This window comes from Mesocryomonas fontinalis (assembly GCF_055730125.2).
Genome location: NZ_JBUZWG020000005.1, coordinates 113,036 through 223,828 on the forward strand (window position 1 = coordinate 113,036; position 110,793 = coordinate 223,828).

Here is a 110,793-nt window from a genome sequence, read left to right on the forward strand (position 1 = left end):
AACGGGCGCTCGGCGCCCATGTCCGGCGGCTGCGCCGGCAGAAGGACCTGTCGATCGCCGACCTGTCGGCGACCGCCGGCATCTCCAGCGGCATGCTGTCGAAGATCGAGAACGGCCAGATTTCGCCCTCGCTGTCGACGCTGCAGTCGATCGCCTCGGCGCTCGCGGTGCAGATGTCGACGCTGTTCACCGAGTTCGAGGAGCAGCGCGACTGCTCCTACGTCAAGGCGGACCAAGGCGTCGTCATCGACCGCCGCGGCACCAAAGCGGGGCATGTCTATCGCCTGCTGGGACACGGGCTGCGCACCGACGTGGTGGTCGAGCCCTATCTGATCGAGCTGCACGAAGATGCGATGCCCTACACCAACTTCCAGCATGCGGGCACCGAGTTCATCTTCATGCTCACCGGTCGGGTCGACTACCGGCACGGCGAGCGGACTTATGAACTTTCACCGGGCGACGCCATGCTGTTCGATTCGGCGTCGCTGCATGGGCCGGAAAAGCTGATCGAACTGCCGTCGACCTACCTGTCGATCATCGTCTACAGCCGCCAGCAGACCTAGCCCCGAGCGACGACGCACAGAAAGCGAGACGACCGAACGTGGCACTGCCGAACACGTAAAAAAACCCGGCAGCATCGCTGCCGCCGGGGTCCATCAGGTCAGGCTGGGGTCTTGGACCAGACGAGGGTCAAGGGGTCAGCGTGGTGCCGTCCTCGGTGCCCGGTGCATTCGGCGCAGGCGGCGTCATTCCGCCTGCCGGAGCCATCGGCGCTGGCGGTGCGGGGGGCATCGTCAGGTTCGGCAGCTTGTCGAGGATGGGCTTGGCCGCCTCGAGGCAAGCACGCAGTGCCTCGTCGCCGCACTCGATCCGGATGCCGGTATCGCGGCCCATGCGGATGTCGATACCCTTCATCATCTGCGGCGGTGCAGGCGGTCCACGGCGACCGTCGGGACGCGGGCCCTTGCCGGGAGGCGGCGGGGGCATGTCGCCCGGCATCGGTGCCATCTCGCCACCGGGAGGCGGCGGCGGGGCAGCCTGGTCCATCGGCGCATTGGCGCCACCGGGGGCCGGAGGCGGTGCCGGCTGGGCGGCGGCGAGCGAGGTCAGGCCGACCGCGAAGGCGGTGGCAAGCAGAGCATGTTTCATCATAAGTTTGAAACCTTTATGGGATGGAGTTCCGGATTGGAGAAGAGCCGATCGGCCGTCACAGTTCCGGAAGGTTTGCGGAAAAAATTCTCGTCTTCGTCCGTCCGGGCGACGGCCTCACGGCCGCCGTTCCGTCGAACCTCTGGGGAGGAAAACCGGCCGCTGGCTCAGTTGTCCTCGATGGGGCCGCCCTCGAGGGGCGCAGGATCACGCGGGCCATGCTTGTGACCGGGGCCATGGCCCAGGCCACGCGGCGGCGGCGGCGGAGTTAGTTCGTCGATGCGCTGGTCGGCATGGCGGATGGCATAGGCATGCAGCGACCCGTCGTCGAAGCGGCCCTGCACCGTGATGTTCTCGCCGACCTCGACGAGTTTCTCGCCCTCGCCGGCCGGACCGGTCTCGACGAGTGCGCGGGCGGCGCCGTCGGTGATCACGAACTTGTTGCCGTAGATCTCGGCGACCTTGCCCTCGACGCCGACGGCGGAAGTATCGGTGAGCGCGGCGATGGCGGTCGGGGCGAGAGCGGTGTCGAAGGATGCCTCCTGGCCGCGCACCGCGCTCCAGGCCACGGCGCCGCCAGCCGCGCCGACGGCGAGGAGAACGAGGGCACTCACGCCGAGAAGCGCATTGCGCGAGCGGGAGCCGGAGCCGGAGAGACGGGAGCGGTTTGCGGTCGCCGTTGTGCTGGCGGTCGGCGCGCCGTTGTGGATGCCGGCGGTGGTCTGCGGGGTGGAGGGCTGGTCTTGGTCGGTCATGTCGTCACCTCTGTGATTGCGATGACCCTTTCTAGCGACCCCCTGCCCACGGCAGCCTGAACCGGCCCGTTCAGTTTCGGTTCAGCCGCTCGGGCACCGCATCTTGCCGGCGGGGCCTATGCGGGCGATACGGCGCCGGCGTAGACTGGCGAGCGGTAGATTTCGAAGGGCGTGACCGGCATGAAGGAACTATGGGGGCGCGTCAGACAGCGTTATCTGTCGGTTCCGACGCTCCTTCGCCTGATCCCGATCAGCGTCGTCCTGGTCACCGGCATCGTCGCGACGGGCTGGACGCACCGCCTGCTGAACGAACAGCGGGACCTCGTCGTCCACACCCACGAGGTGATCGAGACCACCAAGGACGTCTTGATCGGGCTCGACGATGCCGAGACCGGACAGCGCGGCTATCTCCTCAGCGGCGACCGGCGCTACCTCGATCCCTACGACAAGGCGCTGGAGCGGCTAACCGGCATGCGGACGACGCTCGCGAGCCAGGTATCCGACAATACCGACCAAGGTGCCCGGCTCGACCGTCTGGGGGTGCTGATCGACACGAAGCTCGGAGAATTGCAGGACTCGATCGCGCTGCACGACAGTGAGGGTTTCGACAGCGCCAGGGCACGCGAGATCCAGATGATGGAGCGCGCGACGATGGATCAGATCCGTCACGAGATCGGCATGCTGACCGAGAGCGAGAAGGCGTTGCTGAAGGTTCGGGACGCCAATGTCGAGACGGACGAGAACCGCGTTCGGCTCGTGGCGATCCTGATCGCGATCGGCTCGTTCCTGACCCGCGCCGCCGTCGAGATGTATCTCACCCGCAAGGGTCTCGACGTCCGCACCGAGCCGCTCGACGAGGTATAGTCGGCAAAAGGCGGTCGCCCTACCCGGCCGCACCCGCTAGATTGCTGTGGAGCGACGGCTAACGCCGAAGACGTGAGTGCGCTGACCGCCCCGGTGGCAAGGTTCAGGCTGGTCGGCGTGTCAGCAGGCCGAACGCTGAGGTTGGCGTGGTCGGGCTGTTCCGCGCGACGCCCTCGCCGCCCCGGCGAGCGGCCGTGGCCTTTACAGCGGAAACCTGCTGACGCGCCGGATGGCGGGAGGCTTTCACCCCAAGGTGCCCGGCAGCGCAAGACTGGCCGAGAAACCGCCGAGCTTCGAGCGGCCGACCGTCAGCGTACCGCCGTAGAGCTCCGCCAGCTCGCGGGTAATCGGCAGGCCGAAGCCGTGGCCGGGCGTCAGCTCGTCGAGCCGCCGGCCCGGGCGCAGCGCCTCGGGCATCTCGTCGGGCTCGAGGCCCGGGCCGTCGTCCTCGACGAGGATGACGATGAGTGGTCCCGCGGCCGCGCAACCGACCGAAACCGTTGCGCTCGCCCATTTGCAGGCATTGTCGAGAAGGTTGCCCAGCATCTCGTCGAGATCCTGCGGCTCGACGGCGGCGACGGCGGAGGGCGGAACCGCCGACTCTATCGCCAGCCGGCGTTCCGCGTGGATGCGCTGGAGGACGTCGACGAGATCCCCGACATGCGCGCCGACTGGCGTCGCGGCGCGCGCGGCACCGCCGATGGCGGCGACACGGGCTCGGGCGAGATGATGACGGATCCGCTGGTCCATTGCCTCGACGAGCGCGCCGGCCTCGCCGTCCGGATCGCGCCCGGGCGTGCGAAGCGTCATCGCGAGTTCGGCCAGAGGCGTCTTCAGCCCATGCGCAAGGTTGGCGACGTGCCGGCGCGCCCGGGTGAGGCTCTCGGCGCCATCGTCGATCAGCCGGTTCAGCTCAGCCGCCAGCGGTGCCACCTCGCGCGGCTGCGCCGACGGGACATGCGCCCGACGGCCGGAGCGTACGTCTTCCAGCGACCGGCGCAGACGCTCGAGCGGCGCGAGACCGGTGCGGACCTGCACGACGGTCGCCAGCAGGAGCACGAGACCGAGGAAGAGCATGGAGGCCAGCAGCGGCAGCAGCGCGTCGCGCAGCGGATCGTAGATCGCCCGCATCGGCGCCGTCACCACGATGGTCAGTTCCTCGCCGGCGATGGTGACGGAAAAGCTCCTGACATGGAGCGAAGGAGTTCGGCCGGCCTCGCCCGGTCCGTGCCGCCGCGCGTTTGCGTCATCGTCGCCATCATCCCGCGGCGGCGGCGGCGGCGGCGCGGGTCCGTCGAGTGGGCGGAAATCCGGAACGGCCTCGCGGTCGGCCCGGCTGGAGTCTGCGATCGGCCCGCGCGGTCCCTCGACGCGCCAGGTCCATCCCGACCGTGGCCGGTCGAAGGGCGGCGCGTCGAAGCGCGGCAGGATCGCGCCGGCCTCCGCCGGCGTGCCGTCGCTCGCCCGCAATGCGGCGGCGATGGCGAAGGCCTGCGCATCCAGCCGCTGGTCGATCTGGCCGACGACGAAGCGCGACAAGAGGATGCCCATCACCAGGCAGACGAGAGCGATGGCACCGAGCGTCGAGACCCCCGCTACCGCCAGCAGGCGCCCGGACAGCGAGGACGGCAGCCGCAGCTTCATGCCGCGGGCTCGGCCAGGCGGTAGCCATGGCCGCGGACGGTCTCGATGAGGTCGGCGCCGATCTTGCGCCGCAGCCGGGCGACGATGACCTCGACCGAATTGGAATCGACGTCGGCATCGCCGTCATAGACGCGCTCCATGAGGTCCGGCCGGGAGACGACATGGCCCTTGCGCAATGCGAGGCACGACAGGACGCGCCATTCGAGGCCCGTCAGCCGCAACGGCAGACCGTCGAGGTCGAAGCTGCCGAGCTGGGCATCGAAACCGAGCGGGCCGCATTCTATCCGGGTCTCGGCATGACCGTTTGCCCGCCGCACCAGCGCGCGCAGGCGCATCACCAGTTCCTCGTTGCGGAACGGCTTCATCAGATAGTCGTCGGCGCCCGCCTTGAACCCCTCGACCTTTTCCGACCAGCCGTCGCGGGCGGTGAGGATCAGCACCGGATGACGGCGTCCCCGCTTGCGCCATTCCTTCAGCACCTCGATCCCCGGCACCAGCGGCAGGCCCAGATCGAGCACCGCGACGTCATAAGCTCCGGTCTCGCCGAGATGCTGCCCGTCCTCGCCATTCCCGGCGATGTCGACGGCAAAATCCTCGCGCCGAAGCATCTCGGCGAGCTTTTCCGCCAGCGAGGCGTCGTCTTCGACGAGGAGGACCTTCATGAGCGATGCGCCTTGGAGCTGGAAATTTTCGGCAGCTGTCGAAACCAGCTGCAGTGCAGTAGAACTGACGGCGCTTACTAGGCCCGGCGGTTGAACCGAAACTGAACGAGACGGGACCGACTCGGTTGCTTGCGTTCTGGAGCAACCGTCTTCGCCCCCTTCACCGGACATGGTCCGTGCGCCTGACAGGCGCCGAGAGGCGATCCGCCGCATGGCACCGGAATTACGCATTCGTATAGTTCCAGCAACGTCCTGCGGAGCCCAACGCAGTAGAGCCTCGGCGAAGGCGCCGATCCCTTGCGTGACGACACCGGACAGGCCCGTTATCGGCGAGGACGCGCATGCTCTCCATCATCGTTCCCGCGTTCGACGAGGCCGAGAACATCGAGAGCCTGGTGACGGAAATCCTGTCGGCGGCCGAGAGCGTTCCGATCACCGAGATCATCTACGTCGACGACGGCAGCACCGATGCCACCGTGGATATCCTGCGGCAGCAGCAGGCACGCTGTCCGAAGCTCAGGATCATCCGGCACGGACGGCGGATGGGCCAGTCGGCCGCCTTCCTCAGCGGCGCGCGGGCGGCGACCACCGAGCTCCTGGTGTTCATGGACGCCGACGGCCAGAACGATCCGCAGGACATCGCCCGGCTGCTGCGCGCGTTCCAGGGAAACCTGCCGGCCGCAGCGGCCGTCCTCGGCCAGCGGGTCGGACGGCGCGACGTCTGGAGCAAGCGCATCTCGTCCAAGCTCGCCAACCGGCTCCGCCGCGCGATCCTCCACGACAAAACCCGTGACACCGGGTGCAGCCTGAAGCTGATCCGGCGCGCCGACTATCTGGCGCTTCCCTATTTCGACCACATGCACCGTTTTTTGCCGGCCCTGCTGATGCGCAACGGTGTCGAGCTGCGCCATGTCGACGTGTCGCACCGCCCGCGCGCCCGCGGCGTCTCGAAATACGGTTTCCGCAACCGCGCCTTCGTCGGGGCGGTGGACCTCCTCGGCAGCGCCTGGCTGATCCAGCGCGGCCTCCCCCTCGACTATTCCGCGACCGAAATCGGCAAGGGCAGCCCGCTATGACCGAAGCTCATCTCTGGCTCGGCATCGGCCTTCTCGGCCAGAGCCTCTTCTTCATGCGCTTCCTGGTGCAGTGGATCGCCTCCGAACGGCAGCGCGTCAGCGTCGTGCCGCGGGCGTTCTGGTATTTCAGCCTGCTCGGCGGCACGACGCTGCTGGTCTACGCCATCCACCAGCGCGACTTCGTGTTCACCCTCGGACAGGCGCTCGGCCTGCTGATATACGGCCGCAACCTTTCCTTCGGCCGCAAGCCGAGGGCGATGGCGGGCGACGCCGCGTGACGACGAAGACCGACCGCTTTCTGCCCTACGCCGTCCTCTTCCTGTTCTGCCTCGCCTCGCTCGCGTTCCGGCCGCTCCTGCCGCCGGACGAGACGCGCTATCTCACGGTCTCGTGGGAGATGTTCCTGTCGAGGGACTGGTTCGTCCCCAGCCTCAACTTCGCGCCCTACCACCACAAGCCGCCGCTGCTGTTCTGGCTGATCAACGCCGCCTGGGCGCTGTCCGGCATCGGGCGACCGGCGGTGGCGGCGGTGATGTTCACCATCGCGTCGCTGGCGATGCACCTCACCTGGCGGCTCGGCCGCGCGCTGTTTCCCGGCCGCGCCGACATCGCCGCGCGCCTGCCCTGGCTGATGCTCGGCAGCGCGGCCTTCCTCATCTATTCCGGCCTGATCCTCTTCGATCTCCTCCTCACCTGTTGCATCCTCGCCGCCTTCCTCGCCTTTCTCGACTTCGCGCGGGGGCAAGGCCTGCGCTATGCCGTCCTGGCGGGCCTGTTCATCGGGCTCGGGGTGCTGGCGAAGGGACCGGTGGTGCTGATCCATCTGGCCTGGCCGGTCGGCTTCTACGCCTTCTGGCGATCGGACCGGGAAACCCTGACGACGGGCGCGTTCCTGCGCGGGGCGGCAATTGCCGTCCTCGCAGCGCTGATCCCCGTCGCGGTCTGGCTTGTCCCGGCGCTGGTGGCAACCGACGGGTCGTTTGCCTACGCGCTGATCTGGGAGCAGTCCGCCGGCCGTATCTCCGGCAACATGGAGCAGTCGCACCCGCGCCCGTTCTACTTCTACCTCCTGCTGCTGCCGCTGCTCGGCATTCCGTGGATGCTGCTGCCGGGTTTCTGGCGGAGTTTTGCCGCGGCACGGCGCACTTTTCGAGAGCGCCTCGACAGCGGCGGGCGCGACATCCGGGTGCTGCGGCTGCTGCTCGTCTGGTCGCTCGGCGTTCTCGCCACTTTCAGCCTGATCTCGGGCAAGCAGCCGCACTATCTCGTGCCGCTGCTGCCGCTGGTAGCGATCGCCCTCGCCTACGCCATGGCCGACGCCCCGCTGAGGGACATCCGCGGCAGTACCGTGATCACCGCCGCCGTGCTCCTCGTCGCGCAAGGGATCGCCGCCAGTCTGTTCTTCCCGAAATTCGACGTTTCGCCCGTCGCCGCCTTCATCGCCGACCGGCCGGAGGCGAACTTCGGCTACAGCGGCAGCTATTCCGGCGAATTCGGCTACCTCGCGCGCCTGCACCGACCGATCGAGGTGGTCGACCGCGCCGAGACGCCCGGCTGGCTCGCCGCCCATCCCGGCGGCTTCCTCATCAACTATGACCGGCAACTGAGCCGACCGGTAGACGGCGAAGTCCTCGCGATCCCCTACCGCGAAGGACGCCTGACGATCGTCGCGGGCGGAGCGCCCTCCTCCGCCCGGCCCAACACGACCGAGCATTGATCGCGCCCGCGACCCGCGCAAAATCCGCTGCCGTCAGCGAACGCGCCGCGCCACATCTCCATCGTCCGGGCTGACGGTGAAGACATGGGTGAACAGGCCCCGTCGGCGCTCCTCGAGCCTGGCCGCGGGATCTGCCGGCCAGAGCGCGGAAATCTCCTGCCCGCGGAAACCGGCCCGGACGCTCGCCGGCGCGTCGTTGCGCGTCACGTCATTGGCACCGACGACGCGCAGCATGCTGGAGGCCAGGAGCGGAAACCGCGCCCGCAACGGTTCGGTGGCGATGAAGACCGGTGCCCGCCGTGCCAGCCCGTGCAGCAGGCGTGACAGCGGTGCGTCCTCGAAATGATGCAGGAACAGATTGGTCGAGATGGCGTCGAAGATCCCGCCCTCGGTGCCGTCACCGCGCGGACGGTCGAGCCATTCGAAGATGTCGGCGGTGACGACCTTCAGGCGCCAGCCGAGCGCTTCGAAGCCGCGGTGGCACTCCGCGGCGACGAGGTCCTGACGGTCGAGCAGCGTCACCTCGACGCCCGGCCAGTCTCGTGCGAGCTTGCGCGCGACGCGCAGCATGAAGGTCCCGTCGCCCGAACCGATCTCCAGCAGCCGTTTCGGTGGCTGCTTCACATTGGCCCTGAGGAGGCCGGCGGTGATGCCGGGCTGGCCCATCAGGATGTTGACCCGGCGAAGGTCGCCGCGCGAGGCGATGGCGCGCGGATCGTTCTCGGCGAGATGATCGAGGATCTCGGCCTCTACCTGCCGCGCCGCGAGACCGTTCTTTTCCCCGCTCATCCGACCGCCTCGAACAGCATCGTCTCGGCGGTCAGGCCCGGCCCGAACGCCATGCCGCATCCCTTGCTACCGGCGGACGCGGTCTCCAGCATCTTCTCCAAAACGAACATCACCGTCGCCGACGACATGTTGCCGTTGTCGCGCAGCACGTTGCGCGAGGGGTCGAGCGCGGTTGCCGGCAAATCGAGGGCGCGTTCGACCGCGTCCAGCACGGAGCGCCCGCCGGGATGCACGGCCCAGAGATCTATCTCGTCCGTCGGGACATCGCCGATGATCTCGGTGCGCTGATCGCCGAGCGTGCGCTGGATCGCCGTCGGAACCTGGCCCGACAACACCATGTCGAAGCCGTCGTCGCGCACGCTCCACGTCATCAGGTCGCGGCTTTCGGCCGCCAGAAGCGCCCGGAAGCTGTCGAGCCGGAAGCCCGCGGGGTCGGCGCTGACGAGCGAGGCCGCGCAGCCGTCGCCCCAGAGGCAGAACGACAGGAGACGCTCGAGATCCGTCGTCTCCTTGAGATGCAGCGTGCAGAGCTCGATATTGACGACGAGCACGCGGGCGGCAGGTTCGGACCGGACGATGTGGCGCGCCACCTTCAAGGCGTTGATCGCGGCGTAGCAGCCCATGAAGCCGATCATCGTCCGCTCGACGGAAGCGCGCAGGCCGCAGCGCGCGACGATCTCGAGATCGATGCCCGGCGCCGAGAAACCGGTGCAACTGGTGACGACGAGGTGGGTGATGCCGGCGCGCTCCGAGGCCGGCAGCAGCTTCTCCACCGCCTGCTGCGCCAGCGCCGGCGCATGCCGCTCGAAGAGGTCCATGCGCCGCCCGGTGCCCGGGAAGCTGCCGCGGGCATAGACGCCTTCCGCATCGACCGAGGGGCCTTGCGGATCGTCCGTCGGGATGAGGCAGGAATAGCGGTGCTCGATGCCGCCCTTGTCGGCCATGCGCCGGAACACGGCCTGCCGGCGCGGATCGCCGTCGAGCTGCGCGGTAGCGAAATCGAGGAAATAGCGGTGGACTTCATGGGCGGGAACGGCGGTCGCCGTCCGGTTCAAATAGGCGGTTTGCAAAGGCGTCTCGATCCGATTGAGTCTGCAGGACCCAAACGTTGGAGAGGACGCCCGGTCGCATGCCAATCGTCAGGTTACCAATATGTATAGCAGCGTCCACCGCGCTTTCCGTGGGTAACGGAGGACGCCACAGGCGACGGCGCCAGCGGCACGCTGCATTCGCGGCGCGCACTCCTGCTCCTCCCAGTGGTAAAGCGCCTTAGTTCCATCACGCTTTTGTTTGGCACTCACTGAATATCTTCCGGATTCCTTTAAGCCGGGCTTATGGATAGGGGGCTACTGGCTCCGGCCAACGGGGCGGTTCATCGCCCTTCTCCTTTACGGACGGTGGCGAAATGGCATTACGGGTCGGGCAGACACTTTACGCATTCTCTCTGGTGGTAAGCCTCGGCATCGGCGTCGCCGGCACGATCGGCGCCTATCAGCTGAACGAACTGAAAGTCGGCGGTCCCGTCTACGAACAGGTCGTCGACGGCAAGGACCTTCTCGCCGACATCATGCCCCCGCCGGCCTTCCTGATCGAAGCCTATCTCGACCTGGTCCTCAGCCACGAGGGCGCCAACGCGGTCGACGCGACCCAGTCGGAACTCGCCCGGCTGAAGACGGCCTATGACGAGCGTCTCGCCCACTGGCGCAACTCGGCGCTCCCCGCCGACGTCAAGGCGGCGCTCGACGCGGCGGACCGCCCGGCTGAGCAATTCTGGTCGACGCTCGAGACCGCCTACCTGCCGGCAGCGCGCGAGGGGAACGCGGCGGCCGAGCAGAAGATCTACGCCGAGCTGCAAGGCCTCTACTCCGAGCACCGCAAGGGCATCGAGGCGCTCGTCGCCACCGCGATCCAGCTGAACGGATCGCTGGAGGACGGTTCGCGCTCCCGCGCTTTCGGCGCCACCCTCTGGCAGCTGGGTTCGGTCGCGTTGGCGCTCACAGTTCTGCTTCTCGGCGTGCTCGCCCTCCGCCGCCGGGTGATCGCGCCGCTGGTGGCCGTGACGTCGGCGATGCGCGCGCTCGCCGGCGGACGGCTCGAGGCCGAGATACCCGCGACCGGCCGGGACGACGAGATCGGCGCGATGACGAATGCGCTGACGGTGTTCCGCACCGCCGAGACCGAGCGCCGGGCGCTTGCGGCACAAACTGAAACAAAGCGCGCCGAGGCCGATGCCGAGCGCGACCGGCGGGCCTTGGCCGACCAAGCGCGAACCGACGAGCTGAAGTCCTTCGTCCTCGACATCGATCAGGGCTTTGCCGCGCTGTCTTCCGGCGACCTCACCGCCCGGATGACGAAAGCCGTCGCGCCCGAATTCGAGCCGATCCGCGAGAAGTTCAACGGCACCGTCGAGACGCTCGACCAGACGATCGGCGCGGTGGTCAAGGCGTCCGGCACGATCCGCACCGGCCTGCACGAGATCTCCGTCGCCTCGAACGACCTGGCGAGCCGCACCGAGCAGCAAGCCGCGAGCCTCGAGGAGACGGTCGCCGCGCTCAGCGAAGTCACCGGCACGATCAACGAGACGGCCGCCGGCGCCCGCCATGCGCAGGCCGCCGCCGAAACGACGCAGAAGACCGCCGAGCGGGGCAGCGACGTCGTCGGCCGCGCCGTCGTCGCCATGACCGACATCCAGAAGTCGTCCGACGAGATCGGCAAGATCATCGGGGTCATCGACGAGATCGCCTTCCAGACCAACCTCCTCGCCCTCAACGCCGGCGTCGAGGCGGCCCGGGCTGGCGACGCCGGCCGAGGCTTTGCGGTGGTGGCGCAGGAAGTGCGCGGCCTTGCCCAGCGCTCGGCCGAGGCGGCCAAGCAGATCAAGGAGCTGATCTCGACGTCGAAGGGCCAGGTCGTCCAGGGAGTCGCCCTCGTCACCACCTCGGGCGAATCGCTGTCGGAGATCATGGAACAGGTGGTGCGGATGAATGGTCTGGTCTCGCAGATCGCGGTGCGCGCCGCCGAGCAGGCGGTCAGCCTGCGCGAGGTCTCGGTCGCCGCCGACCAGATGGACAAGGTCACCCAGCAGAACGCCGCGATGGTCGAGGAGACCACGGCCGCCGCGGAAAGCCTGACCAGCGAAACCGAGGAACTCGCCGGCCTCGTCGAGCGCTTCCGGACCGCCGGCGGCGGCACAAGGTCAGCGCGACCGACCGCCGTGCGTCCCCCGGCTGCCCGCACCGTCACACAGCTGCGCACCGTCGGCCAAAGCGGCGCCGTGCCGAAGCACAGCGCCGACGAATGGGCCCAGTTCTGAACGGCGGATGCTCCTGACGCCGAGCCGGGCGGCCTGATACCCGCCGGGCGGCTGATATCCGCAGGGCGGGCCGATGTCCGCCCCGTCCGGCCACCGCCAGCCGTAACGCTCGGCCGCCTACCCCACCCCAACACCGGAATCCGGCGATCCCGCCAGCTCCCCTTGAGACCGCCCCAACTTTCCGCTACGCCACTGACAGGCGGGCCTGTAGCTCAATTGGTTAGAGCCGGCGGCTCATAACCGCTTGGTTGGGGGTTCGAGTCCCTCCGGGCCTACCAAACATATATTCTAATAGCTGATGGTAGATGTGAGGCGATAAGGCTTATATCTGATTGCTTGAAAATCAGGGTCGTTCGTCAAACGATTCCAAAGCTGAATTTCATTCAGCTGGCTCCAGTTACCATCAGATACGGCCGGCGCTGCCTTTTGCCGGCCCAGACGCTTTTCCGTCGCGAAGGACTGCCTCCTTTCGTAAACACGATTACACCCAGAGCCTGCGAGACGATTGCGGATTCAACTCGAATTATGATCCAGTGGCGGAGTTGAAGTGCCGCGAGGCGAGAGACGAGAGCAGCACGGCGCGGCATGGCTGATGAGCAGTTAATTTTGAACATCATGCAGGCCGCAGGCCGCCTATGAAGCGCCAAAGATCGCGTTAGGGCCGCTAGGTTGGCGGCCTGATCGGCAGAAGGCTCGATACCTCAGAATGCCGATCGCTTGCGATTGTGGCTTCGATATAACCGGCGTCTCGATCACCGTCACAGCATGGGCCGATGAGCCAGACGAGCGCATCGCATTCCAATTGCATATCGATATTGACGGTAACGATTATCGTATTGCGCGTGTCGACTGGCGCCCTAGACAGCCGCACACCAATAAACTAGGTCCGCCGGATCTCCGTGGAACCAGCCCGTATACGAGCATTCATGATTTTCCGGAGAACGCAGCGCTAGGCCTTGACGTCATGCAGAGCAAAAATTTGCCTGTTGCCAAACCAATCGACCCCGAACCGCCAGATTTTTACAAACTGATGCTCTACATTGGTGATACGTTGAAGATCCAGAACACAGGAGAAATTCCAGAACCACCATGGGCACCAGTGCTACAAATCTGATGGGATTCGGGTCCCCCAAGGAAGCGCTGGACCGCATCGCGATGGAGCTCGTGCGCGTTCGCTCCTACGGCAATGGCGGCGTCATCACGACCCCTGTGCTTTTCCCGTCGGGTGCCCACGTGACTGTTCGTGTGTCCTTTGAAAATGATCGCTGCCTTGTAACCGATGATGGCGCAGCTTATGCGGAGGCTGACATGATGGGCGCGCTCGGCATCTTTCGGCGCTCCGCAAAGAAGGTGGCGGAAGAAGCTGGAATTCGGTTTAACAGCTTTGAAATATTCGAAGCCGAAGCAACTCCCTTAAACATTGCTGGGATCGTGGCGATCATCGCAGACGCGGCAAAGCGATGTATCGAAGTTACGTCCGAAAAGCTCGCCCGTAGGCTCGAAATTGATTTACGAGACTCTGTAATCGAGCGGCTTATTGAGGCTTTTGGCGCTACCAGAGTAAAGGTCAACGCCCCAATTTCCGGCGCTTCAACTCATTCTTGGACAGTCGACGCGCTGATCGATACGGAAGATCGGACTGTAGCAGTTGAGATCGTAAGCCCATCGCCGATCTCGGTATCATCCTGCTACATGAAGCTCGATGACATTCGTCGGCTGGATGAAAAGCCGCGGACAGTAGCGGCTCTGTCGCATCGCTCACGATTTGGATCAGATCAACTCTTGATCTTGAACCGGACGGCGAAGCTGATCGATGTGAACGCTGGTGCAGTGGATTTCCGTCGACTGGCAGCCTGACTTCTTTATCACGCAGTAACCTTCATGACCCCATCAGGGTCGGCAGCTTGCCCTGCTCCCAGGCGCAGTGTGCATCCGCCTGGTCACCGACGCGCTAGCCGAGGATATCGCGCCGGGCTCGGGCTTTGCGCGTGGCTCGGGCGACACGTGTGGCGACCGCTTCCTTCTGTTGGAGGCGGAGCGCCTTCAGGCGGGCGGTCTTGGCTGCAATGGTCTCGGGGACCTCGGGCGGTGGTGGTGCAGTCTTCTCGTCGTCCGGCATTTGTCGTTCCTTAGACGGCCGCTTGTCGACCGACGGCTCGCCATAGGGGTGGCGCCCGTTCCCCGCAAGACCTTTGCTGCGCGGGGACGCCGCAACGGCCGGTTTCAGCCGAGCAGCATTCGGACGTGATCGTTAAGAAACACCCCGTTCGGGTCGAGCCGGCGCCGCAGCGCGCGAAAATCGTCCGCGCGGGGGTAGAGCGCCGTCACGTCGTCGGTATCCAGGAAATGCAGCTTGCCCCAATGCGGGCGGGAGCCGAACTCGCGCAGGATCTGGTCGACGTCCTTGAGGAAATCCCAGTAGTCGATGCCCGGCTGGCCGGAGACCGAGAGCGAGACCGAGTCGCGCTCGTGGAAAGGGCTCAGCCAGGCGCCGTCGCCGGCGGTGAAGCGGTACTCTATCGGGAAGATGCAGTTGGTGTGCCGCGTCAGCATGAGCGCGCGAACGGCGCGGACGGCGTCCTTTCCGTGCTGGACCGGGACGGCATATTCGAGCTCGTGGAAGTTCGGCACGTATTCGATGGGATAGATGTCCGAGGAATAGGCGATCTTCTCGTAGCGCGAGGACATTTCCGGCCGCTCGGTGATGTCCATCACCTTCATCTCGCAGATGTCGGCGGCTTTCGTCGTGGTCGACCACGGCGCCTCCGACGTGTCGTCGAGGCAATAGAGATGACGGCTCTCCGCGACGGGGCACCAGAAGAAGCCGAAATGCCGATGGTTGGCGGCCAGCTCGTCGTGCCGCGCCATGCAGGTCTCGAAGTCGTCGCGCCAGAGGTGTTCGTGCAGGCGGTAGGCCGGCAAGGTATCGAGCGTCATCTCCGAGATGACCCCGAGCGTGCCGAGCGATACGCGGGCGGCGAGCAGCAGGTCGCGGTCCGTCCCGTCGACGACGAGGATGCTGCCGTCCGGCTGCACCAGGCGCAGCGCCGCGACCTGTGAAGCGAGGCAGCCGAGCCGCGCGCCGGTGCCGTGCGTGCCGGTGGTGAAAGCGCCGGCCACCGCCTGCGTGTCGATGTCGCCCTGGTTGGCGAGCGACAGCCCATGCTGCTTCAGCGCCCTGCCGATATCGCCGATCCTTGTACCCGCGGCCACCCGGACCCGGCTGCCGTCGACGCCGAGAACACCGCTGAGGCCGGCCAGCGACAGCAGCAGGCCGCCGGTGCCGACGACCGGCGTGAAGGAATGGCCGGAGCCGGCGACCCGGACGTTGAGGCTACGCCCGGCGGCCTCGCTGACCATCTCGGCAAGCTGGTCCTCGCTCTCGGGCGCAGCCTTGTAGCGGGCGATGCAGGACTGGTTGCCCACCCAGTTGCGCCAGAGGCCACCTTTTTCGAAGGTCATGCAGCTCTCCCCGGGATAGCGGTCAGGCGGCGGTGAAGCCGTTGTCGACGAACAGGTGCGTTCCGTTGACGAAGCTCGCCTCGTCGCTGAGCAGGAACAGAGCGGCGCTCGCCACCTCCTCCGGCCGGCACATCCGCCCCTGCGCCGCCGCGATCGCGGCATCGGACACGTCGACGCCGTAGCGCGTCAACTCCTCCACCTCGCGGCTGCCATGGGCGGTCTGGATGAAGCCGGGGCAGACGGCATTGCAGCGGATGTTGCGGTCGCGGAATTCGACGGCGTTGGCGCGAGCGAACATGTGCACCGCGCCCTTCGTCGCCCCATAGAGCACTTCCATCGGCGAGCCGGCGACGGCGGAGATCGACGAGGTGCAGACGATGCGGCCGCCGCCGGCGGCCAGCATTCCCGGCAGAACGGCGCGCGTCATCAAAAACATCGAGCGCACGTTCACGTCCATCAGCCAGTCGTAGTCTTCGTCGGTGGTTTCGAGGAACGGCTTCACGACGATCGAGCCGGCGTGGTTGAAGAGGAGCGTCGGCGCACCGAAGGCCTCGCTCGCCCGCGCCACCGCCGCCTCGACCTCGTCGCGGCGGGAGACGTCGGCATGGCAGAAGATCGCTTTACCGCCGTCGGCCCGGATGCTGTCGGCGAGCGCCTCGCCGGCCTCGCGCTGCCGGTCGACGATCGCGACCCGCGCGCCCTCGGCGGCAAACAGCGTAGCCGCCGCGCCGCCGCATCCCGTCGCGCCACCGGAGATCAGCGCATGATAGCCTTGCAAACGTCCCGACAAGTCAGCCCTCCTTCATTCCCATCAGCAGACCCGATCGCGTCAGCAAGTCCGCGCGGCAAAACTTCTGCGCCCGACGAGCGAACGGTACCGCTTCGTCAACGACCGCCAGAGTGGCAGGCAATTTTCCGCTGCGGAAGCGGGAACCTCGCAAATAGCACGCGAGTTTTGCCGCGAGAAAACCACAAAACCGCATTAGCCGGCTGGGGTCTGGCGGCACCTCCTTCTGCTGCAACGGCAAACACTCATACAGCCAGCGGCTGCAAAAACCCGGCTCGGGCTAGTTGCCTGCAGCCTCCAAGTCGCCGGCTCAAGCTTGGCTCGTGTAATATTATAGTGGTCGGCGGTCATGATTCGGATCGGCGGAGATACTCTGCGCAGTGATAGGGTCGCAGGCGGCAATTTTAGGCCACGTAGACCCAACGGGCCATCGTTACGGTGCAAACATCGGATTATTTGATTTCAAGACGAACTTTCGCTGGAAATAATTCAAGTATTGGATTGATCCGGCGGCAATCAATGATACATACCAGGCATGTCCTACGAGACAACCTAGTCAAATTTGTCAGAAAGCATCCTAATGGACTACGAGATCGACAGCTCTACCAACACAGTCGAACTGGCCGCGAGCATCATCGCCGCGTATGTCGCTAATAATCACGTGGCGGTTGCAGACCTGCCTGCGGTGATTGCCAGCGTCTACAGCGCGCTGACCGCGATCGGAACGAGCACGCCGGAGCCCGTCAAGGAAGCCGTGGCGTTGGTACCTGCCGTTCCGATCAAGAAGTCGATCACGCCTGAATACATCATCTGCCTGGAAGACGGTAAGCACTTCAAGTCGATGAAGCGCCACCTTGCCACCAAGTTCGACATGAGCCCGGACGAATATCGCCGCAAGTGGGGCCTTCCGAACGATTACCCGATGGTTGCAGCCGGCTATGCCGCCAAGCGCTCGGAACTCGCCCTGAGCCTCGGCCTCGGCCGCAAGAAGACCGCCGACGTAGCGGAAGAGCCGGCGCCGGCGGCAAAGCCTGCCCGCGCGAAGAAGGCCAAGGCCCCGGACGCCGAAGCCGCCTGAGGCGAATGATATCCGCGCCGCCGGCTCAGAACCGGCGGTCCGGGTTCCAAGCTCGATCAAGGTCTTTGTAAATCGAAGACCAAGCAAGTCGACGCTGAGTTATCGAAGCTGCATCGAAGTTTGGGTACCAGCGAGAGACTGCGCGAAGGCTCTCGCCTTTGGCCACAATCGCGTGACATCAGGGGCGATCTTCTATGGAGACCGCCCCATGATTCGTTCGTCCCTTCTGGCTCTCACCGTTCTACCCCTCGGTCTGGCCGCCCTTCCCGCACACGCCGAGCCAACGACGCCACCGCGGCAGATCGTTGTCACCGGCGTCGGCGAAGCCTCTGCCAAGCCGGATATCGCCATGACCAACCTGACGGTCCTGCGCACCGGCGAGACGGCGCGCGCCGCGCTGGACGAAGCCAACAAGGCGATGGGCGAAGTCACCGAGGCGATCAAGGGCCTGAAGATCGAGAGCCGCGATCTGCAGACCTCCGGCTTCGCGATCACCCCCCAATACCGCTACGACCAGACCCAGGACGGGACGCAGAAGCCGCCGGTCCTCATCGGCTATGAGGTGCGCAACACGCTTTCGGTGCGGATCCGCGACATCGCCGCCGTCGGCGCGGTGCTCGACAAGGCGGTGAGCCTCGGTGTCAACCAGGGCGGCGACATCAGCTTTACCGTCTCCGATCCCGCGCCGCTGCGCACCGCCGCCCGGAAGGACGCGGTGAAGGACGCGACGGCGACGGCGACAGCTCTGGCCGAAGCCGCGGGTGTCCCGCTCGGCGCCGTCTTCTCGATCGACAGCGCGGATCAGGGAACCCCGCCGCAGCCGATGGAAATGGCCCGCATGGCCCTCGCAGCCGCGCCCATGGACAAGAGCGTGCCGGTCGAGGCGGGCGAGAACACGGTCCGCGCGACGGTGCGGATGGTGTTCGAGATCGGTGGGCCGGCCGGAAACTGACCCCAAATCGCACGGCATCAAAGAGAAAAGGCCGCGTCTCCCGGGAGACGCGGCCTTCTTTTTTTGGAGAGGGTGCCCCCTGACCGGTCCCGGCCAGAACGGAGCCCTTCCCGAGAGAAGGGCACCGCGACGGGAGATTGCTCGCGAAGCCCTCGGCGAGACGCGGCCTATCGGACGTTGATGACCGGGCAGCCGCGCTCCTGCGCGAACGATACGGAGATGTAACGGCCCCTCTTGCGCCCGTCGACCACGACGGCCCGGCGGTTGTCGCGGACGATGCCGGCGCGGTTGACGCCCATGCGGGAGGCCTTGCGCAGCGCCTGGCGCGGCGAGCAGCCACGCTCGTAGCGACGGTCGTCGCGGCGATCATAGCGCTGCGCCAACAGGACGTTGCCACCCTGGGGAGCCATGACGGTCACGCCGATCGGGGCAGCAGAGGCAGGCGCGGCGATCACGGCACCGCCGGAAAGTGTCGCGGCGACGAGGACGGTGCGGAAAAAGTGGCTGAACATGGTGGTTCTCCCGTTGCAATCGATCGGCCGGCCCATCGCCAGCGATGAGACGACCATCGGCTCTGGCACCTGAATGAAGCCGGAAAGCGGCGTTCATCGGTCATTCAGGCAGAGCGGCAAAGCGGCAGAGGTCTAGCGGCCGAGCGACACATTCAGTCTACCGGCTGCCGGAAAGGCAAAGCCGACAGGTTGCGGATGTCTCCGCGCGGACTTCGAACCGCCTCCTCAGACGCCATCTCCAGGGCGGTCTTCAGCTACCTAAATATTCGCGCCCGGCCCAAGAACGCACAGGGTGCTTCTATGTATAGCTATCGCGCAACAAGATGTTCCTATTAGTAATATTTTAGGGTGCGCTGCCGCAAAGACAGCACAAGATGGATCTTCGCAGCAGGTGACCGAGTGCCCAGCCTTGGACGACATCCCCGACAGGTGATGCGCTTCAGCTATTACGCCCTGATGGCCTGCTTCATCTCCGGCCTCTGCCTGTCGATGCTCGGCATGATGCATCCCGCCGGGGCCAAGGCGACGTTGCCGATCTCGGGCCTCTGCTTTGCACTCGGGCTGGTCGGCCTGCTGCTGCTGCGGCGCATGCGTGGCCAGATCGTGGCGCTGTTCGTCGACGCCGAACGCAGCAAGATCGCCCGGGACGCCCTCCTGACGGAGGACGAGATCACCGGTGCGCTGACCCGCCGGGTCTTTCTGTCGGCGTCATCGGAAGAATTGCAGCGCGTCGGGCCCGGGCGCACGTCGGCGCTGTTCGCCGTCGATATGGACTATCTGAAAACGCTGAACGACAGCCTCGGCCATACCGCGGGCGATTTCGCCCTGCGGCACCTCGCGAAAACCCTGCGCCGCAGCTTTCCCGATGCGATCGTCGGGAGGCTGGGCGGCGACGAGTTCGGCGTCTTCGCCCCGGTCGCCGACGCCGCGGCCGCCGAAGCCTTCTGCCGGAACTGCCTCGACGCCTTGCACCAGCCGGTGTTCTTCGACGGACGGGCCATCACCTTGTCCGCCTCGATCGGCATCGCCCTGACGCCGCTGCACAGCGTCTTCTTCAACGAGCTGATGCAGTGTGCCGACCTCGCGCTCTACGAGGCCAAGCGCAAGGGTCGCGGGCAGGCGACGCTGTTCCACGACGACATGCTGCGCGACCGCCGGCATCACCGCTTCATCGAGCGCGAGCTGCGCGCCGCGATCCTCCTCGACGAGCTGCATCTCGTCTACCAGCCGATCACCGAGCCCAGCGGCACGGTGCGCGGTTACGAGAGCCTGCTGCGCTGGAACCACCCGGTGCGCGGCCCGATCGCGCCCAGCGATTTCATTCCGGTCGCCGAGCGCTCGCATGTCATCGACCTCCTCGGCGAATGGGTACTCCGGCGTGCCCTCAGCGACGCCCGCGACTTCGGCGACCTCGGCGTCGCCGTGAACATCTCGCCTTGCCAGCTGAAGCGCGACGACGTCGTCGACATGGTCGCGCGGACGCTTGCGGAGAGCGGCGTCTCACCGTCGCGGGTCACCCTCGAGGTGACGGAGTCCATGGCGATGAGCGCCAATCCGGACGTTCTGAGGCGCATCGAAGCGCTTCGGGGACTGGGGCTGCGGATCTCGCTCGACGACTTCGGCACCGGCTATTGCGGCTTCGCCTACCTGAGGACGTTTCCGATAGACACCATCAAGATCGACCGCAGCTTCGTCGCCCGGCTCGGAGAAACCGTCGCCGACAACGTCCTCGTCAGCGCGATGGTCAACGTCGCCGCCGCCATGCAGCTCGGCGTCGTCGCCGAGGGCATCGAGACCGAGGAGCAGTTCGTCCTCGCCAAGGCGGCGGGCTGCACGCTCTTCCAGGGCTACTTCATCGCGCGCCCCATGCCGAAGGCGGCGCTGGTGGAATGGATCGCCCGGCGGAGCGAGGCGCCCGCCGGGGAAGATTACACGACGGCTTCGGCCTCGATCTCCACCCGGTAGTCACCGACGAGATTGCCGACGGCGTAGAGCGTATTGGCCGGCCGGGCCTCGGCGAAATAGCGGCCATGGACCCGCGAGACCGGCTCCCAGTCGTCGGCATCCCTCAGGTAGACCCGCGTGCGCACGACATCGTCGAGGCTGCCGCCGAGCGCTGCGATGCTGGCGGCGATCTTGTCGAGGATGAAGACGGCCTGGCCCGCCGGATCGTCGGGGCAGACGACGCTGCCGTCCGGCGCCGTCGCGGTGGTGCCGCTGACGAGGATGCGCTCGCCGACGCGCACCGCCCGGCTGAAGCCGCAGATCTCTTCCCAGATGCTGCCGCTGTCGACGCGCAAGCGGTCCGGCCGGTTGGCGATGGGAACCGCGGTGTAGAACTTCGGCAGCGCGCCGAGATGGTGGCTGAGATCGCCGGACGCGGTGAGGAAGGGCGGCTTGCGATACTCGTCGCCGCAGTCGCCGGGCAGCATCCGCGTGCCGGCAAAGGCGGCGTCGAGCACCAAATGGTCCTCGGCATCGAGCGCCAGGGCGAACACCGCGGCGTTGTCCTCGCGGTGCTGGCGCTCGCCGAGCCGGGCGCCGACGATGACGGCGGCGACCGCCTTACGGTCTAGGATCAGGCGCGTCGCGACGTTGGGGATCGAGGCGCCATGCCGATCGGCGACGGACTTCAGCGCCGACAGCACCGACTGGAACACGTCCCAGCCGCCGATCTCTCCGACGAAGCGCTTGTACTTCATCTTGCTCCAGTCGGAGAGCCCATCCGGCTCCGCGACGCCGAGCCACCGCTCCGAGAGCAGCCCGCCGGCGAGCGTGCCATAGGCGAGGAGGCGAATGCCGTTGGCGAGGCAGAACTCGCTCATGATCCCGCTCGCCCGCCGGTCGAGCACGGAGAACGACACCTGGTTGGAGACGACCGGAATGCCCTCGCCGACCAGCACGCGCAGATGGTCGGTATTGAAGTTGGTGACGCCGATGGCGCCGATCAGCCCTTCGTCGCGGAGTTTCGCGAGTTCTTTCATCGCGTCGATGTAGCCGGGGTGCTCCAAGGTCCACCAGTGGAACTGCATCAGGTCGATACGGTCGAGCCGCATCCGGTCGAGGCTGCGCTTGACGCCCTCGCGCACCGCCTCGGCGGTCATCGGCCCCGGCGTCGGGCACCATTTGGTGAAGGCGGTCGAGACCGGGAGACCGTCGCGGCGCTGCTGCGCCAGCAGCTCGCCGGTGATCACCTCGGCGCTGCCGTAGTGATCGGCCATGTCGAACGTGTCGAAGCCGTCGCCCGCATACGCCGCCATGTCGGCGGCAGCCTTGACCGGATCGAGCAGCGTCCCGCCCCGCTCCATGTCGGCCACCTGCCAGAGGCCGGTGACGATCCGGCTGATCTCTAGGCCGGGGGCGAGTTCGGTGCGCTGCAGGGTCATGTCGTTTCCATTCCGGCGAGGCCAAGGCGCCACGCCTCTATGAGGTCCGGGCGAGCGGCGCTTGCCGTTCGCCCGGACTGTCAGGACGATCAGGCGATCAGCCGCCGATCTTAGTCTTCAGCGCGTTGATCTCGTCGGTCGAGATCTCGCCGGTGGTGGCAACGGCGCCGTCGGTGATCTTCCACAGCCGGAAAGGCCCGGTGATGTCGCCATACTGGTCGAAGGCGACCGGACCGATGACGCCCTCGTAGCGGATCGGCTTGCCCTCGGAGAGGAGCTTGAGGCCCTTGGCGAACTCTTCCTTGCCGGCATAGATCACCTCCCCCTTGGGGTCGACCACCCTCGCGATGGCGTCGCGAATCTCCAGCGACTTCTCGGAGCCGGCAGCGGCGATGGCGAGGCCGAGGATCGCGCCGGCATCATAGGACCGGTCGGCGGCCGGGTTGCTGGCGGCGATACCCCCGGAGAAAGCCTCGTAGTTCGCCGTGAAATACTCGGTCGACTTGGTCGGGCTGGTGCCGGACGAGGTGCCGTAGGCTTCGTTCAGATACTGCGCGCCGACGCTCTTGATGAAGTCCGGGCTGTTCATGCCGTCGTTCAGGAGGAACTTCGGCGTGCCGCCGCCGGAGATCCAGGCGCGGGCGATGGTGGCGCCGTCGACCGGCGTCGAGATGAGGTAGAGCCCGTCCGGCTCGCCCTCCATCGCGGCGGTCGCCTCCGACTGGTAGCTCGCCTGGTTCTCGTTGTAGGGCGTGGTGGAAACGATCGTGCCGCCGAGCGCCTCGTAGGCTTTCTTGAACTCGCCGTACATGTTGACGCCGAAGTCGTTGTTGACGTGGACGACGGCGATCTTCTTGAAACCCTGGTCGAGCGCGTATTTCGCCGCGGCGGTGCCTTGCAGCGCATCCGAGGTGATGGTGCGGAAGAAGATACCGCCGGTCTTGCCGTCGCGGCCGAGTGCGGTCAGCGTCGGCGAGGACGAGGCCGGCGAGATCTGCACCACCTTCGCCGGTGCGGTCACCGAGGTGAGGATTGGGATCGTCACCGACGAGATGATGCCGCCGATGATCGCCGGCACCTTGGCGATCTGCACCAGCTGGGTCGCGACATCGACGGCGACGCTGCCCGTGCTCTGCGAGTCGCGGGTGTCGGTGGCCAATGTGCAGCCGCGGATGCCGCCGGCCTCGTTGATGTCGCGAAAGGCCATCTCGACCGATTTGGCGCCAGCCTGGCCGTACTCGCCGGCAGGTCCGGTCAGTTCCATCACCACGCCGACGGTGATCTTGCAGTCGGCGGCAAGCGCCGGCGCCGACAAGGCGAGGCCGGCGGCGGTCGTCATCAGCAGCAGTCTGTTCATTTCATCCCCCCGGTGACGGAAAAGCTGAGGTCCCCACGGCCTCAGGCTTTGGTGTTGAGCTCGTATTTCATGATCGAGCCGTGCCGCCCCGTGCGGTCGCGCTCGAGCGCATAGATGTCGCCCTCCGGCCCCTGCCGCTCGGCCAGCACCGCGTCGATCTCGGCGACGTCGGCGGCGGAAAGGGTCAAGGCGGAAACGGCGGCGTTGGCGGCGACGTGGGCGCGGTTGCGCGCGCCGACGATGATCGCGGCAACCCCGGCGCGATCGAGCACATACCGCCCGGCGACGGTCGCGATATCGGCGCCATGCCGCGCGCCGACGCCGGCGAGTGCCCGCAGCAGCTGCTGGAACAGGTCCCAGCCGCCGAAATCGTCGATGATCAGCTTGTACTTGGTGAGCGAGCGGTTCTCCATCGGATGCTCGGGCTCGGACGCACCCAGCCAGCGCTCGGACAGGAAGCCGCCGGCGACCGAGCCGTAGCAGAACAGCGCGATGCCCTCTTCGCGAGCGAGCGGCACGAGATGGCACTCCGGCCGGGCGTCGAGCACGGAATACTGCACCTGCATCGAGAACAGCGGAATGCTGGCCTCGCGCACCGCCCGGATGCGCGGCGCATCGAAGTTCGTGCCGCCGACATGGAGGATGCGCCCGTCCCGGCGGATCTCGTCGAGCCAGTGAAACACGTCGAGCCAGAGCGGCGCGTCGTAGTCCCACCAATGGAACTGCACGAGGTCCAGCCGCTCCATGCCGAGCCGGGCGCGCGAGCGGTCGACCAGCGCCTCGATGTCCCGCTTGGTGACGCGCGTCAGTAGCGACAGATCCGGCACCATTTTCGTGTGAATGCGCACGCGCGCCAGCGCCGCAGTGCCGCGGGTCTCGGCAAGCTTCAGGCGAAAGGCGCCGTAGATTTCCTCGACGCCGGTATAGATGTCGGCGCAGTCGAAGGTGGTGATCCCCGCATCATAGGCGGCGATCAGGTCGTCGACGGCCCGGTCGTTGTCGATCTCGCCATGGCCACCGGCGAGCTGCCACCCGCCACGGATGACGCGGGAGATCTCGTAGCCGGGGGCAAGGCGCAGCCGCTCGGGCGCGCTCACGCCGTCTCTCCCGACGGCAAGGGCACGGCGGTGGTCTGGCTATGGAAGAAGCGGCGCTTGCCGAGGCGGGTGATGCGCAGCCGGCTGGAACAATTGGGATCCGGACAGGCGATCTCGGCGTCGCTCGCCATCCAGTCATTGGCGTGGAGGGCCCGCTGCTTGGCCGGCAGCAGCGGCAGGACGGCAGCGATCGAGTAGAGCGAGAAACCCTGACCGGCCGGCATCGACACCATCTCGCCGCGCACCTCGAAATGATCGCCGGCCTTGGCGCCGCAATAGACCGCGCCACCGGGCGGGATGATCGCCTCGACCCTCAGGTCATAAAGCTCGAAGCTGTCGTCGCCGCCACTATCGGCCCATGTTTCCGTCACGCGATACGCCCTGTGAAGAAGTCCTGTGTGGCAGCGACCGACGCCGTCCGCGGGTTGCGAGACCGGGCGTTGCTGCCTAATGTGCCCGGAGTTTGATCACAGATAATCCGGCGGCACAATCATATGCAGGCCCAGATGCGCGCAGCCTGTGCGCTCTCGCTTCGGCGACCGAAAGAGGGCCGAGGCCTGTGGATATGACGGCCTCCCCGCCCCCTCGCGTGGCGCATGCCGCGGGCGTGTTGCCAGACCGAGCCGCGGGCATCCTGTCGGCCCGCGCCGTGGTGAAGCGTTTCGGCGGAGTGGCCGCGGTGGACGGCGTCTCCTTTGATCTTGCCGCGGGCGAGATCCTCGGCCTGATCGGGCCGAACGGTGCCGGCAAGACCACGCTGTTCGACTGCCTCGCCGGCAGCCAGACCCCGACCGCCGGCACCATCTCGCTCGGCGACCGGCGCATCGACACCCTCGCCCCGCACCGGCGGATCGGCGCCGGGCTCGCCCGCACCTTCCAGATCCCCCGCCCCTTTCCCGAGCTCAGCGTGCTCGACAACGTGCTGCTCGGCCGCCAGCACCAGGCCGGCGAGCACATCCTGCCGAACTGGTTCGCGACCGGCCGCGTCCGCCGGGAGGAGCGGGCGGCGCGGGAGAAGGCGCGGGCGCTGATCGACTTCGTGACGCTGTCTCGGCTGGCGGACCAGCCGGCCCGCATGCTGTCCGGCGGCCAGCGCAAGCTCCTGGAACTGGCCCGCGTGCTGATGGCGGACCCGTCCGTGATCCTCCTCGACGAGCCGGCGGCGGGCGTCAATCCGAGCCTTCTCGAGACGATCATCGAGCGCATCGCCGAGCTCAACCGTTCCGGGATGACCTTCCTCCTGATCGAGCACAACATGGACATGGTGGCGCGGCTCTGCGGTCGGGCACTCGTCATGGCCTCGGGCAAGGTGATCGCCGAGGGCACGCCGGACGCGGTGTCACGCGATGCCGCGGTGATCGACGCCTATCTCGGCGGCGTCGCGGCATGACGATCCTCGAGATTTCCGGCCTCGTCGCCGGCTACGAGCCGGGCGTGCCGATCGTCAACGGCGCCAGCCTCAGCCTTGCGAAGGGCGAGATCGTCGCCATCCTCGGGCCGAACGGCACCGGCAAGTCGACGCTGATCAAGGCCGTCGCCGGCCTCGTCCCGATCAGCGCGGGCACGGTGCGGCTGCGCGGCGAGGACATCACCCGGCTGCCGGCGCACCAGATGGTCCGGCATGGCCTCGGTTTCGTGCCGCAGACCGAGAACGTGTTTCCCTCGATGTCGATCATCGACAATTTGAAGCTCGCCGCCGGCATCGTACCCGCAGCGGAGCGCGCCGGGCGGATCGCCCGGGTCGAGGCGCTGTTCCCCGACCTTGCCGGCCGTCGCACGCTCGCCGCCGGCCGGCTCTCCGGCGGGCAGCGGCAGATGCTCGCCGTCGCCCGCGCGCTGATCGTCGAGCCGGACGTCCTGATGCTCGACGAGCCCTCCGCCGGCCTGTCGCCGAAACTCGTCTCGCTAGTGTTCGCCAAGCTTGCCGAGATCCGCGCCGAGGGTGTGACCATCCTCCTCGTCGAGCAGAACGCGCGCGCCGCGCTCGCCATCGCCGACCGTGGCGTGATCCTCGCCGAGGGCCGCGAGCGACACGAAGGCCCCGCCGCAGCCTTGCTGGGCGATCCCGCCATCGCCGAGCTCTACCTCGGCGGCCGTCGCGCCGTGCTGGCGCCGACGCCGCCACTTGTGCCGATGATGTCGCCGGAGGACGCGGCATGAGCCTGCAATTTCTCGTCGACGGCCTCCTCACCGGCCTGATGATCGGCCTCGGCGCCATCGGCGTGACGCTGACCTATTCGATCCTGCGCTTTGCCAATTTCGCCCATGGCGAGCTGATGACCTTCGGCGCCTATGCCGCCTGGAGCATCAGCTTCGCCCTTTCGGCGCTGCTCGGCGCGGCGCTGCCGCCGCTGGCGCCCTTCTCCTTCGCCTGGAGCGTGCTCGTTGCCGGCGCCGTGGCGATGCTGCTGACGGCGGGCCTCGCGGTGCTCCTCGACGTCGTCCTTTTCAAGCGGCTGCGCGAGAAGTCGACGACCATCGTCGTCGTGATGGCAAGCTTCGGCGCCTCGATCGCGCTGCGCAGCCTCATCGAGTTCGCCTTCTCGTCAAGCCCTGTCTACTTCAGCCGCGACCTGCAGATCGCCACGCGCCTGGGGCTCGGCATGCGGGTGACGCCCGACCAGGGCGCGCTGATCGTGATCACCCTTCTGCTTCTCGTCCTCGTCCACCTCTTCGTCACCCGTAGCCAGGCCGGACGGTCGATGCGGGCCGTCGCCGAAAACCCGGCGCTGGCGAAGGTGGCGGGGATCGACGTCGACCGGGTCGTGCAGCTCACCTGGATCCTCGGCGGATCGCTCGCCGCCGCCGCCGGCACGATGACCGGCATCCTCGTCCAGATCCGTCCCTATATGGGCTTCGACCTCCTGCTGCCGCTGTTCTCGGCGGCGATCCTCGGCGGCATCGGCAGCGTGCCGGGCGCTATCCTCGGGGCGGTGATCATCGGCATTTCGGAAGCCGCGACGGTGCAGTTCATCGGCGCCGAATGGCGCGCGGCGGTGTCCTTCATGCTGCTGATCCTGATGCTGCTGATCCGTCCGAGCGGCCTGTTCGGGGGACGCGCCTGATGCTCGCCTTTGCCGCCTATGGCGCCTTCTTCCTGACCACGGCGCTGGCCTTCGCCGTCGTCTGTATCGGGCTCAACTTGCAATGGGGCATGACCGGCCTGTTCAATGTCGGCATTGCCGGCTTCGTCGCGGTCGGCGCCTATACCTCGGCGATCCTGACGACGCCGGAGACCGCCGGCCATCTCGGCGGCTTCGCGCTGCCGATGCCGCTCGGCTGGCTCGGCGCGATGCTGGCGAGCGGGCTGATCGCGGCGGCCGTCGGCGGCATCACGCTCCGGCTCCGCTCGGACTATCTCGCCATCACCACCTTCGGCGTCGCAGTGGTCATCCACCTCGTCGCGCTGAACGCGAAGGCGCTGACCGGCGGCCCTTTCGGCATCGGCTTCATCCCGCGCGGCTTCGAGAGCTTCGCCGACCGGCCGCTGCTCTTCGGCGCCGGCAACCTCGCGCTCGCCGCCATCACGACGCTTGCCGTCTACCTCGTGATGGAAAAGCTCGCGCGCAGCCCCTGGGGCCGGGTGCTCAGGGCCATCCGCGAGGACGAGACGGCAGCCGCCTCGCTCGGCAAGAGCCCGGTCCGCTACCGGCTGCAGGCCTTTGCCATCGGCGGCGCGATCATGGGGCTCGGCGGGGCAATGCAGGCGCACTTCATCGGTTTCATCGCGCCCAACAACTACCTCCCGAACTTCACCTTCCAGGTCTGGGCGATGCTGATCATCGGCGGCGCCGGCAGCAACCGCGGCGCCATCGCCGGCGCGATCCTCGTCTGGGGCATCTGGAGCCTCTCCAGCGCCGGCGTCTCGGCCTTCGTGCCGGCCGAATACCAGGCGAGGGCCAGCGCGCTTCAACTCGTCCTGATCGGCGTCATGCTCTGCACGATCCTCGCCGTCCGCCCGCGCGGCCTGTTCGGCGAGAAGCTGCGGGCGGCGCCCAAGGCTTGAGCTGCGGCCCGGCCCAACGCTAAAGGCTCGAGGCTCAACGCTGAAGGAAAAGGATCGCCTTCCGCCTACGCCACGAGGTTCGGCGGCGTCTCGCCGCGCAACACCGCATCAATACCGTCGAGGGCGAGAAAGCCCATGGCGTCGCGGGCGGTCGCGGTGGCGCTGCCGAGGTGCGGCAGCAGCACAACGTTGTCGAGCGCGAGGTAGGCCGGGTTCACTTTCGGCTCGCCATCATAGACGTCGAGGCCCGCCGCGCTGACGCGTCCCGACTGCAACGCCGCGACGAGGGCGGCATCGTCGACCAGCGTTCCGCGCGCGGCATTCACCACGATCGCGCCTTGCGGGAGGCGCTCGATCCGCTCGGCGTTGAGCCAGCGATAGGTGTCCGGCGTCGAGGGAGCGTTCAGCGAGAGCACGTCGGAGACGCCGAGAAGGCTCTCGTCGCTGTCGTGGAAGATGGCGCCGGCCTCGAGCTCGGGCGCAAGCCGCGTGCGGTTGCGGTAGTGCACCTCCATCGAGAAGCCGCGCGCCATGGCGGCAACCTCGCGGCCGATGCGGCCCATGCCGTAGATGCCGAGCCGGCGCCCCGAGATCTGCGTGCCGATGAGCTGCGTCGGCGCCCAGCCGGTCCACTCTCCGGCGCGCAGCAGGCGCTCGGCCTCGCCGGCGCGGCGGGCGGCCGCGAGGATCAGCAGCAAGGTCACCTCGGCCGTGGCGAGCGACAGCACGTCGGGCGTGTTGCAAAGGGCAATGCCGCGGGCGCGCAGGGCTTTCGCATCGACGTGGTCGTAGCCGACCGAGAACGTGCCGACCACCTTGATCGTGTCGGGCAACCGGGCGATCAGCGCGGCGTCGATCTTGTCGCCCGGCGCGCAGAGGAGCGCGTCGGCGCCATCGGCCAGCTGCAGCAGCGCGTCGGCACCGTAGACAGCGTCGCTTTCGTTGAGGACGCCCTCATAGTCACGGCGCCAGCGGGCCTCCACTGCCTGGGGAAGCCGGCGGGTGACGACGATTTTCGGGCGCATGCTCTGCCTTCTCGAGAGGAGGTTCCGGGTCACGGTGTCGGGACCGTTCCCCCATTTCTATACGCTTGGCGGCGGCGGGAAAGCGCCTGCCAGCGGTTTTTCCAATGCGGCGTCGCTTCGCGTCTGCCGCCGGCCTGTACAAGCACCGCGGCTCAGTGCTGTCATGCCGCCCGTCGCCGTTCCCGCGACTCCCGTCCTTCGGAGCCCGAATGCAGAATGATCCCCGCTCGCACGGTCTGTGGGAGCGTACCGCGCCAAAAGCCCCGGAGACGAGAAGCCTTGCTGGCGACCGGACGGCGGACGTCGTCATCGTCGGCGCCGGCTTCACCGGCCTTTCCGCCGCGCTGCACCTCGCCGAAGCCGGGGCGCGCGTCATCGTGTTGGAGGGCGCGGAGATCGGCTTCGGCGGCTCGGGCCGCAATGTCGGCCTCGTCAATGCGGGCCTCTGGGTGATGCCGGACGACGTGCCGAAGGCGCTCGGGACGACGCATGGCGAGCGGATTCTCGACCTTCTCGGCCAAGCACCGCGTCTGGTCTTCGACCTCGTCGCCCAGCACGCCATCGCCTGCGAGCCCGAGACCAACGGCACGCTGCATTGCGGCGTCGGCGAGAAGGGCCGGAGCGAACTTGCCGAGCGGGCACGGCAGTGGCAAGCCCGCGGCGCCGACGTCGAGCTTCTCGACGCGGCCCAGACCGCGTCCGTCGTCGGATCGACAGCCTACTCGTCCGCTCTCCTCGACCGCCGCGCCGGCACGATCCAGCCGCTCGCCTATGTCCGCGGCCTCGCGGCCGCCGCGCTCGCCGCCGGCGCCGAGATCTTCACCGCAAGCCCGGTCGAGGGCTTCGAGGAGAAGGGCACGGGCTGGCAGGTGAAGACGCCCGGCGGGTCGGTATCGGCCGACTGGATCGTCGTCGCGACCAACGCCTATACCAGCGCGCCCTGGCCGGAAATCCGCGCCGAGATCGTGCATCTTCCCTATTTCAACATCGCGACCGTGCCGCTGTCGGACAATCTCAAGCGCTCGATCCTGCCGGGCCGGCAAGGCGCCTGGGATACCAAGGACGTGCTCTCCTCCTTCCGCTTCGACCAGGCGGGGCGGCTCGTCATCGGCAGCGTCGGCGCGCTGCGGGGCAGCGGCACGGCCATCCACCGGCGCTGGGCGAGGCGCAGCCTGCAGCGCCTGTTTCCGCAGATCGGCGACATCGCCTTCGAGGCCGAATGGTACGGCAAGATCGGCATGACCTCCGACTCGCTGCCGCGCTTCCACCGCCTCGCCCGCAACGTCGTCTCCTTCTCCGGCTATAACGGCCGCGGCATCGGACCCGGCACCGCCTTCGGCAAGGTACTGGCCGAGCACATCGGCGGCACGTGCCCAGAAGCGGCGCTGCCGCTGCCGGTGACGCCGGTGGTGCCGCAGCACCTGCGGGCCGCGCGCGAGGCCTATTACGAGGTCGGCTCCCAGATCGCGCACCTCTCCTCCCGCCTCTGAACCTTCTGCCGCTTTCCGGGGCACCTTGCCCAGGGAAGCGGCCGCGCGCGACGCGACATTGCCAGCGACGCGCCAAAGCCCGGCGACAGGCGAACTGGCACGGCAGTTGCTCCTGTGCTCACGAGTTGGCAGCTAGGGTTCCGGCTCTTCCCGCGGGAAGAGCGCTGGTCCGAGAGCTGCCGCTGCGGCGGGAGACATCCGCGCAGCGCACGGCGGGATAAAAACCCGGGAGACCTCACCAGCCCAGCGGACCGGCCCTGCCGAGACGCGAATGCTTGTCAGGGATGCCGATGCCAAGACCCGAGACTGCGCCCCTCCTCCGTTCCGAAATGCCGCCTTTCGCCATGCCCTCTTCCGCCATGCCGCACGGCCTCGCCCCGACGGTCGTCGCGTCATTCGCGGCGCCGACCGTCGCCAGCCCGCCGCCGCACCGTCTCGGCCGGTATGCCGCCTGCGCTCAACTCAGCCAAACGCCAGCCTGAAGGATCGACCGATGGATCTCACGCCGCAGGACCGCGCCGAAATGGACGCGCACCGCCGCCGCTACGACGCGCTGAAGGCGGCCGGAACCGGCGCATCGCCGCAGGCCTTGCCGGCGCCAACGCCCCTTGACGCGGCGCCGATCGATCCGGCGGCGATCACCGCCACCGAGAGCATTCCGGGTGGCTGGTACACGACGTCGGCCTTGAAGCGCGGCGAGACCTTGCGGCTGGTCGACGTCGAGGGCACCGGCGCGGCGGCACTGCTCGCCTGGAACGCCGCCGATCCGTCGGAACGGCTGAACCATGCCGACACGCTGAAGATCCAGTGGACCGCCCGGCTGCAGAAGGGGCGCGTGATCTTCTCCGACATGGGCCGCGTGCTGCTGTCGATCGTCGAGGACACGTCGGGCGCGCACGACGCCCTCGTCGGAGGCTCGAACGCCGCCTCGACCCTTGCGCAGTACGGATCCGGCGCCTTCCGCAACACCCGCGACAACTTCATCCAGGGCGCGCTGAAGCTCGGCCTGTCGCGCCGCGACATCTCGCCTTGCATCAGCTTCTTTTCGCCGGTCTCGGTGGCCGACGAGACGGGGGCCGTTGACTGGAACGGCAGCGCGAAGACTGTCGGGGCGTTCGTCGATCTCCGCGCCGAGATGGATCTCGTCCTCGTCGTCTCGGCAGCGCCGCACCCGCTCGACCCTGCGCTGGGCTATGCCCCCGGCGCGGTCGACCTCGTCCGGTTCCGCGGGCCCGCCGTGGATCCCGCGACCGACCTTTGCCGCACCGCCTCCGCCGAAGCTGCCCGCGGCTTCGAGAACACCACCCGCTACCTCGCCGTCTGAAGGGATCGCCATGACCACGCTTTTCGACGGTTCGCCGGCGCATGCCGCGCCCCTCCCCCGGCTCGACCAGGTCGTTGCCGCCCGCGCCCCCTGGTCGGGGATCGTGCGCCGCGGCGAGACGCTTCGGCTGATCGATACGGAGGGCCAGCAGGCGATCGACACGCTGTTCTACCGCGCCGACGACCATGCCGAGCGCTACAGCGCACAGGACACGATCCGGGCGCAGGGTGCGGCCTATGTCGGCACCGGCACCCGCCTCCTCTCCAACGAGGGCCGGGTGATGCTGACCGTCACCGCCGACAGCTGCGGCCGGCACGACACCTCGGCGGGCGCCTGCTCCTGCGAATCCAACACCGCCCGCTTCGGCCACGAGACGAAGTTCCTGCACGCCTGCCGCGAAAACTTCATCCTCGAAGTCTCGCGCTACGGCATGACCAAGCGCGACGTCGTGCCGAACATCAACTTCTTCATGAACGTGCCGATCTCGCCGGACGGCGACCTCGTCATCGCCGATGGCATTTCCGAGCCGGGCGGCACGGTGGAGATGGTGGCGGCGATGGACGTGCTCTGCGTCATCTCCAACTGCCCGCAGGTCAACAATCCCTGCAACGGCTTCCGCCCGACGCCGATCCGGGTGCAAATCCTGCCGGCGCCGGGGCTCTGAGCATGTTTAGAAAGGTCCTCATCGCCAACCGCGGCGAGATCGTCGGCCGCGTCGCGCGCACGTTGCGGAAGATGGGCATCGCCTCGGTCGCCGTCGCCTCCGAAGCCGACCGCTTCCACCGCGCGGTGCTGGAGGCCGACGAGCACGTCGTGATCGGCCCGGCACCGGCGGCGGAGAGCTATCTCGTCACCGAGCGCATCCTCGACGCCTGCCGGCGGACCGGCGCCGACGCCGTGCATCCCGGCTACGGCTTCCTGTCCGAGAATGCCGGCTTCGCCCGGGCACTCGCCGCCGAGGGCATCGCCTTCATCGGCCCGCGGCCGGAGCATCTCGAGGCCTTCGGCCTGAAGCACACAGCGCGCGCTCTGGCGGAAGCCTCCGGCGTGCCGCTGCTGCCGGGATCGGGCCTTCTAGGCGATGTCGCGGCGGCCTTTGCGGCGGCCGAACGCATCGGCTTTCCCGTGATGCTGAAATCCACCGCCGGCGGCGGCGGCATCGGCATGCAGCTCTGCTTCGATGCGGCCGAACTCGCCGCGAAGTTCGCGGTCGTCCAGCGGATGGCGCGGCAGAGCTTTGGCGATGCCCGCGTCTATCTCGAACGCTACGTCGCCGAAGCCCGGCACATCGAGGTGCAGATCTTCGGCAATGGCCGCGGCGCGGTGATGGCGCTCGGCGAGCGCGACTGCTCGCTGCAGCGCCGGCACCAGAAGGTGGTGGAGGAGACGCCGGCGCCCGGCATTTCCGATGCGGTGCGCCAGGCGCTGGCGGACGCTGCCGTGGCGCTCGGCCAAAGCGTCTCCTACGAGTCCGCCGGCACGGTCGAGTTCGTCTACGACGTCTCGCGCGGCGACTTCGCCTTTCTCGAGGTGAACACGCGGCTGCAGGTGGAGCACCCCGTCACCGAGGCGGTGACCGGCATCGACCTCGTCGAATGGATGATCCGCCAGGCCGCCGGCGAGGACATGCTGGCCGAACGAACGCCGGTGGTGCCGAAAGGTGCCGCGATCGAGGTGCGGGTCTACGCCGAGAGCGCGCTGCAGGGGTTCCGCCCCAGCGCCGGCCGGCTGACCGAGGTTACCTTCCCCGCGATGCCCGGCGTGCGGGTCGACGGCTGGATCGAGGCGGGCAGCGACGTCACGCCGTTCTACGACCCGATGCTGGCGAAACTCATCGCCAGCGGGCCCGACCGCGCCGGCGCGCTGGCGACGCTCCGGGCCGCGCTCGCGGCGACGGCGATCTCGGGCATCGAGACCAATCTCGGCTATCTCCGCGCCATCGCTGCCAGTCCGATGTTTGCAGAAGGGGCCGTCGCGACCTCGGTGCTCGGCCAGTTCCCCTACCGGCCGGCCGCGGCCGAGGTGATCCTGCCGGGCGCCCAGTCGAGCCTGCAGGAACTGCCGGGCCGCCTCGGCCTCTGGCACGTCGGCGTGCCGCCGAGCGGCCCGATGGACGCCGTCGCCCTCCGTCTCGCCAACCGCATCGTCGGCAATCACCAGGATGCCACGGCGCTGGAGATGACCGTCTCCGGCCCGACGCTGAAATTCCACGCCGATGCGGTGATCGCGCTGGCGGGGGCGGCCATGCCGGCCGATGTCGGTGGACGCGTCGTCCCGTACAGCGAGCCGGTGTCGATCGCGGCCGGCGAGACGCTGACGCTCGGTGCCATCGCCGGTCCCGGCCAGCGGACCTATCTCGCGGTCCGCGGTGCCTTCGACGCGCCAGAGGTCTTCGGCTCCCGGGCCACTTTCGCGCTCGGCGGCTTCGGCGGCCATGCCACGGGGACGCTGACGCCCGGCGACATCCTGGCTTTCGGCAGCACGAAGCCGGTCGCCGAGCCGGCGCCGCTCGACCTACCGCCGCTGACTGACGCCTGGGATCTCGCGGTCGTCACCGGACCGCACGGCGCGCCCGACTTCTTTACCGACGGGGACATCGACACCCTTTTCACCGAGCCCTACGAGGTACATTTCAACAGCGCCCGCACCGGCGTCCGGCTGATCGGCCCCAAGCCCGAATGGGCGCGCGCAGATGGCGGCGAGGCGGGGCTCCATCCCTCGAACCTCCACGACAACGCCTATGCCATCGGCGCGATCGACTTCACCGGCGACACGCCGATCATCCTAGGCCCCGACGGTCCGAGCCTCGGCGGCTTCGTCTGCCCGGCGGTGGTCGCGGCCGAGGACCTCTGGAAGATCGGCCAGCTGAAACCCGGCGACAGCGTCCGCTTCCGCCCGGTCGCCCGGCCGGACGATCCGATCGCGGGGCCGACGATCGTCACCCGCAAGGATGTCGGCTCGCCGATCCTCGCGCGCGCGGAAGACGTCGTCTATCGCCGGCAAGGCGACGCCAACCTTCTCGTCGAATACGGCGCCATGTCGCTCGACATCGGGCTGCGGCTGCGGGCGCACGGGCTGATGCAGGCCTTGCAGCAAATGCGCCTGCCCGGCGTCGTCGACCTGACGCCCGGCATCCGCTCGCTGCAGGTCCACTACGATCCCGCAACGCTGTCACGCGCAAAACTTCTCGGCGCGCTGGCGGAAATCGAAGAGGGCCTGCCCTCGGTCGAGGACGTCGTGGTGCCCAGCCGCATCGTGCACCTGCCGCTGTCGTGGAACGACCCAGAGATCCAGCTGGCAGCCCGAAAGTACCAGGAACTGGTTCGACCGAACGCGCCCTGGTGCCCCGACAACATCGAGTTCATCCGCCGCATCAACGGCCTCGACGACGAGGCCGCGGTGAAGCGCACGATCTTCGACGCCAGCTATCTCGTGATGGGGCTCGGCGACGTCTATCTCGGCGCACCGGTGGCGACGCCGCTCGACCCGCGGCACCGGCTGGTGACGACGAAGTACAATCCCGCGCGGACCTGGACACCGGAGAACGCGGTCGGTATCGGCGGCGCCTACATGTGCATCTACGGGATGGAGGGACCCGGCGGCTACCAGCTGTTCGGGCGGACCATCCAGATGTGGAACAGCTGGCGCCGCACGCCCGACTTCGAGAACCCCTGGCTGCTGCGCTTCTTCGACCAGATCCGCTTCCACCCGGTCGACGGGGCCGAGCTGGCGGAAGCGCGCGCTGCCTTTCCGCACGGCGCCTATCCCATCCGCATCGAGGAGACGGCCTTCCGCTACGGGGACCATCTCGCCATGCTGGCGGCGAACGATCCAGCGATCCGCGCCACCAAGTCGCGCCAGCAGGAGGCCTTCGACGCCGAGCGGCAGCGGTGGAAGGACAGCGGCATCGACGACTTCGCCGAACCCGCCGAGACCATCGATGCCGACGGCGCCGCCCTCCCCGCCGGCTGTGTCGCACTGACGACGCACGTCCCCGGCAGCGTCTGGAAGCTCACCGCCGAGCCCGGCGCGATGGTCGAGATCGGCGATACCATCGCGATTCTCGAATCGATGAAGATGGAGATCGCCATTCCGGCGCTCGCGCGCGGCCGGCTGGTCGACTACCGCGTCAAACCCGGCCGCCAGCTCCGGGCCGGCGACGTTCTCGCCGTCGTCGAAACGGTGCCGTGACGGGGCAGAAAGTCAGCCGCGGCCACTCGCCGTTGCTCGGTTGTCCCCCGTGAGGAGATCGACAGGGCCGGCGCGATCTAAAAGAACCTCGGCTGCCCAGCTGGACGATGCAGGGAGAGGAAGCGATGATCCATTTCTTATTCACGGCCGGGCACGTCAGCCTGATCGTCGTTTCGATCCTGTCGCGCCCACGGGCCACCGCAACGCTGGCCGCCAGCCCGCCGCGTTACGCCAAGGCCTGACCGCATTACCGGCATGAAAAAAGGCGACCCTCGCGGGCCGCCTTCTTGAAACGTCTTGCTCGACGAGTCGGGCAACGCTGGCGATCAGCTGTCGAGGAACGAGCGCAGCTTGCGCGACCGGCTCGGGTGCTTCAGCTTGCGCAGTGCCTTGGCCTCGATCTGGCGGATGCGCTCGCGCGTCACAGAGAATTGCTGGCCGACTTCTTCCAGCGTGTGATCGGTGTTCATGCCGATGCCGAAGCGCATGCGCAGCACGCGCTCCTCGCGCGGCGTCAGCGACGCGAGCACCCGCGTCGTGGTCTCGCGGAGGTTCGCCTGGATCGCCGCATCGATCGGCAGGATCGCGTTCTTGTCCTCGATGAAGTCGCCGAGATGGCTGTCTTCCTCATCGCCGACCGGGGTCTCGAGCGAGATCGGCTCCTTGGCGATCTTCAGGACCTTGCGGACCTTCTCCAGCGGCATCGCCAGCTTCTCGGCCAACTCTTCCGGGGTCGGCTCGCGGCCGATCTCGTGCAGCATCTGGCGCGAGGTCCGAACGATCTTGTTGATCGTCTCGATCATGTGCACGGGAATACGAATCGTGCGAGCCTGATCGGCGATCGAGCGGGTAATCGCCTGGCGGATCCACCACGTCGCATAGGTCGAGAACTTGTAGCCGCGGCGATACTCGAACTTGTCGACGGCCTTCATCAGGCCGATATTGCCTTCCTGAATGAGATCCAGGAACTGCAGGCCGCGGTTGGTGTATTTCTTGGCGATCGAGATGACGAGACGCAGGTTCGCCTCGACCATTTCCTTCTTCGCTTGACGGGCCTCGCGCTCGCCTTTCTGCACCATGTGGACGATGCGGCGGAATTCCGTGATCTCGAGGCCGGTCTCGGTCGCGAGATTCTGGATGTCCTGCCGAAGGGTCTTGATCGAGTCCTTCTCGCTCTGGACGAACTTCAGCCAGCCCTTGCCGGCAAGGTTGGCGATGTGCCGCGTCCAGTTCGGGTCGAGCTCCGAGCCCTGATAGCTCTTCAGAAACTCCTCGCGCTTCACGCCATAGCTCTCGGCGAGGCGCAGCAACTTGCCTTCGTTGCCGACCAGCCGCTTGTTGATGTCATAGAGCTGGGCGACCAGGGCATCGATGCGGTTCTGGTTGAGCGACAGGCTCTTGACCGCCGTTATCAGCTCTTCCTTGAGCTTCTTGTAGCTGCGCTCCTGAGAGGGCGACAGCGTGCCGGTCGCGGCCAGCCGGTTCTCGACCTGCTGGTCCTGCAGCTTGCGCAGGCGCTTGTAGCTGTCGGCGATGACGTCGAAGGTCTCGATGACCTGCGGCCGGATCTCGGCCTCCATCGCAGCGAGCGACAGCGAGTTCTCGAACTCGTCGTCGTCATCGTCGTCATCGTCGCCGCGCGGAGCGCCCGGCACCGGAAGGGCTTCCGGCGCGGCTTCCGCCTCTGGCACGGCCACGACCGGCAGCTTGGCTTCGGGGCCGGCATAGGTCGCCTCGAGGTCGATGACCTCGCGCAACATGATGTTGCCCTCGTTCAGCTCGTCGCGCCAGATGATGATGGCCTGGAAGGTCAGCGGGCTCTCGCAGAGCCCGGCGATCATCGTCTCGCGGCCGGCCTCGATGCGCTTGGCGATCGCAATTTCGCCCTCGCGCGACAGGAGCTCGACCGAGCCCATCTCGCGCAGGTACATGCGAACCGGATCGTCGGTACGATCGGTCGCCTCTTTCTTGGTGGTAGTCGCGACGGCGGAAGGACCGGCCTCGGCGACTTCCGTCGAGCCCTCTTCCTTCTCTTCCTTCTCCTCGGCGTCGTCGCTCTCTTCTTCCTCGACGACGTTGATGCCCATGTCGTTCAACATAGCCATCGTGTCCTCGATCTGCTCCGAGGTCACGTCGTCGGCCGTCAGCACCGAGTTGAGCTTGTCCATCGTCACAAAGCCGCGCTTCTTGGCGGCCTTGATCATCTTTTTGACGGCATCATCGGAAAGGTCGAGCAGAGGGCCGTCCGGCGTCTCCGGACGCTCTTCGACGACCGCTTCGCTTTCTTTGACCTTAGTTGCCATGCGTCTTCTCTCCAGTTCGCGCGCCGTGCCCGCAAAGGTCGCTCCGGATCGCACGACTGCGCTCCCGTACCTTGCCTTAGGCGCCGACCGTAAACGTTCGCTTAACCCTACCGACAAGCATCCCTCGAAAGTCTCGGGAAAACCTGCTCACGCCTTGGTTAGAAGGCGCGTCTTCCAATCATTTCAAGCTCGAACGATGTAAAACCGTTACAAACCAGTCGTCTCGACAGGCAGCTGGGCTGGAAATCCGGCATTTCAATGCCGACCCGCCTGCAGAACCACAGATTTTTCCCTGGTATGACAGGCCCCATAGCGGTTTTCGAATCAGATTGCGATTCTTTAGTAGGCCTTCGTCGCTCGACCCGACAAAATGCCGAAACCGTCGATCAGAGCCTCCGTACCGCTGAGGGTGTCAATTTCCCGCTTCACCTCGACGACGTGGGCGTAGGCCGTCTCCGACGGCTGACGTCCCAATGCTTCTTCGGCGCTGCGGAGTTCTTTATTTAGGGAGCGGAAGCGGTGATGCAAGTGAAGCGCTTGGCGCACCGCCTCGCGCGCATCCTCGGGCGCCGCCGTCTCCAGCACGGTCCACAGGCGGAGCTCGCGCAGCCGCTGCTGGTAAGCCTCGTAGATCGTCCCGACGCCCTTGGCCGGCAAATGCGCAAGCAGCTCCTCGCGCGAGGTCGGATGGTGCTCGGCATAGATGTCGAGCACGGCCGAGCGTAGATGGGCGAGATCGCCCGCCGGCAGTTCCAGATCCGCGAAGTAGTCGAAGGCCTCGTGGAACAGGAGCGGATGGTTGACGAAGCCGATGACGATGGTGACCTCGCGCAGCGCCGCATCCTGCAGCCCGGCGCGCTTCATCAGGCTGGAGCGGGTCAGCCTGTCGGAGACCACCGACCGGCGCATGCCGCCACCGGGCTTGCCCGGCCCGTTGTCGCCGCCTTGCCGCTGCCCCTTGGAGAACCGCTCGCCGCCATTCCCGCCGCCTTGCCCCTTGCCCGAAGATCCGCGCCCGGACCCGAAGAAGCTGCGCAGCCGGTCCTCGACGTCCTGCAGGTAATGCCGCCGCACGCTCTCGTCGCCGACGACCCGGGCCAGCGCCTTCAGCCGATGCTCGAGGTCGGCGCGCCGCTCGGGCGTATCGAAGCTGCCGCCCGCGGTCTCGCGCATCCAGAGGAGATCGGCGAGTGGTCGGGCCGCCGCCAGCACCTCGCGGAACGCCTCGGGCCCGTTCTCGCGCACGAGATCGTCGGGGTCCTTGCCGTCCGGCAGCAGCGCGAAGCGCAGCGAGCGGCCGGGCTTCAGCAGCGGCAGCGCCAGCTCGGCGGCACGGTGGGCGGCCTTGATGCCGGCCGCATCGCCGTCGAAGCAGAGGATCGGCTCGGCGGCGTTGCGCCAGAGCAGCTCCAGCTGGCGATCGGTCAGCGCCGTGCCGAGCGGCGCCACGACGTTCTCGAACCCCGCCTGGTGGAGCGCGATGGTGTCCATGTAGCCCTCGACGACGACCAGCGTGCCGGCGGATTTTACTGCGCGGCGGGCGCGGGCTATGTTGAACAGCGTCGCGCCCTTGTGGAAGACGTCGGTCTCCGGGGAGTTGAGGTACTTCGCCGAGATCTCGGACGACAGCGCCCGGCCGCCGAAGGCGATGATCCGCTCCTGCGCGTCGGCTATCGGAAACATTACCCGGTCGCGGAACCGGTCGTAGGAGACGGCGATGCCCTCGCCGTGCACCACCATGCCGGACGCCTCTACCTCCGCCTTGCCGACGCCGCGCCCGGAAAGAAACTCCTTCAGACGGTTGCGGCTGTCGGGCGCGTAGCCGAGGCCGAACAGCTTCTGCGTCGCCGGGTTGAGGCCGCGATCGCGGAGATAGGCGCGCGCCTTGGCGCCGTCCGCTTCCTGCAGCACGCCGGCGAAGAACTCGGCCGAAAGCTTCAGCGCATCGAGAATGGTCGCGCGCTGCTCGTCGCGCTTTTCCGCTGCGGCATCCCTTTCGGGCAGCGCCAACCCGGCCTCGCCGGCCATTCGCTCGACCGCCTCGGGAAACGACATTCCCTCGGCTTCGACGAGGAAGCGGAAATGGTCGCCCGAGACGCCGCAGCCGAAGCAGTGGTAGCGGCCCTTCTGGTCCTCGCAGTGGAACGACGGCGACTTCTCGCTGTGGAACGGGCAGCAGGCCCAGAAATCTCCTTTGCCGGGCTGCGACTTTTTACGGTCCCAGGTGACGCGCCGGCCGATCACGTCGGAGATCGGCACCCGGTCGCGGATATCGTCGAGGAAGCTCGGGGAGAAGCGCATGGGTCTTTCGGAAGCTTGTGAGGCGCAGCCATACCACGCCGACCGTCAAGATGTGGTGTCTGCCGGGGGTTGTCACCGCGATTCACAGGCGGCAGCGCGGCAAAAGCATGGCGCTTCCTGCGCGCCGGCGGCAAGAAGGTAGGGCCCTCACCCCGTTCGGATCCGCCATGCTCGCAGCCCTTACCGCCATCTTCGTCTGCCAGCTTGCCGGGGAGATGATCACTGTCGGGCTCGGCCTGCCGTTGCCCGGGCCGGTCATCGGGATGGCGCTGCTCTTCCTCTGCCTGCTGGTGAGGGGCTCGGTTCCGACGGAGATCGGCAAGGTCGGCGACGGGCTGCTGCAACATCTGTCGCTGCTGTTCGTGCCGGCCGGGGCCGGGATCATGATGCATGTCGGCCGGCTCGAGGAGAACGCGCTTGGGCTGGGGGCAGCGCTCATCCTGTCGACGCTGGCGACGATCCTCGTGACCGCGCTCGTGATGCGGGCGATGACCGGGGGACGCCGCGATGCCGACTGAAACGCTGCGCGACGTCTGGGTCTACCTCGCGGCCTCGCCGCTGCTCTCCCTGACCTTGACGCTGGTGCTCTACCAGCTCGCCTTCGCCGTCTACCGGCGGTCGGGCTTCGTCGCGCTGCTGAACCCGGTGCTCTTGACCGTGGTCATGGTCGTCGCGCTGCTGGAGGCGACCGGGATGCCCTACCAGACCTACTTCCAGGGCGCCCAGTTCATCCATTTCCTGCTCGGGCCGGCGACGGTCGCGCTGGCGATCCCGCTCTACCGGCAGTTCGAGCGCGTCCGGCAAAATGCGCTCGCCGTGGTCGCCAGCCTGCTGACGGGATCGCTCACCGCCATGGTCACCGCCGTCGGCATCGGCTGGGCTTTCGGCGTCGACCGGATCAGCCTGATCGCGCTGGCGCCGAAGTCGGTCACCGCCCCGGTCGCCATGGGCATTGCCGAAAAGCTCGGCGGCGTGCCCTCGCTCACCGCCGTCTTCGTCATCGCCACCGGCATCCTCGGCGCCTCGCTCGGGCCGGCCGCGCTGGATCTCGCCGGCATCCGCAGCCCGATCGCCCGCGGCTTTGCCATGGGCACCGCCTCGCACGGAATCGGCACCGCCCGCGCCTTGCAGGAAAGCGAGATCGCCGGCGCATTCTCGGGGCTCGCAATGGGGCTCAACGCCCTTGCCACCGCCATCCTGCTGCCGGTGCTCTGGTCGCTGCTGTTCTGACCGGCGTCAGCTCAGCAGCCGCTTGACCACGCCGTTGGCCTTGCCGAAATCCATCTGCCCGGCATGGCGCTCCTTCAGCGCGGTCATCACCTTGCCCATGTCCTTCATGCCGGCGGCGCCGATGTCGGCGATGACCGCGGCGATCGCCGCCTCGGTGTCGCCCTCGGCCATCTGCTGCGGCATGAAATCGGCGATGATGGCGATCTCCTCGCGCTCCTTGGCGGCAAGTTCGGGACGCGCATTGTCCTCGTAGATCTTCGCCGATTCCTCGCGCTGCTTTGTCATCTTGCCCAGAATCTGGACGATCTCGTCCTCGCTCGCCGCGTCGCGGCCCGAGCCGCGGTTGGCGATGTCCTTGTCCTTGATCGCCGCGTTGACGAGGCGCAGCGTGCCGGTGCGGGTCTTGTCCCCGGCCTTCATCGCATCCTTGAGGGCATTGGTGATCGTGTCGCGCATCGGGGGCTCCTTCGCTCTGTTCTTATAGGTTTTGCTGCTTGCCCGGGGCCACGCCGGCTGGCGTCGGCGGATACAGGGAGCGCGGCCGAAAAGACCCGGCGCACCGCTGCTGCATCGATCCGGGATCGTGTCCGCGATGTAGAGGGACGGGGAAACCCGCGCAAGAGACTTGCAGTTCGCACGGGGAAGGTTGATATCCCGCAGGATGCACATTTTTCCTGCGCCCGACCGCGCGTGCCCGCCTGGCTTTCCCGCCCCGGCAGGGACGCCTTTCCTGGCAGGACTATACACCGAGAGGGCACCGCGATGACCGAAGGCTGGACGAAACGCAAACCGACCGCGCTGCTGGTCCTCGCCGACGGCACCGTGATCGAGGGCGACGGCCTCGGGGCGATCGGCGCGACCGAGGGCGAGGTCTGCTTCAACACGGCGCTCACCGGCTACCAGGAGATCCTGACCGACCCCTCCTATGCCAAGCAGATCGTCACCTTCACCTTCCCGCACATCGGCAATGTCGGCGCGAACGACGAGGACACCGAGGACATGGTGCCGGCGAACGCGCACGGCGCCGTCGGCTGCATCCTGCGCGCCGAGGTCTCCGAGCCCTCGAACTATCGGTCGGCCGGTCACCTCGATGCCTGGCTGAAGAAGCGCGGCGTCATCGCGCTGTCGGGCATCGACACCCGCGCCCTCACCGCCCACATCCGCGACAACGGCATGCCGAACGCGGTGATCGCCCACGATCCCGACGGCAATTTCGACGTCGAGGCGCTGAAGGCGCGGGCGAAGGCCTGGTCGGGCCTCGTCGGTCTCGACCTCGCCAAGGACGTCGCCACCGGCCAGTCGGTGGTCTGGGAGGAGAAGCCGTGGGAGTGGAACGTCGGCTACGCCAGCGAGGCGGAACCGCGCTACACCGTCGTCGCCATCGACTACGGCACCAAGCGCAACATCCTGCGCCTGATGACCGGACGGGGCGCCCGCGTCATCCTGATGCCGCCGACGGCGACGGTCGAAGAAGTCATGGCGCACAAGCCGGACGGCGTCTTCCTGTCCAACGGCCCGGGTGATCCGGCGGCGACCGGCGTCTACGCGGTGCCGACGATCCAGGGGCTGATCGACACCGGCGTGCCGATGTTCGGGATCTGCCTCGGCCACCAGATGCTGGCGCTGGCGCTCGGTGGCCAGACCTCCAAGATGCACCAGGGCCACCACGGCGCTAACCATCCGGTGAAGGACTTCACCACCGGCAAGGTCGAGATCGTGTCGATGAACCACGGCTTCGCAGTCGAGTCCGGCTCGCTGCCGGATACGGTGGAAGAAACCCATATCTCACTGTTCGACCAGTCGAACTGCGGCCTCAAGGTCAAGGGCGCGCCGGTGTTCTCGGTGCAGCATCACCCGGAGGCCTCGCCCGGCCCGCAGGACTCGCACTACCTGTTCAACCGGTTCTTCGAGCTGATCGACGCGCACAAGGCGGCCTGACAGCAGCCCGCACCGCTGAAAACGACGAAGGCGCCCGGGTCACTCCGGGCGCCTTCAGTCTTTCATGAACCTCATCTATGCAACCTCAGAAGCCGGCGGACGAACAGCCGCAGATGGCAATAGAAGGTGGCATGGCGGTGGAGATCGTCGCGGTCGCGATCGCCGCCATAGGCGCTTCGGGCGAGGATGATGTCGACAAGCATGGACATTGCCTTTCTCTAAACGGAGAGATGCGCCGGGCCCGGGAGCAGGCGGTCGGCGGTCGGCTTCATGCGGAGTATGCGAAGAGGCAGTGGTGACCATAATGTGCACTTCGTGCGTCATGTCAATGGACACAAAGGCGCACTTCGTGCATATATAGCGGAGATCGCTGAACTGGGGCTTGTCGCCCCGTCCGGCATCTGGAAAGGCCTGCGGCAACGCCCCTCGGCTGCGCCGCGCCATGGCAGGACAACAGGGCTGGGAGCTCAGATGCAAGCGGAAGATTTTCGGGGCTGGCGCAAGGCGCTCGGCTGGAAACAGAAGGACGCCGCCGAGAAACTCGGCCTGAAGAAGCGCGTCATCCAGTACTACGAAAAGGGCGATCGGGACGGCAAGCCCGTCGAGATCCCGAAGACGGTCGAGCTCGCCTGCCTCGCCGTGACGCTCGGCTACACCTCCTACGACGGCCAGATGGCCGAGACGATTTCCCCGCCTGAGCCGATCGAACCGGCCGAAGCACCGGCGGACGAGCCGGTCGCGGCCGCGGATGCCGTCTCCAAGAAGGACGCTCCGGAGAAAGCGGCGAAGCCGCGGGCGAAGGCCAGGGCCACGGCGACAAAGCCTGCAGCCAAGGGCTGAGCCCGGCGCGGGCAAACCGCGGATCATCGGCCGGCATCGACAAGGGCGCTTGGCAGGCGGCGCCTCGGCACGCCGGCTGTCATTCTGCCCTTTCGCTTCCGCTGTCTTTTGCCTATAAGCCGGCCTTAGCCTGAAGAATCTTCCAAGCCCCCGAGCGGTCGCGTTTTGCGCGACCGTATTTTCGCGCGGAAACTGGACGCCGAGGAAAGACCCGCCATGCCGAAACGGACAGACATTCGCTCCATCCTGATCATCGGCGCGGGGCCCATCATCATCGGTCAGGCCTGCGAGTTCGACTATTCCGGCACCCAGGCCTGTAAGGCGCTGAAGGAAGAGGGTTACCGGATCATCCTGGTCAACTCCAACCCGGCGACGATCATGACCGATCCCGATCTCGCCGACGCGACCTATATCGAGCCGATCACGCCGGAAGTCGTCGCCAAGATCATCGCCAAGGAGCGCCCGGACGCGCTGCTGCCGACGATGGGCGGCCAGACCGCGCTGAACACGGCGCTGTCGCTCCGCCGCATGGGCGTCCTCGAGAAGTACAATGTCGAGATGATCGGCGCCGACGCCGACGCGATCGACATGGCCGAGGACCGCGCGCTGTTCCGCGAGGCGATGAAGCGCATCAACCTCGAGACGCCGAAGTCGCTGCTCGCCAACGCCACCGAGGCGAAGAGCGCCGACAAGAAGGCGCACGAGGACAAGAAGGCCGCCGTCCTCGCCGGCACGACCGACGAGGACGAGCGCAGCGCGATCCTTGCCAAGCTCGAAGCCGAGTGGATCGCCGGCGAAGGCGACCGCAAGCAGCGCTACATGGGCCGCGCGCTCGCCGCCGCGGCGACGGCGCTCGAGGAGGTCGGCCTCCCCGCCATCATTCGCCCGTCCTTCACCATGGGCGGCACCGGCGGCGGCATCGCCTACAACCGCAACGAATTCTTCGAAATCGTCGAGGGTGGCCTCGACGCCTCGCCGACGACCGAAGTGCTGATCGAGGAAAGCGTCCTCGGCTGGAAGGAATACGAGATGGAAGTCGTCCGCGACAAGGCGGACAACTGCATCATCGTCTGCTCGATCGAGAACATCGACCCGATGGGCGTCCACACCGGCGACAGCATCACCGTCGCGCCCGCCCTCACCTTGACCGACAAGGAATACCAGGTGATGCGCAACGCCTCGATCGCGGTGCTGCGCGAGATCGGCGTCGAGACCGGCGGCTCCAACGTCCAGTTCGCGGTAAACCCGGCGGACGGACGCCTCGTCGTCATCGAGATGAACCCGCGCGTGTCGCGCTCCTCGGCGCTGGCCTCCAAGGCCACCGGCTTTCCGATCGCCAAGATCGCCGCCAAGCTCGCCGTCGGCTATACCCTGGACGAACTCGACAACGACATCACCGGCGGCGCGACGCCTGCCTCGTTCGAGCCGTCGATCGACTACGTCGTCACCAAGATCCCGCGCTTCGCCTTCGAGAAGTTCCCGGGCGCCGAGCCGCTGCTGACCACCGCCATGAAGTCGGTCGGCGAGGTCATGGCGATCGGCCGAACCTTCGAGGAGTCGCTGCAGAAGGCATTGCGCGGCCTAGAGACCGGCCTCACCGGCCTCGACGAGATCAAGATCCCCGGCATCGGCGAGGGCGACGACAAGAACGCCATCCGCGCCGCGCTCGGCACGCCGACGCCCGACCGCCTGCTGATGGTCGCCCAGGCGCTGCGCATGGGCACGTCCGAGGAGCAGGTGCACCAGTCCTGCAAGATCGACCCCTGGTTCATCGCCCGCATCAAGTCGCTGATCGACCTGGAAGCCAAGGTGCGCGAGCACGGCCTGCCGGACGATGCCGAGAACTTCCGCTTCTTGAAGTCGGTCGGCTTCTCCGACGCCCGCCTCGCCACGCTGATCGGCAAGGAAGAAGAGGACGTCTACGCCCAGCGCGCCAAGCTCGACGTGCACCCGGTGTTCAAGCGCATCGATACCTGCGCCGCCGAGTTCGCCTCGCCGACGCCCTACATGTACTCGACCTATGAACGCCCGTTCGCCGGAGCGCTCCGCTCCGAGGCCGACGTCTCCGACGCAAAGAAGGTCGTGATCCTCGGCGGCGGTCCCAACCGCATCGGCCAGGGCATCGAGTTCGACTATTGCTGCTGCCACGCCGCCTTCGCGCTGAAGGATGCGGGCTATGAAGCCATCATGATCAACTGCAACCCGGAGACCGTGTCGACCGACTACGACACCTCCGACCGGCTCTACTTCGAGCCGCTGACCGGCGAGGACGTGCTGGAGATTCTGCGCCTCGAGCAGAGCCGCGGCACGCTGCACGGCGTCATCGTGCAGCTTGGCGGCCAGACCCCGCTGAAGCTCGCCGAGAGCCTGGAGAAGGCCGGCATCCCGATCCTCGGCACCTCGCCCGACGCGATCGATCTTGCCGAAGACCGCGACCGCTTCCAGCATTTCCTCAACGACCTGAAGCTGCGCCAGCCGAACAACGGCATCGCCCGCTCGGTTGACGAGGCCCGCGTCATCGTCGAGCGCGTCGGCTACCCCGTCGTCATCCGCCCGTCCTACGTGCTCGGCGGCCGCGCGATGGAGATCGTGCGCAACGGCCCGCAGTTCGAGCGCTACATCACCGAGGCGGTGGTGGTCTCCGGCAAGTCGCCGGTGCTGATCGACAGCTATCTCTCGGACGCGATCGAGGTCGACGTCGACTGCCTCAGCGACGGCACCACGACCTTCGTCGCTGGCATCCTGGAGCACATCGAAGAGGCCGGCATCCACTCCGGCGACAGCGCCTGCTCTCTGCCGGTGCATTCGCTCTCCGACGAGATCGTCGACGAGCTGGAACGCCAGACCCGCGAGATGGCGATCGGCTTGAAGGTCGTCGGCCTGATGAACGTTCAGTTTGCGATCAAGGGCGACGAGATCTACGTGCTCGAGGTCAACCCGCGGGCCTCGCGCACCGTGCCCTTCGTCGCCAAGACCATCGGCTCGCCGATCGCCAAGATCGCCTCGCGCATCATGGCCGGCGAGAGCCTCGACGACGCCTTCGCGGCCTATGGCGGCAAGCCGAACTGGCGGACGCTGAAGCACATCGCGGTCAAGGAGGCGGTATTCCCCTTCGCCCGCTTCCCCGGCGTCGACACGCTGCTCGGACCGGAAATGCGCTCGACCGGCGAGGTCATGGGCCTCGACACCAGCTTCGCGGTGGCCTTCGCCAAGTCGCAGCTCGGCTCCTCGATCGACTTGCCGACCGCCGGCACCGTGTTCATCTCGGTGCGTGACGGCGACAAGGAACGGGCGCTGGCGCCGATCCGCAAGCTCTTCGGGCTCGGCTTCCGCATCGTCGCGACCGGGGGCACGCAGCGCTACCTGGTCGAGCAAGGCATCGCGGCCGAGAAGATCAACAAGGTGCTCGAAGGCCGTCCGCACATCGAGGACGCCATCCGGAACCGCCAGGTGCAGCTGGTCTTCAACACCACGGAAGGCGCAAAGGCGCTTTCGGATTCGCGTTCGCTGCGCCGCGCCGCGCTGATCCACAAGGTGCCCTACTACACCACGCTCGCCGGCATGATCGCAGCCTCCGAGGCGATCGAGGCCTTGAAGGCGGGAAGTCTGGAAGTGCGGGCCCTGCAGTCGTACTTCGCGACCGCCTGAACCGGACTGGCGTTTCCCGGCTGTCGGAAAGCTTCCAGCCGGAAGGCCTTGGCGTGGCGGCCGACTGGCATACTTGTCCGTCTATAGAACGGGATGTTTGACAGGCGGCTGGGTCCGCCCCATCATTCCCCGGTGTGGCTGCAAGGCCGCCAATCGCGATTTGCCGCTGGTTCCGGTCGGGTTTCCGCCCGGGACCGGTTTGTTTTGTGCGCCGGGCTTCGTCCGGTCGATCGAAAAGTGATCACCGGCCCGACGGCCGGCGGTTTGAAAGGGTGAGGGCATGGAAAAGGTCCCGATGACGAGTGCAGGCTTCGAGACGCTCAAGGAAGAGCTGCGTCGCCGCCAGCAGGAGGAACGTCCGCGGATCATCGCGGCGATTTCGGAAGCCCGCGCGCACGGCGACCTTTCGGAGAATGCCGAGTATCACGCGGCCAAGGAGTCGCAGAGCCTGAACGAGGGCCGCATCTCCGAGCTCGAGGACTTCACCGCGCGCGCCGAGGTGATCGACGTCGCCAAGCTGTCGGGCGAGAAGATCAAGTTCGGCGCGACGGTCAAGCTGATCGACGAGGATACCGAGGAAGAGAAGATCTACCAGATCGTTGGCGATCAGGAGGCCGACGTGAAGCAAGGTCGCATCTCGATTTCCTCGCCGATTGCCCGCGCCCTGATCGGCAAGGGCGAAGGCGACACGGTCGAGGTAGCGGCGCCCGGTGGCGCGCGCTCCTACGAGATCATCGAGCTGCGCTGGGGCCAGCGCTAAGGCGCTGGTCTCCCCTTCCCGGGAGATCGCCCGGGTCGGACGAGATGGTTTGATGAAGATCCGCGACGTCGAGGTGATTGCCCCGAACTTCAAGCGCCGCCTGTCCGGCGTCACCTCGACGATCATCCAGCTGGTGCCATTGCAACGCCGTTCGATCGGCATTGCGACGCTCGGCCCCGGCCTGCCGGATCACCTGCCGAAGCTGCGCTGGCCGCAGCTGTTCGGGCTCTGGTCGAAGCCGGCCCGGCGGCCGTTCCGCATCTGGCACGCCCGCAGAAACACCGAGATGCTGGGCGGCCTCGTGTTGCGCGATCTCCTGCGGATGCGTCTGAAGCTCGTCTTCACCTCCGCTGCGCAGCGTCGTCATACGGCGTGGACCCGCTTCCTGATCCGCCGCATGGACGCGATCATCGCCACCAGCGGCCGCAGCGCGGCGTTTCTCGAGCGGCCCGCAACGGTCATCCTGCACGGCATCGACCTCGACGCCTTCTCGCCGGTTCCACGCGGGACGCCCTCTCCCGCCCTCGAGACGCTCGACGGCCGGCTGGTCGTCGGCTGTTCCGGCCGGATCCGGCACCAGAAGGGCACCGACATCTTCGTCGCCGCGATGATCGCGCTGCTGCCGCGGCACCCCGAATGGACGGCGGTCGTCACGGGACGAACGACGGCCGAACACGTGGACTTCGAGAAAGAATTGCGCGCGGCGGTCACCAAGGCAGGACTTGTCGATCGTATTCTCTTCGTCGGCGAGGTCGATGACATCGCCGCCTGGTTCCAGCGCTTCGATCTCTATGTCGCACCGCCCCGCAACGAGGGCTTCGGGCTGACCCCGCTGGAAGCGATGGCGGCGGGCACGCCCGTCGTTGCCTCGGACGCCGGCGCGTTTCGTGAGCTGATCGTCGAGGGCGTCACGGGCAGCGTGGTTCCAATTGACAATGTCGGCGCGATGGCCGCTGCGATCGAGCCGTATCTTGCCGAGGGCGCCCTGCGTGACGCAGCGGGCCTTGCTGCCCTTGCCCATGTACGCGCCAAGTTTCCGCTGTCGCGCGAGGCGGCGGAGATCGGGGCCGTCTACGATCGGCTTTGGTCTGCCGGCAGCTGAAACTCGGCCTCGACGATGTCGACCAGACGGTAGCGATAGCCTAGCGCCCGCCGGGCATGCTCCCCCATCAGCCGGACCTGGGTCGCGGCCCGGCGAAGATGGAACGGCAGGTTCGCCCGCGTCACCGGCAGCCGCCCGCGCGGCACCTGGATCGACGTCGCCGTCGGGATCGGCACGGGAAGGCCGCGCTGCGCCAGGAGATGCACCTGCATCGCCAGCGCCGGCTCGATCTGGAAGGAGGCGAGCACTTTCAGGCCATGCAGAAAAGCATCGACCGGGGCAGCGCCGCGCTCCGCCCGGAGCAACAGCTTGCGTGCACCCTCGGGCCAGAGCAGGTAGGCGGCCGAGCCGGACTTGTCGCGGGAGACCCCGAGCAGGGACAGGCCATCGCGGAGTTTCCGCCGCTCGCGGTTGAGAAATCGCCGCCGCTCGAAATTCTCGAGGTTGAGGAGATCGACGCCGGCAAGGCCCGCAACCTGGTCGAGAAGGCTCGGCAGCCGCGGCGACAGCATCACGTCGTCCTCGAGCACCAGCACAGGGTCCGCGCCATCCGCGATCTCGCACCACAGCGCCTGGTGCGACAGGAAGCAGCCGAGCTCTGGCTTGGTCAGCGGGCGCTCCCAGGAGCGGCCGATCCTTGCCGCCGTGGCATCGGTGATGTCGGCGGCCTCGACCGCCGCCATCCGCTCGAGCCGCAACCCCAGCCGCTCGCCCTGGCGTTCCATGAACTGGCGCCGCTCGGCCGCGCGCCCGAGATTGATGAAGGCGCTCCGCACCGGCGACCGCATACCGGCAACGTCGCCAGCCGGCAGAAGCTCGGCTTCCCCTGGCGAAAGCGGCGGCGGACTGTGGCTCGGCATGGGGCCCCATTCAGGCAGGATCAGGATCGGTCGCCTCGGCGATCGCCCTCCTCTAGCCGGGATGGCGGGGGAGCGAAACCCTTCCCGCCTTCAGTCTGGCGGTCAACATCCGGCGATCGACCGGCCGCGGGAGAACCGTCTCCTCCACCGCTTCTGCCGGCTGTCGTGTTGTCAGCCCCCCTGCCCCCGGCTATGGAAGACGCCAGCCTTGAATGCCCGCGGCCGCGCGGCCATCTGAGGGTGTCCCGCCTCTCCTTGTCCGAGTTGCAGATGACCGAGCGCCACGCCCCCGTCCTGATCATCGGTTCCGGCCCTGCCGGCTACACCGCGGCGATCTACGCCGCGCGGGCGATGATGAAGCCCCTGCTGGTGGCCGGCCTGCAGGAGGGCGGCCAGCTGACCATCACGACCGACGTCGAGAACTATCCGGGCTTCGCCGATCCGATCCAGGGCCCCTGGCTGATGGAGCAGATGAAGGCGCAGGCCCTGCACGTCGGCACCGAGTTCGCCAGCGACCTCATCGTCGAGGTCGACCTCGATCGCCGGCCGTTCCGGCTGCGCGGCGACAGCGGCACGGTCTACACCTGCGATTCCCTGATCATCGCGACCGGCGCCCAGGCCAAGTGGCTGGGCCTTGAGTCCGAGCAGCATTTCCAGGGTTTTGGCGTTTCGGCCTGCGCGACCTGCGACGGGTTCTTCTACCGCGGCAAGGATGTCGTCGTCGTCGGCGGCGGCAATACGGCGGTCGAGGAGGCACTCTACCTGTCGCACATCGCCAGCTCGGTTACCGTCGTCCACCGCCGCGACAGTTTCCGGGCCGAACGCATCCTGCGCGAGCGACTTGCCGCCAAGGACAATGTCAGCGTAATCTGGAACGCCGAGGTCGACGAGATCCTTGGCACGACCAAGCCGATGAAGTCCGTCACCGGCATCCGGCTGCGCGACCGGATTTCCGGCGCCCTGACCGAGAAGCCGACGCACGGCGTGTTCGTTGCCATCGGCCACGCCCCGGCGGTCGAACTGTTCACCGGCAAGCTGCGGCAGAAGGACTCGGGCTATCTCTGGGTCGAGCCCGGCACGACGCAGACCTCGGTCCCCGGCGTGTTCGCCGCGGGTGATGTCGCCGACGACGTATTCCGCCAGGCGGTGACGGCCGCCGGTCTTGGCTGCATGGCCGCGCTGGAGGCCGAGAAGTGGCTTGCCGCCGCGGCGATGGACGAGGAACGGCAGGCGGCTGAATAGCTCGGCATCGCCGCGCCACGCCATTCAGTAGCCAGACATTAATCCTTGCTATCGAAATCAAGCTTCGCTCCTGCGGCGGTTTGCTATATCGGCCGTTGGAGCGCCCTGAAGCGGGGCACCGCACCGTAATTCCGCCTCACCTTCCTCCGATGCAATGGCGCGTCTGCGGATAGCCGAACCGGCTGAGCGCAGAACCGGGCGGGCAACCGGCCGGGCAAGGATCGGACGGCGGAGTAGCCGGTCGAAGGGGGTTTGATGAGTTCCACCGACACGTCGATCAATCCGGAGCCGTCGGGAGCCGCCCCGGCTTCGCGGCTTGCCGTTGCCGGGGAGTGGCTTTCCGCGCACCGCTCGATCATCGGCATCGCTGCCGTCGTGGCGGTGCTTGCGATCGCCGCCTTTGCCTTGATGCGCCTGACCGCCGAAGTCCGCTACGACGACGTCATCGCCGCCTTCGATGCCACCGGCTGGCCCGCGGTCACGCTGGCGGTTGGTTTCACGATCGTCAGCTTCGTCAGCCTGACCTTCTACGACGTCGGCGCGCTCTCCTATGTCGGGCGGAAACTCTCCTATCCCGCGGTCGCCGCGACGGCGCTGTGCGCCTATGCCGTCGGCAATACCGCGGGTTTCGGCCCGCTCTCGGGCGGCGCTATTCGCTACCGTGGCTACACCCGCCTCGGCCTGACGCCGGAGGAGATCGCCAAGGTCATCGCCTTCGTCACCGTCGCCTTCGGCCTCGGTCTTTTGACGCTGTCGGCGCTCGGCGTCCTGTTCATCGCCGGCACGGCCTCGCCCTATCTCGGCTTGCCGCCGCTGACGCTGCGCCTGCTGGCCGTGGTCGGCCTGCTGCCCGTCGTGGCGCTCGCGGTCATCGGCCGCGACGGCCATCCTGTCCGGCTCGGCCGTTTCGGCTTCCGCCTGCCCTCGCGGACGCTGGTGCTGCGCCAGTTCGCCGCCACCGTGATCGACGTCTGCGCGTCCGGCGCGGTGCTCTACGTCCTCCTCCCGCCGACCGAGATCGGTTTTCCGACCTTCGTGTGCATCTACGCGGTGGCGATCGCCATCGGCGTGCTCAGCCATGTGCCGGCCGGGCTCGGCGTGTTCGAGACGGTGATCGTCGCGGCGCTCGGCTCTACCGTCGACATCGACCGCGTGCTCGGCGCACTGGTCCTCTACCGGGTGATCTACTATCTGCTGCCGCTGCTCTGCGCCGCGGTCTTCGTCAGCCTCGCAGAACTCCGCGGCGCCCTCAGCGCCAGCATGGGCACCGAGCTGAAGCTGGCCGGACGCCGGCTGGCCCCGCCGGTGCTGGCGACGCTGTCGCTGGTCTTCGGCCTGATGCTGATCCTTTCCAGCGTCACGCCGACGCCGACGTCAGATCTCGAAGCCCTGCAGGATGTCGTGCCGCTGTTCATCGTCGAGGGCGCGCACTTCCTGACGAGCCTCCTTGGCCTGGTCTTCCTGGTGATGTCGCGGGGCCTCGCCCAGCGGCTCGACGGTGCCTGGCTGGTGGCGCTGACGACGACGGTCGCGGCGATGCTGATGGCGCTGGTTCAGGCCGTCGCGGTGCACGAAGCGGCGCTGCTGCTGTTCTTCGCGCTGGCGCTTATCGCCACCCGCAAGGAATTCAGCCGCCCAGCCTCGATCTTCCGCCAGGCGCTGACCGGCCCCTGGATCGCCGCGATGCTGACGATCTGCGTCAGCGCGGTGATCGTCCTCCTCTTCGTCTACCGCGACGTCGAGTACGGCAACGAGCTCTGGTGGCAGTTCGAGTTCACCTCCGAGGCCCCGCGCAGCCTGCGCGCGATGCTCGGCATCACCATCCTCGCCAGCGGCCTCGCCATCTGGAGCCTGGTGCGCCCGGCGATCGGGCGGATCGAGGACCCCGTTGCGAACGACATCGACCGGGCGGCGGAGATCGTGCGGCAGCAGGAATGTGCCGACGGCAATCTGGTGCGGATGGCCGACAAGAGCGTGCTGTTCTCCAAGGATGGCCGCGCCTTCATCATGTACGCCCGCCGCAACCGCTCGCTGATCGCCCTGTTCGATCCCATCGGGCCGCGCGACGCCTGGCCGGAACTGGTCTGGCAGTTCGTCGAGATGGCGCATGGCTGCGGCTGCCGCGGCGTCTTCTACCAGGTCTCGCCCGAGGCCCTGTCGATCTATGCCGATGCCGGCATGCGGGCGTTCAAGCTCGGCGAACTCGCGATGATCGACCTCGGCAAGTTCAACCTCGCCGGTGGCAAGCGCGCCGGCCTTCGCCAGGCGAAGACCCGCGGCCAGCGCGACGGGCTGGAATTTTCCGTCATCGAGCAGGCGGACGTTCCCGCGGCCTATGACGAGCTGAAGGCCGTCTCCGACGCCTGGCTGGCGCGCCACATGGCGAGCGAGAAGGCGTTCTCGCTCGGCGCGTTCGACGAAGCCTACGTCAAGGCGCAACCCGTCGCGGTTCTGCGCAAGGATGGCCATATCGTCGCCTTCGCCACGCTGATGGTGACCGACACCAAGGACGAGTCCTCGGTCGACCTGATGCGCTTCCATCCCGATGCGCCCGGCGGCTCGATGGACTTCCTGTTCGTGCTGCTTTTGGAGCACCTGAAGGAAGCCGGCTTCAAGCGGTTCAACATGGGCATGGCGCCGCTGTCGGGAATGTCCGGCAACCGGCATGCCCCGATCTGGGACCGGATCGGCACGACGCTCTACGAGCACGGCGAAAAGTATTACAACTTCAAGGGTCTGCGCGCCTTCAAGGCCAAATTCCACCCGGAATGGAAGCCGCGCTACATGACGACGTCCGGCAGCCTCAGCCCCGCCCTCGCGCTGATGGACGTGACCTTGCAGATCGGCGGCGGCTTCAAGGGAGTGGTGCGCAGGTGATGTCCGTTCGTTCCAGCATGCTCGCGGCGCTGCTCGCGCTCTCGGCCCCCGCTCTGGCGCAGACCGCCCCGGCAGCCCCCGTCGCCCCGGCCCCCGCACCGGCCACGGCTGCGGCACCGGCTGCGGATGGCACCGCCGCCCCGTTCGACTATGGCATGATCCCGCAGCAGCACATCGTCATGCCGAAGGGCGAGGCGAAGGCGATGGTCGTGCTGCTGTCGGACCAGGCGGGATGGACGCAGGCGGAGACGACGCTGGCGGACGACCTTTCCGGCAAGGGCGCCTTCGTCATCGGCATCGATCTCAAGGAATACTACCCCGCGCTGGAGAAGGACCAGGACGACTGCGTCTACATGGTCTCCGACATCGAAAGCCTCAGCCAGCAGGTCCAGCGGTCGGTCGGCGGCAGCATCTACCATCTGCCGATCGTCGCCGGCCTTGGCGCCGGCGGCGCGTTGGCGCTCGCGATCGCGGCCCAGACGCCCGATGCCACCATCCAGCACACCATCGCAGTCGATCCGCAAGGCGGCATCCCGCTGGCGAAGGAGCTCTGCACGGATGCCGCGCGCGCGCAGGCGGGCGCGATCTCGACCTATGGCCTGGCCGATGGCGACCTGCCCGATCCCGTCACCGTCGTCCTGACGCCGACGGCACCGGCGGACGGGCGCGCCCACGTCGAAGCGCTGGTAAAGGCGCACGACGACATCACCGTCACCGAGAGCGACAATGCTGCGGCCGCAGCGCTCGCCGACGCGATCGACGCGGCGATGGCGACCTCGAGCTCGGACGAGCTCGGCCTGCCGCTCAGCATTCTCGAAACCAAGCCGACGCGCGACACGATGGCGATCATCTACTCCGGCGACGGCGGCTGGCGCGATATCGACAAGGAGATCGGCCAGGCCTTCCAGGACGAGGGCATGCCGACCATCGGCGTCGATGCCCTCAGGTATTTCTGGTCGGAGCGCACGCCCAAGGAGACGGCCGCCGACCTCTCGCGGATCATCGAGTTCTACACCAAGCGCTGGGGCGTGAAGCACGTGCTGCTGGTCGGCTATTCCTTCGGCGCCGATGTCCTGCCGACCACGTACAATCTGCTGCCGGCCGCCGACAAGGCCAAGGTCGCCGAGCTCTCGCTGCTGGCCCTGTCGAAATCGGCCAACTTCCAGATCTCGGTCATGGGCTGGCTCGGGGTCGACGACGACGACGCCTCGAACGTCGCCCAGGTCGCCAAGATCGACGCCAAGCTGATCCAGTGCGTCTACGGCACCGAGGACGACGACACGATCTGCCCCGACCTCAAGGCATCCGGCGCCGAGCTTATCCCAACCGAAGGTGGCCACCACTTCGATGGCGACTACTCTGCCATCGGCGCCAAGATCCTCGCGGGTCTCGACGCCCGGCTGAAAGCCAAGCCCTGAAGGCGTTTCGCCGCGCCAGAGCATCCGGCGATGGGGTGGTCTCACCCCATCAAAGAAAGAGGCGCTAGTTTCAAAAAGATAGAGCATCTCTTGTGCATCCGATCGGATGCACGGCGCTCGAGAGCCTTTGCAACCGGCTTCTCGGGCTTCGGCGATCGAATATGCCCGTCGTGCCTTGATCCCCCCATCTGGATGCGGTCTACGATGGAGGGAACGGGATGCAGGACGCGCGGCTTGACCGTCGCGGTACGGCAAACGTCGGCTGGACAACGAAGAGCCGAAGGCTCGATAAGGCTGGCAGGCAGGGAGAAACCAGGATGGCGCTCGACTGGGACAAGCTGCGGATTTTCCATGCCGCAGCCGAGGCCGGCTCCTTCACCCATGCCGCGGACGTGCTCAACCTCAGCCAGTCGGCGATCAGCCGCCAGGTCGCCTCGCTGGAGCAGGAGATCGGCGCACCGTTGTTCCACCGCCATGCCCGCGGGCTGGTGCTGTCCGAGCAAGGCGAACTGCTGTTCCAGACGGCGGCGGAGGTCCTGAAGCGGCTGGAAATGGTCCGCATGCAGCTGACCGAGACGCGGGAGAAGCCGACAGGCCGGCTGCGGGTGACGACGACCGTCGGCCTCGGCTCCGGCTGGCTCACCGAGCGCGCCAAGGAGTTTCTCGAGCTCTACCCCGAACTCGAGCTTCAGCTGGTCCTCGACAACGAGGAAATCGACCTGACCATGCGCAAGGCCGATGCGGCAATCCGCTTGCGCCAGCCACAGCAGCCCGACCTCATCCAGCGTCGGCTGTTCACCGTGCACCTGCATGTCTATGCCGCGCCGACCTACCTCCAGCGCTTCGGCACGCCCGAGACGGTACAGGACCTCAGCCAGCACCGGCTGATCACCTTCGGCGAGCCGGCGCCGCAATACCTGCGCAACCTCAACACGCTGGAGACCGTCGGGCTGCCGGACGGCCAGTCGCGTTCCTCGATCCTGCAGATCAACAACCTCATGTCGATCAAGGCGGCGATCGAGCGCGGCATCGGCCTGGCGCTGCTGCCGGACTACATGATCGACAAGAACTCCAAGCTGGTCCAGGTGCTCCCGGAAATGGAGATGCCGACCTTCGACACCTATCTCTGCTACCCCGAGCAGCTCAGAAACTCGGCAAAGCTCAAGGTTTTCCGCGACTTCCTGATCTCGAAGGCGCGGACCTGGTCGTACTGAACGTCGACAGGCGACGATCAAGGATCTCGCCCTGATCCAGGCCAATTCGAATGCCCATCAAACAGACAGATCGCCACGGCGCCTACTTCCTATGCATTTCATGCATGGCAGGCATGTCTTATTGCCAGTAGTCGGGGCGAACAGGACTGGTAGCCTCATCCCATCGAACGCGGGAAGGTACCTCCTCCCACCGGACCGCTTCGAGCATCTCCTCCCAAGGATCTGCCTTGCAGATCTCTTTTTAAGCCGGGCTCTCGCGAACCCGGCTTTTTCTTTGGCGGCGCATTCTTGTGGCGCAAAGGTCCGAGGTCGGTGAGGCTTGCGGCTCTCAGTTGGCCCAGAGCCGCTTCAGCTGCTGCTCGTCCCCGTTGAACTTGTCGCGGTCGCAGAAGCCCGCCCCCTCGACGTCATGCGGCGCGGGCCCGACCGAGCCGTCGGTGTACTGCCACATCGTCCAGGTGTTCCAGTTCCGCGGCACGACCGGTGTCGGACCGAACTGCGCCAACCAGAGCCAACACTGCGCCAAGGTGCTGTCGGTGCCGTTACCCAGCAATTCCTTGATGTAATGGCCGGAGTAGAGGCCGGGGAACTTCCCTTGCTTTGCCTCCACATGGGTGACGAAGGCCCTCGCCTCTTCCAGTCCCATGCTGGGGCCGGTCGGGTTCGGCTCGAAGTCGAGCACGAGGAGGGTCTTGTCGTCGGGTTCGGCGACATCGAGAAAATGCTCGGCCTGCTTCACCCCGTCGCTGCCGGTCGCGAAGTGGTAGGCGCCCCAGAGAAGGCCTGCCGCGACGGCGCCCTTGCGGTGCGCGGCATAGGTCTGGTCGACGTTGCTCTGGCCCTGCGTCGCCTTGTGGAAGACGCCGACAATGCCGGCCTCTTTGATCTTGGCGAAATCCAGGTGCCTGTTGTGGTGCGAGATATCGATGACGGCATTCAGGACAGTCGGCATGCTTTGCACTCCCCGTTGAACGACAGAGGCAAAATACACCAAACCGGCGGACCGCTGAGAAGAAGACTACGTAGCTGGAACGGAGAACGGCGGCCCCTTGCGAGGCCGCCGTCTAGTCTTGGAGAAAGAAGGACTGCCTGTTGCGCCGGGCTTAGCTCTTCAGGCTGGCGCAGAAGCGCTGGATGCGCGAGCAGGCGTCTTCCAGAAGGGCTTCCGACGTCGCGTAGGAAATCCGGAAGTTCGGGCCGAGACCAAAGGCCGAGCCGTGCACGACGGCAACGCCCTCCGCCTCCAGCAGTTCGGAGACGAAGTCCTCGTCGGTCTCGATGACCTTGCCGGCCGGGGTCTTCTTGCCGATCAGCCCCTTGCAGGAGGGATAGACGTAGAAGGCGCCTTCCGGCGACGGGCACTCGATACCGCTCGCCTGGTTCAGCATGGACACCACGAGGTCGCGGCGGCCTTCGAAGATCACGCGGTTCTTCGGGATGAAGTCCTGCGTGCCGTTCAGCGCCTCAACCGCCGCCCACTGCGCAATCGAGCAGGCGCCCGAGGTCTGCTGGCCCTGGATCATGTCCATCGCCTTGATCAGCGCCAGCGGGCCGCCGGCATAGCCGATCCGCCAGCCGGTCATCGCGTAGGCCTTCGACACGCCGTTGATCGTCAGCGTGCGGTCGTAGAGGCCGGGCTGGACCTCGGCAGGCGTGGTGAAGGTGAAGTCGCCGTAGACGAGGTGCTCGTACATGTCGTCGGTCATCACCCAGACGTGCGGGTGGCGCATCAAGACGTCGGTCAGCGCCTTCAGCTCGGTGCGGGTATAGGCCGCGCCCGAGGGATTGGACGGCGAGTTGAACAGGAACCACTTGGTCTTCGGCGTGATCGCCGCTTCCAGCGCTTCGGCCGTGACCTTGAAGTTCGCCTCGATCGTCGTCTCGATGATCACCGAGGTGCCGTTGCAGATCGCCACCATCTCGGGATAGCTCACCCAGTACGGCGCGGGGATGATGACCTCGTCGCCCTGGTCGAGCGTCGCCATGAAGGCGTTGAACAGGATCTGCTTGCCGCCGGTGCCGACGATGGTCTGCTCTGGCTTGTAGTCGAGATTGTTCTCGCGCTTGAACTTCTTCGAGATCGCCTCGCGCAGCTGCGGGATGCCGGAGACCGGGGTGTACTTGGTCTCGCCGCGGTTGATCGCGTCGATCGCCGCCGCCTTGATGTTGTCGGGCGTGTCGAAATCGGGCTCGCCGGCGCCGAGGCCGATGACGTCGCGACCCTGGGCTTTCAGCTCGCGCGCCTTCTGCGAGACGGCAATGGTGGCGGAGGGCTTTACGCGGTCGAGGGCGGCGGCAAGAAATGCCATGGGAACGGCTCCGGCTGTCATGATTCGAAGGTCTGCAGCGGCGACCCCGCCTGCAAAAACCGGCGAACCGTAGGCGCGGCAGGGACCCGGTGCAAGCCGATGGAGCCGCATCGCACCATGAATTAAGCTGATGGGTCCGCACAGCGATCACGATCGGACCGGATCGGCGGGCCGGCAAATTCACGCCGCCGTGCATCCGGCGACGGCCGTGCGCCGTTGCTCCTCTTTGACAGCCGACGGCCAGCTGGCCCGGCCAGATCCTTGCCAGAGTTGCGGAGAACGGAAGTGCGCGGTCGCCTCTTGTTGATCCTGGTCCCGCTGCTCTCCGGCATCGGACTGGTCATCGCCGGTCCCGAGCGGATCAATGCCTGGATCGCCGGCCCGGCAGACCAAGGAGCGGTGGATTTTGCGACGCTGCAGCGCCGCCAGCGCCCGACCGACAGCCTCGCCTGCTCGCCGGACCTTTGCCAAATTCGCGTCGACCTTGCCTTGCCAACCTATGCCGAACCGCCGGCGGCGCTGATGCAGCGGCTGGACAGGCTGGTCCTGGCCGACACCGTCCATCTCGTCCGCGTCGACGACGGCAGCCGGCCGGCCTACCGCCGCTATGTCGCCCGCAGCGCCACCTTCCGCTTCGCCGACACCATCGATGCCGAGGCGCGATCCATGGTCGGCGGCACGGGGCTCGCGATCTACGGCCGCTCGCAGATCGGCATCGGCGACTGGGGCGTCAACCGCGCGCGCCAGCAAGGTTGGGCAGTGGGCCTTCGCCCCTTCGCAGTTTCCGAAAGCGTCTTGCCGACGTCCTGATGGCGGCCCGCGCGGCGCCGCGCACCGCTTTCCAAGCCTGCGACTTTTCGCTAATCAGCCTTCAAAGAATGAAAGGAACCGCCGTGACCGAGGAGATGCCGAAAGGCGATCTGACCATGCGCGTGCCGGCGATGCCGGCCGATGCCAATGCCGCCGGAGACGTTTTCGGTGGCTGGGTGATCTCGCAGATGGATCTCGCCGCCGGCCTCAGCGGTGCCGACCGGGCGCGGGGCCGCGTCGCCACCGTCGCGGTCAATGCGCTGACGTTCAAGAAGCCGGTCAAGATCGGCGACACGCTGTCGGTCTACTCGACGATCCAGAAGGTCGGCCGCAGTTCGATCACCATCCTCATCGAGGCCTGGGCGCAGCGCCATCTGACCCGCGAACTGGTCAAGGTCACGGAGGGCATCTTCGTCATGGTCGCCCTCGACAAAGACGGCAAGCCCGTGGAAATTCCGGCGGAGTAGGCGCAGCGTCGCCGCTTCCCGCCGCCGAACCCGCCGCTCCAAGTCTCCTATCGCTCCGGATCGACGGCGCGTCAGCGGCCGCCCGTCCCCCGGATCAGCCCTTCATGGCGATAGCCTGCACCTTGATCCTCGCCCCGAAAGGCAGCCTGGCGGCCTCGTAGATGGTTCTGGCGGGGCGTGGATCGAACAGCTCGCCGTACAGCGCGTTCACGCTCGGCAGATCGTCGAGATCAGCGAAAGCGATATCGACATAGACGATATCCTCGCGCGTGAAACCGGCTTCGGCGACGATCGCAAACACCAGTTCGAACGCCCGCTCCGCCTCTTCACGCGCCGTGCCCGCCCGGTAGCCGTCCTCGTAGACCGACAGCTGTCCGGAGATGTGGCAGGTGTTGCCAACCACGACGGCGTTCGAGATCGGCGAGGCGGATTTGGGTACGCCGGGGACATCGACGATGAAGCGTCTGGGCATGCTCTGAACCTTTTGTCCTGCGGCGGTCGTCGGAGATGGGGAATGGTGGCCCGCTGGCGTTTCCGGATTCCGACCTCGGCGGCTCAGTGGGCGAGCTTAAGGGTGATGACGCCGGCAACGATCAAGGCCACACCGGCATAGCGGGCGATCGACGTCGGGTCGCCGAAAATCATCACGCCGACCGTGAACGTTCCGGCCGCGCCGATGCCCGTCCAGATCGCATAGGCGGTTCCGATGGGGATGTCGCGCTGCGCCAGCCAGAGCAGCAACCCGCTCGCCACCATGAAGACCGCCGCAATGGCAATGCCGGCCCCGCGGGTTTCGGGCGTCTGGGCGATCTTCAGACCGACCGGCCAGCCGATCTCGAGCAACCCCGCCCCTACCAGATACAGCCAGGCCATCACGCACTCCCTCTCCCTGTGTTCGCCGCCGGACCCGAAAAGGATCCTTCCCCGGCAGCTCTTGTCCAGTTTGAAATACGCACGTATTCTAAATTTTCAAGCAGCTGTCTGAAATAGGCACGAAGGAAAACTCCGATGGGACGACGTCAGACGATCGACCGCGACAAGGTGCTGGCCGTCGCCGAAGACATCGTCGGGCAACGGGGGGCGGCTGCCCTGACGATCGATGCCGTGGCCAAGGCTGCGGGGATCACCAAAGGCGGGGTGCAATCCTCCTTCGGCACCAAGGAGGCGCTGATTGCCGCCATGCTGCGCCGCTGGATGCAGGACTATGCAAGGCGTGCCCGCGATCTCGCCGGAGAGGATCCCTCGCTCGCGCAGCGGGTCGCCGCGCATGTCGAGGTGACCCACCGCGAAGACGAGGACACCCAGCGCCGGGCAGCCAGCCTGCTCGCTTTGCTGCTGCAGACGCCGGAGCATCTCGCCGACATGCGCCAGTGGTATCAGGTACAGGCGGCCGGACTAGACGCCGACGACCCGGCGGCGCGGCGCGCGCGGCTGGCTTTTCTCGCGACGGAAGGCGCCTTCTTCCTCCGGTTCTTCGGCCTGCTGCCGTTTCCGGCGACCGAATGGCAAGCGACCTTCGCCGACATCCAGGATCTTCTGGCTATCAAGGATCCCGGCGCTTCCTAGTCGTGCGTACCGCTCGTCACCAGGGCATTCGCCCGCCTTGCTACTTGCACACCGCGCGGCGGCGCTGCTGGGTGTCGAGGTGCAGGTGGTCGGCATGGTCCTCGTTGTAGCCCGGACCGAGAACGGTGCCGAAATAGCGGCAAGCGCTCTCGCGGACCTTGCGCTGAAAAGCCTTCTGGCGAAACTCGAAGAACCCCTTCCGCTCGATCTCCATGAACGACCCGTCGGCGAACTTGAAGCCGTGCACGTCGAGGGCATCGCCGCTGGCATGCTGGCTGATCGAGCGCGAGCCGGCGATCCGCGAGCAGCGATAGGACGAGGCGTTGATCAGAACCGTCGGACGCTGCAGCAGCTTCCACCGCGCCGCCGGCATCACCTCGTTCTTCATCCACTGCGCCACCCGCAGCGTCGCCATGCAGTTAAGCGTCGCCACGGGACGGATCGCCACCCCCGGTACGATGTCGGTGACCTTGACGGGATAGTCGATGCCGCAGCTGCGACCGCGGCTGATCGAGCTGGCATCGACGAATTTGACGCCGAGCTGCTGCAAGGCCCGCCGGCACATCACCTCGTTCTTCGGCATCGGCTGGTAGCCGCTCGGTGTTTCGTCCTCCAGCGCGCCGCGGCCGTCGTCGAGCACCTGGGGGCCGGCCCGGCGCGGCGGCGCGATGGCTTCCAGCGAGGCGTAGCTCGGCCTCGGCCGCGCCGTCCGGCGAACCGGCGCCTCGCCTGGGGTCACGTCCTTCAGCCCGGCCCAGGGATCGGCGCGCGGCTCACCGGTCCCGAAGCCCGGATCCTCCTCCACCTCGATCGGCGCCCCCAGCGGCGCGAGCGTACCCGGCTCGGCCGAGGCCTCGCGGGACTCCCCCGCATCAAGCGCGGCATCCGCCTCGCCATCGATCGGGGTGTAGAGCTGCACGTCGCCCGACCCGTCGTCGATAGCGGGCGTATCGGCGGGCACGTCGGCGGGCGTATCGGCTTGCTGCACTTCGGACGGCGCGGCCTCCGGCGAACGGGAGAGATCGGCGCCCGGGTCGGGAAGCGTTGCGGCGGGAGATGGCGGCCAGGCCGGCGTTTCCTCCGGCGCGCCCATCGCTGCGTCGTCGGGAGCGTCCGGCACTGAGAGCGGCGCATAGAACTGCGGCTGTGGATGGGACGGCACGACCGAGCGGCTCGGCACGTAGACCGGCACCTCGCCGGGGCGCGGCGCTGCGGGCACCGGTCCGCCCCAGACCATCTTCGGCGCGACGCCGCCGGTCATGACGGGGTCGATATCCCCGGCGATGGCGGTGGGAATGGCGTCCGCTGCCAGACCAAACGCGGCAGCGGACACCCAGATGCGCCATCCGTCTCTACGCAACATCATCGGACGGCCCTCGTGCACGCGATACTCCAGCGGACACCGACAGGCTACGCCGTCTTGGTAAGCGAATGCTGAACGCGGCCGATCCGGCGCGCCGTTTGAGTGGCGGTTTTCGCCGCGCTGGAGCGACAGGCTCGCCCCCCATAAGCGCCAACCCGCCGTACGCACGGCGGTCTTACGGCCGCAAACCACGCAGCAAAAGGCCCGGAAACCGATGTCGATTTCCGGGCCGATCCGGTGACGCGAGATAGCTTAGGCCCAGGGGGCGACGGGGAACGCCGGCCGAAGCCCGCGGGTCAGGCTGCCTGTTTGGCGGTGCCCAGCGACGCCATGTCGATCACGAAGCGGTAGCGGACATCGTTCTTGAGCAGGCGCTCATAGGCGGTGTTGACGTCCTGGATGGCGATCATCTCGACGTCGCTGACGATGCCGTTGGCGGCGCAGAAATCGATCATCTCCTGCGTCTCCGGCATGCCGCCGATGGCCGAACCGGCGATGCTCTTGCGGCCGCCTATCAGGTTGAAGCCCAACAGCGGATCGAGCGCTGTCAGCGCGCCGACCAGGACCATGGTGCCGTCGACGGTGAGCAGCGCCGTATAGGGGTTCATGTCATGGCCGACGGGGATCGTGTTCAGCAGGAAGTCGAAGGTGCCGCGCGCAGAAGCCATTGCCGCCTCGTCCTTCGAGACCAGCACCGCGTCGGCGCCGAGGCGCAACGCATCCTTGCCCTTCTCCGGCGACGTCGTGATCATCACGACCTCGGCGCCCATCGCCTTGGCGAACTTGACGCCCATGTGGCCGAGCCCGCCGAGACCAACGACGCCGACCTTCTGGCCGGGACCGACCTTCCAGTGCTTCAGCGGCGAATAGGTGGTGATGCCGGCGCAGAGCAGCGGCGCCACGGCCTTCAGGTCGAGGGTCTCGGGAATGCTGACCACGAAGCGCTCCTCGACGACGATCCTGTCGGAATAGCCGCCATAGGTCGGGGCGCCGGTCTCGCGCTCGCGGCCATTGTAGGTGACCGTGCATCCCTCGGCGCAATACTGCTCGAGGCCTGCGAGGCAAGGTTTGCAGTGGCGGCATGAATCGACCATGCAGCCGACGCCGGCGAGATCGCCGACCTTCAGCTTGCGGACCTCGGAGCCGACTTCCGAGACGCGCCCGACGATCTCGTGACCGGGCACCATCGGGTAGATCGAGCCGCCCCAGTCGTTGCGGGCCTGATGCAGATCCGAATGGCAGACGCCGCTGAACAGAATGTCGATGCGAATGTCGTGCGGTCCGGTATCGCGCCGCTCGAAGCTGTAGGGAGCGAGCGGCTGGTCGGCAGCGGACGCTGCAAAGCCTTGGCAGATGAACATGGGAATCCTCGATGGTTCGGCTGCTTCCCGAGAAAGGAAGACACGCCTCAGCACGCGAACTAGGCTTTACGCGACGGCGCGCAAGGCGGCGTATCGTCTCGGGCGTCCCGTGGGTTCTTCCGCCTCGGCCCCTTCCCAACGCCGCCTGTCCCCGCCGTCCCCCATTGCCGGACCTCCTTTCAGAAGGGCGGGCCGCGTTCGAATAACCGTTCACGTTCGGACGGCAGCGGCAGGTCCGAACGGCGCAAGGCAACGTCCGGCCCATCGAACAGGCCGATGTCTCGCAGCATGTCATCGCGTGCATCCATCAGGTCGAGCGGTCTTTCCCGCCTGGGGCGCGGCGGCTTGAGTAGGACATGCCATGCAACTTGCCAGACGCCCGCGAAAAGCCTTTTACTCCAGCGTTCCGTTGTGATGTGCGAGGGGGCGTTGGTCATGAAGGTCTCCTTGAGAGAGACGCATCTCACCATGCGATCGTCCCGCACTCCAATCGAAGATCGGGAACAACCCATGAGGAAAATCGATGGCTAGAGCACTTCCGCCGCTGGCGGCCTTGCGGGTTTTTGAAGCGGCGGCACGGCAGCTGAACTTTACCCGGGCAGCCGAGGAACTCGGGATGACCCAGAGTGCCGTCAGCTACCAGATCAAGGTGCTGGAGGACCGCGTCGGCTCGCCGCTGTTCGTCCGGCGGGCGCGCGACGTCGCGTTGACCGAGGCCGGTCGGGCACTGGCACCGGCCACCAGCGAAGCCTTCGACCGGATCGCCGCGGCCTTTTCCGCCGCCCGCGGCGCGAGCGAGGGTGTGCTGACCCTCAGCGTGCAGCCGACCTTCGCCTCGAACTGGCTCGCCGAGCGGCTCGGTTCCTTTCAGCTGGCCCACCCCCGGCTCGCCGTCCGGCTGGACGTCTCGAACCGGCTGAGCGACCTCGTGCAGGACGATGTCGATATTGCCATCCGTTCCGGACCCGGCGGCTGGGCGGGGCTGGAAGAGCATCGCCTGATCGCCTGCAGTTTCACGCCGATGCTGAGCCTGGCACTCGCCGAGCGCTTCGGGCCGATCTCCGGACCGTCGGACATGCTGCGGATCCCCCGCGTGTCCCCTGCCGATCCGTGGTGGGACATCTGGTTCGAGGCGGCCGGCATGGCCAACCCGCCGGCGGCGAATGACACACCGCGCAGCGATCTCGGCACGCAGAGCATCGAAGGCCGCGCGGCAATGGCCGGACAGGGCATCGGCCTTCTCACGCCGGCCTTCTTCCACGAGGAGCTGGCCGCAGGCCGGCTTCTTGCGCCGTTCGACCTCGTCGCCACCAACGGCCATTCCTACTGGCTCTGCTACCCAGAGAGCCGCCGCACCGTGCCAAAGATCCGGGCCTTCCGGGACTGGCTGCTCGCCGCGATCGCCGACAGCATGCAAACGGCGTAAGCCGCGTTGGAACATTCCGGCAACCCCTTCCCGACTCCGGCAGCTTCCCCCATATTCACGGCATGGCTCCTCCCAAGCAAAAGTCCCCCCGGCGCTCGCCGATCCTCGACTTCTCCGATGCCGCCGAGCGCCTCGCGCCTGGTTTCGGCGAGGCCCCTCGGGCCGAGTTCGAGGGAGCGCCGCTTGGCGGCGCCGTCTCCGGCTGGGCCGACGAAATCGCGCGCGCGGCCGAGGATCAGGCGGAGCGCGCCGCGGACATCGACACCGTGGCGGCCGAGACCAAGCCCGCCGCCCCCAAGCTGCCGAAGAAGCCGAAGCTGCCGGACACCAAGGCCGGCCGCTCCGCCCGCGGTACCTCGATGGGCGGCACCACCGATCCAAAGAAGCGCGCTGCCGCCGGGCTCAACCCGGTGGCCGGCATGGACATCAGCCTGGAAGACGCCTCGGCGCTGCCGGAAGGTGGCGTCACCGCGACCGTCGAGGCCCTGTCGCGCCTGATCTCCGAGGGCAACCCGCTGATCAAGAACGGCGAGGTCTGGATCCCCCACCGCCCTGCCCGGCCGGAGAAGTCGGAAGGCGGCGTGCCCTTCCGCATCCAGTCGCAGTTCGAGCCGGCGGGCGACCAGCCGACCGCCATCGCCGACCTCGTCTCCGGCATCAAGGAGCACGACCAGACGCAGGTGCTGCTCGGCGTCACCGGCTCCGGCAAGACCTTTACGGTCGCCAAGGTGATCGAGGCGACGCAGCGGCCGGCGCTGATCCTCGCGCCCAACAAGACGCTGGCCGCCCAGCTCTACGGTGAGTTCAAGAACTTCTTCCCGGACAATGCCGTCGAGTATTTCGTCTCCTACTACGACTACTACCAGCCCGAGGCCTACGTGCCGCGCTCGGACACCTTCATCGAGAAGGAGTCCTCGATCAACGAGCAGATCGACCGGATGCGCCATGCCGCCACCCGCTCGCTGCTGGAGCGCGACGACGTCATCATCGTCGCCTCGGTCTCCTGCATCTATGGTATCGGCTCGGTCGAAACCTACACGGCGATGACCTTCCAGATGGCGGTGGGCGACCGGCTCGACCAGCGCCAGCTGCTCGCCGACCTCGTCGCGCAGCAGTACAAGCGCCGCGACATGGATTTTCAGCGCGGTAGCTTCCGGGTTCGGGGCGACACGATCGAGATATTCCCGGCGCATCTGGAAGACCGTGCCTGGCGCATCTCGCTGTTCGGCGACGAGATCGAGAGCATCCAGGAATTCGACCCGCTGTCGGGCAACAAGACCGACGACCTGCAGAGCGTGAAGATCTACGCGTCCTCGCACTACGTCACGCCCCGGCCGACGCTGCAGCAGGCGGTGAAGTCGATCAAGATCGAGCTGCGCCAGCGGGTCGAGGAACTGACCAAGGCCGGCCGCCTGCTGGAGGCGCAGCGGCTTGAGCAGCGCGTCACCTTCGACGTCGAGATGATCGAGGCGACCGGCTCCTGCGCCGGCATCGAGAACTATTCGCGCTATCTCACCGGCCGCCAGCCCGGCCATCCGCCGCCGACGCTGTTCGAGTACCTGCCGGACAACGCGCTGGTGTTCATCGACGAGAGCCACGTCACCATCCCGCAGATCGGCGCGATGTACCGCGGCGACTTTCGGCGCAAGGCGACGCTCGCCGAATACGGCTTCCGGCTGCCCTCCTGCATGGACAACCGGCCGCTGCGCTTCGAGGAGTGGAACGCCATGCGGCCGCAGACCGTCGCGGTCTCCGCGACGCCCGGCGCCTGGGAGCTGGAAGATGCCGGCGGCGTCTTCGCCGAGCAGGTGATCCGCCCGACCGGCCTGACCGATCCGCCGATCGAGATCCGTCCCGCCCGCTCGCAGGTCGACGATCTCCTCGGCGAAATTCGCTCGACCGTTGCCAAGGGCTATCGCGTGCTCGTCACGGTGCTCACCAAGCGCATGGCCGAGGACCTCACCGAATACCTGCACGAGCATGGCGTCCGGGTGCGCTACATGCACTCCGATATTGAAACGCTGGAGCGGATCGAGATCATCCGCGACCTCCGGCTCGGGGCGTTTGACGTGCTGGTCGGCATCAACCTGCTGCGCGAGGGCCTCGACATCCCCGAATGCGGACTCGTCGCCATCCTCGACGCCGACAAGGAAGGCTTCCTGCGCTCGGAGACCTCGCTGATCCAGACCATCGGCCGCGCCGCGCGCAACGTCGACGGGAAGGTGATCCTCTACGCCGACAAGGTCACCGGCTCGATGGAGCGCGCGATCGCCGAGACCGACCGTCGCCGCGAGAAGCAAGTGGCGTACAACACGGAGCATGGCATCACGCCGGCCAGCGTAAAGGCGCAGATCGCCGACATCCTCGACTCGTATTACGAGAAGGACCATGTGCGCGTGCCCACCGGCGCACTCGCCGCCGAGGGCGCGATGGTCGGCAGCAACCTCAAGGCGCACCTCGATCACCTGCAGAAGGAAATGCGGGATGCTGCCGCCAACCTCGACTTCGAAACCGCCGCACGGCTGCGCGACGAGGTCAAGCGTCTGCAGGCGACGGAGCTCGCCATCGGCAACGACCCGCTCGCCCGCGATCTCGACCTCGAAGGCCCATCATCGGGACGCACCAAGCACGGCGGCAAGCTGAAGGGCCCGCAAGGACCGGCTTTGGCACCGGGCTCGGTCGGCACGTTCGAGCGCTCCGGTCCTTCGCTGATCAAGGCGGCGAAGGCCAAACAGGCGGCCGAGGCGGAAAAGCCGTCCTACTTCCAGAAACCGGACCTCGACAATATGGGTCCGGGCACCGACACGGCTGTGCCGCGCCGCGATGGCTTCCGCAAGAACAGCCTGGACGAGATGACCGTCGGTCGGACGGAGAAGCCGGTTCAGAAGGGCAAGCTGCCGGTGAAGCCGGTCGATCCCTCCGCCAAGCTGTCCGCGGCCGCCAAGCGCCTGATCGGCACCCAGGCCGCGCCGATGCAGGACAAGCCGCGCCCGGTCGACGATGGCGGCAACCCGGACGATCTCCGCCCGATCCGCCGCGAGCGCATCGGCATCGGCAGCCACGAGGACCCGGCACCACGCAAGGCAGGGCGCCGGACGGGCAAGACAGGCCGGCCGGGGCGGTAAAGCGACCGCGAAGCTCTCGCGGCGCTAAGCTTCAAGCGTTTCGGGATGCAAATTCCGACCTTCTCCCCTCCGGGGAGAAGGTCGCGGCAGCGGGATGAGGGGTTTTCTGCGCACCGTCCAGACGGACAGCCTTCAGCGACGCTCCCCCTCATCGCCCTGCTGGGCACTTCTCCCCGGAGGGGAGAAGGAGCAGCTTTTGCATCGCTGAAGATTTTTCGATGCGCCCTAGTCGTTACCCATCGGATTGCTTGTGGCCTCGGCACGCTCGCGCCAGGTATCGCCGGGGCGGATCGGCTTGTTGATCTCCGAGAGGCAGGCGGTCAGCGATAGTGCTGCGACGAGCAGGAGGACGGTATGCTTCATATTGTATCTCTCTTGGGGATCTAACGGTCGCTTCAGGAACAGTGGCGGCAGGCCGGTCCCCGAACAAGTCAGTTTCGCTCGAAAACCCAAGCCCCAGACGTGGAATGAGGGCCGGTCTGCCCGGCAAAACGACTTAGATCAGGTGACGCGGACGGGACTGCTGCGTCCCTTGCGGGAACGCTACGTTTGTGATGTCCGACGCGCCGGCTGACGTTACCGAGAGCGTCGGCCATCCCAGGTTACTTCACAACCGGGACACCGGAATCGTCAGACGTGTCCTGATCGAGAATGTCGTCGTTGGCCCCCGTGGTGCTCGGCGCGAGGGTTCCCTCACCGCCTACGCCGTTCTGCAGCCCGCCGGGTCCCTTCGGCTGACCGGCTTCGCTATCGGCAGCCGAGTCCGTCGCCGGGTCGAGGCCCACGCCTGGGAGGCCGGGCGCTGCCGGAATGCCGATCGGTGTTCCCTGCTGGGTCTCCGACACGCCCGCCGGCAGTGCGGGATCGGCGGTCTGGGCCAGCGCAGGACCGGCGAGGAGGACGGTGGAAACGAGAAGAAGGCTCAGGCGCATGGTACTCTCCGAAGAAGATCAGGATGGCTTCAGAGAGAGAACAGGCGAGCATCGGCCGGTGTTCCGCCGCGTCGAGGAGGCATGTCCCGGCAAGGCGTTCACATGCCGGAACATTTGCTGTCGTGGTTGCTAGCGCAGGTCCCCGACGAGCCCCCTGATCCGCCGTTCCGCCGAGACCTCGTCGCCGGAGGCGGACTTGCAGATGATGACGTTCATCGCGCCCTCCTTCATCCACAGCGCCATGGGCACCGAGAGCATGCCGGACGTGTAACGTTTCACGACGTGGCTCTCGTCGAGAGCGAGGTGAGCCGGGGCGGTGACCGTCCAGTTGGCGGGGCTGACCCGGGGATCGCCCGACAGCAAGGGGTCGAGCGCAACCAGCTTGGCGCCGGTCCAGGCCTCGATCTCCTTCCAGGGCATGCCCTTCGGCCGCAGCAGGTCCTTGGTCGGGACGACGCGTCCCTCGCCTTTCGGCGCGGTGGCATAGAGGCAGGCGAGGCCGCCCGGGGGACAGAGATCACCGCTGCAGTCGAAGCGGCGGCCGACCGCCATGGTCGCGTCCGCCGCCGGGCCGGCCGTCCAGCCGGGAAACATGTCCTGCGCTGCCGCGGGCCAGACCCCGACCGCCAGCGTCACCAGCAAAGCGACAACCCTCACCCCATCCCCCATCGTTCGCAACATCCCGGCACCATCGCCTCGCCGCGTTACCGGTGAAACCGTGCGGCCGCGTTTTGCCAAGGTGTACCTGCCGAACGTTGCGCCGCGCTGTCGCTGCAGCGCGGCAGGCAGAACCGGATCAGACGAGATAAGGGTTGGTCAGCCGTTCCTCGCCGAGCGTGCCGCCGGGGCCGTGGCCGCACATGAAGGCGACGTCGTCGCCGAGCGGCAGGACCTTGTCGCGGATCGAGGCGATCAGCGTCGCATGATCGCCGCCCGGCAGGTCGGTGCGGCCGATGGAGCCGCGGAACAGCACGTCGCCGGCGTGCAGGAAGCGGGCCACTTCGTGGAAGAAGACGACATGGCCGGGCGCGTGGCCGGGGCAGTGCAGCACGGCGAAGCGATGCTCGCCGAAGGAGACGCTATCACCGTCCTCGAGCCAGCGGTCGGGGGTGGCATTGCGCATGCCGCCGCCCGCGCCGAACATCTCCGCCTGCTTCTCGATGTTTTCCAGCAGCGGCTTGTCGGCCTGGTGCGGCCCGATGATGTCGACGCCGAGCGCCGTCTTCAGCGCCATCGCGCCGCCGGCATGGTCGAGATGGCCATGCGTCAGCCAGATCGCCTCGATGGTGACGCCGAGCTGCCGGACGGCGGCGACGATCTTCTCGACGTCGCCGCCGGGATCGACGACGACGCCGCGCTTCGACACGTCGTCGAAGAAAACGGCGCAGTTCTGCTGGAACGGCGTCACCGGCACGATCTGCACTGAAAGCCGGCCCGGGCCGGAGCCTGGCGCGGTGCCAGGCTCCATCGGGGTCTCGCTCATTCGGCCGCCGCGCGCTTCGGCTGCACCTCGGCGGCGTAGTCGGCGATCAGCTGCCGGCTGATGTCGCCGGGCGTGAAGCTGTAAGGGCCGACCTCGGACACCGGGGTCACTTCGGCCGCCGTCCCGCAGAGGAAGCACTCGCTGAAGCCTTCCATCTCCTCGGGCTGGATGTGGCGGGCCCGCACCTCGTAGCCGCGCCGCTTGGCGAGATCGATAACCGTGCGGCGGGTGATGCCGTCGAGGAAGCAGTCGGGATCCGGGGTGTGGATCACGCCGTCCTTGACGAAGAAGACGTTGGCGCCGGTGGCTTCCGCGACATGGCCGCGCCAATCCAGCATCAGCGCGTCGGCATAGCCCTTGGCCTCGGCCGCGTGCTTGGAGATGGTGCAGATCATGTAGAGGCCGCTCGCCTTCGCCTTCGACGGCGCGGTGCGCGGGTCGGGGCGACGGTATTCGGCGAGATCGAGGCGGATGCCCTTCATCTTCTGCTCGGGGTTGAAGTAGCTCGGCCACTGCCAGATGGCGATGGCGACGTTGATCTTGTTGTTCTGCGCCGAGACGCCCATCGACTCCGAGCCGCGCCAGGCGATCGGCCGCACATAGGCGTCCTCGAAGCCCTGCCGGTGCAGCAGCTCGATGCAGGCGGCGTCGATCTCGTCGGCGGTGTAGGGCACCTTGAAGCCGAGCAGCCGGCCGGACTCGATCAGCCGGTCGGTGTGCGCCCGCAGCTTGAAGATCTCGCCACCATAGGCGCGCTCGCCCTCGAAGACAGCGCTGGCATAGTGCAGACCATGGGTCAGCACGTGCACCTTGGCGTCGGCCCAAGGAACGAACTCGCCGTTGAACCAGATCTGGCCGTCCAACTGGTCGAAGGGAACTGTGCTCATGCCGCTCTCGGCGCCTCCCGGCGCCCTCCTCTCAACTCGATCGAATGCTGGTACCCCCGCGGATTCTTTCCGCTTTCGGGCGCCTCGTCAAATGACCTGTGGTCCGCATTCGGCAGAACCGCCGGCTTGCCATAGAGTGATCACGGGCGGCGTCCGGCTCCAGTCGCCGCTTCCCATGCGCCGTCGCTTCGGGTGGGAAGCCGACCTCTCGCGGTCGGCCTGTTCCCACGGCGGCGCATCGGTGTAACAATGGTGGGAATATACGTCAATGGTGCTGACCTAATTTGATGGATGCCAGCTTGCATGAACCCCGGGCGCAGGGCGGCCCTGCCGCGCCCCTCCCTTCAGACCCCGCCCCTTCCGACATCGTGACGGAGCCCCTCGCCACGACCGGAGATCTCGATTTCCGGATCATCGAACTGTTCTTCTTCGCCTACCGCGAATTCACCGCCGATGCCGACCTCGTTCTGGAACGCTACGGTTTCGGCCGGGCCCATCACCGGGTGCTGCACTTCGTTAACCGGTCCCCCGGCATGACCATCGCGGATCTTCTCGATCTGCTGCAGATCACCAAGCAGTCGCTGTCGCGGGTATTGCGCCAGTTGATCGACGGCGGTTTCGTCGAGCAGTTGCCTGGCGCCGAGGACCGGCGCCAGCGGCTGCTCTTTCCCACCAGCCGCGGCCGCGGCCTGACGCTGGAACTGTCGCGCGCGCAAGCGGAGCGCATCGAGGCCGCCCTGGCGGCACGCGGCATTGCCGATGCGACGTCGGTCACCACGTTCCTGATGGAAATGGCCGGAGACCACGGGGCGACGAAGTCGTGGTTCCGCAAGCAAGGCATCGAAGGAGGACCGGCGCATGGCCGAGGTTGAAACTGCGCCGACACCTGCCGCAGCACCGGCGGCGCCCTTTTTGGACGACGACGCCCCGCATCTGCTGATCGTCGACGACGACCGCCGCATCCGCCAGCTGCTGTCGCGCTTCCTGTCCGAGCGCGGCTTTCGCGTCTCCGTCGCGGCCGACGCCGCCGAGGCGCGCAAGATTTTGAAAGGGCTCGACTTCGACCTGCTGGTCGTCGACGTGATGATGCCCGGCGAGAGCGGGCTCGACCTCGTGCGCGGCTTCTCGGCGATCCGCGACACGCCGATCCTGATGCTGACCGCCCGCTCCGACACCGAGCAGCGCATCGAGGGACTGGAAGCCGGCGCCGACGACTACCTGACCAAGCCGTTCGACCCGCGCGAGCTGCTGCTGCGGATCAACAACATCCTGAAGCGCGGCGCACCGGTGCCGATCGTCAAGGTCGAGAACGTGCGTTTCGGGCCTTTCACGTTCTCGCTGACCCGCCGCGAGCTGAAGCGCGGCGTCGACATGATCCGGCTGACCGAGCGCGAGCAGGACATCATGGCGCAGTTCGCCACCAAGGCCGGCGAAACCATCCAGCGGCAGGAACTGCTCGGCGACGAGACCGAGGTCGGCGAGCGTACCGTCGACGTCCAGATCAACCGGCTGCGCCGCAAGATCGAGAGCGACCCTGCCAATCCGCTCTGGCTGCAGACCGTGCGCGGCATCGGCTACCGCCTGAACGTCGATTGACGTAAGGCTAGCCGCATGGCGCTTCTCGACACCCTCCGCACCCGCCTGCCGCGGCGCCCGTCGCTGCCGCTGGCGGTGCGCAAGCTTCTGCCGCAGCGCTTTTCCCTGCCAAGCCCGTGGCGGGGGCCCTTGCGGCACGTGCCGAAGTTCATCGGCCGCATCATGCCGAAGGGCCTCTATCCCCGCTCGCTGATCATCATCATCGCGCCGATGGTGCTGCTGCAGTCGGTGGTCGCCTTCGTCTTCATGGAGCGTCACTGGCAGCTAGTGACGCAGCGCCTGTCGACGGCGGTGGTGCGCGACATTGCCGGCGTCATAGACGTGATCGAGACCTATCCACAGGACCCGAATTTCACGGAGGTCACCCGCCTCGCCCGCGAAAAGCTCGATCTCAACATCGCCGTACTGCCGCTGGAGCCCCTGCCGGCGCCGGCGCCAAAGCCCTTCTTCAACATTCTCGACGGCATCCTGTCGGAGGAGATCACCGATCAGATCAACCGTCCGTTCTGGATCGACACGGTGGGGGCGTCGAGGCTCGTCGAGATCCGCATCCTTCTGAAGGACCACGTCCTCCGGGTCTTCGCACGGCGCAACTCGGCCTATGCCTCCAACACCCACATCTTCCTCCTCTGGATGGTCGGCACGTCGCTGGTGCTGATGCTGATAGCCATCCTCTTCCTGCGCAACCAGATCCGGCCGATCGAGGCGCTGGCCGAAGCCGCCGACGGCTTTGGCCGGGGCCAGCCGATGCCGACGCATTTTCGCCTGCGCGGCGCCTCCGAGGTCCGGCGGGCCTCGCTCGCCTTCGTCCAGATGCGCGACCGCATCGAACGCCAGATCGAGCAGCGCACGCAGATGCTGAACGGCGTCAGCCATGATCTGAGGACCATCCTCACCCGCTTCCGGCTGCAGCTGGCGCTGTTCGGCGAGGGCGAGGACCAGAAGGAGCTGAACGACGACATCGACGAGATGCAGCGCATGCTCGAGGGCTATCTCGCCTTCGCCAAGGGCGAGCAAGGCGAGGACGTCGCCGAGTTCGACCTCGAGGCCGCCTTCGCCAGGTTCGAGGCCGAGGGCCGGCTGAAGAACCGCAAGGTCTCGACCGAAGTCATCGGCGATCCCCGCATCATGGTCCGGCCCGGCTCGTTCACGCGGCTGATCGGCAACCTCGTCCTCAATGCCATGCGGCACGCCGGCAGCGTGCGCATCCTCGCCAAGCACGAGGGGCGCTGGCTGACGGTGACGGTCGAGGACGACGGCCCCGGCATTCCCGCGGACATGCGCGACGAGGTCTTCAAGCCCTTCGTGCGGCTCGACACCGCCCGCAACATCGACGCCGGCGGCACCGGCCTTGGCCTAGCCATCGCCCGCGACATCGCCCGCAGCCATGGCGGCGACATCCTTCTGTCGGACAGCGCGATGGGCGGGCTGAGGGCGATGATCCGGGTACCGGCTTAGGCGTTGGCAGCGGGCGAGGTCGGGGCGTATGCTCCTGACGATTACGACCGGGATATCCTAGCGTCGTCATTACGCAGCAGGGATTAACCGATACGAGTTCGAGGGATCAAATGACCATCATTGAGACCGCCTCAGCCCAAAACAGTCTCGCTGAACTGCTGGAGCGCGTCAGTTCGGGCGAAGACATCGTCCTTGCTTCCGATGGTGTGCCACGAGCACGGTTGGTACCGATTGCACCGCAGGGGTCGATCAGTCGTCGCAAACTCGGTGGACTGGCAGGCCAAGGGATCGTTCCAGACGATTTCGACGGTCCGCTGCCCGACGAAATCATAGCATTGTTTGAAGGCCGCTGATGCGGCTTCTCCTCGACACCCATATCCTTCTATGGACACTCTTCCAGCCGGATCGTTTAAGCCAAAGCACGCATCAGCATTTATCGGATCCCAGCAATACCGTATATTTCAGTGCCGCCAGCATTTGGGAAATATCGATAAAGCAGTCGATCGGCCGTCTGAACTTCGTCGCAACTCCTGCTCAGATCCTGGAGGCATCCATTGCGGCGAACTTGATCGAGCGACCTATCACCGCCGCCGTGACACTGCGAACCACAGATCTGCCCCTGCATCACAAGGATCCCTTCGATCGCCTCCTGATCGCCCAGGCCATCGAGTTGCCGAGCGCCTTGTGCACAGTGGATCGGGCCATGGACCTGTACAAAGATCTTGTCGAACTCGTCTGATCAGAACAGCCGCCCACCATTCGGCACGGTGTGCCCCGGCGCCAGCAGGACGACTTCGCCGGCCTCGTCCGGCAGTCCCAGCGTCAGCACCTCCGAGCGCATCGGGCCGATCTGGCGGGGCGGGAAGTTGACCACGGCGATCACCTGGCGGCCGACCAGCTCTTCCGGGGTGTAGTGGACGGTGATCTGCGCCGAGGATTTCTTTACGCCGATCTCGGGACCGAAATCGATCTTGAGGATGATCGCCGGCTTGCGGGCTTTCGGGAAAGGCTCGGCCTCGACGATCGTGCCGACGCGGATGTGGACCTTCAGGAAATCGTCGTAGCTGATCTCCGGCGCCGGGGCGGCCGCGTGCTCCGTCATCTCAATCCCTCGACAGTTCGCGCGCGCGATCGCGGGCGGCGGCGACGGCCGCGGTCATCAGCGGCCCGAGCCCGTCCGGCGCCATCAGCACCTCCAGCGCCGCCTGCGTGGTACCGTTCGGCGAGGTCACGTTGCGGCGCAGCTGGTCCGGCGCTTCGTCGGACCGGATCATCAGCTCGCCGGCACCGGCGACGGTATGGCGGGCGAGCTTCATCGCAAGATCCGGCGCGAGCCCCGCCGCAACGCCGGCGGCGGCAAGGGTTTCCGCGAGATGGAAGACGTAGGCCGGACCGCTGCCCGACACCGCCGTCACCGCGTCGATGTCGCCTTCGTCATCCAGCCAGACGACCGGACCGCTCGCCGACAGCAGCGCATCGGCCTTTTCGCGCAGCGCTTGCGTGACCGCGTGATTGGCGACGGCGCCAGTAATGCCGCGGCCGATGATCGCCGGCGTGTTGGGCATGGCGCGCACGACCGGCAGGTCGCCGACGAGGCCGGCGATGAAGCCGAGCGTCTTGCCGGCGGCCACCGAGATCACCAGCGTATCCGGTGCCAGCGCCGGCTTCAGCGAGGCGAGCGCCTCGGCCATGACCTGCGGCTTGACCGCCACCAGCACCACGTCGAAGGCCTCCTGGGGGACGGACTTCTCCCAGCGGAGAGCGCCCGATGCGATCAGCGCCTGCAGCGCGGTGCCCGGCGACGGATCGACGACGAGGATATCCTCGCCGGAGATGCCATTCTCGACCCAGCCGCGCACCATGGCGCCGCCCATGTTGCCGCCCCCGACGAGCAGGATCCGGCCGAAAGCCGAGCTGAACGCCGTCATGCGTTGCCCACCGTCTCGAACATGCTGCAGGACAGCGCCTCGTCGGCATCCTTGGAGGCCCAGACGACGAACTGGAACGCCTGATAGAAGCGCTCGCAGTTCTCGAGCGCGCAGGTCAGCAGGCGCTCGGCCTGCTGACTGGTCGGATCCGCACCGCCCGACAGCAGCAGAGCGTGGCGGAACATCACCGCGCCCTCCTTCGGCCAGAGGTCGAAATGCCCGATCAGCAACTGCTCGTTGATCCGGGCGAGCAGGCGGAGCACCTCGACCTGGCGATGCTCCGGCACCTTCAGATCGAATGCGCAGCCGAGATGCAGTGCCTCATAGCTCGGCATCCAGGAGAAGGAGACGGAATACTCCGTCCAGAGCCCGGCAACCGAGACGGCGATCTCGTCGTCGCAGGGACGCTCGAACACCCAGTCCCGGTTCGATGCGACCAGCTCGATCACGTCGACCGGATTGAACTGGCGCTCGGCCCCTTCGAAATTCATCCCCACACCTGCACCCCGATCCCGATTCATGACGAGGGGCGATTCCGGCCGCACCGGATCGCCCCGTCGATGACGCCGGACCCGAGCGGATCCAGCGCTGGCCGGCCCGCCGCGGTGCGGCGAATCAACCTTATGAATCAGTGTATAGGCCGGGATTCCGGTGTCGTAGGGGGTTAACGGATTATTAAGGATTTTAACGAAAGACGCCGCCCGCAGGCGGCGTCACCGAGGACCTAACCGACTCCCGCCAAAGGACTTTCGAGTCCGGCGGGGTCGGGGGACAAGCTGTGGAGAGGCTGTGGATAACAGCCCGCCGCCCGTCAGACGGCGCTGTCGGTGCCGGAGAAGGGCGACGGCGTGCGCGCCTCGAGATCGGCCAGCCGCTTCTTCAGCGCCTCGTTCTCCAGCCGGGCCTTCGCCGCCATGTCGCGCACGGCCTCGAATTCTTCGCGCTGCACCAGGTCCATCTGGTTGATCAGCCGCTCGCCTTGCGTGCGAAACGCCGTCTCGACCTCGCGGCGCACGCCTTGTGCAGCGCCCGCGGCATCGGTCATAAGCCGGGCGAATTCGTCCAGCATTCGGTTCGGGCCCTTGGGGGTCATGGCGCGTCTCCGGTTCGATTGTTCCTGATCTGGAGGTAGGCGTGCGGCAGGGGCTTGGCAATGCCGCAGGCCCTTCGCGCCGCAGAGATCGCCGCGCAGCCTGCGGCAACGGGCGAGAGCGGGGATGCCTTGACCCGCGCAAGACCCGCAGCCAAGGTCGCGCCGCCTGCCGACCCGTCGTCGGCCCCGGAGTGCCTTTGCCTTGAATCCTGCCCTCTCCACGCTCGGCGTGCTCGCCTATCCCAACATCGACCCGGTCTTCCTGTCGCTCGGGCCGATCCAGTTGCGCTGGTACGGGCTGGCCTATGTTGCCGGCATCCTCTGCGGCTGGCTTTACGGGCGCGCCCTCGTTGGCAATCCGAAACTCTGGGCGAATGGCGTTGCGCCGATTACCAAGCTGCAGATCGACGACTTCATCCTCTGGATCACCGGCGGCATCATCCTCGGCGGGCGCATCGGCTCGATCCTGTTCTATGATTTCCACCGCTACAGCGTCGATCCTTGGGCCATGGTGCGGATCTGGGAAGGCGGCATGTCCTTCCATGGCGGCCTGATCGGCGTCGTCATCGCCATCGCCATCTTCACCTGGCGGCAGAAGATCCCGCTGTGGAGCCTGATCGACGTGACGGCGGCCTCGGTGCCTTTCGGCCTGCTGTTCGGGCGGCTCGCCAATTTCATCAATTCCGAGCTCTGGGGCGCCCCGACCAATGTCGCCTGGGCCTTCGTCTTCCCGACCGGCGGGCCAGAACCGCGCCATCCGAGCCAGCTCTACGAAGGCCTGCTCGAAGGCGTCTTGCTCTGGCTGGTGCTCCGCCTGATGACCCATCACTTCAAGCTGCTGCGCAAGCCGCGCTTCGTCGGCGCAGTGTTCATCGGCGGCTATGGCCTTGCCCGCATCTTCGTCGAATTCTTCCGGGTTCCCGACATCCAGCTCGGCTATCTCCTCGGCACGTCCTGGCTGACCATGGGCATGGTCCTGTCGCTGCCGATGCTCGCCGTCTCGCTCTGGGGCATGGCGACGGCCAAGGACACGGTCTACGCGCCGCCGGCAAAGGTCGCCTGACGCGATGGCGACCGCGCTGCAAGGCATCATTGCCGAGACGATCCGGCGGGAAGGACCGATCGGCATCGACCGCTACTGGGACCTCGCGCTGTTCCACCGCGAGCATGGCTACTACACCAGCCGAGAGCCCTTCGGCGCCGGCGGCGACTTCGTCACGGCGCCCGATGTCAGCCAGATGTTCGGCGAGCTGATCGGCGCCTGGCTGGTCGCGGCCTGGCAGGGGCTCGGCCGCCCCTCCCCGTTCGTGCTCGCCGAGATCGGGCCGGGCCGCGGGACGCTGATGGCGGACATCCTGCGCACCGTCCGCAAGATCGACATCGCCTTCCTCAAGGCAGCACGGATCGCTCTGGTCGAGACGTCGGACCGCCTGCAGCAGGTTCAGGCCAAAAGGTTGGAAGGTTTCGACCTGCCGATCCGCCATGTCCGCCGGCTCGCCGATGTCGATGCGCTGCCGCTGCTGCTCGTCGCCAACGAACTCTTCGACGCGGTGGCGATCCGCCAGTTCGTCCGCGGCGACGGCGTCTGGCACGAGATCGTCGTCGAACTCTCCGGAGACGCCGCCCTCGGCTTCGCCTTGCGGCGAGCGCCGGACGACGTGGAACTCAGCTTCCCCCCGGGGCTGCCGCCGGCCGAGCCCGGCACCACGCTCGAAACCTCGCCGCAGCGCGACGCCATCGCCGACGCGATTGCCGGACGGCTCGCCGCGCACGGCGGCGCGGCCCTGATGATCGACTACGGTCACGCGGCGAGCGCCTATGGCAACACGCTGCAGGCGATGCGGGAGCATGGCTTCGCCGACCCGCTGGAGAGCCCCGGTGAGGTCGACATCACCAGCCATGTCGACTTCCAGGCGCTGTCCGCCCGATTCGCGCGCGCTGGCCTCGTCGTCGCCCCGGTCATCGGACAGGGAGATTTCCTGATCCAGCTGGGCCTCGGCGAACGCGCGGCGCAGCTCGGACGCGGCCGTGGCGAGGCCGAACAGGCGACGATCATGGCCGCGGCACACCGCCTGTGCGGCCTCGGCGAGGACGAGATGGGCGCCCTGTTCAAGGTGCTCGCCGTCGCCTCGGTGCCGTTGGCGCTCCCGCCCTTAGCCGCCTGACGCCGTCCGCGCCGTCCGATTGACTTCCCCGAGAGCCTCCACCACGATCCCGCGCCATGTCAGATGATCGCCTCAAAGACGCCTCGCACCTCCGCAATTCGGACGTGGTGACGGCCCCGCAGCTTGCCGACGGCAAGGGAATTCGCCACGCCTTCTTCACCCGCCGCGGCGGTGTGTCGACGGATATCTATGCCGGCCTGAACATGGGGATCGGCTCAAAGGACGATCCGGACGCCGTGCACGAGAACCGCGCCCGCGGGGCGCATTTTCTCGGGCTGACGGGTCCCGACCTCGTGACGCCCTGGCAGGTGCATTCGGCGACCGCCATCGTCGTCAGCGAGCCGTTCAGCGGCGAGAGGGCGAAAGCGGACGCGATCGTCACCCGCACCCCCGGGATCGCCATCGGCGTCGTCGCCGCCGACTGCGGCCCCATCCTCTTCGCCGATGCGGCCGCCGGTGTCGTCGGCGCCGCCCATGCCGGCTGGCGCGGCGCGGCAGGCGGCGTCCTGGAGGCGACGATCGCCGCAATGGAGGAATGCGGCGCGACCCGGGCGGGCATCACCGCGGTCCTTGGCCCGACGATCACGCAGAAGAATTACGAGGTCGGCGCCGATATGCTGGATGCCGTGCTCGCCGACCATCCGGACGCCAGTCCGTTCTTTGCGAAGGGCACCGCCCCGGAAAAGCGGCAGTTCGACCTGCCCGGCTTCATCCTCGCCAAGCTCGCGAAAGCCGGCGTCGCCGGTAGTTTCGTCGGCCACTGCACCTACGCGGAAGAAGACCTCTTCTTTTCCTTCCGGCGGACGACACATCGTGGCGAGACCGATTACGGCCGCCAGCTCGCCGCCATCGCCATCGCCATCGACCGATAGGGCTCTTCCCATGCTGCACTTCTCGCGCGACGAATTCGACGCCCGCCGCGACCGCCTGGTCATGGAGATGGCCGAGCGAAAGATCGACGCCCTGCTGCTGTTCGCGCAGGAATCGATGTACTGGCTGACCGGCTACGATACGTTCGGCTTCTGCTTCTTCCAGTGCCTCGTCGTGAAGGCGGACGGCGAGATGCGGCTGCTGACCCGCTCGGCCGACCTTCGGCAGGCGAAGCACACCTCGATCCTCGACAACGTCTCGGTCTGGCGCGATCGCGGCGCGGCCGATCCGGCGATCGATCTCAGGGACATGCTCGACGATATGGGGCTTCTCGGCGCCAAGATCGGCGTCGAATGGGCGACGCACGGGCTGACGGCCGCCAATGGCCGACTGGTCGAGGCCAAGCTCGGCTCCTTCGCCGCGCTGAAGGATGCCTCCGACCTCGTCTCCAGCCTCCGGGTTCTCAAGAGCCCGGCGGAGATCGCCTATGTCCGCGAGGCCGCCGCAATGGCCGACGACGCGTTCGAGGCCATGCTGCGGCTCGTCAGGCCCGGCGCGAACGAGGCGCAACTGCTGGAGACGCTGCAGGGATCGATCTTCGCCGCCGGCGGTGACTATCCCGCCAATCCCTTCATCATCGGCTCCGGGCCCGATGCCCTGCTGTGCCGCTACAAGGCCGGTCGACGCGCCCTGGACGCAGAGGACCAGCTGACCGTCGAATGGGCGGGCGTGAAGGCGCAATACCATGCCGCCGTGATGCGCACCGTGGTGGTGGGCGAGCCGACGGCGCGCCATCGCGAGCTTTTCGCCGCCGCGAGCGAGGCGCTGGCGGCCGTCGAGGAGGCGATGCGCCCCGGCAAGACTTTTGGCGACGTCTTCGACGCGCATGCCGGCGTGATGGAAGCGCATGATCTCGTCCGCCACCGGCTGAGCGCGTGCGGCTACTCGCTCGGCGCGCGCTATGCCCCGTCCTGGATGGAGCAGCAGATGTTCGTGTCCGGCAATGCCGAGCAGATCCAGCCGGGGATGACGCTGTTCGCCCACATGATCATCATGGATTCCGACACCGGCACCGCCATGACCCTCGGCCGCACCTACCTGACCACCACCGAGGCGCCCGAACCGCTGTCGCGGCTGCCGATCGAAATGACCGTCGTTTCCTAGAAACCCGTGCATCCGGGATGAATGGTCCTGCAACACTCTGTCTTCCTGGATCGGAAGCAGCCTTTTCGGTGGGGTGAGCACACCCCGTCTTTGGTTTTTTCCAAAACCCGCAAGTCCCAGCAGAGCGGCGTTCGGGCTGCTTCGCGCCCACCTCTGAGACGCGCAGCGGGGAGGGCAGCGGCCGACAGTTCAGGTTTTGTTACCGAAATCTTTCTATAGCCATCTCTACCGGAACCGGACGACAAGGAAGGACGGGCATGAGATTGAACTTGGCCTGGCTCGCCATCCTGCTGGGGCCGTTTGGCCTTGCCAGCTGTTCGGCCAGCGATCCCGGCATGGGAATGACACCGCCTAGCCCGATCGCGGGCTCGCGTGCCTCCCCTGTCACCCAGGACCTCTCGCCGGCACCGGTGCAGCCAGGGCCGACCTTTGCCGCGGCCCCCACGGGCGCCACCCAGTCCGGCCCGATCCAGTTCCTGCCGCTCGTCGGCGCGCCCGAGGCCAAGGTCGCGATGTTGTCGCAGGCGCTGGGACAGGCCGCCGCCGCCAATGGCATCGCTCTGTCACCGGCGGACGGGCCGGTCGCGCCGCAGCGACTGAAAGGCTATCTCTCGGTGCTGACCGAAGGGCGCGAGACCGTGGTGATCTACGTCTGGGACGTCGTCGATCCGCAAGGCATAAGGCTCAACCGCATCCAGGGCCAGCAGCGCGTTTCGGCGAGCAGCAGCACCGATCCCTGGTCGGTCGTCGATGCGGCAGCGCTCCAGGCGATCGCCGCGACGACGATGCGAGAATTCCACAGCAGCGCGCCGACCCCAGGCTGATTTCCCGGGCGCGGCGTATTTACCGCACTGCACAGTTATTGGGGCGATATCGTCTTTTGCCCTTCTCTCTGGTTTGACTCTTCAACGGTAGTCGTTAATGAGCCGGCCCAGACAGCAGCGAATTTAACGTCCTGACGACCGCCCACGACACCAGCCGCCGGCGGTCTGGTCCTCATGATTGTGACAGGCAAGCGACGATGAAACTCTTTGTCGGCAATTCCAATCGTCAGCTCGCCGAAGCCATCGGCAAGTACCTGGAACTGCCTCTCGGGCAAGCCTCCGTCCGCCGCTTCGCGGACCAGGAAATCTTCGTCGAGATCCAGGAGAACGTCCGCGGCGAGGACTGTTTCATCATCCAGTCGACCTCCTACCCCGCCAACGACCATCTGATGGAACTCCTGATCATGACGGATGCGCTGAAGCGGGCCTCCGCCAAGCGCATCACCGCCGTCCTGCCCTATTTCGGCTACGCCCGGCAGGACCGGAAAGCGGGAGGGCGCACGCCGATCTCGGCCAAGCTCGTCGCCAACCTGATCACCGAAGCCGGCGCCGACCGCGTCATGACGCTCGACCTGCATGCCGGACAGATCCAGGGCTTTTTCGATATCCCGACCGACAACCTCTTCGCCATTCCGCTGATGGCGCGCGACATCAAGGAACACCAGGACCTGTCGAACACCGTCGTGGTGTCGCCGGACGTCGGCGGCGTAGTCCGCGCCCGCTCGCTGGCGAAGCGCATCGACGCGCAGCTGGCGATCGTCGATAAGCGCCGCGAGCGGCCGGGCGAGTCCGAGGTGATGAACGTCATCGGTGACGTCGCCGGCCACGACTGCATCTTGATCGACGACATCATCGATTCCGGCGGCACGCTCTGCAACGCCGCGGAAGCCCTGCTGCGGATCGGCGCCAAGAGCGTGAAAGCCTACATTACCCACGGCGTCCTGTCGGGCGGTGCCGTCGCCCGCATCACCGCCTCGATGCTGCAGGAACTGGTGATCACGGATTCGATCCAGCCCACCGCGGCCATCCGCAACGCTCCGAACATCCGCGTGGTGACGACGGCCAACCTCCTCGGCGAAGCCATTGCCCGCACCACGACGGAACAGTCGGTTTCCAGCCTCTTCGATTGACCGCTTAGGGCAAAACCGCCTCTTTCACGCGTCATCGCACCCTTGATGGTTGCACGGCTCACTGAGTGTCCCTAAGATCATGGCTCTGGGAGACGACGGTGAGAAATACTGATGTTCTGGACTGACAGTCAGGTAACCCTTTTGATTACCCTCTGGAACCAGGGCAAGACTCCGGCCCAGATTGCGATCCGTTTCCCTTCGCTCGGTCACGATACCGTGCTCGAGAAGATCCAGCTGATGCAGCTGAGACGCCCGGCACGCCATGCTGCCGCCGCGCCGCCGAGAAGAGTTTTCAAGGCATCTGCGGTCTCTGCGCTCGGTCATTCGCCACGCTACAAGATGGCTCTGACGGGGCAGGCCAAGCGGCGGGTGGAGCAGCAGGTCGAGAGGATCGCCAAGGCCGAACTGGCGGCGGGCCGTGACCAGGTCGCCTACGCCCGCAAAGTCAGGCACCTCACCGCGCTGATGTCGCTGGACAGGGATCTGTTTCCCAAAAGCGATGCGCGAGCGGGAACCCGTCATGAGCTTTCGGACAACCGCTTCTCCCGGCAGTTTACCGCGGCTTAAGGCTTTTGTCCGCTGATGGCGGCATTAGCAGTCGGGGTCAGGCGGGCGATTGCCGTCGACGGACCCACTTGAAATATTCAGGCCTGCATGACCGTCGTCGCCGCCTATGTCTATGCCGAGGGAAAGCGGGTTCGGCCGGTCGAACTTGAAACGACCGCGGATCTGGTGCTGGCAGCCGGCGAGTTTGTCTGGATCGGCATCGTCGATCCGACGGATGTGGAACTGCAGCAGCTTCAGCGTCACTTCCGCCTTCATCCCCTCGCCGTTCAGAGCGCGCACAAGGCCTATGTGCTGCCGAAGCTCGAAGTCTACGACGAGGAGTTGTTCATCGTCGCCCGCACAGCGGCGCTGAACGGGCAGACCATCGCCTACGGCAAGACGGCGATCCTCGTCGGCGATACGCACATCATCACCATGCGGTCCGGGTCGATGCGCGATCACACCGAGCTTCGCGCCCGGCTGGAAGCCTCGCCGCATCTGTTGAAGCACGGCGTCGACTACGTGCTGCACGGCGTGCTCGACTTCGTGGTCGACGGCTACCTGCCGATCGTCGAGGCGATCGAAGACGATATCGCGGAAATGGAACGGCGGGCGCTGGATGCCTTTCTCACGCGGACCGAGGTCGCGCGCATCTTCTCCCTGCGGCGCGAACTGATCCGCTTTCGCCGTATCATGGGCCCGACGGAAGAAGTGCTGAGCCGGCTCGGCCACATCGACGTCGACTGCATCGACGACGCAGCGCGGCCCTATTTTCGCGACGTGCTGAACCGGGTGCGGCGCATCGCCAGCATGATCGAGGGCCTGCGGGAAATCCTGTCCTCGGTGCTGGAGGCGGCAAGCCTTCTCGAACAGCAGCGGCAAGGCGCCATCACAAGGCAGCTCGCCGCCTGGGCCGCCATCCTGGCGGTTCCGACCGCCATTGCCGGCATCTACGGCATGAATTTCCAGAACATGCCCGAGCTCACCTGGAAATACGGGTATCATCTGACGGTGGCGGTGATCGCGGGGGCGGCGGGCTATCTCTACTTCCGGTTCAAGCGCTCGGGCTGGCTGTAGCCTCGAGGAGCCCGCCGCGGCCGTACCGCCGCTGGTCGCCTTGCCCCTCCCCTGCCCTTGCGCTATAGAGCGCACGTCCGCGCGGACACCCTTGGAGGCAGCGCGGAGTTAAGCGGCCTTGGCCGCTTTTCGTCGTTTCGGTCCCGTTTCGGGATACCGGTTCGATAACCTCTGAATGAACACGAAGGAAACAGCCATGAGCGAGACCTACACGGTCAAGGCCGAGGCGCGCGAGAAGGTCGGCAAGGGGGCCGCCAGACATCTTCGCCGCAACGGACTAGTGCCCGCCGTCATCTACGGCGACAAGCAAGCCCCGATGCCGATCACCATTCCCTACAAGGAAACCTTCCTGAAGCTCCACGCCGGCGGCTTCAAGACGACGGTCATCACGATCGACGTCGGAGGTCAGAAAATCCGCGTCCTGCCGAAGGACTACCAGCTCGACCCGGTCAAGGACTTCCTGACCCATGTCGACTTCCTGCGCGTCTCCAGCCGCACGGTCGTCGCGGTCGAGATCCCCGTGCACTTCGAGAACGAAGATGCCGCCCCGGGCATCAAGGCTCAGGACGGAACGCTGAACGTCGCGCACCACACCGTCTCCGTGCATTGCCCGGCCGAAGAGATCCCGGAGGCCTTCACGGTCGACCTGACCGGTCTCGAGATCGGCGATGCGGTCCACGCGTCCGACCTGAAGCTCCCGAACGGCGTCACACTCGACAACGAGGAAGACTTCGTCATCGCCACCATCGTGCCGCCGATGGCGGAAGAGGTCGACGAGATCGAGGAAGCCCCGGAGACGGAAGTCACCGAGCAGGGCGACGAAGCCGAGACCGACGAGAAGTAAGTCTCGACTGTTCGAACGACGACAAGGGAGGCCGGGCGCATGCTGCTCATCGCAGGATTGGGCAATCCCGGCCCCCAATATGCCGGACATCGGCACAATATCGGCTTCATGGCGCTCGACGCCATCCAGCGCGATCCTTCGTTCCGGCCGTGGACCAAGAAGTTCAAGGGCGAGTTTTCCGAAGGCCAGATCGGCACCGAAAAGGTGCTGCTCCTGAAGCCCCTCACCTTCATGAACGATTCCGGCGCCTCGCTCGCCGCCGCGGCGAGCTTCTACAAGCTCGGGCCCGGCCAGATCATCGTCATCCACGACGAGCTCGACCTCGCTCCCGGCAAGGTGCGGGTGAAGACCGGCGGCGGCAATGGCGGGCATAACGGTCTGCGCTCGATCGATGCGCATCTGGGCAGCAAGGATTACCGCCGCGTCCGCCTCGGCATCGGCCATCCCGGTTCCAAGGAGCGGGTGCACGGCCATGTCCTCTCCGACTTCCACAAGGTCGACCGCGACTGGCTCGAGCCGCTGATTGACGCGGTCGCCCGCCAGGTCGGCTTGCTGGTGGACGGCGACGATGCCCTGTTCATGAACCGCATCGCCATGGGGCTTTCCTCGGACGAGCCGCCCTCGGCCCGCGGCTCGGCAAACGGCGCAGCAGCAAAAGCCGGGCCGAAGCCGGCGGCGGCGCCGGCAGCACAGAGCCATATTCGCCAGGCACGGGCCGCAGAACCGGCCAAGCCGCCGGCGAGCGGCGCGATGGCGGACATGCTGAAGCGGCTGTTCGGCAAGGAATAGACGACTTTCGCGCCGGACGCTCGATGGGCGCTGCCTTTCCGGTCGTCATCCTCGGGGCCCTAGCCACGGGGACCCATGCCAGCATCTTGAAGGATCAAAGGCGCGGTCGGCCGGTACCGTAGCGAAGGTGAAGCAGTTCGCGGCATGGGTCCCCGCGCTGCGCGCGAGGATGACGAACTTGAAACGCGGGCGATAGACCCGGCCCAAAAGCCCCGCCAAATCCGTTCCCACATTGACCCCCACCCGCTGACGCTGCAAACAGCAGGCCAGCCCCATTTCTTTCCGCGGACGCGGAAAACGACACTAGAGGATACGGAACCCATGGGTTTCAGATGCGGTATTGTCGGCCTGCCGAACGTCGGCAAGTCCACGCTGTTCAACGCGCTCACCAAGACGGCGGCGGCGCAGGCGGCCAATTATCCGTTCTGCACGATCGAGCCGAACACCGGCGATGTCGGCGTGCCCGATCCGCGCATGGCGGTCATCGCCAAGATCGGCAAGTCGGCGCAGATCGTGCCGACGCGCATCACCTTCGTCGACATCGCCGGCCTCGTGCGCGGCGCCTCGAAGGGTGAAGGCCTCGGCAACCAGTTCCTCGCCAACATCCGCGAGGTCGATGCCATCGTCCACGTGCTCCGCTGCTTCGTCGACGACGACATCACCCATGTCGAGGGCAAGATCGACCCCGTCGCCGACGCAGACACGGTCGAGACCGAGCTGATGCTCTCCGACCTCGAGAGCCTCGAGCGCCGCATCGTCGGCATCCGCAAGCGCGCCTCGACCAAGGACAAGGAATCGCTGGCAATGATGCCGGTGATGGAAGCTGCCCTGACCAAGCTGAATGCCGGCGAGCCGGTCCGCGTGCTGCTGAAGGGCATGCCGGCGGACGAGCTGGCGATCCTGCAGGGGCTGAACCTTCTGACCTCGAAGCCGGTGCTCTACGTCTGCAACGTCGCCGAGGCGGATGCGGCGACCGGCAATGCCTATTCCGAGGCCGTCGCCGAAATGGCCAAGCGCCAGGGCGCCGGCAGCGTCATCATCTCGGCCGCGATCGAATCCGAGATCGCCCAGCTGCCCGAAGCCGACGTGCCGGAATACATGGAAGCGGTCGGCCTGACCGAGCCCGGCCTCGACCGGTTGATCCGTGCCGGCTACGACCTGCTCAGCCTCATCACCTACTTCACCGTCGGGCCGAAAGAGACGCGGGCCTGGACGATCGACCGTGGCACCAAGGCGCCGCAGGCCGCCGGCGTCATCCACACCGACTTCGAGAAGGGCTTCATCCGCGCCCAGACCATCGCCTACAACGACTTCGTCGCGCTCGGCGGTGAAGTCGCCGCCAAGGAGGCCGGCAAGGCACGGGACGAAGGCAAGGAATACGTCGTCCAGGACGGCGACATCCTGATGTTCAAGTTCAACAACTGATCCCTCCGACTTCCTCGCCGCAAGATCAGGCCCCGTCCCGTCAGGCTACCCCGAGCCCTACGGTGGCAGGGCCTTTCTTTGTCAGGTAACCACCGGACTGAAGACCTCGTCGCCTCGGCGGGTTGCTGGCGGGCAACAGCATGTGCCCGCGGGAGTCGGGGCGATACCGACACAACGTTAGGTAACTATTATAAGCTGATTGTCATACTGCCTCACACGGTGGCGCCGGTCGCCGTTCGCGCAGCGCGTGCACGCGCCCCGTCATGTCTCCGCGTGTTTCGGACGCGCCGGAACCAGTAGGCAACGACCATGAAGATCAATCAGAAGCTATTCCTGACATTTGCCGCTCTCCTTGCCGTCATCGCGGTGGCAAATTCGCTGATCTATTATGGGATCGGATCATCGTCGGCAGCCCACGAAGCCAAATCGCAGAGCCTTCTGCAGACGATCCAGATCGAGAAGATGCGGGCAGCGCTGTACCGGCAGCAGAATGCCGTCGGCAACACCCTCGCGACCGGCGAGGAACGCTTCTCCAAGACATATGCCACGGCAAAGGCGGCCTTCCTGCAGGCCGGCGACAAGTTCATGGAAATGTCGCCGACACAGGAACAGAACAGCGGCGTCCTGCTGACCCGCGAGATCGTCAACAAGTGGTGGGCGGATGCAGGTGACGCGATGATCACCCTTGGGCGCGATCCGGCGACCCACGCCGCAGCGCTGCAGCTCGTCAAGCAGTTTCCTCTCGGCAAGGCCTATGACGCGATCGACGAGGTCGAGAAGCTGCAAGGCGAACGCGTGCTGGCGATGCAGGCCGAGGCCGAACGCGGCGAGAGCGCCATGCGCAAGGTGCTCGCCATTTCCTTTGCGCTCGTCGTCCTCGTGGCGGTCGCGATGGGTGTCGTCCTCTCGCGCTCGATCGCCAGGCCTGTCGTCCGCCTCACCGGCGCGATGCGGCGCCTCGCCACCGGCGACAATGCGACCGAGGTCCCCTTCCTCGCCCGCAAGGACGAGGTTGGTGAAATGGCCGAAGCGCTTCAGACCTTCAAGGCCGCAGCCTTGGAGAAGCTGGCGATCGAGGAGGAGGCGCATGTGGCGCGCCAGGCCAAGAAGACCCAGGACGAACGCCAGATCGCGCTCGACGGTGCCAAGGCCGAGGACCTCCTCGCCTTCGTCCATGCCGTCGAGCACGGGTTCAACGCGCTTGCGGAAGGCGATTTGACCATCCGCATGGATCAGGCGGTGGCCCCCGAATTCGAGCCGATCCGCGCCAAGTTCAACATCAGCGTCGAGAAGCTGGAAGACGCGATCGGCGGCGTCATCGGCGGTGTCTCCACGCTGCGCACGGGCCTCAGCGAGATCTCCGTCGCCTCCAACGACCTCGCCCACCGCACCGAGCAGCAAGCCGCCAGCCTCGAGGAGACGGTCGCGGCGCTGTCCGAGGTCACGCGCGGCGTCAACCAGACCGCGGAAGGCGCGGCACGGGCGCAGGTCGGCGCGCTCTCGGCCCAGAAGAAGGCCGAGAAGGGCGGCGAGATCGTCGGCAGCGCCGTCGAGGCCATGAGCCAGATCGAGCAGTCCTCCGACAAGATCGGCAAGATCATCGGGGTCATCGACGAAATCGCTTTCCAGACCAACCTCCTGGCCCTCAACGCGGGCGTCGAAGCCGCGCGCGCCGGCGAGGCGGGCCGTGGCTTCGCGGTGGTGGCGCAGGAAGTGCGCGGCCTTGCCCAGCGCTCGGCGGAAGCTGCCAAGGAGATCAAGGAGCTGATCTCGACGTCATCGGCCCAGGTCGAGCGCGGCGTCGCGCTCGTCACCGCCTCCGGCAAGTCGCTGGGCGAGATCGTCTCCGAGGTCGCCGACATGTCGAACGTCGTCGCCGAGATCGCCCGCAGCGCCAAGGAGCAGGCGGTCAGCCTGCGCGAGGTGTCGGCCGCCGCCGACCAGATGGACAAGGTCACGCAGCAGAACGCCGCAATGGTCGAGGAGGCGACGGCTGCCGCCCAGACGCTATCGAACGAGACCGACGACCTTGCCGCCATGGTCGAGCGCTTCCGCACTGCGACCGGCAAGGTTGCGCGGGGCCGAGGCCACGCGCAGTCGTCCGCCGGCTTCATCCCCAGCCGCGCGGCCTGAACCGCCCCCGCAAGACGGCGGACCGATTCTCCGTTCGCCGTCTTGCGCCCTCTCCTGACGGCGAGGGTGGCGGCGGCAGGAGAAAGCCAACCGTCCGAATGCCGTCACCAGCGGTCGACCGCGGGCGGCCCGGCTTCCCCCGTCTTCACCTACCGGATTGGACTGCCGCGGGAGGCGAATGCCATCCGGGGTTCGCCTTCGTGCCACCGGCGTCCTAAATGGAGGGCCGAGGCAGGAGGCAGGATATGCGGACATTCGAGGATTTCCCGGTCGGCGCGACCTTTGCGCTGGGCCCCTACCCCGTCAGCCGGGACGAGGTCATCGCCTTCGCCGAAGAGTTCGATCCGCAGCCCTTCCATCTCGACGACACCGCGGCGGAGGCCAGTCTTCTCGGCGGCCTGTCGGCGTCCGGCTGGCATTCCTGCGCGATGATGATGCGGATGATGGTCGACGGCTTCCTCGTCGGCTCGGCGGCCCAGGGCTCGCCCGGCGTCGACTACGTCAACTGGCTGAAACCTGTCCGGCCCGGCGACACGCTGTCGGGGACAATGACGGTGCAGGCGGCACGGGTCTCCGCCAAACGGCCGACACTCGGCGTTGCCAGATTGCACAACGCCATCCTGAACCAGAAGGGCGAGACCGTGCTGGAGACGGAATATACCGTCATGATCACCACGCGGGCGGGGCTCGGCGCATGATCTTCTGGGACATGTTCACCATCGGCGAGGTCCATGCGCTGGGCGCGTACACCTTCACCGAGGAAGAGATCCTGCGCTTTGCCCGCGCCTACGATCCCCAGCCGTTCCACGTCGATGCCGAGGCGGCCAAGACCTCGCTGCTCGGCGGGCTCTGCGCCTCAGGCTGGCAGACGGCCGCCGTGTTCATGAAGCTGAACGTCGCCTATACCCGCAAGCTCGCGGAGGATTTCGTGGCCGCAGGCCATCCGGCGCCGCGCACCGGCCCCTCCCCCGGGATCAAGGAGCTGCGCTGGCCCCGTCCGGTCTTCGCCGGTGATACGGTGAGCTATACGCTCGCCATCACCGGCAAGCGGGCATCGGCAAGCCGGCCCGGATGGGGCCTGATCGAGGCCCGCACCCTCGGGACGAACCAGCATGGCGAGCCGGTCATCAGCTTTCTCTCGTCCTGGTTCGCCGCCACCGACTGACGTCGCAGGAGGCCCGGCCCTTGACGCCTTCAGTGGCCGGCATAGGCGATGAGGCTGTGAACCTCGACGCCGAGCGCTTCGATCCGCCGCGCACCGCCGAGCTCGGGCAGATCGATGACGAAGGCGGCACCGACGATGTCGGCACCCAGCTGCCGCAACAGTTGGATCGCCGCGTCGGCCGTGCCGCCGGTGGCGATGATGTCGTCGGCGACCAGCACGCGCTCGCCGGGCACGATGGCGTCGGCATGCATCTCGATGGCGTCCACCCCGTATTCCAGCGCGTACTCGACGCTGACGGTGGCATGCGGCAGCTTGCCCCGCTTGCGGATCGGCACGAAGCCAGCGCCGAGCACCAGCGCCATCGCCCCGCCGAGGATGAAGCCACGCGCTTCGATCCCCGCAACCTTGCCGATCCGCGCCTCCCGATACGGCTCGCAGAGACGCTCGATCGACTGGCGAAAGGCGGCGGCGTCCGAGAGCAGCGTGGTGATGTCGCGGAACTGGATGCCGGGCTTGGGATAGTCGGGAATGGTGCGGATGGCGGCCGCGAGGGGATCCGGCGTGATCGTGGCAGAGCTCATGCGATGGCGTCCTGTTGCAGCTGGCGGCAGATCGACCGGCGCCCGACGGTGCTTCAATCGCGATACCCTCGCCCCGATCAAGCGCAATCGTCCATCCCGACACGCCCTCGTCCACGTCCGTCCGACGCTGACGAGGGGGGCAGTCTGAGTATGTACGAGCCGGTCGCCGCAGAGCTGCTGCAGCAGCTAAGCCCGCGCTCGCAACGAAAAAGGGGCCCAAAGGCCCCTTTCCCGTCATCGATAATTACACGTTCAGTGCGGTGTCGAGGCCCAGACGCGGCGCTTCACCAGGAAGAGCAGCACCGAGAACACCACCAGGAAAAGCAGCACGACGAGGCCCGTCTGCTTGCGGGTGACGAGGTGCGGTTCGGCGGTCCACATCAGGAAGGCCGAGACGTCCCGCGAGTACTGGTCGAGCGTCTGCGGCGTGGCGTCGTCATAGGTCACCTGATCGTCCGATATCGGCGGCGGCATGGCGAGCGCCGGACCGGCGATGAAGTGCGGGTTGTAATACGTCCCGTCCTGGATCGTGATCCCCGCCGGCGGCTCCTTGCCATAGCCGGTGAGCAGGCCGTGCACGTAGTCCGGACCACCTTCGGCGTATTGCGACCACGGGAAGATGTCGAGGACGAAGCGCGGGAAGCCGCGCTCGACAGCCCGAGCCTTTGCCATCAGCGACAGGTCCGGCGGCGCGGCACCGTTGTTGGCGGCAGCGGCCGCCTCATGGTTCGGATAGGGCGACGGAAAATAGTCCGACGGAATACCCGGGCGCTCGACGATCTCGCCGTCGGCGTTCGGATTCGGATCCGGCACGGTGTACTCGGCCGCGAACGCCTTGACCTGGTCGATGTTGTAGCCGAGCTCGCCGAGGTCGCGGAAGGCGACAAGGTTCATCGAATGGCAGGCCGAGCAGACTTCCTTGTAAACCTTCAGGCCGCGCTGCAGCTGGCCAACGTCCCACTTGCCGAAGGGGCCGGCAAAGGTCCAGTCCATCTCCGGCGGATGCTCGAGCGGGTAATGCGGCGTCGCATGCTCGCCCGCGCCTTCCGCCATCGGCGGGGCCGCGCCGCCCGTGCCGGTGTCGGCGGCAGCGCCAGGCGCCGGCGACTCGGGCGCCGAGGAGGTCGGCTCGGCCGCTGCGCCCGAAGGCGCAGCCGGTGCAGCGGCAGCAGGCGCCGCCGGTGCGGCGGCGTCCTGAGCAAAAGCTCCCGGCGCGAAGAATACGCTGGCAGCAAAGGCGGCAGTCAGAAGCTTGTTCATCTTGATCGATCCTGACGTCACCGTTCAGCCCTTCTTCTCGGGCGAAGCCGCCGCGCCAGCCGGCAGCGTGCTGCCGCCGTGCTTGGCCAGGATCGCATCGGTGATGGACGCGGGAAGCTTCCTCGGCGTCTCGATGAGACCAAGAACCGGCAGCACGATCAGGAAGTGGCCGAAATAGTAGATCGTGCCGATGAGCGCGAGGGTCGGATAGACCCCTTCCGCCGGACGCGAGCCGAGCCAGCCGAGGATCACGGCGTTCACCGCGAAGATCCAGAAGAAGATCTTGTACATCGGGCGATACGAGGTGGACCGGACGCGGCTGGTGTCGAGCCAAGGCACGAAGAACAAGACGATGATCGAGCCGAACATCACCAGAACGCCGCCGAGCTTGGAGTCGATCGGACCGATGTCGAAGGTGATGGCGCGAAGCATGGCGTAGAACGGCAGGAAGTACCATTCCGGCACGATGTGCGCGGGCGTCTTCAGCGAGTCGGCCTGAATGTAGTTGTCGGGATGGCCCATGTAGTTGGGCAGGAAGAACACGAAGTAGACGAACACCGCGAGGAATACGGCCATCGCGAGGCCGTCCTTGGTGGTGGCGTGCGGCGTGAACGGCACGGTATCCTTGGTGGTCTTGATCTCGACGCCGGTCGGGTTGGTCTGGCCGGTCACATGCAGCGCCCAGACGTGCAGGATGACGACGCCGGCGATCATGAACGGCAGGAGGTAGTGCAGCGAGAAGAAGCGGTTCAGCGTCGCGTTGTCGACGGCAAAGCCGCCGAGCAGCAGCTGTTGGATCGGCTGGCCGATACCGGGGAAGGCGGTAAAGAAGCCGGTGATGACCGTCGCACCCCAGAAGCTCATCTGACCCCAGGGCAGGACGTAGCCCATGAAGGCGGTGGCCATCATCAGGAGGAAGATGATCACGCCAAGGATCCACAGCACTTCGCGCGGCTGCTTGTAGGAGCCGTAGTAGAGACCGCGGAAGATGTGGATGTAGACGGCGATGAAGAAGAACGAGGCGCCGTTGGAATGCATGTACCGGAGCATCCAGCCCCAGTTCACGTCACGCGCGATCTTCTCGACGGAGACGAAGGCGATCCCCGAATTGGCCGCGTAGTGCATGGCCAGGACGACGCCCGTCAGGATCTGAAGGACCAGGAACAGCGCCAGGATGCCGCCGAAGGCATAGGCGTAGTTCAGATTGCGCGGCACCGGGAAGGCGACGAAGCTATCGTACATGAGACGCGGCAGCGGCAGCCGCGCGTCCAGCCAGCGCATGACGCCGTTTTCCGGCACGTAGGAAGAATGACCACTCATTGAAACGTTCCCCCCAGATCAGCCGATGCGCACGGTCGTGTCGGATATGAATGCAAATGGCGGAATCGCCATGTTCTCCGGCGCCGGGCCCGAGCGGATGCGACCCGCTGTATCGTAAGTCGAGCCGTGGCACGGACAGAACCAGCCGTCGTAGGCACCGGCCTGGCCGAGCGGGATGCAGCCGAGATGCGTGCACACGCCAACCATCACCAGCCACTGCTCCTTGCCGACGGCGGCGCGGTTGGCGTCGCTGGCATCGGCATCGGAGGGAAGGTTGGCATTGCGCGAGACCGGATCCTTTAGATCGGCCATCGTGACGTTCTTGCCTTCCTCGACTTCCTTGGCGGTGCGCTGGCGAATGAACACCGGCTTGCCGCGCCACTTGGCGGTGATCGACTGGCCCTCGGCCACCTGGCTCACATCGACCTCGATCTCGGCGAGCGCCAGCGTGCCGGCGTCCGGGTTCATCTGGTCGATGAAGGGCCAGACGGCGAGCCCGGCGCCCACGACGCCGACGGCGCCGGTCGCGATGTAGAGAAAGTCCCGCCGGGTCGGTGCGGTGGTATCGTTAGCGCTCACGAACGGGGGCTCCTTCATCGAATTCGTCAGTCCCTGGACGGCTTACCGGGAGAATTCTCGTGTCGTCCACGCCCGATCCTGCCGGTTTCAACGGTCAGATCACGCCATGGTTTTGGAGGCGTTCTAGGCAGAAGGACTGGCCTTGTCCAGACGGGAAGCCCGCCGAACGGCAACGTGTCGCGGTTTCGCCGTGCATTCGTCGAAACTTCGCTCGATTGTTGCTGCAGAGACGCGGGTCGGGCACGCCACGCCGCCATTCCATGCTTCTACTTCGCCGCCTCGCTGTCGAGAAATCCGCCGGACTGCCGTGCCCAGAGTTCGGCATAGAGGCCGCCGCTGCGGATCAGTTCCTCGTGCGTCCCCTGCTGCACGATCCGCCCCTCGTCGAGGACGATTAGCCGGTCCAGCGCGGCGATGGTCGAGAGCCGGTGGGCGATGGCGATGACCGTCTTGCCCTCCATCATCTCCGAGAGATTCTCCTGGATCGCCGCCTCGACCTCCGAGTCCAGCGCAGACGTCGCCTCGTCCAGAACCAGGATCGGCGCGTTCTTCAGGAGGACGCGGGCGATGGCGATGCGCTGGCGCTGCCCGCCCGACAGCTTGATGCCGCGCTCGCCGACATGGGCGTCATAGCCGGCGCGGCCAGCCGGATCGCGCAGCCCCGGAATGAACCCCTCGGCATTCGCCCGCGCGGCCGCCGACAGCACCTCGTCCTCGTCGGCATCGGGCCGGCCGTAGGCGATGTTGTCGCGGATCGAGCGGTGGAGCAGCGAGGTATCCTGGGTCACGACGCCGATGTGCTCGCGCAAGGAGGCTTGCGTCACGCCGGCAATGTCGACCCCGTCGATCAGGATGCGGCCGTCCTCGACGTCGTAGAGCCGAAGCAGAAGGTTGACGAGCGTCGTCTTGCCGGCGCCCGAACGGCCAACCAGCCCGACCTTTTCGCCGGCAGCGATGGTCAGCGAGAGCCGGTCGATGACGCCGGAACCCTTGCCATAGTGGAAGACGACGTTGTCGAAACGGATCTCGCCGCGTGGCACCGCGAGATCCCCCGCATCCGGCCGATCGACGAGGCCTGGCAGCTTGGTGACGGTCACCACCGCATCCTGAATGGTGCCGTAGTTGCGCACCAGCCCGTTGATGTTGAACATCATCCAGCCCGACATCTGGTTGAGCCGCAGCACCAGCCCGAGCGCGGTGGCGACGCCGCCTGCGCTGACGCTGCCGGCCTGCCAGGCGAGGACGGCGAGCGTTCCGATGGCGGTCATCATCACCCCGTTCAGCACGGCGACGGCGGTGCGGACCGAGGTCAGCGCGCGCGTCAGCCGGCGCACCGAGCCGAGGAACAGGCGGAAGCCGTCCTTGACGAAGGCATCCTCGTTGCGGGCGCTGTCGAAGAGTTTGACGGAGAGGATGTTGGTGAAGCTGTCGACCACCCGGCCCGAGACCACCGAACGGGCATCCGCGGTCGCCCGGCCGTAGCGACGGATCTTCGGCAGGAGCGTGCGCACGATCCAGACATAGCCGAGCGACCAGAACACCAGCACCACCGCCATCCAGGGGTCGAGCGCGCCGAGGATGGTGACGGAGAGGATGACGAAGGTGACGAAGGACCAGAAGGTCTGCAGCGTGGTGATGATGAAGTCGCCGGTCGCCTCGCCGACCTGCTGCACTTTCTGGGCGATGCGGCCGGCGAAATCGTTCTGGAAGAAGGTATAGGGCTGCTCCATCAGGCGGCGGTAGGCTTGCCACCTCACGCGGTTGTAGAAGCTCGGCGAGATCACCTGCTCTTCCAGCACCGACGCGACGAAGAGGATCAGCGAGCGGCCGATGAGCGTGATGAAGGCCAGCCAGAACAGCAGCCAGCCGTGATCGGCCACCAGCGTCGCCGGCGTCGAGCTCGACAGCGCATCGATGACCCAGCCGACGCCGGTATAGAGCACGGCCTCGACGCCGCCGGTCAGCCCGCCGGTCACCAGCAGGCCGAGGAACGGCCACTTCGCCTGCTTGGCGAAGTGCCAGATGAAGCGGTTGGTTTCCGCCGGCAGCGGGGAAAGCTGGCCGATCCGCCGCGTCTCGGCCGCATCGTCGTCATCGGCAAAGGGCTCGATGACGTTCTCGAAGCGCTGCAGGAACCGGTCCATCATCGAGACGCCGACGCCTCCCCTGCCGCGTCGCTGCCGACGTCGATGAAGCCGCCGACCTGCCGGTTCCACAGCTGGGAATACAGCCCGCCGGTCGACAGCAGTTCCGCGTGGCTTCCCTCCTCGACGATCCGGCCCTGGTCGAGCACGATCAGCCGGTCGAGCGCGGCGATGGTGGAAAGCCGGTGGGCGACGGCGATGACGGTCTTGCCTTCCATCAGCTTGTAGAGGTTTTCGGCGATCGCGGCCTCGACCTCGGAGTCCAGCGCCGAGGTGGCCTCGTCCAGCAGCAGGATCGGCGCGTCCTTCAGCATGACACGGGCGATGGCGATGCGCTGGCGCTGGCCGCCGGACAGCTTGACGCCGCGCTCGCCGACCTCGGCGTCGAGGCCATGACGTCCGTCGATGTCGGAAAGGCGCTCGATGAAGCCGACAGCTTCCGCCCGCTCGATCGCGCGGCGCACGTCGGCTTCGCTGGCATCCGGCCGGCCGTAGAGGATGTTCTCGCGGATCGAGCGGTGCAGCAGCGAGGTGTCCTGCGTCACCATGCCGATCTGGCCGCGGAGCGAGGCCTGCGTCACGCCGGCGATGTCCTGGCCGTCGATCAGGATGCGGCCGGACGGCAGGTCGTAGAAACGCAGCATCAGGTTGAGCAACGTGGTCTTGCCCGCGCCGGATCGGCCGACGAGCCCGATCTTCTCGCCCGGCCGGATGGTCAAGAAGAAGCCATCGACGACGGGTCCGGCCTGCCGATGCGGTTTGTCGGAGCCATAATGGAAACTGACATTCTCGAATCGCACCTCGCCGCGGGCGACCGCGAGCGGCTTGGCCGCCGGCTTGTCTTCCAGCACCACGGGCAGAGTGAAGGTCGAGATACCGTCGCGGATCGTGCCGATGTTCTCGAACAGCGCCGAGACCTCCCACATGATCCACTGCGACATGCCGTTGAGGCGCAGCACCAGGCCGACGCCGACCGCGATGGCGCCGACGGAAATGAACTCCCCGAGCCAGAGCCAGATGCCGAGCCCGCCGACGCCGAGCAGCAGCATCGAGTTGAGGAGGTAGAGGCAGGTGAAGAAGGTGTTGATCAGCCGCGCCTGGCCGTAGGCGGTGCCGAGGAAGCCGGTCATCGAATCGCGGGCGTGGTCGGCCTCGCGCCTTGTGTGCGCAAAGAGCTTCACCGTGCCGATGTTGGCGTAGGCATCGACGATGCGGCCGGTCATCTCGGCGCGGGCATTCGCCTGGCTCATCGCCACGGTCATCAGCCGCGGGATGAAGTAGCGCAGCATCAGGATGTACAGCACCAGCCAGGTGGCGAAGGGGATCACCAGCACCAGGTCGGCGCTGGCGATCAGAAAGACGATGCCGGTGAAGTAGACGGCGACATAGAGCAACACGTCGATCGACTTGACGATCGTCTCGCGCAGCGCGATCGCCGTCTGCATCAGCTTGGTCGAGATGCGGCCGGCGAACTCGTCCTGGAAGAAGCCAAGCGACTGGTCGAGCAGCCAGTTGTGCACGATCCAGCGGAACCGCATCGGAAAATTGCCGAACATCGCCTGGAAGCCGACGAGGGATTCGAGGAAAACCAGCCCCGGCAAGGCGATCGCGATGATGAAGGCCATGCCGGCGAGCTTCCAGCCCTGGTCGGCCAGGAACGTCTCGCGGGAGGTGGCCGACAGCCAGTCGACGATCTGGCCGAGGAAGCCGAACAGCGACACCTCGATGATCGAGACGATCGACGTCAGCACGGCCAGCGCCAGCAGCAGCGGCCAGACCGGACGGGCATAGTGCCAAATGAAGCGCGGCAGGCTGGAGGGCGGATTGCCCATCCGCTCTGGCGGGAACGGATCGACGAGCCGCTCGAAGAAAGAGAACATGCGGAAATTTCCTGATCGGCACGGACGGGGGGCGCAAGGCATGCCCGTGATCGGGGGCTGTCGGGCCGGGCTAGGCTGCTGATATAGGAGCGCGTCCGTCGACGTCACCGAAAACCGTCATCACGTCGGCAATACTTCCCTATTGGATCCGCATGGCCCTGACGCTCGCCCTCTACCAACCCGACATCGCCGGAAATACCGGCGCCGTTCTCCGGCTCGGTGCCTGCCTCGGCGTCGACGTGTCGATCATCGAGCCGACCGGGTTCGACATGTCCGACCGCGCCCTGAAGCGCTCCGGCATGGACTATCTCGCGATGGTGTCGCTGACCCGGCACGTCGATTTCAAGGCGTTCGAGCGCTGGCGGGCCGAGACCGGGAGGCGCCTGGTGCTGTTCACCACCGCCGGCGCTGCGTCCTACACGGACATCGCCTACCGGCCCGACGACATCCTAATGTTCGGCCGCGAAAGTGCCGGCGTGCCGGAAGCGGTACACGGCGTCGCGGACCTCCGCGCCACGATCCCGATGGTCGACGGCGCGCGCTCCCTCAATCTCGCTGTGTCCGCGGGCATGGCAGCCGGCGAGGCCTTGCGGCAGGTGCGGACAGGCGCGCACGGCGTGACATAAAACTGTTAGCCGCCGGGGCTAGTCAGGTCGCAGTCGGGAGCCGCGTGTCGCGCTCCGCGCCATCTTCGGGAGGCTGCCGCATGCCAAGACCTCAGGCGATCGATTTGGCGCAGGATCTCGCCCCCCGTCTGGGCACCAGCCCGGCTATAGACCGGCGGCCGGCGGCGAAGATCCGCACAGCGGTGCACCGGGCGCGGGCCTGGTCGAAGGAGGGTCTCCTCGAGCGCGCCTTCACCACGCTGTTCAGCGGCCTCGTCTACCCGCAGATCTGGGAAGATCCGGTGGTCGACCTTGCCGCGCTCCAGCTTGGGCCGGACAAGCGGATGATCACCATCGCCTCCGGCGGCTGCAACGTGATATCCTACCTCACCGCCGACCCGAAGGAGATCATCGCCGTCGATCTCAACGCGCACCACGTGGCGCTGACCCGGCTGAAACTCGCGGGCGCCAAGCATTTTCCGAACTACGCGACCTATTTCCGCTTCTTCGGACGGGCGAACGACAGCGCGAACATACAGGCCTACCGCAGCTTCCTGCGCGACGAACTCGACCCGGTCACCGCGGCCTACTGGAACCACCGCGACCTGATGGGCCGGCCGCGCGTGCGGCTGTTCGCCGAGAACATCTACCGACACGGCGTTCTCGGCCGCTTCATCAAGCTCGGCCATGTCGGCGCGCGGCTGTCGGGGGTCAAACTCCAGCCGCTGACCGAAATGCGCAGCCTCGCCGAGCAGCAGGCCTATTTCGACCAGGTGATCGCACCGCTGTTTGAGAGGAAGTCGGTGCGCTGGCTGACCTCGCTGAAAGCCTCGCTGTTCGGCCTCGGCATCCCTCCGGCGCAATACGATGCGCTGGCCGGCGGCGACGAAATGGCCGACGTGTTGAAGCAGCGGCTGGAAAAGCTGATCTGCGGCTTCCCGATCGAGGACAACTACTTCACCCACCAGGCGCTCGGCCGCGCCTATGCCGCGGGCGATGCCGGTCCGCTGCCGCTCTACCTCCAGAGCGCGCATTTCGGCGCCATCGCCGCCCGCACCGACCGCGTCTCGGTCGTCCGGCAGTCCTTCACCGAGCGGCTGGCGGAGGAACCGGCCGAAAGCCTCGACGGCTACGTTCTCCTCGACGCGCAGGACTGGATGACGGATGACCAGCTGAACGCGCTCTGGCGCGAGATTCTGCGCACCGCGAGGCCCGGTGCCCGGGTGATCTTCCGCACGGCCGGCGAGCCGAGCATCCTGCCCGGCCGAGTCGACGACGCCATCCTCGCGCGCTGGGACTATCGTCGCGACGAGTCCGAAGCCTTCTGCCGGGCCGACCGCTCGGCGATCTACGGCGGCTTCCACCTATACGTCCGCCAGGCATGAGCCGCGTCGCCGGCGGCCATTCCGCCTTGATGGACGCGGTCTACCGCCGACAGCGGCACATCTACGACGCCACCCGCAAATACTACCTGCTCGGCCGCGACCGGCTGATCGAGGAGCTGGCGCCGCCGGCGGGGGGCTCGGTACTCGAGGTCGGCTGCGGCACCGGCCGCAACCTGATCCTCGCCGCGCGCCGATACCCGGCAACGCGGTTCCACGGCATCGACATCTCCGAGGCGATGCTGGCGACGGCCTGGGCGAATGTCGCGAGGGCCGGGCTCAGCGACAGGATCACCCTGGCGCAAGGCGACGCGACGGCATTCGATCCTGCGGCGCTGTTCGGGCGGCAGGCGTTCGACCGGGTCTTCATCTCCTACGCCCTGTCGATGATCCCGGACTGGCGCGCCGCCATCACCGCCGCGGTCGCCGCAACCGGCGCCGACGGGCGCCTGCATGTCGTCGACTTCGGCCAGCAGGAGCGCCTGCCGCCGGCGGCTCGCCGGATCCTGCAGGCCTGGCTGCGCCAGTTTCACGTGACGCCTCGGCCGGATCTGGCGGAGGTGCTCCGGGATGCAGCGACGGTTGTCGGAGCGGATCTCGTCCAGACCCCGGTTTTCCGCGGCTACGCCTGGCTTTTCACCCTCCGCCGCTAAAATGCCTCTCGCATTGGCCCTGCAGAAGTGGTCGGGCCGCTAGGAAAAGCCGCGCCCCGGCATTGCCGACGCCCGTCCGCAAAACTAATCGGCGGTCGGCAGGCGGCGCATGGTGAACTCTACCTCGTCGCCCGGCAGCAAGCGCCAGCTCTCGACCGAGGTCCAGTAGGCGGCCTTGGGATAGCGGTCGAACCATTCGCGCGCCTTGGTCCGGGCCGCATCGCGCGGCAGCGTGTAGGTCTCGCGAACGAAGCTGCACGTCCCGGTCGCCTGACGGCGCCGGTTCTCTTGGAGCTGTCGGGCGAGGCCATCCAGCGGCGGGCGGGGAAAGCTCATGGCGCGCGTTCACTCATTACACGTCTCCGGCAGAGAATAGCGCTGGCGCCGGCATATTGCGAATCGAAATCGGTGCGCGCGGCCTCCCCGCCCCGCTCGCCGGTCTTCCGCCGGTCGACGCTTCCTGTTAGGCGCTTGGGTCGGTAAATTCTGCGAGATGCCGGCTGCACGGCGGACAAGGCAGAGGCCGGTTCGAGACGCTTGAGGAACAGACGATGGAACGTCCCCAGTTGCCGGAAGGCCTGCCCGAGAACATCGAGGCCAAGAAGCAGGCCGCGCGCGAATGGTTCGAGACGCTGCGGGACAAGATCTGCGAAGGCTTCGAGGCGCTCGAGGACGCCTTCGTGCCCGAGGGCGAGACGGCCGGTCGTTTCGTGCGGACGCCCTGGGCCCGCAAGGAAGAGGGCGGCGGCGGCGTGATGTCGATGATGCACGGCTCCCTCTTCGAGAAGGTCGGCGTCCACACCTCGACGGTGCATGGCGAGTTCTCCCCGGAGTTCCGCAGCCAGATCCCCGGGGCGGAGGAGGATCCGAGTTTCTGGGCGTCGGGCATCTCGCTGATCGCCCACATGCGCAATCCCAATGTGCCGGCCGTGCACATGAACACCCGCATGGTCGTGACCTCCAGCCAGTGGTTCGGCGGCGGCGCCGACCTGACGCCGACGCTCGACCGCCGGCGGACCCAGGAGGACCCGGACACCCGCGCCTTCCACAAGGCGATGCAGTTCGTCTGCGACCGGCACAACGGCGTCGCCGACTATCCCACCTACAAGCAGTGGTGCGACGAATACTTCTTCCTGCCGCACCGCAACGAGGCCCGCGGCGTCGGCGGCATCTTCTACGACTGGCTGCATTCGCCGGAAGAGAAAGGCGGCTGGGACGCCGACTTCGCCTTCACCCGCGATGTCGGCAAGGCCTTCCTCGTCGCCTACTCCCACATCGTCAAGCAGAACGCCGGACTGCCCTATACCGAGGAAGACCGCGACGAGCAGCTGGTACGCCGCGGGCGGTATGTCGAGTACAACCTGCTCTACGACCGGGGCACGACTTTCGGGCTGAAGACGGGCGGGAATGTCGATTCCATCCTCTCCTCCATGCCACCCCTGGTGAAGTGGCCCTGAACAGATCGTTAGGCGCGACCCAAAATTGGCGCCGGACACAACCCAGACTTTAAGCTTGTCCGGTCGGCTTCAATCGATTTTATGCCGGCGGGCCGAATTGACACGTCCTGGGTGCGGACGGATAACTGAAACTACTTCGGAGCCGCATAATTCCGAGTATTTCTAGTTATTCTCTCGCATCGGGATCTCTCCATGTCAGCGATATCTTGCCCTGTGTGCAGCGGCGCTGCTTCAGATCATTACGAGACCCCGGATGCCGCGATCTGCTGCCGTTGCGAAGACTGCGGCAGCTTCGTCGTTTCCGAGGCCAGCGCCATGTCGCTCGGACGATACAGTGGCACCATGCGGCGGGGTTTGCTGAGCGCCGCGATCCAGCGCACGCCGGCTGGCGCCCTGCCGGTCATCTCGCACGTCGACTGACGCCGTTTCGTCATCCGCGGCGCAAGGTCCTCTTCGCAAACCCTTTTTGCCACATTGGAGCACCCCGTCGTCCGCGAAACGCTACGTCTTCCGCTTGAACCCGGCGACGCCGCACATCGCTCTGGTTTCAATGATCGCAGGCTCATTTTTCGGCGGGCCACGACCTAGCTTCGAGAAAGCCGGCATCCCGGATCGATCGCTGGCGGCAGTCCGATAAGGCCCGGGCTTAAATAATCTTCTTGGACTTATCCATCCCGACACCTTCTTTTCATGGGGTTGCTTGGTGGCGCCGCAATTAGTTCTTGTCTACGGCTGGAACAATTGCGTATTCCATGCCTTCTAGGCATGGCACGTTGCCGAGCCTATGGGAGGAAACGCAATGTACGAACTGAATTGCGCCGGTGTAATTCCAGGGTGCGAGCGCATCATTCGGGCCGATAGCCCAGCCGAGGTCATTCGCCGCGCCGTCATGCAGGCCCGCCAGCTGGGGGTCGACCGGATCACGCCATCGATGATGGACAGCTTCCGCGCCGGGACACAGGAACTTCGCAACTGAAAGCCTGATCTCGCGAGCGACCCGGATGACAGGACAGAGCGGGCCGAAAGGCCCGCTTTTTTGTGTCTCCGCAGGGGTCCTCGTCTCTTGAAATTCCCCGTCGCTCAGGTTTTCACCCGTCGCTCAGGCTTTCAGTTGTCCGAGCAGCTTTTCGCGGGAGAGCATGAACCCGCTTTCCACCCAGGCAAGTTTCAGGGCCTGCAGCGCGGCGCCGAGTTCCTTGCCGGGTGTCATGCCCAAGGCCTGCAGATCGGCGCCGCTCACCGGAAAGGCAGGCGGGTCGAAACTCTCTGCGGCCTTCAGAAGGCGTGCATAGCCGGACGTCGCACCCGCCGCATCGAGCCCCTTGGCGGCCGATACGGCCAGTTGCTGACGCAACCGGTCGACGACCCCGCCCCGCTCCGCGACGTAGAGTTTCAGCCGGAACGCGGCCTCTGTCTGGTCGCCGGCGATCGCTCCGGTCTCGGCAAAGACGTTGAGCCGGTCGCGGTCGATGTTGGAGAGCTTCAGCCGTGCCGACAGCTCGGCGAGGCGCGGGGCATCCGGCGGGACGATGCACTCCAGCCGCAGCAGCGGATCGGCCGGCCAGCCGTTCAGCTTTTCAGCCGCCATCAGCCCGTGGATGCCGTCGATCCCCCAGCGTTCGCTCTCCGGCAGGATCAAGGTGAGGACGCCCGTCTGGCGCATCCAGAGCAGAGCGCGGGACGGGTCGGGGGCGGAGAGCAACTTGCGCAACTCACCCCAGACGCGTTCGGCGGAGAGCTTTGCGAGGCCGCCCTTCAGGCGTGTCGAAGCCCGCAGCCCGTCGCTGTCCGGCCGGCCCTCGCCATACCAGGCGAAGAAGCGGAAGAAGCGCAGGATTCGCAGATAGTCCTCCTCGATCCGCGCCGAGGCGTCGCCGATAAAACGCAGCGTCCGGCGCTCGATGTCGGCGAGGCCCCCGACGAGATCGACGACCGCACCGTCGGCGTCGCAGTAGAGCGCGTTGATGGTGAAGTCGCGCCGCTCGGCGTCGGCCTGCCAGTCGCGGCCGAAAGCGACGACGGCATGCCGGCCGTTGGTCTCGACGTCGCGCCGCAAGGTGGTCACCTCGAAGGGCCGGCGGTTGGCGATCACCGTCACGGTGCCATGTTCGATGCCGGTCGGCACCGTCTTGAAACCGGCCGCAGCGGCACGGGCGATGGTGACCTCGGGCACGCAGGTGGTCGCGATGTCGATGTCCGAGACCGCCTTGCCAAGGATGGTGTTGCGGATGGCGCCGCCGACGACGCGCGCCAGCTCTTCCTCGCCACCGTCGGCACCCGGCCCGGAGAGCGCTGCGAGCAAGCGTTGCAGGTCGGCGTCGCGGAGCCAGTCGGCATCGATCCGTGTCATGCGTAGAGCCTTTCATAGAGCGTCCGGATGATGCCGGCGGTGACGCCCCAGATGCGGCGATCGCCGAAAGGCATCACGTAGTAGTGCCGTTCCCGGCCCTGCCAGACCCGGCTTTCGCTGAAATGGTTGGCGGCGTCCATCAGGAAATCCAGCGGCACCTCGAAGACGTCGGCCACTTCCTCCGGGTTGGGCGTCAGCGTGAAGCCCGGCCGCACCAAGGCCAGAACCGGGGTGATCCGGAAGCCTGTGCTGGTGGAATAATGCGGCAGCCGGCCGAGCGGCTCGACGAAGCCGGCCTCGAGCCCGATCTCCTCGAAGCTTTCCCGCAAGGCCGCCGCCTCCGGAGAGGCATCGCCGGGATCGATCGAGCCGCCGGGAAAGGCGATCTGGCCGGCGTGCTGGCGCAGCGTGCTGGCGCGCATCGTCAGGATGACGCCCGCCGAATGGCCGCGATCGACGATCGGCACGAGGACCGCGGCGGCCCGCGCGGAGCGGGTCTCCGCCAGCTGCTCGATGTCCGGATTGAGGACGTGGTCGCCGGCTTCCTCCTCCGTCTCCCCGCCGCGAAGAACCCGCGCGCGAAAGTCGTCAGCCGTGAAGCCCGGAGCGGACGACCGGATGCTCATTCGAGAAGACCCGCCGGCAGCACGAAACGGGCGCCGCCCGAGCGGATAAAGCCGACGCCGTCCTCGCCGGTCTCGACAAAGTCGGCGAGATCGAAGGCGAGCGCGCGCGTCAGCTTCGCCTCCAGTCGGCCGCGAACCAGGACGTAGGGCGTGAAGCCGCCCCCGCCGTCGACGGCGAACCGCAACGGGTTGGCCGGACCGGCTGCGACGATATCGCCCACATTGGTGCGGAAGGAGAGCACCGGCTCCCCGCCATCGGCGTCGCGGCTCATCTCGACGGCGATGAACGGCGCATCCTCGACGGCGATCGAAAGCTTCTCGACCGGCGTCACCAGATGGGTCGTCCCGTCCGAATCCTTGCGCAGGACGCTCGAGAACAGGCGCACCAGTGCCGGCCGGCCGATCGGCGAGCCCTGGTGGGTCCAGGAACCGTCGGCCCGAATCGCCATCTCGCTGTCGCCGCAGTGCGCCGGGTGCCAGGTCTCCACCGGCGGCGCGCCCTTGCCTGCGCGCTCGGCCCGTGCGACCAGCGCGGCAAGGCCCGGCGAAACGCTGTTGTGATGGTCGGCGATCTCGGCTCTCCCGTGCTGTCGCAGCTTTCCGCGAATGTGGTGGCGCCGCCACGCCGGTTCCATGTCTTATTTTGGCCGGGCTTCCCGGTCACGAGATAGTTGCGTCCCGGCGGCTTGCCAGGATAACGCCCAGCAGATTTCATGGGTAAGCGGCCGCACCGGCCGGCACCCTCTTTGCGGCCCATGCCAGCCGTCTGCCAGACAGTGGAGTTCTCCATGACGATGCATGCGCCCCAGGATTCGGTACTCGACGCGGACGGCATCGTCGCCCTGGCCGAACATGCCCTCGCCGACATCGCCCGCGTAAAGGAGTCGGTTGGTCGCGTCATCTTCGGTCAGGAGAGCGTCGTCGAGCAGACGATCATCGCAATCCTCGCCGGCGGCCATGCCCTCCTGGTCGGCGTTCCCGGTCTCGCCAAGACCAAGCTCGTCGATACGCTCGGCGTCTCGCTCGGGCTCGACGCGCGCCGCATCCAGTTCACGCCCGACCTGATGCCGTCGGACATCGTCGGCTCGGAGGTGATGGACCAGGACGAGGCCGGGCGCCGGTCCTTCCGCTTTTTGCGCGGCCCGGTCTTCGCGCAGCTGCTGATGGCCGACGAAATCAACCGCGCCTCGCCGCGCACCCAGTCCGCGCTGCTGCAGTCGATGCAGGAATACCATGTGACCGTCGCCGGCATGCGCCACGACCTGCCGGCGCCGTTCCATGTGCTGGCGACGCAGAACCCGCTGGAGCAGGAGGGCACCTATCCCCTGCCCGAGGCCCAGCTCGACCGCTTCCTGATGCAGGTGGACGTGCTCTATCCCGACATCGACGCCGAGCGCCGGATCCTCACCGCCACGACCGGCGCGATCGAGGACAAGGCGATCCCGGTGCTGACGGCCGAGCGGCTGCGCGAGATCCAGCTGCTGGTGCGGCGCATGCCGGTCCCGGAGAGCGTGGTGGAGGCGATTCTTCAGCTGGTGCGCTCCGCCCGTCCCGGCCACGGCAACAAGGAAGCCGACGCCCATATCGCCTGGGGCCCCGGCCCCCGTGCCAGCCAGGCGCTGATGACCTGCGTGCGCGCCCGCGCGCTCTA

General features: G+C 66.8%; 106 protein-coding genes, 1 tRNA gene and 1 riboswitch (2 of these 108 only partly in view). Of the genes, 61 read left to right on the forward strand and 46 right to left on the reverse strand.

Translation table 11 applies throughout. The features are described 5' to 3' along the window. On the forward strand, window positions 1-563 hold the 3' portion of the coding sequence (locus ACZL02_RS13735; protein ID WP_472936928.1) for a helix-turn-helix domain-containing protein. It extends 100 nt beyond the left edge of the window; only the last 563 of its 663 coding nucleotides appear in the window; its start codon lies beyond the left edge, outside the window; it ends in the stop codon at window positions 561-563. A gap of 127 nt (window positions 564-690) precedes the next feature. Here the strand turns inward: ACZL02_RS13735 and ACZL02_RS13740 are convergent, their stop codons facing one another. Beyond that, the gene (locus ACZL02_RS13740; protein ID WP_472936927.1) at window positions 691-1,149 is read right to left on the reverse strand and encodes a hypothetical protein; all 459 of its coding nucleotides are present in this window, start codon (window positions 1,147-1,149) and stop codon (window positions 691-693) included. Window positions 1,150-1,316: 167 nt separating this feature from the next. Then, window positions 1,317-1,904, reverse strand: coding sequence for a hypothetical protein (locus tag ACZL02_RS13745; protein WP_472936926.1), 588 nt, complete (start codon window positions 1,902-1,904; stop codon window positions 1,317-1,319). 180 nt (window positions 1,905-2,084) lie between these two features. Between ACZL02_RS13745 and ACZL02_RS13750 the strand changes: the two genes are divergently transcribed. Continuing rightward, a complete protein-coding gene (locus tag ACZL02_RS13750) occupies window positions 2,085-2,768 on the forward strand; it encodes a CHASE3 domain-containing protein (RefSeq protein ID WP_472936925.1) in 684 nt (227 codons plus the stop codon). A gap of 243 nt (window positions 2,769-3,011) precedes the next feature. On the opposite strand, the gene ACZL02_RS13755 is transcribed toward ACZL02_RS13750, so the two are convergent. Together ACZL02_RS13755 and ACZL02_RS13760 are read right to left on the reverse strand one after the other, a co-directional pair. Further along, window positions 3,012-4,412 (reverse strand): sensor histidine kinase, encoded by a 1,401-nt coding sequence (locus ACZL02_RS13755; RefSeq protein ID WP_472936924.1) that lies wholly within the window; start codon window positions 4,410-4,412, stop codon window positions 3,012-3,014. After that, the gene (locus ACZL02_RS13760; RefSeq protein ID WP_472936923.1) at window positions 4,409-5,074 is read right to left on the reverse strand and encodes a response regulator; all 666 of its coding nucleotides are present in this window, start codon (window positions 5,072-5,074) and stop codon (window positions 4,409-4,411) included. The genes ACZL02_RS13755 and ACZL02_RS13760 overlap by 4 nt, the downstream gene beginning before the upstream one ends. A 341-nt stretch (window positions 5,075-5,415) precedes the next feature. On the opposite strand from ACZL02_RS13760, the gene ACZL02_RS13765 reads away from it, so the two are divergent. Genes ACZL02_RS13765 through ACZL02_RS13775 form a run of 3 tightly spaced genes read left to right on the forward strand, consistent with a single transcriptional unit; the run spans window position 5,416 to window position 7,867 of the window. Continuing rightward, window positions 5,416-6,150 (forward strand): glycosyltransferase family 2 protein, encoded by a 735-nt coding sequence (locus ACZL02_RS13765; protein WP_472936922.1) that lies wholly within the window; start codon window positions 5,416-5,418, stop codon window positions 6,148-6,150. Then, a complete protein-coding gene (locus ACZL02_RS13770; protein ID WP_472936921.1) occupies window positions 6,147-6,428 on the forward strand; it encodes a lipid-A-disaccharide synthase N-terminal domain-containing protein in 282 nt (93 codons plus the stop codon). Before ACZL02_RS13765 ends, ACZL02_RS13770 begins: the two co-directional genes overlap by 4 nt. Beyond that, the gene (locus ACZL02_RS13775; protein WP_472936920.1) at window positions 6,425-7,867 is read left to right on the forward strand and encodes an ArnT family glycosyltransferase; all 1,443 of its coding nucleotides are present in this window, start codon (window positions 6,425-6,427) and stop codon (window positions 7,865-7,867) included. Before ACZL02_RS13770 ends, ACZL02_RS13775 begins: the two co-directional genes overlap by 4 nt. 33 nt (window positions 7,868-7,900) lie before the next feature. Here ACZL02_RS13775 and ACZL02_RS13780 read toward each other — a convergent pair whose 3' ends face one another. Both ACZL02_RS13780 and ACZL02_RS13785 read right to left on the reverse strand, forming a co-directional pair. Continuing rightward, on the reverse strand, window positions 7,901-8,656 hold the full coding sequence (locus ACZL02_RS13780; protein ID WP_472936919.1) for a methyltransferase domain-containing protein: 756 nt from the start codon (window positions 8,654-8,656) through the stop codon (window positions 7,901-7,903). Continuing rightward, on the reverse strand, window positions 8,653-9,726 hold the full coding sequence (locus tag ACZL02_RS13785) for a type III polyketide synthase (RefSeq protein WP_472936918.1): 1,074 nt from the start codon (window positions 9,724-9,726) through the stop codon (window positions 8,653-8,655). The genes ACZL02_RS13780 and ACZL02_RS13785 overlap by 4 nt, the downstream gene beginning before the upstream one ends. Window positions 9,727-10,061: 335 nt before the next feature. On the opposite strand from ACZL02_RS13785, the gene ACZL02_RS13790 reads away from it, so the two are divergent. The 4 genes from ACZL02_RS13790 to ACZL02_RS13805 all read left to right on the forward strand — a co-directional run bounded on the left by ACZL02_RS13790 (window position 10,062) and on the right by ACZL02_RS13805 (window position 13,826). After that, window positions 10,062-11,969: a methyl-accepting chemotaxis protein gene (locus ACZL02_RS13790; protein WP_472936917.1), complete on the forward strand. Its 1,908-nt coding sequence runs from the start codon at window positions 10,062-10,064 to the stop codon at window positions 11,967-11,969. 201 nt (window positions 11,970-12,170) lie between these two features. Further along, window positions 12,171-12,247 (forward strand) — tRNA-Ile (locus tag ACZL02_RS13795). 428 nt (window positions 12,248-12,675) lie between these two features. After that, the gene (locus ACZL02_RS13800) at window positions 12,676-13,083 is read left to right on the forward strand and encodes a hypothetical protein (RefSeq protein ID WP_472936916.1); all 408 of its coding nucleotides are present in this window, start codon (window positions 12,676-12,678) and stop codon (window positions 13,081-13,083) included. Beyond that, complete coding sequence (locus ACZL02_RS13805) at window positions 13,059-13,826, forward strand: hypothetical protein (RefSeq protein ID WP_472936915.1); 768 nt, start codon at window positions 13,059-13,061, stop codon at window positions 13,824-13,826. The genes ACZL02_RS13800 and ACZL02_RS13805 overlap by 25 nt, the downstream gene beginning before the upstream one ends. Window positions 13,827-13,920: 94 nt before the next feature. Here ACZL02_RS13805 and ACZL02_RS13810 read toward each other — a convergent pair whose 3' ends face one another. The 3 genes from ACZL02_RS13810 to ACZL02_RS13820 all read right to left on the reverse strand — a co-directional run bounded on the left by ACZL02_RS13810 (window position 13,921) and on the right by ACZL02_RS13820 (window position 16,221). Beyond that, entirely contained in the window at window positions 13,921-14,088 is a 168-nt protein-coding gene (locus tag ACZL02_RS13810) for a hypothetical protein (RefSeq protein ID WP_472936914.1), read from the reverse strand. Between the two features lie 104 nt (window positions 14,089-14,192). Continuing rightward, complete coding sequence (locus ACZL02_RS13815; protein WP_472936913.1) at window positions 14,193-15,431, reverse strand: D-arabinono-1,4-lactone oxidase; 1,239 nt, start codon at window positions 15,429-15,431, stop codon at window positions 14,193-14,195. 22 nt (window positions 15,432-15,453) lie between these two features. Beyond that, the gene (locus ACZL02_RS13820) at window positions 15,454-16,221 is read right to left on the reverse strand and encodes an SDR family NAD(P)-dependent oxidoreductase (RefSeq protein WP_472936912.1); all 768 of its coding nucleotides are present in this window, start codon (window positions 16,219-16,221) and stop codon (window positions 15,454-15,456) included. A gap of 577 nt (window positions 16,222-16,798) precedes the next feature. Between ACZL02_RS13820 and ACZL02_RS13825 the strand changes: the two genes are divergently transcribed. Both ACZL02_RS13825 and ACZL02_RS13830 read left to right on the forward strand, forming a co-directional pair. Then, complete coding sequence (locus ACZL02_RS13825; RefSeq protein WP_472932873.1) at window positions 16,799-17,296, forward strand: Ros/MucR family transcriptional regulator; 498 nt, start codon at window positions 16,799-16,801, stop codon at window positions 17,294-17,296. Between the two features lie 208 nt (window positions 17,297-17,504). Continuing rightward, entirely contained in the window at window positions 17,505-18,248 is a 744-nt protein-coding gene (locus tag ACZL02_RS13830; protein WP_472936911.1) for an SIMPL domain-containing protein, read from the forward strand. A gap of 167 nt (window positions 18,249-18,415) precedes the next feature. Here the strand turns inward: ACZL02_RS13830 and ACZL02_RS13835 are convergent, their stop codons facing one another. Beyond that, the gene (locus ACZL02_RS13835) at window positions 18,416-18,760 is read right to left on the reverse strand and encodes a hypothetical protein (protein WP_472936910.1); all 345 of its coding nucleotides are present in this window, start codon (window positions 18,758-18,760) and stop codon (window positions 18,416-18,418) included. A gap of 432 nt (window positions 18,761-19,192) precedes the next feature. On the opposite strand from ACZL02_RS13835, the gene ACZL02_RS13840 reads away from it, so the two are divergent. Continuing rightward, window positions 19,193-20,725, forward strand: coding sequence for a putative bifunctional diguanylate cyclase/phosphodiesterase (locus ACZL02_RS13840; RefSeq protein ID WP_472936909.1), 1,533 nt, complete (start codon window positions 19,193-19,195; stop codon window positions 20,723-20,725). Here the strand turns inward: ACZL02_RS13840 and ACZL02_RS13845 are convergent. The 4 genes from ACZL02_RS13845 to ACZL02_RS13860 all read right to left on the reverse strand — a co-directional run bounded on the left by ACZL02_RS13845 (window position 20,689) and on the right by ACZL02_RS13860 (window position 24,971). After that, window positions 20,689-22,146, reverse strand: coding sequence for an aldo/keto reductase (locus ACZL02_RS13845; RefSeq protein ID WP_472936908.1), 1,458 nt, complete (start codon window positions 22,144-22,146; stop codon window positions 20,689-20,691). The genes ACZL02_RS13840 and ACZL02_RS13845 overlap by 37 nt on opposite strands. Window positions 22,147-22,243: 97 nt before the next feature. Then, complete coding sequence (locus ACZL02_RS13850) at window positions 22,244-23,503, reverse strand: ABC transporter substrate-binding protein (protein ID WP_472936907.1); 1,260 nt, start codon at window positions 23,501-23,503, stop codon at window positions 22,244-22,246. A gap of 41 nt (window positions 23,504-23,544) precedes the next feature. Then, window positions 23,545-24,600 carry an aldo/keto reductase gene (locus ACZL02_RS13855; RefSeq protein ID WP_472936906.1) on the reverse strand — a complete coding sequence of 352 codons (1,056 nt, stop codon included), beginning with the start codon at window positions 24,598-24,600 and terminating at the stop codon, window positions 23,545-23,547. Continuing rightward, window positions 24,597-24,971: a TIGR04076 family protein gene (locus ACZL02_RS13860; protein WP_472936905.1), complete on the reverse strand. Its 375-nt coding sequence runs from the start codon at window positions 24,969-24,971 to the stop codon at window positions 24,597-24,599. The genes ACZL02_RS13855 and ACZL02_RS13860 overlap by 4 nt, the downstream gene beginning before the upstream one ends. Before the next feature lie 194 nt (window positions 24,972-25,165). Between ACZL02_RS13860 and ACZL02_RS13865 the strand changes: the two genes are divergently transcribed. Genes ACZL02_RS13865 through ACZL02_RS13880 form a run of 4 tightly spaced genes read left to right on the forward strand, consistent with a single transcriptional unit; the run spans window position 25,166 to window position 28,606 of the window. Then, complete coding sequence (locus ACZL02_RS13865) at window positions 25,166-25,990, forward strand: ABC transporter ATP-binding protein (RefSeq protein WP_472936904.1); 825 nt, start codon at window positions 25,166-25,168, stop codon at window positions 25,988-25,990. Next, a complete protein-coding gene (locus tag ACZL02_RS13870) occupies window positions 25,987-26,760 on the forward strand; it encodes an ABC transporter ATP-binding protein (protein ID WP_472936903.1) in 774 nt (257 codons plus the stop codon). Before ACZL02_RS13865 ends, ACZL02_RS13870 begins: the two co-directional genes overlap by 4 nt. After that, entirely contained in the window at window positions 26,757-27,665 is a 909-nt protein-coding gene (locus ACZL02_RS13875) for a branched-chain amino acid ABC transporter permease (RefSeq protein ID WP_472936902.1), read from the forward strand. The genes ACZL02_RS13870 and ACZL02_RS13875 overlap by 4 nt, the downstream gene beginning before the upstream one ends. After that, complete coding sequence (locus ACZL02_RS13880) at window positions 27,665-28,606, forward strand: branched-chain amino acid ABC transporter permease (protein WP_472936901.1); 942 nt, start codon at window positions 27,665-27,667, stop codon at window positions 28,604-28,606. Before ACZL02_RS13875 ends, ACZL02_RS13880 begins: the two co-directional genes overlap by 1 nt. A 65-nt stretch (window positions 28,607-28,671) precedes the next feature. Here ACZL02_RS13880 and ACZL02_RS13885 read toward each other — a convergent pair whose 3' ends face one another. Beyond that, a complete protein-coding gene (locus ACZL02_RS13885; RefSeq protein WP_472936900.1) occupies window positions 28,672-29,631 on the reverse strand; it encodes a 2-hydroxyacid dehydrogenase in 960 nt (319 codons plus the stop codon). Between the two features lie 209 nt (window positions 29,632-29,840). Between ACZL02_RS13885 and ACZL02_RS13890 the strand changes: the two genes are divergently transcribed. The 4 genes from ACZL02_RS13890 to uca all read left to right on the forward strand — a co-directional run bounded on the left by ACZL02_RS13890 (window position 29,841) and on the right by uca (window position 36,636). Further along, window positions 29,841-31,121 carry an NAD(P)/FAD-dependent oxidoreductase gene (locus tag ACZL02_RS13890; RefSeq protein ID WP_472936899.1) on the forward strand — a complete coding sequence of 427 codons (1,281 nt, stop codon included), beginning with the start codon at window positions 29,841-29,843 and terminating at the stop codon, window positions 31,119-31,121. Window positions 31,122-31,242: 121 nt separating this feature from the next. Beyond that, window positions 31,243-31,355: riboswitch (guanidine-I (ykkC/yxkD leader) on the forward strand. A 259-nt stretch (window positions 31,356-31,614) separates the two neighbouring features. Beyond that, the gene (locus ACZL02_RS13895) at window positions 31,615-32,445 is read left to right on the forward strand and encodes an urea amidolyase associated protein UAAP1 (protein ID WP_472936898.1); all 831 of its coding nucleotides are present in this window, start codon (window positions 31,615-31,617) and stop codon (window positions 32,443-32,445) included. 10 nt (window positions 32,446-32,455) lie between these two features. Beyond that, window positions 32,456-33,109 (forward strand): urea amidolyase associated protein UAAP2, encoded by a 654-nt coding sequence (locus tag ACZL02_RS13900; protein WP_472936897.1) that lies wholly within the window; start codon window positions 32,456-32,458, stop codon window positions 33,107-33,109. Window positions 33,110-33,111: 2 nt separating this feature from the next. Further along, window positions 33,112-36,636, forward strand: a complete 3,525-nt coding sequence (gene uca, locus ACZL02_RS13905; RefSeq protein WP_472936896.1) for an urea carboxylase — start codon at window positions 33,112-33,114, stop codon at window positions 36,634-36,636. A 326-nt stretch (window positions 36,637-36,962) separates the two neighbouring features. On the opposite strand, the gene rpoD is transcribed toward uca, so the two are convergent. Beyond that, window positions 36,963-38,939, reverse strand: coding sequence for an RNA polymerase sigma factor RpoD (gene rpoD / locus ACZL02_RS13910; protein ID WP_472936895.1), 1,977 nt, complete (start codon window positions 38,937-38,939; stop codon window positions 36,963-36,965). A 339-nt stretch (window positions 38,940-39,278) separates the two neighbouring features. After that, complete coding sequence (gene dnaG, locus ACZL02_RS13915; protein WP_472936894.1) at window positions 39,279-41,240, reverse strand: DNA primase; 1,962 nt, start codon at window positions 41,238-41,240, stop codon at window positions 39,279-39,281. A 167-nt stretch (window positions 41,241-41,407) separates the two neighbouring features. Here dnaG and ACZL02_RS13920 point away from each other — a divergent pair, with 167 nt between their 5' ends. Both ACZL02_RS13920 and ACZL02_RS13925 read left to right on the forward strand, forming a co-directional pair. Further along, window positions 41,408-41,758, forward strand: coding sequence for a CidA/LrgA family protein (locus ACZL02_RS13920; protein WP_472936893.1), 351 nt, complete (start codon window positions 41,408-41,410; stop codon window positions 41,756-41,758). Further along, window positions 41,748-42,470 (forward strand): LrgB family protein, encoded by a 723-nt coding sequence (locus ACZL02_RS13925; protein ID WP_472936892.1) that lies wholly within the window; start codon window positions 41,748-41,750, stop codon window positions 42,468-42,470. The genes ACZL02_RS13920 and ACZL02_RS13925 overlap by 11 nt, the downstream gene beginning before the upstream one ends. Window positions 42,471-42,476: 6 nt before the next feature. Here ACZL02_RS13925 and ACZL02_RS13930 read toward each other — a convergent pair whose 3' ends face one another. Next, window positions 42,477-42,926 carry a GatB/YqeY domain-containing protein gene (locus ACZL02_RS13930; protein ID WP_472932916.1) on the reverse strand — a complete coding sequence of 150 codons (450 nt, stop codon included), beginning with the start codon at window positions 42,924-42,926 and terminating at the stop codon, window positions 42,477-42,479. Window positions 42,927-43,232: 306 nt separating this feature from the next. Between ACZL02_RS13930 and carA the strand changes: the two genes are divergently transcribed. Beyond that, window positions 43,233-44,408, forward strand: coding sequence for a glutamine-hydrolyzing carbamoyl-phosphate synthase small subunit (gene carA / locus ACZL02_RS13935; protein ID WP_472936891.1), 1,176 nt, complete (start codon window positions 43,233-43,235; stop codon window positions 44,406-44,408). Window positions 44,409-44,479: 71 nt separating this feature from the next. Here the strand turns inward: carA and ACZL02_RS13940 are convergent, their stop codons facing one another. After that, window positions 44,480-44,617 (reverse strand): hypothetical protein, encoded by a 138-nt coding sequence (locus ACZL02_RS13940; RefSeq protein WP_472936890.1) that lies wholly within the window; start codon window positions 44,615-44,617, stop codon window positions 44,480-44,482. Between the two features lie 262 nt (window positions 44,618-44,879). On the opposite strand from ACZL02_RS13940, the gene ACZL02_RS13945 reads away from it, so the two are divergent. The 4 genes from ACZL02_RS13945 to ACZL02_RS13960 all read left to right on the forward strand — a co-directional run bounded on the left by ACZL02_RS13945 (window position 44,880) and on the right by ACZL02_RS13960 (window position 50,758). Next, window positions 44,880-45,248 (forward strand): helix-turn-helix transcriptional regulator, encoded by a 369-nt coding sequence (locus tag ACZL02_RS13945; RefSeq protein WP_472936889.1) that lies wholly within the window; start codon window positions 44,880-44,882, stop codon window positions 45,246-45,248. A gap of 216 nt (window positions 45,249-45,464) precedes the next feature. After that, on the forward strand, window positions 45,465-48,896 hold the full coding sequence (carB, locus tag ACZL02_RS13950) for a carbamoyl-phosphate synthase large subunit (RefSeq protein ID WP_472936888.1): 3,432 nt from the start codon (window positions 45,465-45,467) through the stop codon (window positions 48,894-48,896). Window positions 48,897-49,176: 280 nt separating this feature from the next. After that, entirely contained in the window at window positions 49,177-49,656 is a 480-nt protein-coding gene (gene greA, locus ACZL02_RS13955) for a transcription elongation factor GreA (RefSeq protein ID WP_472932926.1), read from the forward strand. A gap of 49 nt (window positions 49,657-49,705) precedes the next feature. Then, on the forward strand, window positions 49,706-50,758 hold the full coding sequence (locus ACZL02_RS13960) for a glycosyltransferase family 4 protein (RefSeq protein ID WP_472936887.1): 1,053 nt from the start codon (window positions 49,706-49,708) through the stop codon (window positions 50,756-50,758). On the opposite strand, the gene ACZL02_RS13965 is transcribed toward ACZL02_RS13960, so the two are convergent. Further along, the gene (locus tag ACZL02_RS13965) at window positions 50,728-51,618 is read right to left on the reverse strand and encodes a glycosyltransferase family 25 protein (RefSeq protein ID WP_472936886.1); all 891 of its coding nucleotides are present in this window, start codon (window positions 51,616-51,618) and stop codon (window positions 50,728-50,730) included. The two genes, ACZL02_RS13960 and ACZL02_RS13965, sit on opposite strands and share 31 nt — an antisense overlap. Before the next feature lie 270 nt (window positions 51,619-51,888). Between ACZL02_RS13965 and trxB the strand changes: the two genes are divergently transcribed. From trxB to ACZL02_RS13985, 4 genes are all read left to right on the forward strand, one after another. Then, window positions 51,889-52,860, forward strand: coding sequence for a thioredoxin-disulfide reductase (trxB, locus tag ACZL02_RS13970; RefSeq protein WP_472936885.1), 972 nt, complete (start codon window positions 51,889-51,891; stop codon window positions 52,858-52,860). 255 nt (window positions 52,861-53,115) lie between these two features. Beyond that, window positions 53,116-55,737, forward strand: a complete 2,622-nt coding sequence (gene mprF / locus ACZL02_RS13975) for a bifunctional lysylphosphatidylglycerol flippase/synthetase MprF (RefSeq protein ID WP_472936884.1) — start codon at window positions 53,116-53,118, stop codon at window positions 55,735-55,737. After that, window positions 55,737-57,155, forward strand: a complete 1,419-nt coding sequence (locus ACZL02_RS13980) for a virulence factor family protein (RefSeq protein ID WP_472936883.1) — start codon at window positions 55,737-55,739, stop codon at window positions 57,153-57,155. The genes mprF and ACZL02_RS13980 overlap by 1 nt, the downstream gene beginning before the upstream one ends. Before the next feature lie 317 nt (window positions 57,156-57,472). After that, on the forward strand, window positions 57,473-58,369 hold the full coding sequence (locus ACZL02_RS13985) for a LysR family transcriptional regulator (protein WP_472932937.1): 897 nt from the start codon (window positions 57,473-57,475) through the stop codon (window positions 58,367-58,369). A gap of 328 nt (window positions 58,370-58,697) precedes the next feature. Here ACZL02_RS13985 and ACZL02_RS13990 read toward each other — a convergent pair whose 3' ends face one another. Next, entirely contained in the window at window positions 58,698-59,321 is a 624-nt protein-coding gene (locus ACZL02_RS13990) for a glycoside hydrolase family 25 protein (RefSeq protein ID WP_472936882.1), read from the reverse strand. Between the two features lie 151 nt (window positions 59,322-59,472). Continuing rightward, entirely contained in the window at window positions 59,473-60,678 is a 1,206-nt protein-coding gene (locus ACZL02_RS13995) for a pyridoxal phosphate-dependent aminotransferase (RefSeq protein ID WP_472936881.1), read from the reverse strand. A gap of 285 nt (window positions 60,679-60,963) precedes the next feature. Between ACZL02_RS13995 and ACZL02_RS14000 the strand changes: the two genes are divergently transcribed. Both ACZL02_RS14000 and ACZL02_RS14005 read left to right on the forward strand, forming a co-directional pair. Then, on the forward strand, window positions 60,964-61,488 hold the full coding sequence (locus ACZL02_RS14000; RefSeq protein ID WP_472936880.1) for a DUF1499 domain-containing protein: 525 nt from the start codon (window positions 60,964-60,966) through the stop codon (window positions 61,486-61,488). Between the two features lie 68 nt (window positions 61,489-61,556). Then, window positions 61,557-61,955, forward strand: coding sequence for a hotdog domain-containing protein (locus tag ACZL02_RS14005; RefSeq protein WP_496258434.1), 399 nt, complete (start codon window positions 61,557-61,559; stop codon window positions 61,953-61,955). Window positions 61,956-62,049: 94 nt separating this feature from the next. Here the strand turns inward: ACZL02_RS14005 and ACZL02_RS14010 are convergent, their stop codons facing one another. Together ACZL02_RS14010 and ACZL02_RS14015 are read right to left on the reverse strand one after the other, a co-directional pair. Then, window positions 62,050-62,427: a RidA family protein gene (locus tag ACZL02_RS14010; RefSeq protein WP_472936879.1), complete on the reverse strand. Its 378-nt coding sequence runs from the start codon at window positions 62,425-62,427 to the stop codon at window positions 62,050-62,052. Between the two features lie 83 nt (window positions 62,428-62,510). Further along, window positions 62,511-62,828, reverse strand: a complete 318-nt coding sequence (locus tag ACZL02_RS14015) for a DMT family transporter (RefSeq protein WP_472938096.1) — start codon at window positions 62,826-62,828, stop codon at window positions 62,511-62,513. 135 nt (window positions 62,829-62,963) lie between these two features. Between ACZL02_RS14015 and ACZL02_RS14020 the strand changes: the two genes are divergently transcribed. After that, the gene (locus ACZL02_RS14020) at window positions 62,964-63,521 is read left to right on the forward strand and encodes a TetR/AcrR family transcriptional regulator (RefSeq protein WP_472936878.1); all 558 of its coding nucleotides are present in this window, start codon (window positions 62,964-62,966) and stop codon (window positions 63,519-63,521) included. A gap of 40 nt (window positions 63,522-63,561) precedes the next feature. On the opposite strand, the gene ACZL02_RS14025 is transcribed toward ACZL02_RS14020, so the two are convergent. From ACZL02_RS14025 to ACZL02_RS14035, 3 genes are all read right to left on the reverse strand, one after another. Next, the gene (locus ACZL02_RS14025) at window positions 63,562-64,884 is read right to left on the reverse strand and encodes an extensin-like domain-containing protein (protein WP_472936877.1); all 1,323 of its coding nucleotides are present in this window, start codon (window positions 64,882-64,884) and stop codon (window positions 63,562-63,564) included. A 296-nt stretch (window positions 64,885-65,180) separates the two neighbouring features. Then, complete coding sequence (locus ACZL02_RS14030; RefSeq protein WP_472936876.1) at window positions 65,181-66,245, reverse strand: NAD(P)-dependent alcohol dehydrogenase; 1,065 nt, start codon at window positions 66,243-66,245, stop codon at window positions 65,181-65,183. Between the two features lie 179 nt (window positions 66,246-66,424). Then, window positions 66,425-66,682, reverse strand: coding sequence for a hypothetical protein (locus ACZL02_RS14035; protein ID WP_472936875.1), 258 nt, complete (start codon window positions 66,680-66,682; stop codon window positions 66,425-66,427). A gap of 86 nt (window positions 66,683-66,768) precedes the next feature. Between ACZL02_RS14035 and ACZL02_RS14040 the strand changes: the two genes are divergently transcribed. Beyond that, window positions 66,769-67,671, forward strand: coding sequence for a LysR substrate-binding domain-containing protein (locus tag ACZL02_RS14040; protein WP_472936874.1), 903 nt, complete (start codon window positions 66,769-66,771; stop codon window positions 67,669-67,671). Between the two features lie 257 nt (window positions 67,672-67,928). After that, the gene (uvrB, locus tag ACZL02_RS14045) at window positions 67,929-70,796 is read left to right on the forward strand and encodes an excinuclease ABC subunit UvrB (RefSeq protein WP_472938095.1); all 2,868 of its coding nucleotides are present in this window, start codon (window positions 67,929-67,931) and stop codon (window positions 70,794-70,796) included. 225 nt (window positions 70,797-71,021) lie between these two features. On the opposite strand, the gene ACZL02_RS14050 is transcribed toward uvrB, so the two are convergent. The 5 genes from ACZL02_RS14050 to ACZL02_RS14070 form a co-directional block, all read right to left on the reverse strand. Then, complete coding sequence (locus ACZL02_RS14050) at window positions 71,022-71,159, reverse strand: hypothetical protein (protein WP_472932958.1); 138 nt, start codon at window positions 71,157-71,159, stop codon at window positions 71,022-71,024. A gap of 239 nt (window positions 71,160-71,398) precedes the next feature. After that, window positions 71,399-71,728 carry a hypothetical protein gene (locus tag ACZL02_RS14055; RefSeq protein WP_472936873.1) on the reverse strand — a complete coding sequence of 110 codons (330 nt, stop codon included), beginning with the start codon at window positions 71,726-71,728 and terminating at the stop codon, window positions 71,399-71,401. Between the two features lie 129 nt (window positions 71,729-71,857). After that, on the reverse strand, window positions 71,858-72,385 hold the full coding sequence (locus ACZL02_RS14060) for a hypothetical protein (protein WP_472936872.1): 528 nt from the start codon (window positions 72,383-72,385) through the stop codon (window positions 71,858-71,860). Between the two features lie 139 nt (window positions 72,386-72,524). Beyond that, window positions 72,525-73,211, reverse strand: a complete 687-nt coding sequence (locus tag ACZL02_RS14065; RefSeq protein ID WP_472936871.1) for an MBL fold metallo-hydrolase — start codon at window positions 73,209-73,211, stop codon at window positions 72,525-72,527. After that, the gene (locus ACZL02_RS14070; RefSeq protein WP_472936870.1) at window positions 73,208-74,098 is read right to left on the reverse strand and encodes a branched-chain amino acid aminotransferase; all 891 of its coding nucleotides are present in this window, start codon (window positions 74,096-74,098) and stop codon (window positions 73,208-73,210) included. Before ACZL02_RS14070 ends, ACZL02_RS14065 begins: the two co-directional genes overlap by 4 nt. Before the next feature lie 287 nt (window positions 74,099-74,385). Between ACZL02_RS14070 and ACZL02_RS14075 the strand changes: the two genes are divergently transcribed. The 5 genes from ACZL02_RS14075 to ACZL02_RS14095 all read left to right on the forward strand — a co-directional run bounded on the left by ACZL02_RS14075 (window position 74,386) and on the right by ACZL02_RS14095 (window position 77,891). Further along, window positions 74,386-74,970, forward strand: coding sequence for a MarR family winged helix-turn-helix transcriptional regulator (locus ACZL02_RS14075; protein WP_472936869.1), 585 nt, complete (start codon window positions 74,386-74,388; stop codon window positions 74,968-74,970). Beyond that, on the forward strand, window positions 74,957-75,694 hold the full coding sequence (locus ACZL02_RS14080; RefSeq protein ID WP_472936868.1) for a response regulator: 738 nt from the start codon (window positions 74,957-74,959) through the stop codon (window positions 75,692-75,694). The genes ACZL02_RS14075 and ACZL02_RS14080 overlap by 14 nt, the downstream gene beginning before the upstream one ends. A gap of 162 nt (window positions 75,695-75,856) precedes the next feature. Further along, window positions 75,857-77,152, forward strand: coding sequence for an ATP-binding protein (locus ACZL02_RS14085; RefSeq protein ID WP_472938094.1), 1,296 nt, complete (start codon window positions 75,857-75,859; stop codon window positions 77,150-77,152). A 110-nt stretch (window positions 77,153-77,262) separates the two neighbouring features. After that, window positions 77,263-77,505 carry a type II toxin-antitoxin system Phd/YefM family antitoxin gene (locus ACZL02_RS14090; RefSeq protein ID WP_472936867.1) on the forward strand — a complete coding sequence of 81 codons (243 nt, stop codon included), beginning with the start codon at window positions 77,263-77,265 and terminating at the stop codon, window positions 77,503-77,505. Next, window positions 77,505-77,891 carry a type II toxin-antitoxin system VapC family toxin gene (locus tag ACZL02_RS14095; protein WP_472936866.1) on the forward strand — a complete coding sequence of 129 codons (387 nt, stop codon included), beginning with the start codon at window positions 77,505-77,507 and terminating at the stop codon, window positions 77,889-77,891. The genes ACZL02_RS14090 and ACZL02_RS14095 overlap by 1 nt, the downstream gene beginning before the upstream one ends. Here the strand turns inward: ACZL02_RS14095 and ACZL02_RS14100 are convergent, their stop codons facing one another. The 4 genes from ACZL02_RS14100 to ACZL02_RS14115 form a co-directional block, all read right to left on the reverse strand. Next, window positions 77,892-78,254: a tRNA-binding protein gene (locus ACZL02_RS14100; protein WP_472936865.1), complete on the reverse strand. Its 363-nt coding sequence runs from the start codon at window positions 78,252-78,254 to the stop codon at window positions 77,892-77,894. 1 nt (window position 78,255) lies between these two features. Continuing rightward, window positions 78,256-79,080, reverse strand: a complete 825-nt coding sequence (proC, locus tag ACZL02_RS14105) for a pyrroline-5-carboxylate reductase (RefSeq protein ID WP_472936864.1) — start codon at window positions 79,078-79,080, stop codon at window positions 78,256-78,258. Next, entirely contained in the window at window positions 79,077-79,571 is a 495-nt protein-coding gene (locus ACZL02_RS14110; RefSeq protein ID WP_472932972.1) for a type III secretion system chaperone family protein, read from the reverse strand. Before ACZL02_RS14110 ends, proC begins: the two co-directional genes overlap by 4 nt. Window positions 79,572-79,891: 320 nt before the next feature. Beyond that, window positions 79,892-80,173 (reverse strand): accessory factor UbiK family protein, encoded by a 282-nt coding sequence (locus ACZL02_RS14115; protein ID WP_472936863.1) that lies wholly within the window; start codon window positions 80,171-80,173, stop codon window positions 79,892-79,894. Between the two features lie 202 nt (window positions 80,174-80,375). On the opposite strand from ACZL02_RS14115, the gene lgt reads away from it, so the two are divergent. The 14 genes from lgt to ACZL02_RS14185 all read left to right on the forward strand — a co-directional run bounded on the left by lgt (window position 80,376) and on the right by ACZL02_RS14185 (window position 94,305). Then, window positions 80,376-81,236, forward strand: a complete 861-nt coding sequence (gene lgt, locus ACZL02_RS14120) for a prolipoprotein diacylglyceryl transferase (protein WP_472936862.1) — start codon at window positions 80,376-80,378, stop codon at window positions 81,234-81,236. Between the two features lie 4 nt (window positions 81,237-81,240). Further along, window positions 81,241-82,338 carry a class I SAM-dependent methyltransferase gene (locus tag ACZL02_RS14125; RefSeq protein WP_472936861.1) on the forward strand — a complete coding sequence of 366 codons (1,098 nt, stop codon included), beginning with the start codon at window positions 81,241-81,243 and terminating at the stop codon, window positions 82,336-82,338. A 56-nt stretch (window positions 82,339-82,394) separates the two neighbouring features. After that, on the forward strand, window positions 82,395-83,210 hold the full coding sequence (pgeF, locus tag ACZL02_RS14130; protein ID WP_472936860.1) for a peptidoglycan editing factor PgeF: 816 nt from the start codon (window positions 82,395-82,397) through the stop codon (window positions 83,208-83,210). Between the two features lie 10 nt (window positions 83,211-83,220). Continuing rightward, window positions 83,221-84,372: a M24 family metallopeptidase gene (locus ACZL02_RS14135; RefSeq protein ID WP_472936859.1), complete on the forward strand. Its 1,152-nt coding sequence runs from the start codon at window positions 83,221-83,223 to the stop codon at window positions 84,370-84,372. Between the two features lie 257 nt (window positions 84,373-84,629). Further along, a complete protein-coding gene (locus ACZL02_RS14140; protein ID WP_472936858.1) occupies window positions 84,630-85,196 on the forward strand; it encodes a hypothetical protein in 567 nt (188 codons plus the stop codon). A 197-nt stretch (window positions 85,197-85,393) separates the two neighbouring features. Then, on the forward strand, window positions 85,394-86,326 hold the full coding sequence (locus ACZL02_RS14145; protein WP_472936857.1) for a ribose-phosphate pyrophosphokinase: 933 nt from the start codon (window positions 85,394-85,396) through the stop codon (window positions 86,324-86,326). Between the two features lie 111 nt (window positions 86,327-86,437). Next, window positions 86,438-86,893, forward strand: a complete 456-nt coding sequence (locus ACZL02_RS14150; RefSeq protein WP_472936856.1) for a hypothetical protein — start codon at window positions 86,438-86,440, stop codon at window positions 86,891-86,893. An 87-nt stretch (window positions 86,894-86,980) separates the two neighbouring features. Then, entirely contained in the window at window positions 86,981-87,949 is a 969-nt protein-coding gene (gene corA / locus ACZL02_RS14155) for a magnesium/cobalt transporter CorA (RefSeq protein ID WP_472936855.1), read from the forward strand. 196 nt (window positions 87,950-88,145) lie between these two features. Continuing rightward, complete coding sequence (locus tag ACZL02_RS14160) at window positions 88,146-88,793, forward strand: 50S ribosomal protein L25/general stress protein Ctc (protein ID WP_472936854.1); 648 nt, start codon at window positions 88,146-88,148, stop codon at window positions 88,791-88,793. Between the two features lie 39 nt (window positions 88,794-88,832). Beyond that, window positions 88,833-89,582 carry an aminoacyl-tRNA hydrolase gene (gene pth / locus ACZL02_RS14165; protein WP_472936853.1) on the forward strand — a complete coding sequence of 250 codons (750 nt, stop codon included), beginning with the start codon at window positions 88,833-88,835 and terminating at the stop codon, window positions 89,580-89,582. A gap of 321 nt (window positions 89,583-89,903) precedes the next feature. Further along, window positions 89,904-91,007 carry a redox-regulated ATPase YchF gene (gene ychF / locus ACZL02_RS14170; RefSeq protein WP_472936852.1) on the forward strand — a complete coding sequence of 368 codons (1,104 nt, stop codon included), beginning with the start codon at window positions 89,904-89,906 and terminating at the stop codon, window positions 91,005-91,007. A 309-nt stretch (window positions 91,008-91,316) separates the two neighbouring features. Beyond that, window positions 91,317-93,140 carry a methyl-accepting chemotaxis protein gene (locus tag ACZL02_RS14175; RefSeq protein WP_472936851.1) on the forward strand — a complete coding sequence of 608 codons (1,824 nt, stop codon included), beginning with the start codon at window positions 91,317-91,319 and terminating at the stop codon, window positions 93,138-93,140. A gap of 245 nt (window positions 93,141-93,385) precedes the next feature. Beyond that, complete coding sequence (locus tag ACZL02_RS14180) at window positions 93,386-93,838, forward strand: MaoC family dehydratase (protein WP_472936850.1); 453 nt, start codon at window positions 93,386-93,388, stop codon at window positions 93,836-93,838. Beyond that, complete coding sequence (locus ACZL02_RS14185) at window positions 93,835-94,305, forward strand: MaoC family dehydratase (protein WP_472936849.1); 471 nt, start codon at window positions 93,835-93,837, stop codon at window positions 94,303-94,305. The genes ACZL02_RS14180 and ACZL02_RS14185 overlap by 4 nt, the downstream gene beginning before the upstream one ends. 29 nt (window positions 94,306-94,334) lie before the next feature. Here ACZL02_RS14185 and ACZL02_RS14190 read toward each other — a convergent pair whose 3' ends face one another. The 6 genes from ACZL02_RS14190 to ACZL02_RS14215 form a co-directional block, all read right to left on the reverse strand. Beyond that, window positions 94,335-94,886: an adenine phosphoribosyltransferase gene (locus ACZL02_RS14190; RefSeq protein WP_472936848.1), complete on the reverse strand. Its 552-nt coding sequence runs from the start codon at window positions 94,884-94,886 to the stop codon at window positions 94,335-94,337. 252 nt (window positions 94,887-95,138) lie between these two features. Beyond that, window positions 95,139-95,939 (reverse strand): cytochrome c1, encoded by an 801-nt coding sequence (locus ACZL02_RS14195; protein WP_472938093.1) that lies wholly within the window; start codon window positions 95,937-95,939, stop codon window positions 95,139-95,141. 231 nt (window positions 95,940-96,170) lie between these two features. After that, a complete protein-coding gene (locus ACZL02_RS14200; RefSeq protein ID WP_472936847.1) occupies window positions 96,171-97,466 on the reverse strand; it encodes a cytochrome b in 1,296 nt (431 codons plus the stop codon). Between the two features lie 18 nt (window positions 97,467-97,484). Continuing rightward, entirely contained in the window at window positions 97,485-98,045 is a 561-nt protein-coding gene (gene petA, locus ACZL02_RS14205) for a ubiquinol-cytochrome c reductase iron-sulfur subunit (protein WP_472936846.1), read from the reverse strand. A gap of 266 nt (window positions 98,046-98,311) precedes the next feature. Next, window positions 98,312-100,192 carry an ABC transporter ATP-binding protein gene (locus tag ACZL02_RS14210; protein ID WP_472936845.1) on the reverse strand — a complete coding sequence of 627 codons (1,881 nt, stop codon included), beginning with the start codon at window positions 100,190-100,192 and terminating at the stop codon, window positions 98,312-98,314. After that, entirely contained in the window at window positions 100,189-102,069 is a 1,881-nt protein-coding gene (locus ACZL02_RS14215; protein ID WP_472936844.1) for an ABC transporter ATP-binding protein, read from the reverse strand. Before ACZL02_RS14215 ends, ACZL02_RS14210 begins: the two co-directional genes overlap by 4 nt. Before the next feature lie 152 nt (window positions 102,070-102,221). Between ACZL02_RS14215 and ACZL02_RS14220 the strand changes: the two genes are divergently transcribed. From ACZL02_RS14220 to ACZL02_RS14230, 3 genes are all read left to right on the forward strand, one after another. Further along, window positions 102,222-102,695, forward strand: a complete 474-nt coding sequence (locus tag ACZL02_RS14220; RefSeq protein ID WP_472936842.1) for a tRNA (cytidine(34)-2'-O)-methyltransferase — start codon at window positions 102,222-102,224, stop codon at window positions 102,693-102,695. Between the two features lie 80 nt (window positions 102,696-102,775). Beyond that, on the forward strand, window positions 102,776-104,059 hold the full coding sequence (locus tag ACZL02_RS14225) for a BtaA family protein (protein WP_472936841.1): 1,284 nt from the start codon (window positions 102,776-102,778) through the stop codon (window positions 104,057-104,059). After that, entirely contained in the window at window positions 104,056-104,709 is a 654-nt protein-coding gene (locus tag ACZL02_RS14230) for a class I SAM-dependent methyltransferase (protein ID WP_472936840.1), read from the forward strand. Before ACZL02_RS14225 ends, ACZL02_RS14230 begins: the two co-directional genes overlap by 4 nt. Before the next feature lie 84 nt (window positions 104,710-104,793). Here ACZL02_RS14230 and ACZL02_RS14235 read toward each other — a convergent pair whose 3' ends face one another. Next, complete coding sequence (locus tag ACZL02_RS14235; RefSeq protein ID WP_472936839.1) at window positions 104,794-105,045, reverse strand: hypothetical protein; 252 nt, start codon at window positions 105,043-105,045, stop codon at window positions 104,794-104,796. Between the two features lie 215 nt (window positions 105,046-105,260). On the opposite strand from ACZL02_RS14235, the gene hemF reads away from it, so the two are divergent. Both hemF and ACZL02_RS14245 read left to right on the forward strand, forming a co-directional pair. Next, complete coding sequence (gene hemF / locus ACZL02_RS14240; RefSeq protein WP_472936838.1) at window positions 105,261-106,166, forward strand: oxygen-dependent coproporphyrinogen oxidase; 906 nt, start codon at window positions 105,261-105,263, stop codon at window positions 106,164-106,166. A 799-nt stretch (window positions 106,167-106,965) separates the two neighbouring features. Next, window positions 106,966-107,142: a DUF1059 domain-containing protein gene (locus tag ACZL02_RS14245; protein ID WP_472936837.1), complete on the forward strand. Its 177-nt coding sequence runs from the start codon at window positions 106,966-106,968 to the stop codon at window positions 107,140-107,142. A 123-nt stretch (window positions 107,143-107,265) separates the two neighbouring features. Here ACZL02_RS14245 and ACZL02_RS14250 read toward each other — a convergent pair whose 3' ends face one another. The 3 genes from ACZL02_RS14250 to ACZL02_RS14260 are packed head-to-tail and all read right to left on the reverse strand — an operon-like array spanning window position 107,266 to window position 109,777. Continuing rightward, a complete protein-coding gene (locus ACZL02_RS14250; protein WP_472936836.1) occupies window positions 107,266-108,516 on the reverse strand; it encodes a CCA tRNA nucleotidyltransferase in 1,251 nt (416 codons plus the stop codon). Continuing rightward, window positions 108,513-109,142, reverse strand: coding sequence for a CoA pyrophosphatase (locus tag ACZL02_RS14255; RefSeq protein WP_472936835.1), 630 nt, complete (start codon window positions 109,140-109,142; stop codon window positions 108,513-108,515). Before ACZL02_RS14255 ends, ACZL02_RS14250 begins: the two co-directional genes overlap by 4 nt. Continuing rightward, window positions 109,139-109,777 carry a DUF1285 domain-containing protein gene (locus ACZL02_RS14260; RefSeq protein ID WP_472936834.1) on the reverse strand — a complete coding sequence of 213 codons (639 nt, stop codon included), beginning with the start codon at window positions 109,775-109,777 and terminating at the stop codon, window positions 109,139-109,141. Before ACZL02_RS14260 ends, ACZL02_RS14255 begins: the two co-directional genes overlap by 4 nt. Window positions 109,778-109,936: 159 nt before the next feature. Between ACZL02_RS14260 and ACZL02_RS14265 the strand changes: the two genes are divergently transcribed. Next, on the forward strand, window positions 109,937-110,793 hold the 5' portion of the coding sequence (locus ACZL02_RS14265; protein ID WP_472938092.1) for an AAA family ATPase. 154 nt of this gene lie beyond the right edge of the window; 857 of the gene's 1,011 nt are visible here — the first part of the coding sequence; its start codon is at window positions 109,937-109,939; its stop codon lies off the right edge, out of view.

What these genes read in the sequence shown, in the direction of transcription:
- corA (WP_472936855.1), top strand. Translation starts at nt 86,981, where the DNA reads ATGACCGTCGTCGCCGCCTATGTCTATGCCGAGGGAAAGCGGGTTCGG.
- ACZL02_RS14135 (WP_472936859.1), top strand. Translation starts at nt 83,221, where the DNA reads ATGCTGCACTTCTCGCGCGACGAATTCGACGCCCGCCGCGACCGCCTG.
- ACZL02_RS14030 (WP_472936876.1), bottom strand. Translation starts at nt 66,245, where the DNA reads ATGTTCATCTGCCAAGGCTTTGCAGCGTCCGCTGCCGACCAGCCGCTC.
- ACZL02_RS13805 (WP_472936915.1), top strand. Translation starts at nt 13,059, where the DNA reads ATGGGCACCAGTGCTACAAATCTGATGGGATTCGGGTCCCCCAAGGAA.
- trxB (WP_472936885.1), top strand. Translation starts at nt 51,889, where the DNA reads ATGACCGAGCGCCACGCCCCCGTCCTGATCATCGGTTCCGGCCCTGCC.
- ACZL02_RS13995 (WP_472936881.1), bottom strand. Translation starts at nt 60,678, where the DNA reads ATGGCATTTCTTGCCGCCGCCCTCGACCGCGTAAAGCCCTCCGCCACC.
- hemF (WP_472936838.1), top strand. Translation starts at nt 105,261, where the DNA reads ATGGAACGTCCCCAGTTGCCGGAAGGCCTGCCCGAGAACATCGAGGCC.
- ychF (WP_472936852.1), top strand. Translation starts at nt 89,904, where the DNA reads ATGGGTTTCAGATGCGGTATTGTCGGCCTGCCGAACGTCGGCAAGTCC.
- ACZL02_RS13965 (WP_472936886.1), bottom strand. Translation starts at nt 51,618, where the DNA reads ATGCCGAGCCACAGTCCGCCGCCGCTTTCGCCAGGGGAAGCCGAGCTT.
- ACZL02_RS14075 (WP_472936869.1), top strand. Translation starts at nt 74,386, where the DNA reads ATGGATGCCAGCTTGCATGAACCCCGGGCGCAGGGCGGCCCTGCCGCG.
- ACZL02_RS14015 (WP_472938096.1), bottom strand. Translation starts at nt 62,828, where the DNA reads ATGGCCTGGCTGTATCTGGTAGGGGCGGGGTTGCTCGAGATCGGCTGG.
- ACZL02_RS13755 (WP_472936924.1), bottom strand. Translation starts at nt 4,412, where the DNA reads ATGAAGCTGCGGCTGCCGTCCTCGCTGTCCGGGCGCCTGCTGGCGGTA.
- carA (WP_472936891.1), top strand. Translation starts at nt 43,233, where the DNA reads ATGACCGAAGGCTGGACGAAACGCAAACCGACCGCGCTGCTGGTCCTC.
- ACZL02_RS13895 (WP_472936898.1), top strand. Translation starts at nt 31,615, where the DNA reads ATGGATCTCACGCCGCAGGACCGCGCCGAAATGGACGCGCACCGCCGC.
- ACZL02_RS14070 (WP_472936870.1), bottom strand. Translation starts at nt 74,098, where the DNA reads ATGAGCACAGTTCCCTTCGACCAGTTGGACGGCCAGATCTGGTTCAAC.
- ACZL02_RS14005 (WP_496258434.1), top strand. Translation starts at nt 61,557, where the DNA reads ATGAAAGGAACCGCCGTGACCGAGGAGATGCCGAAAGGCGATCTGACC.
- ACZL02_RS13830 (WP_472936911.1), top strand. Translation starts at nt 17,505, where the DNA reads ATGATTCGTTCGTCCCTTCTGGCTCTCACCGTTCTACCCCTCGGTCTG.
- ACZL02_RS14065 (WP_472936871.1), bottom strand. Translation starts at nt 73,211, where the DNA reads ATGAGCGAGACCCCGATGGAGCCTGGCACCGCGCCAGGCTCCGGCCCG.
- ACZL02_RS14145 (WP_472936857.1), top strand. Translation starts at nt 85,394, where the DNA reads ATGAAACTCTTTGTCGGCAATTCCAATCGTCAGCTCGCCGAAGCCATC.
- ACZL02_RS14230 (WP_472936840.1), top strand. Translation starts at nt 104,056, where the DNA reads ATGAGCCGCGTCGCCGGCGGCCATTCCGCCTTGATGGACGCGGTCTAC.
- ACZL02_RS13800 (WP_472936916.1), top strand. Translation starts at nt 12,676, where the DNA reads ATGCCGATCGCTTGCGATTGTGGCTTCGATATAACCGGCGTCTCGATC.
- ACZL02_RS14020 (WP_472936878.1), top strand. Translation starts at nt 62,964, where the DNA reads ATGGGACGACGTCAGACGATCGACCGCGACAAGGTGCTGGCCGTCGCC.
- ACZL02_RS13885 (WP_472936900.1), bottom strand. Translation starts at nt 29,631, where the DNA reads ATGCGCCCGAAAATCGTCGTCACCCGCCGGCTTCCCCAGGCAGTGGAG.
- ACZL02_RS14245 (WP_472936837.1), top strand. Translation starts at nt 106,966, where the DNA reads ATGTACGAACTGAATTGCGCCGGTGTAATTCCAGGGTGCGAGCGCATC.
- ACZL02_RS14125 (WP_472936861.1), top strand. Translation starts at nt 81,241, where the DNA reads ATGGCGACCGCGCTGCAAGGCATCATTGCCGAGACGATCCGGCGGGAA.
- pgeF (WP_472936860.1), top strand. Translation starts at nt 82,395, where the DNA reads ATGTCAGATGATCGCCTCAAAGACGCCTCGCACCTCCGCAATTCGGAC.
- ACZL02_RS14220 (WP_472936842.1), top strand. Translation starts at nt 102,222, where the DNA reads ATGGCCCTGACGCTCGCCCTCTACCAACCCGACATCGCCGGAAATACC.
- ACZL02_RS13740 (WP_472936927.1), bottom strand. Translation starts at nt 1,149, where the DNA reads ATGAAACATGCTCTGCTTGCCACCGCCTTCGCGGTCGGCCTGACCTCG.
- uca (WP_472936896.1), top strand. Translation starts at nt 33,112, where the DNA reads ATGTTTAGAAAGGTCCTCATCGCCAACCGCGGCGAGATCGTCGGCCGC.
- ACZL02_RS14150 (WP_472936856.1), top strand. Translation starts at nt 86,438, where the DNA reads ATGTTCTGGACTGACAGTCAGGTAACCCTTTTGATTACCCTCTGGAAC.
- ACZL02_RS13980 (WP_472936883.1), top strand. Translation starts at nt 55,737, where the DNA reads ATGTCCGTTCGTTCCAGCATGCTCGCGGCGCTGCTCGCGCTCTCGGCC.
- ACZL02_RS14185 (WP_472936849.1), top strand. Translation starts at nt 93,835, where the DNA reads ATGATCTTCTGGGACATGTTCACCATCGGCGAGGTCCATGCGCTGGGC.
- ACZL02_RS14200 (WP_472936847.1), bottom strand. Translation starts at nt 97,466, where the DNA reads ATGAGTGGTCATTCTTCCTACGTGCCGGAAAACGGCGTCATGCGCTGG.
- pth (WP_472936853.1), top strand. Translation starts at nt 88,833, where the DNA reads ATGCTGCTCATCGCAGGATTGGGCAATCCCGGCCCCCAATATGCCGGA.
- ACZL02_RS13940 (WP_472936890.1), bottom strand. Translation starts at nt 44,617, where the DNA reads ATGTCCATGCTTGTCGACATCATCCTCGCCCGAAGCGCCTATGGCGGC.
- ACZL02_RS14235 (WP_472936839.1), bottom strand. Translation starts at nt 105,045, where the DNA reads ATGAGCTTTCCCCGCCCGCCGCTGGATGGCCTCGCCCGACAGCTCCAA.
- ACZL02_RS13930 (WP_472932916.1), bottom strand. Translation starts at nt 42,926, where the DNA reads ATGCGCGACACGATCACCAATGCCCTCAAGGATGCGATGAAGGCCGGG.
- ACZL02_RS14225 (WP_472936841.1), top strand. Translation starts at nt 102,776, where the DNA reads ATGCCAAGACCTCAGGCGATCGATTTGGCGCAGGATCTCGCCCCCCGT.
- dnaG (WP_472936894.1), bottom strand. Translation starts at nt 41,240, where the DNA reads ATGCGCTTCTCCCCGAGCTTCCTCGACGATATCCGCGACCGGGTGCCG.
- ACZL02_RS14055 (WP_472936873.1), bottom strand. Translation starts at nt 71,728, where the DNA reads ATGCGCCTGAGCCTTCTTCTCGTTTCCACCGTCCTCCTCGCCGGTCCT.
- ACZL02_RS14090 (WP_472936867.1), top strand. Translation starts at nt 77,263, where the DNA reads ATGACCATCATTGAGACCGCCTCAGCCCAAAACAGTCTCGCTGAACTG.
- ACZL02_RS13990 (WP_472936882.1), bottom strand. Translation starts at nt 59,321, where the DNA reads ATGCCGACTGTCCTGAATGCCGTCATCGATATCTCGCACCACAACAGG.
- ACZL02_RS14195 (WP_472938093.1), bottom strand. Translation starts at nt 95,939, where the DNA reads ATGGCGGAAGGCGCGGGCGAGCATGCGACGCCGCATTACCCGCTCGAG.
- ACZL02_RS13845 (WP_472936908.1), bottom strand. Translation starts at nt 22,146, where the DNA reads ATGACCCTGCAGCGCACCGAACTCGCCCCCGGCCTAGAGATCAGCCGG.
- ACZL02_RS14190 (WP_472936848.1), bottom strand. Translation starts at nt 94,886, where the DNA reads ATGAGCTCTGCCACGATCACGCCGGATCCCCTCGCGGCCGCCATCCGC.
- ACZL02_RS14180 (WP_472936850.1), top strand. Translation starts at nt 93,386, where the DNA reads ATGCGGACATTCGAGGATTTCCCGGTCGGCGCGACCTTTGCGCTGGGC.
- ACZL02_RS14050 (WP_472932958.1), bottom strand. Translation starts at nt 71,159, where the DNA reads ATGAAGCATACCGTCCTCCTGCTCGTCGCAGCACTATCGCTGACCGCC.
- ACZL02_RS14255 (WP_472936835.1), bottom strand. Translation starts at nt 109,142, where the DNA reads ATGAGCATCCGGTCGTCCGCTCCGGGCTTCACGGCTGACGACTTTCGC.
- ACZL02_RS13810 (WP_472936914.1), bottom strand. Translation starts at nt 14,088, where the DNA reads ATGCCGGACGACGAGAAGACTGCACCACCACCGCCCGAGGTCCCCGAG.
- rpoD (WP_472936895.1), bottom strand. Translation starts at nt 38,939, where the DNA reads ATGGCAACTAAGGTCAAAGAAAGCGAAGCGGTCGTCGAAGAGCGTCCG.
- ACZL02_RS13880 (WP_472936901.1), top strand. Translation starts at nt 27,665, where the DNA reads ATGCTCGCCTTTGCCGCCTATGGCGCCTTCTTCCTGACCACGGCGCTG.
- ACZL02_RS14140 (WP_472936858.1), top strand. Translation starts at nt 84,630, where the DNA reads ATGAGATTGAACTTGGCCTGGCTCGCCATCCTGCTGGGGCCGTTTGGC.
- ACZL02_RS14025 (WP_472936877.1), bottom strand. Translation starts at nt 64,884, where the DNA reads ATGTTGCGTAGAGACGGATGGCGCATCTGGGTGTCCGCTGCCGCGTTT.
- ACZL02_RS14100 (WP_472936865.1), bottom strand. Translation starts at nt 78,254, where the DNA reads ATGACGGAGCACGCGGCCGCCCCGGCGCCGGAGATCAGCTACGACGAT.
- ACZL02_RS13760 (WP_472936923.1), bottom strand. Translation starts at nt 5,074, where the DNA reads ATGAAGGTCCTCCTCGTCGAAGACGACGCCTCGCTGGCGGAAAAGCTC.
- ACZL02_RS13815 (WP_472936913.1), bottom strand. Translation starts at nt 15,431, where the DNA reads ATGACCTTCGAAAAAGGTGGCCTCTGGCGCAACTGGGTGGGCAACCAG.
- ACZL02_RS14035 (WP_472936875.1), bottom strand. Translation starts at nt 66,682, where the DNA reads ATGACCAACGCCCCCTCGCACATCACAACGGAACGCTGGAGTAAAAGG.
- ACZL02_RS14115 (WP_472936863.1), bottom strand. Translation starts at nt 80,173, where the DNA reads ATGACCCCCAAGGGCCCGAACCGAATGCTGGACGAATTCGCCCGGCTT.
- ACZL02_RS13750 (WP_472936925.1), top strand. Translation starts at nt 2,085, where the DNA reads ATGAAGGAACTATGGGGGCGCGTCAGACAGCGTTATCTGTCGGTTCCG.
- ACZL02_RS14080 (WP_472936868.1), top strand. Translation starts at nt 74,957, where the DNA reads ATGGCCGAGGTTGAAACTGCGCCGACACCTGCCGCAGCACCGGCGGCG.
- ACZL02_RS14095 (WP_472936866.1), top strand. Translation starts at nt 77,505, where the DNA reads ATGCGGCTTCTCCTCGACACCCATATCCTTCTATGGACACTCTTCCAG.
- ACZL02_RS13925 (WP_472936892.1), top strand. Translation starts at nt 41,748, where the DNA reads ATGCCGACTGAAACGCTGCGCGACGTCTGGGTCTACCTCGCGGCCTCG.
- ACZL02_RS14215 (WP_472936844.1), bottom strand. Translation starts at nt 102,069, where the DNA reads ATGTTCTCTTTCTTCGAGCGGCTCGTCGATCCGTTCCCGCCAGAGCGG.
- ACZL02_RS13945 (WP_472936889.1), top strand. Translation starts at nt 44,880, where the DNA reads ATGCAAGCGGAAGATTTTCGGGGCTGGCGCAAGGCGCTCGGCTGGAAA.
- carB (WP_472936888.1), top strand. Translation starts at nt 45,465, where the DNA reads ATGCCGAAACGGACAGACATTCGCTCCATCCTGATCATCGGCGCGGGG.
- ACZL02_RS13865 (WP_472936904.1), top strand. Translation starts at nt 25,166, where the DNA reads ATGACGGCCTCCCCGCCCCCTCGCGTGGCGCATGCCGCGGGCGTGTTG.
- ACZL02_RS14160 (WP_472936854.1), top strand. Translation starts at nt 88,146, where the DNA reads ATGAGCGAGACCTACACGGTCAAGGCCGAGGCGCGCGAGAAGGTCGGC.
- ACZL02_RS13920 (WP_472936893.1), top strand. Translation starts at nt 41,408, where the DNA reads ATGCTCGCAGCCCTTACCGCCATCTTCGTCTGCCAGCTTGCCGGGGAG.
- ACZL02_RS13875 (WP_472936902.1), top strand. Translation starts at nt 26,757, where the DNA reads ATGAGCCTGCAATTTCTCGTCGACGGCCTCCTCACCGGCCTGATGATC.
- ACZL02_RS13745 (WP_472936926.1), bottom strand. Translation starts at nt 1,904, where the DNA reads ATGACCGACCAAGACCAGCCCTCCACCCCGCAGACCACCGCCGGCATC.
- ACZL02_RS13840 (WP_472936909.1), top strand. Translation starts at nt 19,193, where the DNA reads ATGCGCTTCAGCTATTACGCCCTGATGGCCTGCTTCATCTCCGGCCTC.
- ACZL02_RS13870 (WP_472936903.1), top strand. Translation starts at nt 25,987, where the DNA reads ATGACGATCCTCGAGATTTCCGGCCTCGTCGCCGGCTACGAGCCGGGC.
- ACZL02_RS14040 (WP_472936874.1), top strand. Translation starts at nt 66,769, where the DNA reads ATGGCTAGAGCACTTCCGCCGCTGGCGGCCTTGCGGGTTTTTGAAGCG.
- proC (WP_472936864.1), bottom strand. Translation starts at nt 79,080, where the DNA reads ATGACGGCGTTCAGCTCGGCTTTCGGCCGGATCCTGCTCGTCGGGGGC.
- ACZL02_RS13770 (WP_472936921.1), top strand. Translation starts at nt 6,147, where the DNA reads ATGACCGAAGCTCATCTCTGGCTCGGCATCGGCCTTCTCGGCCAGAGC.
- ACZL02_RS14210 (WP_472936845.1), bottom strand. Translation starts at nt 100,192, where the DNA reads ATGATGGACCGGTTCCTGCAGCGCTTCGAGAACGTCATCGAGCCCTTT.
- ACZL02_RS13765 (WP_472936922.1), top strand. Translation starts at nt 5,416, where the DNA reads ATGCTCTCCATCATCGTTCCCGCGTTCGACGAGGCCGAGAACATCGAG.
- ACZL02_RS14085 (WP_472938094.1), top strand. Translation starts at nt 75,857, where the DNA reads ATGCCGAAGGGCCTCTATCCCCGCTCGCTGATCATCATCATCGCGCCG.
- greA (WP_472932926.1), top strand. Translation starts at nt 49,177, where the DNA reads ATGGAAAAGGTCCCGATGACGAGTGCAGGCTTCGAGACGCTCAAGGAA.
- ACZL02_RS13790 (WP_472936917.1), top strand. Translation starts at nt 10,062, where the DNA reads ATGGCATTACGGGTCGGGCAGACACTTTACGCATTCTCTCTGGTGGTA.
- ACZL02_RS14110 (WP_472932972.1), bottom strand. Translation starts at nt 79,571, where the DNA reads ATGAATTTCGAAGGGGCCGAGCGCCAGTTCAATCCGGTCGACGTGATC.
- ACZL02_RS14175 (WP_472936851.1), top strand. Translation starts at nt 91,317, where the DNA reads ATGAAGATCAATCAGAAGCTATTCCTGACATTTGCCGCTCTCCTTGCC.
- ACZL02_RS13825 (WP_472932873.1), top strand. Translation starts at nt 16,799, where the DNA reads ATGGACTACGAGATCGACAGCTCTACCAACACAGTCGAACTGGCCGCG.
- mprF (WP_472936884.1), top strand. Translation starts at nt 53,116, where the DNA reads ATGAGTTCCACCGACACGTCGATCAATCCGGAGCCGTCGGGAGCCGCC.
- ACZL02_RS13835 (WP_472936910.1), bottom strand. Translation starts at nt 18,760, where the DNA reads ATGTTCAGCCACTTTTTCCGCACCGTCCTCGTCGCCGCGACACTTTCC.
- ACZL02_RS13850 (WP_472936907.1), bottom strand. Translation starts at nt 23,503, where the DNA reads ATGAACAGACTGCTGCTGATGACGACCGCCGCCGGCCTCGCCTTGTCG.
- ACZL02_RS13890 (WP_472936899.1), top strand. Translation starts at nt 29,841, where the DNA reads ATGCAGAATGATCCCCGCTCGCACGGTCTGTGGGAGCGTACCGCGCCA.
- ACZL02_RS13900 (WP_472936897.1), top strand. Translation starts at nt 32,456, where the DNA reads ATGACCACGCTTTTCGACGGTTCGCCGGCGCATGCCGCGCCCCTCCCC.
- ACZL02_RS14010 (WP_472936879.1), bottom strand. Translation starts at nt 62,427, where the DNA reads ATGCCCAGACGCTTCATCGTCGATGTCCCCGGCGTACCCAAATCCGCC.
- ACZL02_RS14250 (WP_472936836.1), bottom strand. Translation starts at nt 108,516, where the DNA reads ATGACACGGATCGATGCCGACTGGCTCCGCGACGCCGACCTGCAACGC.
- ACZL02_RS13780 (WP_472936919.1), bottom strand. Translation starts at nt 8,656, where the DNA reads ATGAGCGGGGAAAAGAACGGTCTCGCGGCGCGGCAGGTAGAGGCCGAG.
- ACZL02_RS14260 (WP_472936834.1), bottom strand. Translation starts at nt 109,777, where the DNA reads ATGGAACCGGCGTGGCGGCGCCACCACATTCGCGGAAAGCTGCGACAG.
- ACZL02_RS13985 (WP_472932937.1), top strand. Translation starts at nt 57,473, where the DNA reads ATGGCGCTCGACTGGGACAAGCTGCGGATTTTCCATGCCGCAGCCGAG.